The following is a 111915-nucleotide window of genomic DNA, read 5'->3' as shown; positions in this document are numbered from 1 at the left end:
GACGGGACAGTCTTTCGCGCAGATGATCGTGGCCAATGTGCCGGGGATCGCCGCGACGGACCTGACGCCCGACATCGAGGCGGGGCATCTGGCGGGCTTCCTCGCAGGCTTGAAGCCACGGCCCACGATCGATCTTCGCCACACGGTGGGGCTGGTCGATCCGCTGACGGCGGCGGAGCGGCCGGTCTCCGAGCGCGTGAATGACGGGCTGCCGGAGACGCTGGAAGAGGTCGTGTCCCTCTATCACGGCCGCTACTACAAGCTGAAGGTCGGCGGCGACATCGAGGCCGATCTCGACCGCCTGACGCGCATCGCCTCTGTGCTGGATGCCGCGGCTGGCGACTACAAGGTGACGTTCGACGGCAACGAGCAGTACGACGATGTCGATGGCATCGTCGAACTCTGGCGTAAGGTCGAGGAGACGCCCGCGCTGGCGAGGATGGTCAAGGCAACGCTGTTCATCGAACAGCCGATCAAGCGCCAGGCGGCGCTCAGCCGGCCCGTGACGGCGCTTGCCCACTATCGCCCGGTCATCATCGACGAGTCCGACGGCGAGCTGTCGACGTTCCCGCAGGCGCTGAAGCTCGGCTATGCCGGTGTTTCGAGCAAGAACTGCAAGGGTTTCTACAAGTCGATCCTGAATGCCGCGCGCGTCGCGAAGCTCGGCCCGGGTTACTTCATGTCAGCCGAGGATCTGACGACGCAGCCCGGTGTGAGCGTCCAGCAGGATCTGGCGCTGGTCTCTCTGCTGGGCCTCACCCATGTCGAGCGCAACGCCCACCATTTCATCGACGGCATGTCGTCGGCCTCCGATGCCGAGCAGAATGGCTTCGTCGCCGCGCATCCCGAGCTCTACGAGCGGCAAACGGGCAAGCCGGCTCGTCTCAAGGTCAAAGACGGGGCGCTGGCGTTGGATTCGCTCGGGTGTCCCGGTTTTGCGGTCGGCGTCGATCTCGACTTCACGGCGCTCCGGCCGATGCTCGACGCGCCGCGCGAACGGCTGATGCCGGCCCATCCTGGAGGGAAGAAATGAGCACCAACCTTCCGGCCCGCTTCGACAGCGTCGAGGCGGTCGAGGACTTCATGACTTCACCATCCGCCGAACTTGTGGCCGATCTCGCCGCGACGCCGGGCGACATTCTCGTGTTGGGCGTCGGCGGCAAGATGGGCCCGACCTTGGCGCGCATGGCCAAGCGCGCGGCGCCGACCAAGCGCGTGATGGGCGTGGCGCGCTTCAGCGAGCCCGGTGTGAAGGAGGCGTTGGAGAAGGCCGGCGTCGAGCCGATCTCCGCCGACCTCCTCGATCGAAAGGCGCTGGAGAGTCTCCCGAGGGCCGCCAACGTCGTCTTCATGGCCGGTCGAAAATTCGGCGCCACCGGGGACGTGCCGCTCACCTGGGCGATGAACGTCCAGGTGCCGGCAATGGTCGCCGAGGTCTTCAAGGAGTCGCGCATCGTCGCCTTCTCGACCGGCTGCGTGTACCCGTTCGTGCCGGTCGACGGTGGCGGCGCGACCGAGGAGGTGCCGCCTGTGCCGCCGTCCGGCGACTATGCGAACTCCTGCGTCGGCCGCGAGCGCATGTTCGAGTATTTCTCGGCCCGCCACGGCACCCCGGGCCGGCTGTTCCGTCTGAACTATGCGATCGACATGCGTTACGGCGTTCTGCACGACGTCGGCCGCAAGGTGCGGGACGGTGAGCCGATCGACCTGTCAATGGGGCACGTCAACGTGATCTGGCAGGGCGATGCGAATTCGGTCGCGCTGCGCTGTCTCGCGCGCGCCACCACACCCACGACTCCGATCAACGTCACCGGGCTGGAGACCATCGAGATTCGCTGGCTGGCCGCCGAATTCGGCAAGCTGCTGGGCAAGACCCCGACACTCACCGGCAAGGAAGCGCCGACCGGCTGGCTTAACAACGCGAGCCGTATGGAGAAGGAATTCGGTTCGCCCAGCGTGCCGCTCTCGAAGATGATCGAGTGGACGACCGACTGGCTCGAGCGGGACATGGCCACCCTGAACAAGCCCACGCACTACGAGGTGCGCGATGGCAAGTATTGACGCACTCGACGTCCGGCCGATCGAGCCGGAACAGAGCGATGCGGTGTGGCCTCTGTCGATCGAGGCAGGCTGGAATCAGAACGTCGCCGACTGGCGCTTCATGCTGGGCGCGGGGCGTGGCTTCGGCTGCATCGCGCCGGACGGGACATGGCAGGCCAGTTCGCTGATCCTGCCGCTCGGCCAAAAGCTCGCCTGGATCAGCATGGTGCTGGTGACGCAGGATCGCCGTCGCGGCGGCGTCGGCACGGGCCTGCTGAAGCGCTGCATCGAGGAAGTGCGCTCGGCCGACGCCGTTGCCGGCCTCGACGCCACCGAGCAGGGACGGCCGATCTATCTGCCGTTGGGCTTTCGCGACCTCTACCGGATCGCGCGATGGCATTTCGACGACGCAAAAGCCGGCGCGGTCGCGTCCCCGGCCGGCATCACGATCCGGCCGGTCACCCCGGCCGACCTGCCGCGGCTTGCCGTCTACGACCGGCCGCTGACCGGCATGGAACGTCCCTCGATCCTGATGCACCTCGCGCTCCGCCAGCCCGGCCGGGCCTGGCTGGCAGAAGACGGGGGCGGCAAGATCGTCGGCTTCGTGCTGGGCCGCGAAGGAAGGGTGGCGACGTCGCTCGGACCCGTGGTCGCCGACCGCGAGGCGATTGCCCTCGCGCTGATCTCGCAGGCCGCGGTGTCCGCGCCGGGGCCGTTCATCATCGACGTGCCGGAGGCACATAGTTCGGTCCGCGCCTGGCTCCTGGAACAGGGCGCGACCTCGCCACGAGGCTACATGCGCATGACCCTGGGGACGGCGAAGGGGCTGGACGATCCCCGCCATGTCTTTGCCCTCGCGGGTCCGGAACTGGGATAGGATGGCGGCATGAGCACCGACAAGGCCCTTCATTGGCGCGATCTTCCGGCGCCGGTCCTGTCCCTGCTGCGGCAGGGCACCGTCATTCCCGCGCACCCGCTGGCGCTCGATACCGAACGGAACTTCGACGAGCAGTCGCAGCGAGCGTTGAGCCGCTACTACCTCGATGCCGGTTCGGGCGGCCTGGCCGTCGGCGTGCATTCCACCCAGTTCGCCATCCGCGAGGTCGGCCTCTACCGTCCGGTCCTCGAACTCGCCATCGAGACGGCGCGCGACTGGACCGACCGGCCGCTGGTCATGATCGCGGGCGCGGTCGGCAAGACGGTGCAGGCGGTCGAGGAAGCACGCACGGCGCGGTCGCTCGGCTATCATGCGGTGCTGCTGTCCCTGGCGGCGCTGAAAGGCGCCAGCGAGGACGAGCTGATCGAGCATTGCTCTTCGGTCGCGAAGGAGATGCCGCTGATCGGCTTCTACCTGCAGACGGCCGTGGGCGGCATCAAGCTGTCGCGCGAGTTCTGGACGCGCTTCGCGGCGATCGACAATGTCGTGGCGATCAAGGTGGCGCCGTTCAATCGCTACCGCACGCTCGACGTCTGCTTCGGCATCGCCGCCGCGCATGCCGAGAATCGCATCACGCTCTATACCGGCAACGACGATCACATCGTGGCCGATCTCGTGACGCCGATGGTGGTTCGCACCGGCAACCGCGAGGTGACCTTGCGCTTCCAGGGCGGCCTGCTCGGGCATTGGAGCGTCTGGACGCGTGGCGCGGTGAAGATGCTGGAGCGGCTCAAACTCTCGGTGTCCAACGGCGCGATTTTGCCCGAGGTACTGGCGCTGGACTCGTTCGTGACCGACTGCAACAGCGTCGTGTTCGACGTCGATCACGATTTCGCCGGCTGCATTCCCGGCTGCCACGAGATCCTGCGGCGGCAGGGGCTGCTGAAGTCGATCGAATGCCTCGATCCGCACGAGAAGCTGAGTCCTGGCCAGAGCGAGGGCATCGACCGGCTCTACGCCACCTATCCCGAGCTGCATGACGATGCTTTCGTGGCGGCGAACCTCGAGCGCTGGCGGAACTGAACCGTTGGAAGACCTGTTTGCGACGCACGATGCCCTTGCCGTCGCGGAGCTGGTCCGCCGCGGCGAGATCGGGGTGCGCGAACTGCTCGACGCGAGCCTCGCGCGGCTGCGTCGGGTCAACGGGCGGCTGAACGCCATTACCGACTTCTACGAAGGCGATCTGCTGGAGAAGTCGATCGCGGCGGCGGGCGAGGGACCGTTCCACGGCATTCCCTTCGTCGTGAAGCAGCTCATGGCCGATTGTGCCGGCACCCCGACCACCGTCGGTTCGCGCTTCTTCGCCAGGGAGCCGGTCGCGCTGCGGGACAGCGCGGCGGTGGCGCGCATGCGCCGCGCCGGCCTGGTGATCGTGGGGCGCAGCAACACCAGCGAGTTCGGCCTCGCGCCGACGACCGAACCCGCATTCGGCGGCGCGACGGTCAATCCGTGGCGTGCCGACCTGTCGCCGGGCGGCTCTTCCGGCGGATCGGCAGCCGTCGTGGCCGCGCGGGCGCTGCCGATGGCGCATGCGACCGACGGCGGCGGTTCGATCCGCATTCCGGCCTCATTGTGTGGCCTGTTCGGTCTGAAGCCCTCGCGTGGCCGCATCAGCCTGGCGCCGATGGGGGAGACGCTGGCGGGGGCGGGAGCACAGCTCTGCGTGTCCCTCTCGGTGCGCGACAGCGCGGCGTTGCTCGATGCACTGGCGGGCGGGGAGCAGGGCGATCCCTACCGTGCGCCGGAGACCGAAGGCAGTTTTCTCGACGCGACCGGGCGGGCACCGGCCAGGCTCCGCGTTGCGTTCCTGCGCAGGCCCGTGGGCTGGGAAGCGATGGAGCCGGCATTGGTTGCGGCCGTCGAACGCACGGCGAAGCGGCTGGAAGCGCTGGGCCATCATGTCGAGGAGGCCGTGCCGGACTATGACGCCGAAGCAACGGGCAAGGCCTTCGGCACGGTGATGTGTGCCAACACCTTCACCAACATACAGGTGCGTGCCAACGGCCGCGTGCCGGGGCCGGATGATCTCGAGCCGGTGACGCGACTCTATGCGGAGCAGGGCGCCAGGATCGGCGCGCACGACTATATTCGGGCCGTACAGACATTCCATCGCACGGGCCGACAGCTGGGCGCCTTCTTCGAAAGGTTCGACATCCTCCTGTCGCCGACCATTGCCCGCCCGTCACTGCCGCTCGGCACGGTGCGCATGGACGGCACGCTGGAGAAGTACGAGGAGGGGCTGACGCCGATGGTGGCTTTCACTGCCGTGTGCAACGCCGCCGGCGTCCCGGCCATGTCGGTGCCACTCGAATGGACTGCAGACGGTCTGCCCATCGGCATGCATTTCGTGGCGCGCTATGGTGCCGAGGCCACCCTGTTGTCGTTGGCCGCGCAGCTCGAAGGGGCGCATCCCTGGCGCGATCGGCGGCCTTCCGGAGAGAAGTGACATGACCGGTAGTTTCTGGCGCATGGTGGTCGCGGGCTTCATCGCCGGTGCGTTGAGCGTGCTGGTGTTCCATCAGCTCGGCTTTCACTTCGCCGCCGAACTCGGCTACGGCCGGTCCAATCTCTACAGCATGCGCCCGGTGCCGCCGTGGGGCGTACCCACGATCGTCTCGCAATGCTTCTGGGGCGGCTTGTGGGGTATCCTCGGCGCCCTGGTCGTCACGCGCCTGCCGGGTGCCTTGAATGGCGCGCTGGGCTGGATCCTGTTCGCGGCCACGCTGGTGCTGGCGGTGAACTGGTTCGTCGTGCTGCCGCTCAAGGGTGCGCCTGTTGGAGGCGGCTGGCGCCTGCCGGGCGTGGTCGTGGTGCCGATCGTCTATGCGCTCTGGGGCTTCGGCATGTGGCTGTTCTATACGCTCGCGCGCAAACTGCTGAGGTAGGAAACAGGGAAATGAAGATCGTTGACGCGCAGGTCCACATCTGGGGACCGAACACGCCCGAGCGTCCGTGGCCGGCGCGGGCCGAGCCGCACCGGGAGCCGCTCGGCAAGGAGGAGCTGCTGGCCGAGATGGACAAGGCGGGCGTCGACGGCGCGATCATCGTGCCGCCCTCCTGGGAAGGCGACCGCAACGACCTCGCCAACGAGGCGGCGCGGGAGCATCCGACGCGCTTCGCCACCATGGGCCGCTTCGATCCCGAGGCGCCGGGCGCCACCGGCCAGCTCGCCGACTGGAAGAAGCAGCCGGGCATGTTGGGTGTGCGCTTCACCTTCCATACCGAGGTGTTGCGCCAGCCGCTGCTCGATGGCCGCTTCGACTGGGTCTGGGGCGAGCTGGAGAAGCGCGGCATCCCGGCGATGGTGCTGTTCCATCACGAATACATGCACCTCGCCGACAAGGTGGCCGAGCGCTATCCCGGCCTGCGGCTGGTGCTCGACCATCTCGGCCTCAAGAGCGGCAAGGGGGTCACCGAGGCCATGAACTTCGCCACGCTGGAAAATGTGCTGGCGCTCGCCCGACGACCCAACGTGGCAGCCAAGGTCTCGGCCATGCCCTGCTATGCCGGCGACAAGACCTATCCCTTCAAGTCGGTACATCCGCATATCCGGCGGGTGTTCGACGCCTTCGGCCCGAAGCGCACCTTCTGGGGCACCGACCTGTCGCGACTTCCCTGCAGCTATCGCCAGGGCGTGACCATGTTCACGGAAGAAATGCCGTGGCTGAAGGGCAGCGACCTCGAGGACGTGATGGGCCGCGGTGTCTGCGAATGGCTGGGCTGGAAGCTCTGACCGTCGGTCAGAGCTTGCGCAGGACCGTCTGCGAGCCGCCGCCCCAGATCGGGAGGTAGGCCATCTTGTAGCCGGCGCCGCCGGTGACGATCGGGTGGATCGCCTCGGGTGACGAGGCGACGTCGCCGCCCTTGTCGAACAGGTAGTGCTGGACGCGCTTCAGGTCCCAGCCGTCATGGCGGGCGATCTTCTCCGCGAGTTCGAGCGGAAGCAGCAGCACCTGCTCGCCGCGATCCTTCTTGCGGCTCTGCCCGGACATCACGATCTCGGCGCGCATGCCGGCGGCCACCGGGTCGAGGATCGCCTCGGGCGTGGCGCCTTCGCCGTCGCCCGGCAGCACCTCGGCGGTGCCGGAAATGCCCATCACCGTGATCGCGCTCGCATCCTTCCCGAGGCCGTGTCGCTCGGTGAAGCTGGGGAAGGGGCCTTCGTCGCGTTCGGCGAAGCATAGCGTGTACTTAGCGGGCTGGCCCATCGTCGCCATGTCGCCCGTGTCCGAACGGGCGCCGCCGATGTTGCGCAAGGACAATTGGAGGGCGCGGCCGATGCAGGCATTGGCGCGAGTGCCGGGACCGATGGCATTGGTCAGCGCGTTGATGCCGAGCGTGCGGGCGATGGGGCCATGGACACAGAGCGCGACCGCGGCGCTGCCGGTCGTGGTCGCGATACCCAGAAGGTTGAAGTCGGGTTCGAGGAGGGCCTGCGCCGCCGCCAGCACGACCGACAATTCGGCCGGCACGCAGCCCGCAATGACGCACTGATAGGCGACCGCTTCGGGTGTGATGTCGCCGAACATCGGCGGCATCATGCCAAGCGAGTCGGCCCGGTTGGCCACGCCGGCGATCATGGCGTCGAGCCGCTTCTTCGTCGGGGGGACGAGAGGGAGGCCGTCCGAAAGTTCGGCCTCCGTCAGGATTTGCTGAGCGCTTTCCCAAGTCGTCGAATCGTCGACGACCGGCCAGCCACACCACTCATTCACGAGCGGTCGCTCATCGCGCGATACGCGTGCAGGACACTGTCGTGCCGCCGAACGACGGAATGAAAGCCGAGTGCTTGCCCGGCCCGCCCGCCACGGTGATGTGGATGTCGTTCGGATCGCGGCCGATCGTCAGCCAGTCGCCGTCCGGCTTGTGCCCGGTGGTCTCGTAGGTCACGAGGTTTTCCTTCGAGACACGCGAGAGATGGACACGCGAACGCTTCCACAGCTCCTCGCGGATGCTGTCGATCGTGAAGCCGTCCCGCTTCAGCGTGGCGGCATGCTCGGGGCCGATGATGACGAACATCGGGCCCTTGCCGTAGATCGTGTTGGAGCCCGGATTGGACATGCCGCCGGCGAAGGTGGTCAGCAGGCCGTCGCCGGTGGTCGAGCCGTGGTCGTTGAGATTGTGCGGGCCTTCCCCCGACATCACCGTCACGACGGAGTCCGTCGGCGCAAAGCCGCGCTGCACGTGATAGGGCGTCCAGGGATTCTCTTCCTCGTTCTCGCCGAAGCAGAAGGTGAACTTGGCGGGATTGCCCTGGGTCGAGCGGTCCATCTCGCCGGGCTTGGCGCCGGCGACGTTCAGCAGCATCAGGCCGAGCGCACGGCCGATCGTGGCGTTGGCCTGGCGGCCCTGGCCGAAGCAGTTGGTACCGCAGTTGATGTTGAGCTCGTGCCGGATCGGGCCGCTCACCATGACCATCGGTGCACACGAGTGCGTGGTCGCCAGCGTGCCGTGCAGATTGTACTCCGGGTCGAGCACGCCGCGCAGGGCGGCGGTCACCACCGGGAAATATTCGGGCTTGCAGCCCGCCATCACGGCGTTGGCGGCAAGCGCCTGCACCGTCGGCACGATCTGGCGCGGCGGCACCGGCGCATAGGGCCGGTTGTCGCCGCGAACGGTCTCGACGAACTTCGCGACCTTGGCCTCGGTGGGGACGAAGAGCGGCATGCCGTCGCTCCAGCCCTGTTCCGTGGCGTACTCGTTGAAGGCCTCGACATCCATGTCGCCGATGTCGATCACTTCCTGTTCGGCGATGTCCTTCATTTGGCGGTCGCCTCGGTCAGTCCCTTGGTCGCGGCTTCGATGCGCTCCCGCAATTCTTCGGCATTCAGGCCGCCGACGGGATGCTTCACTACGATCAGACGTGGCTCGACCTTGCGGGCTTTCGCCTGTGCAAGGACCAGCGGCTTGAAGGTCTCAGTGGCGATCACGAAGGAGGTGACGCCGAGCTTCTCGAGTTCGAGGCTGTCGTGGAAACTCCACGATGAACAGCTTCCTCAATCCCCTAAGGCGAGGAGGGCTCCCTTGTAGTTCTTCGCGACCTTCTCGATCAGTTCCTTCGGCGCGGGCTGGCTCGCGCTGTTCTTGGCGTGGAAGTGGATGTTGTCCACCGGGCGGTGCGCGCCGAGCATGGCCCGGACGCCTTCCAGCAGCTCGCGGGCGTTCGGCTTGGAATTGGAGATCAGCGCAATCGCGTCGGTCGCCCAGTTGATCGGCTGCAGCGTCACCTTGGCGGGGCCGGCGGCGGCCAGGCCGAAGCTCGGATTGAAGATACGCATTCTCGGGTTCCCTCCACGCTACTGGTTCAAAGCGGCGACCACCGACTTGGCCACGCGCTGGCCATCCTCGATGGCGTTCGCCAGATATTCCTTCGAGCCCGACCGCACGTCGCCGGCGGCGAATACCAGCGGCAGGCCGGTCCGGCCCCCCTGGTCGACAACGATATGCCCGGTGGCGTCACGTGCAAGCGAATCCGGCAGGAATTCCGCAGCGGGAGACCGGCCGACGTAAACAAAAACGGCATTCGTCGGAATTGTGTTTCGCTGGCCGTCATTCTCGACCGTCACGGCCTCGAGGCCGCCGCTGCCTTCGACGCCCACGATCCGACCGGGTTGCGAGGTCACGCCCTCGGGCACGTCGCCGTCGGGCACGCCGAGCATGGTGACCTCGCCCGCGATCCCGACGAGCGCCTTCGCCTCGTACGGCGCCCATCCTGTGGCACCGGCGATGATCACGGGCTGGCCGGCATAGAGCGGGCCGTCGCAATTGGCACAGTGGGAGAGGCCGCGCCCTTCATAGTCCTCCTCGCCCGGCACGCCGAGCTTGCCCTTGTTCAGGCCGGTCGCAACGACCAGCGCGCGGGCGCCGTGGCGCTCGCCGTCCGCGGTGCCGACCTCGAAGGGGCCCTGGCCCGCGATCGAGGACACCTCGCCGAAGCCGATCTCGACGCCGGCGACGACGGCGTCGTCTGTCAGGCGGGAGGCCATCTGGGTGCCGTCGAATATCTCGTCGAAATCGTGGAGTTCGCCGAGATTCATGATCTCGCCGCCCGGTGCGAGCTTGTCGAGGCAGAGCACCTTGAGGCCGGCGCGGGCGATGTCGGTGGCGGCGGTCAGTCCGGCAGGACCGGCACCGATGACGATGACGTCGTAGGAGGGGGTGTCCATGCGATCTTTAATCGGCACTTGGGCCCCCGAGTTCAAGTGGCAATTGGCCAACCCCGCAGGCGCTTTGCCCGGCAAGGCTCCATGGGCCTTGCCTCTGGTCCGCGATTTGCAGGTCATTCATCTTGAGCTTGCCAGTCCCGGAGAAAGCATCTTAGGTCGCAAGGACAGGGAGACAGACACAGGGCATGGCGTATTTCACGCAACAGCTGATCAACGCAATCACGCTGGGCGCCATCTACGGGCTCATCGCCATCGGCTACACGATGGTCTACGGCATCATCGGCATGATCAACTTCGCGCATGGCGAGGTCTTCATGATCGGCGCCTTCATCTCCCTGATCGGCTTCATCATTTGCGGCAGCTTGGGGATCAGCTCGGCCCCCATCGCCATCGTCCTGGTGCTGCTGCTCGCCATGTCGTTCTCGGCCGTCTACGGATGGGCGATCGAACGAACGGCCTACAGACCCTTGCGCGGCTCGTTCCGGCTGGCCCCGCTGATCTCCGCCATCGGCGTGTCGATCGCCCTCCAGAACTACGTCCAGCTCGCCCAGGGCGCGCGGCCGAAACCGGGCGGACAGATCGTTTCCGGCGGCTTCAACCTGTTCACTGCCGACGGGTTCGACGTTCGCGTGACATGGCTGCAGATCATCATCGTGCTGGTCACGATCGTGCTGATGGCGGGCTTCACCTGGGTGATCGCCCGGACCTCGCTCGGCCGCCAGCAGCGGGCCTGCGAGCAGGACATGAAGATGGCGGCGTTGCTGGGCGTGAACGTCGACCGCACGATCTCGCTCACCTTCGTGCTGGGAGCGGCGCTGGCCGCCGTCGCCGGCATGTTGTTCCTGATGTACTACGGCGTGATCGATTTCTTCATCGGCTTCCTGGCGGGCATCAAGGCCTTCACCGCGGCGGTGCTGGGCGGCATCGGCTCGCTGCCGGGCGCGATGCTCGGCGGGTTGCTGATCGGCCTGATCGAGGTCTTCTGGGCTGGCTACTTCTCCAGCGAATACAAGGACGTCGCGGCCTTCGCGATCCTCGTGCTGGTGCTGATCTTCCGGCCGAGCGGCCTGCTCGGAAAGCCGGAGATCGAGAAGGTCTGAGCGCATGGGCCCGCGTCTTCCCCTCATGCTGAAGGACGCGGGCCTGACCGCGTTCGTCGCCGCCGCGCTCGGCATCTTCATCGTCGGCTTCCGCACCGTCGACATGGGCGGAGGGAAGGGGCTGGGCTTCGACTATCATCTCGTCGATCTTTTGGTTGCAGTGGTCGTCATCTTCATCGGCCGGCTCGGTCTTTCGATGGCGGCGAACGGGCTGCGCTGGCCGGCCATCGTGCTTGGGGTGGCGATGATTGTGGCCGGCGCCTCGCCGATGAAGCTGCCGTCGGGCTTCCTGCATTGGTTCGTGGCGCTGGGCGGCATGCTGCTGGTGATCCGCGCGATCTGGCCGTGGGCCAGCGATGCGATGGGCGCGGCGGCGCGGACGCCGTCGGGCTTGGCGTTGGGCAGGGCCGGCTCCAAATGGTTCGGCTGGCTGCTGCTGGCCTTCGCCGTGCTGCTGCCGTTCTCGCCGGTGGCCGACCAGAAGACCATGGACCTCGGCGTGCTGATCCTGACCTACGTGATGTTGGGCTGGGGCCTGAATATCGTGGTCGGACTCGCCGGCCTGCTCGACCTGGGCTACGTCGCCTTCTACGCGGTCGGCGCCTACGCCTATGCGCTGCTCAGCACGCAGTACGGGCTGGGTTTCTGGACGGTCCTGCCGCTCGCCGGGATGATGGCGGCGCTGTTCGGCATCATGCTGGGCTTCCCGGTCCTGCGCCTGCGTGGCGACTATCTCGCGATCGTCACCCTGGGCTTCGGCGAGATCATCCGCCTCGTCCTGCTCAATTGGTTCGACCTGACCAATGGACCGGCCGGCATCGGCTCGATTCCGGGGCCGACCCTGTTCGGCGCGGTGTTCGCCGAGACGCCGCCGCCGGGCAAGCAGACCGTGTCGGAGATGTTGGGCATCGCCTTCAACGGCAACCACCGGCTGATCTTCCTCTACTACATCATCCTCGGTCTGGCGCTGATCACCAATCTGTTCACCCAGCGCATGCGCCGTCTGCCCGTGGGACGCGCCTGGGAGGCGCTGCGCGAGGACGAGACGGCCTGCCAGGCGCTGGGCATCAATCCGACCAACACCAAGCTCACGGCCTTTGCCATCGGCGCCATGTTCGCGGGCTTCGCCGGGTCATTCTTCGCGGCCAAGCAGCGCTTCATCAGCCCCGAGAGCTTCGTCTTCATCGAATCGGCGATCATCCTCGCCATCGTCGTGCTGGGCGGCATGGGCAGCCAGATCGGCGTCGTGCTGGCGGCCGTGCTGCTGATCGGCCTGCCGGAATGGTTCCGCGACCTCGGAAGCTACCGCATGCTGGCCTTCGGCCTCGCCATGGTCCTGATCATGGTATTCAAGCCACGCGGGCTCATCTCCCATCGCGAGCCGTCGATCCGATTGCATCCGGCAGGCTCGGGAGGCGGCGGATGATGGCTCCGCTCATCGAGGTCGAACACCTCACCATGCGCTTCGGCGGCCTGGTCGCGATCGACGACGTGTCCTTCACTGCCCATCCGAGATCCATCACTGCCATCATCGGCCCGAACGGCGCCGGCAAGACGACGGTCTTCAACTGCATCACCGGCTTCTACAAGCCGACGGTCGGACGGTTGACCCTGCGCGGCGGGCCCGGGGAATTCCTCCTCGAACGCATGCGCGGCCACGAGATCGGCCAGAAGGCGAGGGTGGCCCGTACCTTCCAGAACATCCGTCTGTTCCCTGGCATGACGGTGCTGGAGAATCTGATGGTGGCGCAACACAACAAGCTGATGCGCGCCTCTGGCTGGAGCCTGCTGGGTCTGCTCGGTGTCGCGAGCTTCCGCCGTGCCGAGGAAGCCGCGATCGAACTCTCCCGCCTGTGGCTGGAGCGCATCGGCCTGGTGGCCGATGCAGACCGGCCGGCCGGCGAATTGCCTTACGGCGCCCAGCGGCGGCTCGAGATCGCCCGCGCGATGTGCACCGAGCCGGTGCTCCTTTGTCTCGACGAGCCGGCCGCCGGCCTCAATCCGCGCGAATCGGCCGAGCTCAACGAGCTGCTGGTCTCGATCCGCGACCGCGACGGGATCGGGGTGCTGCTGATCGAGCACGACATGAGCGTCGTGATGCAGATCTCCGACCACATCGTCGTGCTCGACTACGGACGCAAGATCGCCGAGGGCGCGCCCGCGGCCGTGCGGAACGACCCGGCGGTGATCCGGGCCTATCTCGGCACAGACGAGAAGGCGCTCGATGGCTGAGCCCTCCATCCTGTCGGTCAAGGGCATAGAGACCTTCTATGGCGCCATCCAGGCGCTGCATGGAGTCGATCTCGAGGTGGCGCGCGGCGAGATCGTGACGCTGATCGGAGCCAACGGCGCGGGCAAGTCCACGCTGCTGATGACGATCTGCGGCAATCCCCGCGCCCGCAGCGGCACGATCGTGCTCGACGGCGAGGACATTACCGCACTGCCGACCCATCAGATCGTCCGGCGCGGCGTGGCGCAAGTGCCGGAGGGCCGGCGCATCTTTCCGCGCATGAGCGTCTTCGAGAACCTGCAGATGGGCGCCATTCTCGCCGATCCGGCCAACTTCAAGTCGGACATCGACCGCGTCTTCGCGATGTTTCCGCGACTCGCCGAGCGGCGTGACCAGCGCGGCGGCACCCTGTCCGGCGGCGAACAGCAGATGCTGGCGATCGGGCGCGCACTTATGAGCCGGCCGCGTCTGCTGCTGCTCGACGAACCGTCGTTGGGGCTCGCGCCGCTGATCGTGCGCCAGATCTTCGAGTCGATCGGGCGGATCGCGCGGGAGGAGGGCGTCACCATCTTCCTGGTCGAGCAGAACGCCTTCCATGCCTTGCGGCTGGCCGACCGCGCCTATGTGCTGGCCAACGGGCGGGTGCGGCTGAGCGGCAGCGGCAAGGAGCTGCTGGCCAATCAGGAAGTCCGCGCCGCCTATCTCGAAGGCGGCCACGCATGAGCCCGCTCGACACCTTCATGTTCGACTGGTTCGGCGACACGTTGTTCAACGTGTTGCTGTTCAACCTCGTCCTGATCGGCCCCGCCTCGTTCGCCGCCGGGCATGCGGTGGCACTCACCTGGCGCCCCTGGCCGCAGATCGTGTTCTACACGATGCTGCTTTCGGCAACGCTGCGCTTCCTCGACTACGCACTGGCCAACGGCGAACTCTGGTCTCTGGCCGGATTTGTACTGGGCTGGGCAGTGCAATTGGCAATCGCGGCGTTTGCCTTTCGGCTCACGCGGGCGCGCCAGATGGTGCGTCAATATCCCTGGCTTTACCGGCGCAAAGGCTTGCTGGGCTGGGACGAGGGGCCCTAATCTAACCGCATGCTCCGCCTGTCGCGGAGGAGGCTCAACGAACAAGGGAGACCCGGATGAAGAAGATGTACGGCACGCTGGCCGTCGCAGCCGTTGCGCTCATGGCGACACCCGCGTTCGCCCAGATCAAGATCGGTTCGGCCGGTCCGATGACCGGCGCGAATGCGGCTTTCGGCGAGCAGCTGAAGCGCGGCGCCGAAATGGCGGTCGCGGACATCAACGCCGCCGGCGGCGTGAACGGGCAGAAGCTGGAACTGGTGATCGGTGACGATGCCTGCGATCCGAAGCAGGCGACCGCGGTCGCCAACAAGATGGTGTCGGACAAGGTCGTGTTCGTGGCCGGGCACTTCTGCTCGGGCTCGTCGATCCCGGCTTCGGACATCTACAAGGAAGGCAAGATCCTGCAGATCACGCCGGCCTCGACCAACCCGAAGCTGACGGATGACGCGGCGGCCAAGGGCAACACCACCGTGTTCCGGACCTGCGGCCGCGACGACGTGCAGGGCACGACCGTCGGCAACTACATCCTGAAGAACAACAAGAATGCGAAGGTCGCGATCCTTCACGACAAGTCGCCCTACGGCAAGGGCGTGGCCGACGAGACCAAGAAGGCCCTGAACAAGGGCGGCCTTCGCGAGACGATGTACGAGGCCTACAACGATACCGACAAGGACTTCGCCGCGCTGATCAACAAGATGAAGCAGGCGAAGATCGATATCATCGTGCTGGGCGGCTACCACACCGCGGGCGCGCTGATCATCAAGCAGGCGCGTGAGCAGGGCCTGGCGGCGAACATGATGGGCTTCGATGCGCTGGAGACCGCCGAGTTCGCCCAACTGGGCGGCGCGGCCACCAACGGCGTCATGATGTCGTTCCCGCCCAAGGCCGAGGACGACCCCAAGAATGCCGCCCTCGTGAAGAAGTTCCGCGACGCCAAGTACAATCCCGAAGGCTACACGCTGTTCAGCTACGCCGCCGTGAAGGCTTGGGCCGATGCCGCCAACAAGGCGAAGTCGACCGAGGCCGCCAAGGTCGCCGCTGCGCTGCGCTCGGGCAAGTATGACTCCGCCGTCGGTGTCCTCGAGTTCGACGCCAAGGGCGACATCAAGGACGCGGTCTACGACATCTACGTCTGGAAGGACGGCAAGTCCTCGCCGATCAAGAAGTAGGGCAAATCAGCCCTGCGCGAGACAGGCCCGGCACCCGCCGGGCCTTTTTCGTTCCAGATCAATGTCTTGTGGGTCGGTTTCCACGATTTTGGGGGACCGTGACACCGCAGCCCCCGATATGGTATCGGGGGGCTCAATAGATAGAGGGGATCGATCGTCGATATGCCGGGGGGCGCCATCGCGGTCGCGTCGGATCATGCCGGCTTCGACCTTAAGGAAATCCTGAAGCGCGACCTGCAGGAAGCAGGTTACGACGTGCTGGATCTTGGCACGAATTCGACCGAATCCGTCGATTATCCGGATTTCGGGAAGGCCGTGGGCGAGGCCATTGCCTCGGGCAGGGCGGAGCGGGGTGTGCTGGTCTGCGGCAGCGGCATCGGCATCTCCATCGCGGCCAATCGCAACCCCAGGGTTCGCGCAGTCCTCGCGCATGATGTCACATCCGCGCGGCTGTCGCGCGAGCACAACGATGCCAACGTCATCGCCTTCGGCCAGCGCCTGATCGGCGTCGAAGTCGCCCGCGAGGCGCTCAAGGTCTTCCTCGATACCGGTTGGGCCGGCGGCCGCCACGCCGTCCGCGTTGAGAAGCTTTCAAAGGGTTGAACGAGATGAGTCAGGTTGCCGCCAAGATGAGCAATGCGTCGTTGCCGATGTTCACAACGGGTGTCGCCGAAGTCGATCCGGCGATCGACGCCGTCCTCAAGGGCGAACTGCATCGCCAGCAGGAGCAGATCGAGCTGATCGCCTCGGAGAACATCGTCTCGCGCGCCGTGCTTGAGGCGGCCGGATCGGTGCTCACCAACAAGTACGCCGAAGGCTATCCGCGTCGCCGCTACTATGGCGGCTGCGAGGAGGTCGACAAGGCGGAGGACCTGGCGATCGAGCGCGCGAAGAAGCTTTTCAACTGCGCCTTCGCCAACGTCCAGCCGCACTCCGGCGCGCAGGCCAACCAGGCCGTGTTCCTGGCGCTGCTGCAGCCGGGTGACACGTTCCTCGGCATGTCGCTTTCCGAAGGTGGCCACCTTACGCACGGGTCCCCGGCCAACCAGTCGGGCAAATGGTTCAAGGTCGCGTCGTACGGCGTCCGGCCCGACACGCACCTGATCGACTACGAGCAAATGGAGGAAATCGCTCGCCGCGAGAAGCCGAAGCTGATCATCGCCGGCGCCTCGGCCTATTCGCGCCACATCGACTGGGCGCGCTTCCGCAAGGTCGCGGACGAGATCGGCGCCTACTTCATGGTCGACATGGCACACTACGCCGGCCTGGTCGCGGCCGGTGTCTACCCCAGCCCGCTGCCGCATGCCCATGTCGTGACGACGACGACGCACAAGACGCTGCGCGGCCCGCGCGGCGGCATGATCCTGTCGAACGACGCCGAACTGGGCAAGAAGATCAACTCGGCGGTGTTCCCGGGCCTTCAGGGCGGGCCGCTGATGCACATCATCGCCGCCAAGGCGGTGGCGTTCGGCGAGGCGCTGAAGCCCGACTTCAAGGTCTACGCCCAGCAGGTGGTCGACAATGCGCGGGCGCTCGCCGCGACGCTGACCGAGCGTGGGCTGAAGATTGTCTCCGGCGGTACCGACAGCCATGTCATGCTGGTCGACCTGCGCCCCAAGAAGGCGACCGGCGTCTCGGCAGAGAAGGTGCTCGACCGCGCCGGCATCACCACCAACAAGAACAGCATTCCGGGCGATCCGGAGAAGTACACGATCACGTCGGGCGTGCGGCTCGGGACGCCGGCGGGCACCTCGCGCGGCTTCGGGGTCGCGGAGTTCCAGCAGATCGGACACCTGATTGCCGACGTGCTCGACGGCATTGCCAAGAATGGCCCGGACGGCGACGCCCAGGTCGAGGCCCAGGTCCGGGCCAAGGTGCACGCGCTTTGCGCGCGCTTCCCGATCTACCGCGACTGACAAGGCGCAAAGCCAGAAGAAAACAGGGGAACTAGATGCGCTGTCCATTCTGCGGTCACGAGGACACTCAGGTTAAGGACTCGAGGCCGACCGACGACAACTCGGCGATTCGCCGGCGGCGCTACTGCCCGTCCTGCGGCTCCCGCTTCACGACGTTCGAGCGCGTCCAGTTGCGCGAGCTGACGGTGGTGAAGAAGAACGGACAGCGCGTGCAGTTCGATCGCGACAAGCTGGCACGTTCCATACAGGTCGCCTGCCGCAAGCGGCCAGTCGACCCGGAACGGACGGAGCGCGTGGTCAACGGCATCGTGCGCCGCCTCGAAAGCTCCGGCGAGAGCGAGATTCCCTCGACGCAGATCGGCGAACTGGTGATGGACGCCTTGCGCGCGCTCGATCCGGTCGCCTACGTGCGCTTCGCCTCGGTCTATCGCAACTTCCGCGAGGCCCGGGACTTCGAGGAGTTCATCTCCGACCTCGCCGATACCCACTTCAAGGACTGAAGCCGATGATGCGCGCAGCGCTCGCGCTGGCGCGCCGTTCGCTCGGCCGCACCTGGCCCAATCCCGCCGTCGGCTGCGTGATCGTGCACGACGGGCTGGTGATTGCGCGCGGGCGTACGCGGGATGGCGGACGGCCGCATGCCGAAGCCGATGCCATCGCCGAAGCCGCCAAGGCCGGACTGTCTCTGAGGGGGGCGACCGCCTACGTCACGCTGGAACCCTGCGCGCATCATGGCCGTACGCCGCCCTGCGCGGACGCCTTGGTGAATGCCGGTGTCGCGCGTGTCGTATCGGCGCTCGAAGATCCCGATCCGCGCGTGAAGGGGCAGGGGCATGCCCGCCTGAAGGCGGCCGGCATCACGGTCGAGGTGGGCGACGGCGCGGCGGACGCGGCCGAGATCAACGCGGGCTTCCTGCGGCGCGTGCGCGAAGGCCGGCCGCTCTTCCATCTCAAGATGGCAGGCTCGCTCGACGGGCGTATCGCCACCGCGTCCGGCGAAAGCAGATGGATTACCGGAGCGGCGGCGCGGCAGGACGGGCATCGCCTGCGCGCCATCCACGATGCTATCCTGATCGGCGCCGCGACGGCCGCCGCCGACGATCCCGACCTGACCTGCCGCCTGCCGGGGCTCGCGGCCTATTCGCCGGTGCGCGTCGTGCTCGATTCGCAGGCGCGACTGTCTCCCGCTTCGAAGCTTGCGACCTCGGCGCGTGGCACGCCGGTCTGGCTCGTCTGTACCCCGGGCGCGCCGGCGGAGAGGCGGGAGAGGCTCGCTGCTCTCGGCGTCGAGATACTCGAAGTCGCAGGACGGCCGGACGGACGCATCGACGTATCCGCGGCCGCGCAGGTGTTGGGCGGGCGTGGACTGACGAGGGTCCTCATCGAGGGTGGCGGACAGGTTGCCGCGTCCTTCCTGAAGGCCGGTCTCGTGGACCGGATTTCGAGTTACCGCGCCGGGGTGATCCTCGGCGGGGACAGCCGCTCTGCGGTGGGCGGACTGGAATTTGCACGACTGGGTTCCGCGCCCCGGTTCCGCCTGGTGTCCGCCCGGCAACTGCAGGGCGACACGCTGGAAACCTGGCAGCGGGAGGATTAAGTAGCGGCCATGTTTACAGGTATCGTGAGCGACATCGGCGAGATCGTTTCCGTCGACCCCGGTGGCAAGGCGGGCGACCGTCGTTTCGTGATCTCCACCCGGCACGACATGGTGCCGATCGCCATCGGTGCGTCGATCGCCTGCTCCGGTTGCTGCCTCACGGTGGTGGAGAAGGGTGCCGGCCGGTTTGCGGTCGAGGTCTCGGCGGAGAGCCTCGACAAGACCCATCTCGGCGACTGGACAGTCGGCAGCCGGCTCAACATCGAATTGTCGCTGAAGCTCGGCGACGAGCTGGGAGGCCATCTCGTGTACGGGCACGTGGATGGCGTGGGCAGGATCGTTTCCATGACGCCGGAAGGCGGCAGCGTGCGCTTCGTGTTCGAGGCGCCGTCCGAGCTGGCGCGCTTCGTCGCGGCCAAGGGCTCGGTGGCGATCGACGGCATTTCGCTCACGGTCAATGAAGTGGACGGCAACCGCTTCGGCGTGAACGTGATTTCACACACCCAGGCGGTGACCACCCTCGGACAGGCCAGGGTCGGCCAAAGGGTCAACCTTGAGGTGGATATGCTCGCGCGTTACGTTGCGCGACTGTTGGAGCATCAGAAAACATGAGTGCGCTCGAAAAGGACGCTTGGCGGGTCACCTTCAGCGAAGTGAAGGCCGCCGCCGAGGACATCATCGAGGAGGCCCGCAGGGGCCGGATGTTCATCCTCGTCGACGACGAGGATCGCGAGAACGAGGGCGACCTGGTGATCCCTGCCCAGTGGGCGACGCCGGAGGCCATCAACTTCATGGCCCGGCACGCGCGCGGCCTGATCTGCCTCGCCCTGACGCGCGAGCGGGTGGAGCAGCTCGGTCTGCCGCTGATGTCGCAGAACAACCGGACGCGCCATTCGACCGCCTTCACCGTCTCGATCGAGGCGCGCGAAGGCGTGACGACCGGGATCTCCGCCGCCGATCGCTCGCGCACCGTGTCGGTGGCGATCGATCCCTCGTGCGGACCGCAGGACATCGTGACGCCCGGTCATGTGTTCCCACTGGTGGCGCGCGACGGCGGCACCCTCGAGCGCACGGGTCATACCGAAGCTGCCGTCGACATCGCCCGTCTTGCGGGTCTCAATCCAGCCGGCGTGATCTGCGAGATCATGAACGATGACGGCACGATGGCGCGCCGCAACGATCTCATCACCTTTGCGCAGCGTCACGCGCTCAAGATCGGCACCATCGCCGACCTGATCGCCTATCGGCGCCGCTACGACTCGATCGTGAAGCGAATCAGCGAGACGGCGCTGGACAGCACCTGGGGCGGCGACTTCCGCTGCGTCGTCTACGTGAACAAGGTGACGATGGCGCAGCATGTCGCCCTGGTGAAGGGCGATCCCGCTGCCGGCGGTCCGGTGATGGTTCGCATGCACGCCGTCAATCTGTTCACCGACACGCTTGGGCAGCGCAGCGGCGGCCGCGGCGGCGAGATCGAGGCGTCGATGCGCGAGATCGCCAAGGAAGGCCGCGGCGTCATCGTGCTGATCCGCGAGCCGCTCACCGTGGTGCTGGCCGAGCAGCGCCGTCGCGCCGGCGAGCCGATCGAGCCGGCAGGGCAGGAGCTCCGCGACTACGGCGTGGGCGCCCAGATCCTCATCGATCTCGGCGTGAAGGAAATGGTGCTGCTCAGCAACTCCCAGAAGAGCGTCGTCGGTCTGGAGGGATTCGGTCTCAAGATCGTCGCCCAGAAGCCGGTTCCCGGCCGCGCGAAGGTCTAGACATGTCGACACGGACGGAAAACCCGACGGCCCGGCCGGCTGTCGCAGGCGTCAAGGGCGCGCGCATCCTCATCGTCGAGTCGCGCTACTATGCCGACATCGCCGACGCGCTGATCAAGGGCGCCGAGCAGGAGATCGTGAAGAATGGCGCGAAGGCGGACCGCATCGTCGTTCCGGGCGCCTTCGAGATCCCCGGCGCGATCGCGCTGGCGGCGGACAAGAAGGGCAAGCGCTACGACGGCTACGTGGCGCTCGGCTGCGTCATTCGCGGCGAGACCACGCACTACGACTACGTTTGTGGCGAGAGCGCGCGGGGCCTGATGGATCTGGCGGTTCAGAAGAAGCTCGCCATCGGCTACGGCATCGTGACAGTCGAGAACATCGAGCAGGCGCGGGCGCGTGCCTTCACCGACCGCGGGGATAAGGGCGGCGATGCGGCCCATGCCTGTCTCGCCATGGTGGCTCTGGGCCGACGTTGGAAGAAGTCGTGAGCGACGCCAAACCGGCCGGGCCCAGTCGCCGCCAGGCCGCCCGGCTGGCGGCGGTGCAGGCGCTCTATCAGTGGCAGGAGGGGCAGGATGCTCCGGCCGAGATCATCGAGCAGTTCCTGAAGGTTCGCACCGGCGAAGCGGGCGAGGGCGGCATGCGCCGCGACGCCGACCGGCCGCTGTTCAAGGACGTGGTCGAGGGTACCACGACCCACCGGGACGCGCTGGAGGCGTTGGTGACGGCGTCGCTCGCCAAGGACTGGACCTGGGCGCGCGTGGATCGCCTGGTCAGGGCCATCCTGCTCGCCGGCGCATACGAACTCGTCCATCGGGGCGACGTGCCGCTGCGGGTGGCGATCAATGAATATGTCGAGATCGCCCACGCCTTCTACGACAAGGGCGAGCCCAGCTTCATCAACTCCGTTCTCGACCGCGTGGCGCGTCAGGCGCGGCCGGCCGACCAGAGGTAGGTCGTCATGGCGCGATCGCGGCGGGTCGGTGAGTTCGAACTGATCGCCCGCTACTTCGCGCCGCTCGCCCGCGGCTTCGCGGGCGCCGGAGGCCTGCAGAGCGACAATGCCTTCCTCGCCGCCGACGCGCGTCGAGATCTCGTGGTCAAGACCGACACGATCGTGGCGGGCGTCCATTTCCTGGCCGACGACCAGCCGGCGCGGATCGCCGCCAAGGCGCTGCGGGTCTGTCTGTCCGATCTCGCGGCCGGAGGCTCGACGCCCTTCGTCTACCAGCTTTCGCTCGCGCTTCCGGCGAACTGGCGGGAATCCTGGGTCGCGGGCTTCGCAAGGGGGCTGGCAGCCGACCAGCGGCGCTACGACATCGTGCTGTGCGGCGGCGACACCGTGGTGACGCCGGGACCGCTCACGCTGACCATCACCGCGTTCGGTCGTGTCGCTCGCGGCAAGGGCCTGACCCGTGCCGGCGCCCGTGCCGGCGACGACCTGTGGGTGACCGGCACGATCGGCGACGGCGCGCTGGGACTGCTCGCGGCGCAAGGCGGCTTGCGCGACCTGACGGTCCGCCAGCGCGCGTCGCTCGAGGACCGCTATCGCCTGCCGCAGCCGCGTGCCAGCCTCGGTCCGCGGCTTGTCGGCGTCGCGACCGCGTGTGCCGACGTTTCGGACGGTCTGCTGGCCGATGCCGGGCATATCGGACAGGCCTCCGGACTGGCCGTCGCGATCGAGCGCGGTGACGTCCCACTGTCACCGGCCGGACGCGCCGCCGTGGCGGCCGAGCCGCGGCTCTGGGCAAACGTCCTCGGGGGCGGCGACGACTACGAGCTGGTGATGGCGGTGCCGCCGCGCCGCGCCACCGCCCTTCGGGCCGCGGCGCGGGCCGCCGGCGTGGCTGTCACTCGGATCGGGCGCTTCGCCGGCGGCGGCGGCGTCCGGCTCACGGCGGGAGGGCGTCTCGTGACGGCGCCGCGATCGGGCTACGTTCACTTCTAGTGAAACGCCCTCGCTCATAGCAGCACTGCGCCTCAGGGCATGGCGCGGGCAGGGCGCGAAACTAGAGTGCGGGCCCAATGGACGGATCAGTCAAGGTGAAGGAAATGCCCGCAGCCTCCGACGGCCGCATGCCGCGACGGTCGCTGCGCAACATCGCACTGCTTGCGATGTGCCAGGCGCTGACGCAGAGCAGCAACACGCTCATGTTCGCCTCCTCGGCGCTCGCCGTGCTCACCATCGTGTCGCCCGACATGCGCATGTGGGCCAACCTGCCCATCACCATGCAGCATCTCGGCGTCATGCTGTCGGTATTCCCGGCCTCGCTTCTGATGATGCGGCGCGGCCGCAAGGTGGGTTTCCGCAGTGGCTCCCTGATGGGGATGATCGGCGCGTCTCTGGCCGCGATCGGCCTCGGCGTCGGCAGCTTCCTGGTCATGTGCGTGGGAGGACTGTTTCTCGGCTATGGCATCGCCAACATGCAGCTCTATCGGTTCGCCGCGGTCGAACTCGCGCCCGGCAACTTTCGCGCGCAGGCGATTTCCTATGTCACGGCGGGCGGCGTGCTGGCGGGAATCATCGGTCCGACCCTGGCGCGGCTGACGCCCGACCTCTGGCAGCCGCTCTTCCAGGCGAGCTTCTGCGCCGTCATCGTCATCCATATCCTCGTCTTCATTGTGCTGGGCTTCATCGAATTCCCGCAGGTCAGGGTGGAGGACACCACGGGCCCGCAGCGGCCGCTCTTCGAGATCGTCACCCAGCCGGCCTACATGGTGGCCTGCGCCGGTGCGATGATTGCCTTCGGCGTCATGTCCTTCGTGATGGCGGCATCGCCGCTGGCCATCGTCCAGTGCGGCCTGAAGGCGACCGAGGCGCCCGTGACGATATTCGTGCATGTCATGGGAATGTTTCTGCCGTCGTTCTATACGGGACAACTGATCTCCCGGTTCGGCATCTTCAACATCATGATCGCGGGCATCGTCCTGCTGGTGGCGGGCGTCGTCGTGGCGCTGCTGGGCGTCAGCGAATGGCACTTCCGCGGCGCCCTCAGCCTCAACGGAGTGGGCTGGAACTTCCTCTTCGTGGGAGCGACCACGCTTCTCACCACCACCTACCGGCCGGCCGAGCGGGGCAAGGCGCAGGCGTTCAACGACTTCATGGTGTTCGGCGTGACCACTGTCGCCAGCCTGATGGCGGGCGTGGTGCTGGAACTCGAGGGCTGGGCCGCCCTGAACTATGTCGCCCTCGCGCTCGTGCTGGTCGCCTTGCTGGTGATCGGCGTGTTCCGGTTGCGGAATCCGTCGCGCGCCTGAGGCCAAGCCCTTGAGTTGACGGCGCTTTTCCCAGCCGCGAGTTGCGCCGACACGGGCATCATGTCATTTTTCGCGCGCTTCGCACCGGGGGGAGTACGAGCTTCGGGTCGCGATGCGCTAGAAGCGCTGAAAAAACAATGGGTTAGGAAAAATGTCCACCGTTCTTTGGGGCGTCATCGGCTGCGGCTTGATTGCCGTGCTGTATGGCGTCGTTACCGCATCGCGGGTCATGGCGTCCGACGCCGGCACGCCCCGCATGCAAGAAATCGCGCAAGCCATCCAGGAAGGTGCGGCTGCCTACCTGCGCCGCCAGTACACGACCATCGGCATCGTGGGCGTCGTCGTCCTCGTGCTTCTGGCCCTTCTTCTCGGCAAGTATGCCGCCATCGGCTTCTTGATCGGCGCCGTTCTGTCGGGAGCCACAGGCTTCATCGGCATGAACGTCTCGGTTCGCGCCAATGTGCGTACGGCCGTCGCCGCCCAAAAGAGCCTCGCATCCGGCCTGGACCTCGCCTTCAAGGCTGGTGCGGTGACCGGCATGCTGGTCGCCGGCCTCGCCCTGATCGGCGTCGGCGGCTACTACGCGGTTCTCCTCAAGATGGGCGTCCCCGGCGGCAGCCGTGACATGATCGATGCGCTTGTTGCGCTGGGCTTCGGCGCCTCGCTGATCTCGATCTTCGCCCGTCTCGGCGGCGGCATCTTCACCAAGGGTGCGGACGTCGGCGGCGATATGGTCGGCAAGGTAGAAGCGGGTATCCCCGAGGATGACCCCCGCAACCCGGCCACCATCGCCGACAACGTGGGCGACAATGTCGGCGACTGCGCCGGCATGGCGGCCGACCTGTTCGAGACCTATGCGGTGACGACCGTCGCCACCATGGTCCTGGCCTCGATCTTCTTCGCGGCCGACCCGGTCCTCGTGGCCAAGCTGATGGCGTTCCCGCTGGTCATCGGCGGCGCCTGCATCATCACCTCCATCATCGGCACCTACTTCGTCCGCCTCGGATCGGACGGCAACATCATGTGGGCGATGTACAAGGGCGTGATCGTGGCCGCCGTGCTTTCGGTCCCGGCCATCTATTTCGCCACCGATCGCCTGGTCGGCATGGGTACGGTGATGACGGTCGGCGACCGCTCGTTCACCGGCATGTCGCTGTTCTGGTGCTCGCTGGTCGGCCTGGCCATCACCGGCCTGATCGTGTGGGTCACCGAGTACTACACCGGCACCGACTATCGCCCGGTGAAGGCCGTGGCTCAGGCTTCGGTCACCGGCCACGGCACCAACGTCATCGCGGGCCTCGCGATGTCGATGGAAGCCACGGCGGGCCCGGCGCTGCTGATCTGCGCCGGCATCGTGATCTGCTACATCCTGGCCGGCCTCTTCGGCATCGCCATCGCCACGACCGCCATGCTGGCGCTCGCGGGCATGATCGTCGCCCTCGATGCGTACGGTCCGGTCACCGACAATGCCGGCGGCATTGCCGAAATGGCCGGACTGCCGAAGGAAGTGCGCAAGAACACCGACGCGCTCGACGCGGTCGGCAACACCACCAAGGCCGTTACCAAGGGCTACGCCATCGCCTCGGCCGGCCTCGGTGCGCTGGTGCTGTTCGCGGCCTACACCTCGGACCTCGACTACTTCATCGCGCAGGGCAAGCTGGGCGTGAAGTCGGTCGATTTCTCGCTGAAGAACCCGTACGTCGTGGTCGGCCTGCTGGTCGGCGGCCTGCTGCCGTACCTGTTCGGCGGCATGTCCATGCTGGCCGTCGGCCGCGCCGCGCAGTCGGTAGTCGAGGAAGTCCGCCGGCAGTTCAAGGAGAAGCCCGGCATCATGGCGGGCACGGACCGGCCGGACTATGGCCGCGCTGTCGACATGCTCACCAAAGCGGCGATCAAGGAGATGATGATCCCGTCGCTGCTGCCGGTGCTGTCGCCGATCGTGCTGTTCTTCGTGATCGCGGCCATCGCCAACCGCGCGGACGCCTTCGCGGCCGTCGGCGCCATGCTGCTCGGCGTCATCGTCACCGGCATCTTCGTCGCCATCTCGATGACGGCGGGCGGCGGTGCCTGGGACAACGCCAAGAAGTACATCGAGGAAGGCCATTTCGGCGGCAAGGGATCCGAGGCTCATAAGGCCGCGGTGACCGGCGATACCGTCGGCGACCCGTACAAGGACACGTCGGGCCCCGCGGTCAATCCGATGATCAAGATCGCCAACATCGTGGCGCTGCTGCTCCTCGCCGTTCTGGCGCACTGAGCGGACAGGAACATCCAAAAGCAAAGCCCCGGTCGAAGGACCGGGGCTTTTTCTTTGTGCGCGTCGCGTCCGGCGGACTGGCCTCGGAAGTTCTCCCGCGGCCTCGAAACGTCAGATGCCGCCGCTCGTCGGGGCGCCCGGCGCGGTTTCCTTCTTCGGTCCGCTGAAGCGGCCGACGTTGCCGAGGATCTGCTCGAGGACGGTGAGTTCCTTGCCCGAGGTCGGCGTGATGCGCTGGACCATCTGGATGTCCTGTGCATCCTTCAGTCCGTAGTTCTTGATGGCTTCGATGCGGCCAGAGTCGTTGAACGTGACCTGCATCACCTTCTGGTCGACGATCCGGGGCTTCGTGTAGGCCCAGTAAACCTGGGTCTCGCTGATGTAGTACCAGATGTTCGGGTTGAAGGTGGCGACGGCGGAGGGCGATCCGATCAGGCGGACGACGTCCTCGCGGCTCTGAGCGCCGACTTCGAGCTTTTCCACCGAACCGGGCGTCGCGGCGAAGCCACGCTGGTCTACGGTGTCCTCGCAGCCACCCACGGCAAGGGCGGCGGAGACGGCGAGGGCGCCAACGAGGGCGAGCGGGGCGGTGCGACGCATGGACTGCTTCTTGGCTTTGCGGGAAGAGGGACTGCAAGATGTCGCGATGCAGGGGCGGGGTCAACCTGTCGCCTGTGACGAGTTGGGGAGGAGTAACCCGTGTTCCGCCGCCGCAAGCCCGAGGACGATTTTGCCGCCGCCATCTACAAGCGTGTCGGCGAGCAGGCACGTGCGGCCGAGCTGTTCGAGGCCTGCGGCATTCCCGATACGCTCGACGGGCGCTTCGACGCGCTGGCCCTGCATGCCGCGTTGATGATCGATCGTCTGCGGCGCGAGCCCGACGGGGAAGTGCTGGCGCAGGCCTTCTTCGACGCCATGTTCCGCCATCTCGATCTCACCTTGCGCGAGATCGGCATCCAGGATCTCGGGGTGGGGCGGCGCATCAAGATCATGGCGGAGGGGCTACACGGTCGTGCCCTGGCCTATCGCGAGGCGTTGAACGACGGACAGGTGCCCCTTGCCGAGGTCTTGCGCCGCAACGCCTATGGCGGTAGGTCGCCGGAGGATCAGCAGCAGCTCTCACGCCTCGAGGCCTACGTCCGCGAATATGCCCGGTCGCTGGCGTCGACGGCCCGGAACGACCTCACAAAGTGATTTAACAGAATGACCCAAACCGCTGATAAAAATATCAAATCGGAGATTGAGCGGCTCATTGATCTGGACAAGCTCGGCCCCAATGGCGCGGCCCTCGAGATCACCACCAGCGAGAACGAGCGGGCGGCGCTGGCCAAGCGCTTCGGCTTCATGGGCCTCCCGGCCTTCTCGGCCCGCATAACCGTGGACCGCAAGCCCGGGGGGCAAGTGGTGGTCGAGGGTCGGCTTAAGGGCCGGATCGTCCAGGCGTGCATCCTCAGTCTCGATCCGGTGACCCAGGAACTCGACGACGCCTTCCGGCTGGTCTTCGCCGAGAACGTCACCGAGGATCTCGACCCGGAGAGCGGCGAGGCGGTGCTGAATGCCAACGGGGACGCGCCCGAGCCGCTCACGGGGAACATGCTCGATGTGGGCGAAATCGCTGCCGAACAACTGTCCCTGACCGCCGATCCGTATCCCCGGCGGCCGGGCATAAAGCTCGAGGATGTGCTGCCGAAGACCAAGGGCGGTGCCCGGCGGGCGGCCCCCGAGCCGCGGCGGCATCCGTTCGCCGGCCTGGCGGCCCTGAAGGACAAGCCCCGGCGCGACCGCTAAACTGTTGCGGTGGTGAAACGTTTTGGCTAGAGAATGCCGCCCGCCGCGCCTATAGAGCGCGGCTGCAGCTTTTTTGGGGGCATGCCCTGCTTGCGAAAGCGGGTGAAGCCCTCGTCCTGGAGATCGTCATGGCAGTTCCCAAGAAAAAGGTTTCGAAGTCCCGCCGCAACATGCGTCGCGCGCATCATGCGCTGCCGACGATGGCCTACATGGAATGCAAGAACTGCGGCGAGCTGAAGCGGCCGCACATGGTCTGCTCGCATTGCGGCTACTATCGCGAGGACATGCCGGTCCTGGCCGACGCCGCGTCGGCCGAGAAGTAGTCCGAAGCCCGCTGCCGGCGATGGGCTGGCGCTCGACAGTCGGAGCAGGGCGGTGAGTACGGGCAAGATCGTACTCGCGCTCGACGGCATGGGCGGCGACCATGCGCCCGACGTCGTGGTGAACGGCGCCGACATCGCCCGCGAGCGTCATCCCGGAACCTCGTTCCTGCTGTTCGGAGACGAAGCGCGACTGAAGGCGCTCGTCGACAAGCGCAAGGGCCTGGCGCAGGTACTGGAGATCGTGCCGGCCGAGGATGCGGTGCTGGCCGGGGACAAGCCGTCCTTCGCCCTGCGGCGGCGGCGCAAGTCCAGCATGTGGCTGGCGGTCGAGGCCGCAGCCCAGGGGCGGGCCGATACGGTCGTGTCGGCCGGCAATACCGGCGCGTTGCTGGCGATCTCGATGTTCGCGATGCGCATGCTCGACGGCGCCGATCGCCCTGCGCTGGCTTCCTTCATGCCCACGGCGCGCGGCGAGAGCGTGATGCTCGACCTCGGCGCCAACCTCGAATGCGATGCCGACAACCTGGCGCAGTTCGCAGTGATGGGGAGCGTGTTCGCGCAGATCCTGCTCGGCCTCGACAAGCCGAAGGTGGGACTGCTGAACGTCGGCTCCGAAGAACTCAAGGGCCACGAGGAAGTGCGGCAGGCCGCTGCCTGGCTGCGCCGCGAGGACTCTCCGGTCTCCTTTCACGGCTTCGTCGAAGGCAACGATATCGGCGCCGGGGTTGCCGATGTCGTCGTCACCGACGGCTTCACCGGGAACATCGCGCTGAAGTCGATCGAGGGCACGGCGAAGCTCTACACACAGTTCGTCCGCGACGCCTTCCGGACCTCGACGCTGGCGAAGCTCGGTTACCTCTTCGCCTCGGGTGCCTGGTCCAAGTTGCGCATGCGCGTCGATCCCCGTCGCTACAATGGCGGCGTGTTCCTCGGCCTCAACGGGGTCTGCGTGAAGAGCCACGGCGGCACGGATGCGCTCGGCTTCGCCTACGCCATCGGCGTCGCCGTCGATCTCGTCCGCTACGAATACAAGAGCAAGCTTGTCGAGGGCCTGGCCCGGCTGCGCGAGATCAGCTCGGCGGCCGAGGCTCCTGCGGCCTCGCTGCAGGCAACCGGAGGAACCGCGTGATTCGTTCAGTCGTCCAAGGCTGTGGCTCGTACTTGCCGGAGCGCGTGGTCACCAACGAAGAACTTTCCAGGACCGTCGAGACCACCGACGAGTGGATCCAGCAGCGCACCGGCATCCGCCAGCGTCACATCGCGGCCGAGGGGGAGTTCACCTCGCATCTGGCGCTCAAGGCGTCGCAGCGGGCGCTCGAGCATGCGGGCCTCACGGGATCCGACCTCGATCTGATCGTGCTCGCCACGGCGACGCCCGACGAGACCTTTCCGGCCACGGCGACCCGTGTGCAGGCGGAGCTCGGCATGCGCGGCGGAGCCGCCTTCGACGTCCAGGCCGTGTGCGCGGGTTTCGTCTATGCCGTCTCCGTCGCCGACAGCCTGATCAAGAACGGCCTTGCCTCGACGGCGCTTGTGATCGGTGCAGAGACCTTCTCCCGCATCCTCGACTGGGAGGATCGCGGAACCTGCGTGCTGTTCGGCGACGGCGCCGGCGCGATCGTGCTCAAGGGCGAGCAGGGTACCGGCACCTCGGCGGATCGCGGCATCCTCGCCAATGCGCTGCATTCCGACGGCCGTCAGCACGACATCCTCTACGTCGACGGCGGACCCTCCTCGACGCGCACCACCGGGTTCCTCCGGATGGAAGGCAAGGAGGTCTTCAAGCACGCCGTGGTGAACATGGCCGCCGTTGTCGGCGAGGTCCTGCACAAGGCCGGTCTCGAGCCCAAGGACATCGACTGGCTGGTGCCGCACCAGGCCAACAAGCGCATCATCGACGGGACCGGCCGCAAGCTCGGCCTGCCGCCAGAGCGCGTGGTCGTCACCGTCGACCGGCACGCCAACACGTCCGCAGCCTCGATCCCGCTGGCGCTCGACGTCGCGGTCAAGGACGGCCGCATCAAGAAGGGCGATCTGCTGCTGATGGAGGGAATCGGCGGCGGACTGGCCTGGGGAGCGAGCCTCGTTCGCTGGTAATGCACGATTCCGGTGTAACGGAACGTGAACAGACCCCGATTCAAGTCCGCCTGCTATCCTACTGATATTGACCGCTTTCCCACCTTAGAGTAAGGATTAACTGGGGGAAGAAGGGGTACCGGAGTGGACGGCCGGACTATCACGCGTGCCGATCTGAGCGAGTCAGTGTTCCAGGAAGTGGGCCTGTCTCGCAACGAATCCAGCGATCTCGTGGAGACGATTCTCTCCGAGGTGGTGGAGGCGTTGGCGCGCGGCGAATCGGTGAAGATCTCCTCGTTCGGGAGTTTCACGGTTCGCGACAAGGGGCAAAGGGTCGGCCGCAACCCGAAAACCGGGCAGGAAGTTCCCATCCTGCCGCGGCGAGTCCTCGTCTTTCGAGCGTCGAATGTCCTGAAGTCACTGATCAACGGGGCGCCCGGCGAGAACAAGGGCTGATGGGGACACGAGGGGAAATAAATGGCCGTTTCGGTTCAGACCGTCGAAAGGCGGGTTGAGAAATCGGCGCAGGCTTTTCGGACGATCAGCGAGGTCGCGACCGAGCTCGACGTGCCTCAGCACGTTCTGCGTTTCTGGGAGAGCAAGTTCACCCAGGTCCGTCCGCTGAAGCGGGGCGGTGGGCGTCGCTATTACCGGCCGGAGGATATCGACCTCCTTCGCCGCATCCGGACGCTGCTCTATGAGGACGGCTACACCATCAAGGGCGTGCAGCGCCTCCTGAAGGAAGGCCGCGGCCGTCTGCCGGCCCAGCGTCTCGACATTGCGGCCGAGAGCGCGCTGGAGAGCCTGCGCATCGTCTCGGCGCGTGCCGAAGCGATGGCCAGCGGTGCCGCCCGGCAGCCGCTGCCGCGCACCGGTCCGCAGCCGTCGACCACCACGCCCCGCGCGGCGGTTCTCGATCTGCACAAGCGCCGTGAGATCGAATCGGTGCTCGAGGATCTCGAACAGGCGTTGACGCAGCTGCGCAGCACTCTGAAGGCACAGCACTAGACTTTCGAGCCACGAGAGCCGCCGGGGGGCGGCTCAAGGGCTTGCAGGTGTTGTGCTGGAAGGCCACCAGATCGGGTGGGCCTTGTAAGAAAGTGTATCAAGTCTCTGATTGTATTTGGTTTCTGGCCTGGCAAGCGTATCGTGCCCGGTGAGGGGTCTCTTGCGGAATCGTCAAAGGGGGACGTGACCGTGCTGGTTAATCGCGATTTCGCGCGCCTGCGTGCGCGCTCATTTGATTTATCTTCTATTAATGACAATGGGTTAGAGGACGAAGCTCCCACTTTGAGGGAGCTGCTCTACCTCCGCCGCGGCCTGACACAGGCGGGCGGCAAGTTGCCTCTGTTCGATCTTGACGGGCAAGACGTGGATATTGCCATCGTCAAGAAATGTCTGAGTCGCGGTTGGGCCAAGCCCTGGTTCGCCAATCCGCTGAAGCCGGACTGGATGGTCTGCCGTCTCACGGAACTGGGGCGGCAGGTCGCGTCCGTGCCGTAGCGATCCAGGCGACGGCTGCAGCCGCGACCAGCAGCAGCCCGGCCAGCAGGAAGGCGGCACCTGGCAATCGGTCGAGGCTCAACGCGAACAACGCCGCAAAAACCCCCGGAGACGCTAGTCCCGCTATGCTGCGCGACGCGGAGTTGGCGCCCTGGAGTTGGCCCTGCTCCGAGGGGCCGACCCGCCGGCTCATCATGTCCTGCAACGCCGGACCCGCGAGGCCCCAGAAAGCCATCACCGGTACGCCGGCCCAGAACCAGGGACCGGTCGGGGCCAGTCCGTAGATGGACATGCCGAGCGCGCCGGCCAGCAGACCGGCAACGAGGGCCAGTCGGGATCCGAGGCGGCCGACGATCGGCCCGACCAGCAGGCCCTGCACGGCGGCGGTACAGATCCCGACGAAGGCCAGGGTCAGGCCGACGGTCGTCTCGCCCCAGCCATATCGGTGGCCGGCATAGAGGACGAAGACCGACGGCAGGACCTGGTGCGCGAAGCTGCCGAGGAAATCGACCACGGCGAGGCCGAGCAGCTGGCGGTGCGAGGCCAGCAGCCTGAGCGATCCCACCGGATTGGCGCGCTTCCAGGAAAAAGGCATTCGCTTTTCCGGCGGCAACGATTCCGGCAACACGAACCAGCCGAACGCCGCGTTGGCGAGGCAGGCGACGGCCGAAACCCAGAAGGGAAGGCGCGGGTCGACGCCGCCCAGCAGACCTCCGATCGCCGGCCCGGCTACGAACCCCAGCCCGAATGCCGTCCCCACCAAGCCGAACGCCTTGGCGCGCTCCACCGGTCTGGTCACGTCGGCGATATAGGCAAACGAGGTGCCGATGGTGGCCGAGGTGATGCCCGAGATCACGCGGCCGACCAGCAGCAAGGCGAGCGACGGCGCCAGAGCCATGAATACATAGTCGAGCCCGAGCCCCAGGCAGGAGATGAGGATAACCGGTCGCCGGCCGTAGCGGTCCGAGAGTGCCCCGAGCAGGGGCGAGCAGAGGAACTGCATGAGGGCCCAGACGGTCGCAAAAACCCCGAACATCTCGGCCGCACCGGCGGTGTCGCCGCCCATGAAGCCCAGCACGATCGTCGGCAGCACCGGGATCATCACCCCGAGCGCGAGCACGTCTAGAGCCACCGTGCAGAAGATGAAAGCGAGCGCGCGACGCGTGTTCATTTCAGTTCCGGCCTGTTGGCTCGCTCCTCGAATGCCGGGGCAATCTACAAGCTCCGCCTGTGAACGCGCGTCACTTTCGCCTGCAGGCTCGCAGCGCCCGAACATGCTGCTTAAAGCTGCAGCGATAGAGCGGTATCTTTTCCGGGTGCTGCAGGAGGGGTTGCGATGTCGTTCAGGTCCATGGTTTCGACGGGGCTCGTCAGCGCGATCGCGCTGATGGCGGCGGTCCTTCCGGCCGATGCCCAGACGACCGCGCCGCGCAAGCAGGTGAAGGTGGCTGCGGTCGACTTCGTTCCTGCCTGGGGAGATCTGGACGGCAACGTCGCCCGTCTGGCCAAGGCGGCCGAAGAGGTGGCGAAGCAGGGCGTCGAGTACGCCGTGTTCCCGGAAACGGCGGTCAGCGGCTATCTGTTCAGCGGGCCTCAGCAACTGGCCCCGTTCGTCGATACGATCCCGGGCAAGGCCACGGCCGCGGTGCTGCCGATCCTGCAGCGCACCGGCATGCACATGAGCGTGGGCATCGCCGAGCGCGATGCGGCCACCGGCCTCGTCTACAACACGGCGGTGCTGATGGGGCCCAACGGCATCGTCGGCAAGTACCGCAAGAACGGCCTGAATCCGCAGGACCAGAAGGTCTTCGCGCCCGGCACCACGGGCGTCGAGGTGTTCGACACGCCGCTGGGGCGCATCGCGCTGCTGATCTGCTACGACGACACCTACTGGCAGTATGCCCGTCTGGCGGCGCTGCGTGGCGCGCAGATCATCGGCTGGCATTCGGTGTCGGACCGCGTGATGCCGGGCACGCCGCCGGCCGAGGCGACCGGCAACCATTCGACGGTCTCGAACGTCCAGTACATGAGCGCGCAGAACGGCGTCTGGGTCGTTGGAGCGACGCGCACCGGCGTCGAGACCAATCCGATCACCGGCGGCAAGCTCTACTACAATGGCGGCTCCAGCATCTGGTCGCCCAAGGGCGAGAAACTGGTGCAGGCGCCGGTGGTAGCGCCGGAGACCCTGCCGCCTGGCCTTGCCGGCATCTATGCGACGACGATCACGCCCGCCGACGCAGATGCCGAGCGCGCCGCAGCGCTGGCGCGTCGGCGTCCCGAACTCTACTCGCCGGTGCTGGCGCTGCATCGCAGTCCGACCGATGCCAATGCCACGGTGACGGTCCGCTCGGTCTCGCTCGCCGCGGCGCAATGGCCGGAGGGACCGTCGCTGCTCTCGTCGGCCCGGCCCGGTCCGGGCGAACTCCTCGTATTGCCGGAACTGTCGGGACTGGCCTCGGGATTGGCCGCGTCGGAGATCAAGAACCGCGCCGAAGCGCGCGGTGGCGACTTCGAGAAGGCGTTGGGCGCGGCGGCCAAGGCGGGTGCCGGCTATGTCGTCGGCAGCTATCCCGAGCGCGAGGGCGACAAGATCTATCACACGGTGGCGCTGGCCGGCCCCGAGGGCACGGTGCTGGGCCGCTATCGCGCGACGCATCTCCCGCCCGCGACGGCGGCATGGGCCAGTCCCGGCGACGGACCGGTCGTCGTCGACACGCCGCTCGGCCGTGTGGGCCTTGCACTCGCCGAGGAACTGCGGGTGCCCGAACTGGGCGGTCTCTACGGTGCCCTGCGCACCGACATCCTGGCGGCCCCGGCGGGGCGCCCGGGCGCCCTTAAGGTGCAGATCGACGCCAAGCTCTTCGCCGTGAGCAATCCGCCGACCGGCCGCGCCGACTTCTTCCCCTATGCCTCGGCCAAGCAGAACCAGCTCTGGCTGGTGAGCGGCGGACGTCGCGCCGGCGAGGCGACGGCGGCCGGAATCTATGGACCCGAGCCGGTCGTCGAGACGCCGACCTTGACGGCGCAGGCGGGCGAGGATGCCGTGCGCTACCGCACGCGCGTGCCGGCACCGGGCAGCTGGATCAACCAGCAGCAGCTCATCACCGGCCAGGTGTCGCTCTATTTCATCCCGATCGTGATGAAGGACGACAGCGACTGCGTGAGGGATTGGCGGGCCAAGGGCACGGGCCCGCTCGCCTGCCGCTAGGCGCGCTTTCGAGCCGATCATGCCAGCCGTTTCCGCAATAGAGGGGGAACGGGTGGGGCCCCTGCGGCCCAATTGTTCGGTAAAATGAATTGGTCGGGGCGACAGGATTTGAACCTGCGACCCCCAGTCCCCCAGACTGATGCGCTACCAGGCTGCGCTACGCCCCGACCGGTGCCGCCGGCTGGTCGGCCCGCGGCACGGGGGCTTTAGCGCGAATGGCAGCGTTGCCGCAAGCCGGCTTGCACGAGGTGCGGCGACAAAGGATACAGGCCCCATGATCGATTCCGGCCGGCGCGTCCTGCTCTTTTCCTCCATCGGCCACGCGCTGATGCACATGATGACGGCATTCTACGCCGTCATCGTCCTGACGCTGGCCATTTCCTGGAACCTGCCGGCCGAGGATCTGCTGCGCCTCTACGCGCCGGCCACGATCCTGCTCGGCGTCGTGTCGCTGCCCGCCGGCTGGGCGTCGGACCGGTTCGGCGCGCCGGCGATGATGGTCGTCATGTTCCTCGGTCTCGGCCTGTCGTCTATCGCCTGCGGTCTCGTGCCGACCGGCGACACGCTGGCGCTGTCGCTCGCGCTGTGCGGCATCGGCGCGTTCGGCGCGTTCTACCATTCCGTCGGCATCGGCTGGGTGATCCGCACGGCCAGGGAACAGGGCCACGCCATGGGCGTGAACGGACTGTGGGGCAGCGCCGGGCTCGCGCTCTACGGCATCGTGCCCGGCGTGCTGATCACGCTGGCCTCGTGGCGGGCGGCGTTCATCGTCCCCGGCATCGTCTGCCTCGTCGTCGGCATCGTCCTCTGGGTGCAGATTCGCCAGGGCAAGGTCGGCGACCGGCCGATGCCGCAAGCCAAGGGAACGCAGGTCGGCCGACGCGACTTCTGGCGCGTTTTCTCGGTGCTGTCCGTCACCATGGCGCTGGAAGGGGTGATCTGGCAGGCGGTGATGTTCGGTGCCGCCATGGTGTTCGAGGTCAAGCTGGCGCCCGAGATCTCGGCGCTGCGCGACGGACTCGCCTCGTGGGGCGTCGCCACCCAGATCGTGCTGTGGGTCGGCCTGGCCACCTCGATGATCTACGTCGTCTCCGGGGTGGCGCAGTATGCGATGGGTCGGCGCATCATCGATCGCTATCCCCTCAAGGCGACCTATGTCATCGCCTCGGCGCTGCAGGTGATCGCCATGCTCGCGCTGGCCATGGGCAACGGCTATGTCGCCCTGCTGGGTGCCATCGGCTCGGCGGTGCTGAGTTCGGCGGCCGGTCCGATCGAGAACATCCTGATCGCCCGGTACACGCCCAGCCGCTATCACGGGCTCGGTTTCGGCGCCAAGTTCGTGGTGGCGTTCGGAGCAGGACCGCTGGCGATCCTGCTGATCGCCTGGGTCCGCGAGACGACGGGAAGCCTGGAACTACTGTTCCTTGGCCTCGCCGTCACCTCGGTCGTGATCACGCTGGTGGCGCTGCTGCTGCCCGGCAACGAGCGCGATGCGTCGTTGCCGGTACCGCAGCCGGCGCCGGCTGAATAGCTTCCGGCTACTTCGAGCCGCGCGCCGCCTTGAAGGCTGGCCGCGACAGGCAGCGGTCGAGCCAGGCGTTCACGTTGGGGAAGGGCGAGAAGTCGAACTTGATCGGCTTGGCCCAGCTCAGGATCGACGCGAGGTTGAGATCGGCCACCGTGAAGGTCGAGCCCAGCAGGTAGTCGCGTCCCTCGAGCGCCCCGTTCAGCACCGCCAGCGGCTTGGGCAGCATCTTCTGCGCCTCGGCGACGGCCTCCGGCTTGCGCTTGTCCGGCGGGGTCATGAACATGTCGATCAGGATGGTGAGCAGGGGCTTCTCGAGTTCCGTCATGCCCCAGTAGCTCCACTGGTTGCACAGCGCCTGGTCCTCGAGGCTCGACGGCATGAACCCGTCCTTGCCGTGCTTGGCCGCGAGATAGAGGTTGATCGCCATCGACTCGAACAGCTTGAAGTCGCCGTCGACCATCGCCGGCACCTTGCCGTTCGGATTGACCTTGAGATAGTCGGGGTTCTTCAGGTCCTTCATCTCGACCGCAATGTGCTCGTACGGAATGCCGAGCTCGTGCACGATCCAGAGAGCGCGCGCCGCACGCGAGGCCGTCGGGCCGTAAATCTTGATGGTCACGTCGTATTCTCCCCCAAATTCCCAAGGTCGGGGCGGACGATAATGCAGCGTCCGGTGGCGGTCTAATCCTCTATTCGGCGAGCCCGTATTCGGCGCCGACATAGCCGTCCCGGTGGCCGAAGCGTTCGACCATCACCGTCGCGAGGTCCTTCTCCGGGCCGGCGATCCAGCCTCCGGCCCGAACGGCGTAACCTGAGGGCGAGGCGGCAGCGCGCGGCGGCTGACCCTGCTGCAGCGCGCGGGCCGCGGCCATGACCAGCTTGCGGAATTCGACGATTCCGACGTCGGTGGGCCCGAGATGTTCCCGGGTGCGATCCTGGACAGGCCCCTGGCTGTCCTGGATCGCGGCGTCCTGGTCCGACACGCCGCTGATGCCGGTGTAGCTCAGCGTCTTCTGCAGCTCGCGGTCGATCATGTAGTCGTTCCGCATGTTGCGCTTCGGCACATAGTGTTCGTCGATCTCGGCATGCAGGCTGAGGCCGGACGCATACTTGGCGCGCTCGGCGTTGGTCAGGGGCCGGTCGGGCACCCAGCTGTAGGTGTAGATCCAGCAGCTGGTGTCATCGACCGGCACCCAGGTCTGCCCGTGATAGACCTCGCCCGGAAAGGCAACCGGCACCAGCGCGTGATTGGGCGCCAGATACTGCGCGATTCGCCAGTAGAGATCGGTCGTGTCGGTCTTGCGTCCTGCCGCGATGACGAGCCCCGCGTCGTGACTCTGGATCCGGAACTTCGGACGCGGATCCTCCGTCACCCAGCGGCTGCGATCGGCGAGGCCGCCTTCCTGGCCGATGGCCGAGGTCTTGCGCAGGATGTCGAGCCGCGTCGCCTCGTCCTTCGTCGGGATGGCATGGAGGAACGAGAAGTGCGCGGTGTCGATGGCGCCCTCGAGGCTCTGCACCCAGTTGCAGTCCTGCCACTTCTTGGAGACGAAGCGATGGCCGGCGGGGACCAGGCCAAGCTCGAGCTGCGGCAGTTCCGGCATGTGCTCGCGCGGTCCCATGTAGACCCAGACCATGTCGGCCCATTCGCGCACCGGATAGGACAGGAGCCTGATCGTGTTCTTGTAGGTCGATTCCGGCGGCGAAGTCGGCAGGTCGACGCAGTTGCCGTCGATGTCGAACTTCCAGCCATGGAAGGCGCAGCGCAGCCCGCAATCCTCGTTGCGTCCGAAATAGAGATTGGCGCCGCGATGCGGACAGTGCGGTTCGACGATGCCGACCCGCCCGTCGGTCTGGCGGAAGGCGAGGAGGTCCTCGCCCATGACGCGGATCTTCTTCGGCGGTCCGTCGCGCTCGGGCAACTCCTCCGAAAGCAGGGCGGGCATCCAGAAGCGGCGCAGCAGATCGCCCATCGGCGTGCCGGGACTGCTCTGTGTCAGGAATGCGTTGTCAGCAGGGGAGAGCATCAGTCACCCAATCCGTACTGGTTGCCGATATAGCCGCGATCGTGACCGAAACGTTCGGTCATGACGGTCGCGAGATCCTTGTCCGGCGCGGCGATCCAGCCGCCGGAGCGCACGGCGTAGCGGCTGGCCTTGTGGGCCGCCGCCGGCGGCTCGCCCGCGGCGAGGCGACGCGCCGTGCCCATCACGAGCTTCCGGAACTCCACGATGCCGATGTCGGTCGGGCCGAGATGCTCCCGGGTCCGGTCCTGGATCGGTCCCTGGCTGTCCTGGATGGCGGCATCCTGCTCGGACACGCCGGTGATGCCGGTGAAGTTCTCGGTGAGCTGGACGCTGCGGTCGCGCAGATAGTCGTTGTCCTTGTTGCGCAACGGCTTGTAGTCCGCGTCGACCTCGGAATGGACGTTGAAGCCGCCGCGAAACTTGGCGCGTTCGGAATTGCTCAACGGCCGGTCGGGTTGCCAGCAATAGGTATAGATCCAGCAGTTGACGTCATCGACCGGCACCCACGTCTGCCCGTAGTAGATCTCGCCGGGAAAGGCGGCCGGCGTGTAGGCGTGGCTGGGCATGAGGAACTGGGCGATGCGCCAGTAGAGTTCGGGTCCGTCGGTCTTGCGGCCACCTGCGATCACCAGGCCGGTGTCGTGGCCCAGCACGCTGAAGCGGGGGCGCGGGTCGTTCTGGACCCAGCGCACGCGATCGTCGGGCTTGGCCTGGTCGCTTAGCGCAGCCCGGCTCATGGCGCGGCGCGCGGCCTCGTCGTCGGTCGCCAGAACCTTGTGCAGGAAGGAGAAGTGCGAGGTGTCGATCGCGCCCTCGAGGCTCTGCACCCAATTGCAGTCCTGCCATTTCTTGGTGACGAAGCGATGACCGGCGGGAACGAGCCCCAGCTCGAGTTGCGGCAGTTCCGGCATCGTCTCGCGTGGGCCCATGTAGACCCAGATCATGTCGGCCCATTCGCGCGTCGGGTAGGCCTGCAGCCTGATCCTGTCCTTGTAGCCCGAGTCCGGCGGCGAGGTCGGCAGGTCGACGCAGTTGCCGTCGACGTCGAACTTCCAGCCGTGGAAGGAGCAGCGCAGGCCGCACTGCTCGTTGCGGCCATAGTAGAGATTGGCGCCACGATGCGGGCAATGCGGTTCGACGATGCCGACCCGCCCGTCGGTCTGCCGGAAGGCCAGCAGATCCTCGCCGAGCAGCCTGATCTTCTTCGGCGGCCCGTCGCGCTCCGGCAGTTCCTCGCAAAGCAGCGCCGGCATCCAGAAGCGCCGCAACATCTCGCCCATCGGCGTGCCCTTGCCGGCACGGGTCAGGAACTCGTTGTCCTCCTTGCTGAGCATTTCCTTCCTCTTTTCATTGGCTTGTCGCCTTGGCCAGAGCCTGATCCAGATCGGCGATGATGTCTGCAACCGATTCGATGCCGATCGACAGGCGCAGCACGTCGGGGCCCGCGCCGGCCGCGACACGCTGCTCCTCGGAAAGCTGACGGTGGGTGGTGGAGGCGGGATGGATGATCAGGCTCTTGGCGTCCCCGATGTTGGCGAGGTGCGAAAACAACTCGACGCTGTCGACCACCTTCATGCCGACGTCGTAGCCACCCTTCACGCCGAAGGTGAAGATCGAGCCCGCGCCCTTGGGCAGGTATTTCTTCGCCAGCGCATGGTACCTGTTGGAGGGCAGGCCGGCATAGTTCACCCAGGCCACGGCGGGATGCGTCTCGAGGTGCTTCGCGACGGCCAACGCATTGGCGCAGTGGCGCTCCATGCGGAGGCCCAGCGTCTCCATCCCGAGCATGGTCAGCCAGGCGTTGAACGGCGCCTGCGTCGGGCCGAGATCGCGCAGGCCGACAGCATGGCTGTGGAACGTGTAGGCCATGTCGCCGAACGTCTCGTAGAAATTGAGCCCGTGATAGGCGGGCTCCGGTCCGGCGAGGCTGGGGAACCGGCCGCCCCGCGACCAGTCGAACTTGCCCGAATCGACGATCGCGCCGCCCATGGAGGTGCCCGTGCCGCTCAGGAACTTGGTGGTGGAATGCACGACCAGCGTGGCGCCGTGGTCGATGGGCCTGCACAGGTACGGAGTGGCCAGCGTGTTGTCGACCAGCAGTGGCACGCCCGCATCCTCTGCGATGCGCGCGATGGCCTCGATGTCGCTGATCACGCCGCCTGGGTTGGCGAGGCTCTCGATGAAGAAGGCCCGGGTCTTGTCGGTGACGGCACGCTTGAAATTGTCCGGCGTGTCGGCGTCGACGATCTTCGCCGTCCAGCCGAACTTCGGATAGGTGTTCTTCATCTGCTGCAGCGAACCGCCATAGAGGCGCGACGCCGCGACGATCTCCGCGCCGGGGCTCATCAGCGGGAAGAGGGCGAGGACCTGCGCGGCGTGGCCCGACGAGGCCACGGTGCAGCCACGACCGCCCTCCAGCGTCGCCAGCCTGGTCTCCAGCGCGGCGTTCGTGGGATTGGTCAGTCGGGAATAGATGAAGCCGACGGTCTGGAGGTTGAACAGGGCCGCGGCATGGTCGGCATCGTCGAACACATAGGCGGTCGTCTGATAGATCGGCAGGGCACGCGCGCCGGTCGTGGGGTCGGGCGCCGCCCCGGCATGCAGCGACAGTGTTTCGAAGCCATATGTCTTGTCGCTCACATTCGTCTCCATTCATTTCTTGTCGGCAGGGAGCCTACGACAGGTGGTCGTGCCTTTGCAGGCGCCGACAGTTCCGTATGGCGCAAGCGTTATGGGCGGCAAGGCGGCTCGAACGTGCGGATTCCGCGGCCGACACCGGGGCAGCGGAGTCGACGGTGCACTGCTTATTTTACGGGCAGCTTCTTCAGCCCAGCCGAATTCACGTCGATTCCATCAGCGTACCTGCGGGCGAAAGCCAGCATTCTCCGTGGTTGCGGGAGTCGCGCGGTATCTGCAGATGCACACATTGCAGACACCATGTTTCGTTTCGGCCAGCGGGGGCCGTCAGTACCGCGTCAGCTTGGCGTAAGTATCGGCGGATACGGTCTTGCGTGTGATTCGCGACGCCCTCTGTCGCGGCACAGCGTAAAGATTACAGGGAGCGAAACGCCGTGGAACGGTTTCTGACCAAGGACTTCCTGTCCGGGTTGATGTTTGTCGCCTTCGGTCTGGGCGCTCTCTATGTCGGGCAGCATCTTGCCGTGGGTACCCCGGTTCGGATGGGGCCCGGCTATGTGCCGCGAATGCTGTCGCTCATCCTGCTGGCTCTCGGCGTGGTGATCTGCATCGTCGCCGTGGTGAGCGGCAGCGAGCCGGTGGAACGGCCGAAGTGGAAACCGATCACTTTGGTGACGCTCGGCATCGTCTGCTTCGCACTTCTCTTCGAGCGTGCGGGGCTGATCCCGGCGCTGATCGTGCTGATCCTGATCTCGTCGCTGGCCGGTGAGGAGTTCAAGCTCACCGAGGTCATCGGCAACATCGTCGTTCTGTCGATCCTCTGCACGGTCGTCTTCAAGATGGGTCTCGGGATGAACATCTCTGTCGTGCAGGGGATTTGGTAACATGGATCTCCTCGGCAACCTCGGATTGGGCATAACCGTCGCCTTCACCTTCCAGAACCTGACCTACGCCTTGCTGGGCTGCATGGTCGGCACGTTGATCGGCGTTCTGCCCGGCATCGGTCCGGTGGCGACCATCGCCATGCTGCTGCCCATCACCTTCCACCTGCCGCCGACCGCCTCGCTGATCATGCTCGCGGGCATCTACTATGGCGCGCAGTACGGAGGGTCGACGACGTCGATTCTCGTGAACCTGCCGGGTGAGGCGTCATCGGTCGTCACCTGTCTCGACGGCTACCAGATGGCGCGGAAGGGACGCGCGGGTGCGGCACTCTCGATCTCGGCCGTCGGCTCGTTCTTCGCGGGCACCGTCGGCACGATCATCATCGTCATCTTCGCCGAACCGCTGACGCGCATGGCGCAGAAATTCGGCCCGGCCGACTACTGCTCGCTGATGGCCCTGGGCCTGGTCGCGGCGGTGGTTCTGGCCAGCGGTTCGATCACCAAGGCGATCGCAATGGTGTTCCTCGGGCTGCTGTTCGGCCTGGTTGGCACCGACGTCAACACCGGCGCCCAGCGCTTCACCTTCGACGTTCCGGAACTGAGCGACGGCATCGACTTCGCGCCGATCGCCATGGGCCTGTTCGGCATCGCCGAGATCGTGGTGAACCTGGAGAAACATCTTGAACGCGGGGGGGCGATCAAAGTCGGATCGCTGTGGCCCACACGCGAAGAGATTCGGCGCGCCACGCCTGCGATCCTGCGCGGGACCATTCTGGGCTCCCTGCTGGGCGTGCTGCCCGGCGGCGGTCCGACCCTCGGCGCCTTCTCGGCCTACACGCTGGAGAAGAAGCTCTCCAAGACTCCCGGTGAGTTCGGCAAGGGCGCGGTCGAGGGCGTCGCCGCGCCCGAGGCGGCCAACAATGCCGCTGCGCAGACCTCGTTCATCCCGATGCTCACCTTGGGCATCCCGTCCAACGCCGTCATGGCGTTGATGGTCGGAGCCATGATCATCCAGGGCATCCAGCCTGGCCCCGAGGTCATGACCAAGAAGCCGGACCTGTTCTGGGGCATGATCGTCTCGATGTGGATCGGCAACGCCATGCTGGTGATCATCAACCTGCCGATGATCGGCATGTGGGTGAAGCTGCTGACCGTGCCGTACCGCTATCTGGCGCCGGCCATCCTGCTCTTCTGCTGCATCGGTGCGTACAGTCTGCAGAACAGCACGTTCCACGTCATGCAGGTCGCCGCCTTCGGTGTGCTGGGCTACATCTTCGTCCGCCTGGGCTGCGAGGGCGCACCGTTCCTGCTGGGTCTGGTTCTCGGACCGCAGATGGAGGAATACTTCCGGCGCGCCATGCTGCTCTCGCGCGGCGACGCCATGGTCTTCCTCGAGCGTCCAATCAGTCTGGGCCTGCTCATAACGACGGCGCTGCTGCTGATCCTGATGGCGCTGCCGAGCATCAAGAAAGCCCGAGAGGAGGCCTTCCAGGAGGAAGGCTGACCCTCAGCGGGAGAACACGATACATGCCGGGCTGCCGACCCTCGTCCGCAGCCTGGTAGAGGCCAACAGGCCGTTTCGGCCGACCTTGTAGGCGATGATCGAATCGCCTCCCTGGTTGGCGACGTAGAGGAAGCGCTCCGCCGGATCGAAGGCGAAGAAGCGCGGCACGCTTCCTCGTGTCGGCACCCACTGACGCGGCGTCAGCGTACCCTTTGCCGGATCGATCCCGAAGACGCCGATACTGTCGTGCCCGCGGTTCGAGACATAGGCGTTGCGCCCGCTCCCATCGACCCAGATTTCCGCACCGGTGCTGTAGCCGGTGAACTCCGGCGGCGTCGACGGTACGGTCTGAAGTGGCGCCAGAGCGCCGCTCGCAGTTTCCTGGCGGTAGGTTGTTATCGTCGAATCGAGTTCGTTGATAACGTAGGCAAAGGGCCGGCGCGGGTGAAAGTCGATGTGGCGCGGTCCGGCGCCGGGGCGTGCTGCGACACGACTGGTTTCGACCAGGACGCCGCGCCTTGCATCGAGCCGGTAGCCGATCACGCAATCGGAACCCTTGCAGGGCAGGTAAAAGGTCTTGCCCGCACGATCGAGCGGATTGTGATGCGGGCGCACGTTCCTTTGCTCGATGCGGTGCGGCCCCAGCGGCGCCTTGACCGCGGTGAGGGTGGAATAGGGCGCGAGGCTGCCGTCCTTCGCGATCGGCAGCGCGGCGAGCGAATCGGAGCCGTAGTTGCTTACGATCAGGAAGCGTTGCCTGGCATCGAAGGCGAGGTGGATCGGATTGTATCCGCCGGTTGGCTGACGGTTCAGGACGGTAAGTCGCCCGGTCTCCCGGTCCACCGTATAGGAGGTCGCCTCGCTGCGATCGCCATGCACGGAGTAGAGGCGGGTGCCTTCGTCGTTCAAAGCCAGGAAAGAAGGGTTCTCGAGCCCGTCTAGATGCTGCACGTGCCGGAGAGCCCCGCTGCGGGGATCGACGCGATAGACGTTGATGCCGTTGCCGTGGCCGTTGCGCTCCGGAGAAGTGTAGCTGCCGACGTAGGCGAACAAGGGAAGTGGTTTCATTCTCCCATAGTCGGCGCCGGACGGCTGCGAGGTCAACGCGCGTTCGAGACGATCAGGATGACACCCGCCATGACGAGGATGATGCCGGTCAGTTCCCGGCGGTTCGTCCGTTCGTGGAAGATGCGGCGCGAGACGAAATAGCTGAATACGACTTCGATCAGGATCAGGGTTCGGACCTGCGAGGCCGGCGCGAGTGCCAGTGCCGTCACGTTGGCCAATGACGCCGAGGCGCCGGCGACCCCGGCGAAGATCGAGACGCGCCACTGACGCAGTGCAGCCAGGACGATCGTCGGCTTGCGCGCCAGCAGCCACGCGGTGAGGAGTGCCGCCTGCAGGAACTGGCTCCAGAACAGGGTCTCCGCGGCGGCCAGGAAGGGCGACCCGGTGTGGAGCGCGAGGTTGGCGCCGCGATAGCCGACGACGGAGATGGCGAAGGCCGATCCGGAGGCGAGACCGTAGAGGGCCGCCGGATCCGCCCAGCGGCTCTTCGCGCCATCGAGAGCTGGCGGGCGCGGCGACAGCAGCATGACACCCAACGTCGCCACGACGATGGCGGCGATCGCCAGCCCCGATATCGTCTCGCCGAGGAAAACGACGGAGAAGAGCGCCACCTGGATGACCTCGCTCTTGGAGTAGACGAGGCCGATCGCGAAGCTGCGTTCCTCCATGGCGCGCAACAAGAGTGCCGTGCCCGACATCTGGCTCAGCGCCGCGACCACGACCCAGCCACCGAACGTCCAGGTGAGGGTTGGGTGGGGAAATCCGCCGACAACGAGCACGAGACAAAGCCACACGGCCAGAACGGGCATGCCGTAGAGGAACCGGACGAGGGTCGCGCCGAGCGTTCCCAACTCGGCCGTGAGGTGACGCTGCGCGGTGTTGCGGACGGTCTGAGCCCCGGCGGCGAAAACGGTGAGCGGAATCCAGATCCAGGGTAGCGAAATCATTTCTCCGCTTCTCGACAGCGTTGCCGTTTGACCGCGTCGAAGGATTGACCATAGGATCGCGGCAATCGGTCATCGACCGCACAAGAATTTTCGGGAGCGAACACCATGGCATCCATCGATTCACGTCGCGCGAGTCGTCGTCAAGTTCTGAAAGGCGCGGGGGCCATGGTCGCTGCCGGCTTGGTCGGCGCACCCGCCATCAGCAAGGCGCAGACTGGCGCGATCAAGATCGGTGTGCCGACGATCCTGTCAGGCCGCGTCGCGATCCTCGGCCAGACGAGCGTCGGCGGCCTAAAGGTGGTGTTCGACAAGTTCAATGAAGCTGGCGGCATCAACGGCCGCAAGATCGAGATGGTGGTGCGCGATTCCAAGGGTGCGCCGCAGGAAGCCGCCAAGGTGACACGCGATCTCGTCAACAACGACAAGTGCGAGATCATCCTCGATGCCGAGGCCTCCAGCGGCGCTTTCGCCGTGCAGGAGGTCATCCGCGAGATGGGGGTGCTCTGCATCCACTCCAATTCGGAGACCTCGTCCCTGACGGCCGATCCCAAGCTGCACGTCCCGACCGCGTTCCGGACGGCCCGCCAGGGCATTCACGACGCGATCGGCGGCGGCGATTACGCGGCGAAGATCGCCAAGGCCAAGGGTCTGAAGAAGTGGGCGACATGCTCGCCGGACTACGCCTATGGCCGCTCGAACACCGCGGAGTTCATGGAGTATGCCAAGCACTTCGACGGCAACATCCAGGTGGTCGAGGAGTCCTGGCCCAAACTGTTCCAGCCGGACTACACCGAGGTCGTGACCAAGCTGCTCAACGCCAAGGCCGATGCGATGTATTCGGCGCTGTGGGGCGGCGATCTCGTCGCCTTCATCGACCAGGCCAACCTCTACGGCCTGTTCGACAAGCAGGCGTCGTTCATGGTGAACCTCGGCGACTACGGCGTCGTCGACCAGGTGAAGCAGTTCCCCCAGGGCGTCTATTCGGGCGGCCGCTACAACCGCACGGTGCCGGCCACCAAGGAAAACGAGGAGTGGTACCAGAACTACGTCAAGACGCAGAAGCACAAGCCCACCAACTGGTCGTGGGAGAACGCCGTCGCCGCCGAGTTCATCGTCGAGGCATTGAAGAAGACCAACGGCGACACCAACGGAAAGAAGATGGCGGAGGCCATCAAGGGCATGACGCTCAAGAGCCAGTTCGGCACCAAGGGAACGGTGACGATGCGCGCCGAGGACAACACGCTGGTCGACTACATCATCGGCTACGGTGTCTCGCAGTCCAAGGAACCCTACGTGAGCGACTTCCAGGCCTCTGCCTGGGAGCCGATCTTCGAACTCGAGAAGCAGTGGAAGAAGAAGCAGGGCTATATCTCCTGACCGGCCCCGGCTTTCGAGTAGGATAATCAGGTGGATCTCGACGCGTTGTTACGCTGCGTCGGGACGACGTCTTGCGTCGTCACGCAGCTCACCAGCGGCATGATCATCGGCATGCTGCTGTTCCTGATCGCGTCGGGCGTGACGCTGATCTTCGGCGTTCTGAACGTCATCAACTTCGCACACGGCTCGCTCTACATGATCGGGGCGTACGCGGCCTGGACCTTCTACCAGCTGACCGGGAGCTACTTCGTCTCCGCCCTGGGGGCGGCGGTGGCGGTCGGCGTGCTGGGAATCCTGTTCGAGCGCGTCCTGATGAGCAAGGTGTACGGCTCCAACGTGCTAATGCAGCTGTTGGTCTGCTATGCCGTCGTGCTGATCTCGGACGATCTCATCAAGATCATCTGGGGGCCGGTGCCGCTGTCGATGGGCATGCCGCCCGAGTTCAGGCTGCCGCCGATCCGCTTCATGGGCGGGGTCATTCCGCCGTTCTATCTCTTCATGATCCTGGCGGCCATGGCGATCGGGCTGCTGCTGTGGCTGGTGATCGTGCGCACGCGCTTCGGCAGCATCGTGCGGGCGGCGGCGATCAACGGGCCGATGGTGTCGGCGCTGGGCATCCGCGTGAATCTCTACTACGCCGCCGTGTTCGGCATCGGTAGCGCCCTGGCGGGTGCTGCGGGTGCCCTTGCCGCACCGGTGCGCTCGCTGACGCCGGGCATGGGATTCTCGATCCTGATCGAGTCGTTCATCGTGACGGTGATCGGCGGCATGGGATCGATCGTCGGCGCCTTCGTGGCCTCGATCATCATCGGTCTCACGCGCTCCTTCGGCAGCATCGGCTTCCCGCTGTTCGTCGACGGGGTGATGTTCCTGATCATGGCGCTGGTCCTGATCTTCAAGCCCAGCGGCCTGTTCGGCCGCCCACATCGGTAGGCGGCCATGGTCGGACGTTGGCGCGATCTCGGCCTGGCCGTGCTGGGGCTCATGCTGCTGCTGCTGGTGCCGGTGTTTGGTGCACCCCCGGCAATCCGCGACTTCATCATGTTCGGCATGGCCTACGGCCTGCTGGCCATGTCGCTCAACCTGCTGATCGGCTACACCGGGCTGGTGTCCTTCGGGCACGCGATGTTCTTCGCGGCCGGCGCCTATGCCTTCGGACTCGCCATGCAGTCGGGCAAGTTCTCGATCCCCGGCGCCTTCGTGCTGGCGATCGCCTTCACGGCAACGATGGCGCTGATCGTGGGCGCGATCTGCGTGCGGCTGAACGAGATCTACTTCGCGTTCCTCACGCTCGCCTTCCAGATGCTGTTCTACAACATCATCCTCGGATGGGTGTCCTTCACGGGCGGAGACCAGGGGCTGATGGGCGGCATCCCGCGGCCGAAGTTCCTCGGCATCGATCTGGCCGACCGGACACAGCTCTACATCTTCTGTTCCATCGCCTTCATCGTCTGCATCGCGATCCTTCGCCAGATCGTGACGTCGCCCTTCGGCTACACGCTGCGCATGATCCGCGACAACCAGGAGCGCGCGGCGTTCCTCGGCATCAACGTGCCGCTGGTGAAGCTCGCCTGCTTCGTGATCTCCGCCTGCATCGCGGGCGTGGGCGGGATCCTGCTCACCCTGTTCGTGTCCGGCGCCTATCCCAACTTCGGCTTCTGGACCACGTCCGGCGAGGCGATCTTCATGATCCTCCTGGGCGGGTCGAACGTCTTCCTGGGGCCGCTCGTCGGCACTGTCATCCTGCGCCTGCTGAACGACATCACGGTGAGCTACACCAGCCATACGGAACTGGTGCTGGGCATCGTGATCCTCGTCCTCGTGCTCGGGCTGCGCAAAGGCCCGCTCGATCTGCTGGCCGAGCGCTGGGAGAACCGCCGCCAGGCCGCCGCTCAGGCGGTGCGCGATGCCGCCGACAAGGACGCGGGGAAGGGCGGCACCTGATGCTCAAGCTCGAGAACCTCAAGAAGTCCTTCGGCGGCGTGGCGGCGACGCGCGACGTGACGCTGGACTTCGCCAACGGGTCGCTGAGCGCCATCATCGGTCCCAACGGCGCCGGAAAGACGACTCTGTTCAACCTGATCACCGGCCGCTTCCCGCCCGACTCCGGCCGTATCCTGCTGGCCGGCGAGAATATCGCGGGCCTGTCGCAGCGCCGGATCGTGCGGCTGGGCATCGGCCGCGCCTTCCAGGTCGCCAGCCTGTTCCCGACTCTCACCGTCGCGGAAGCCCTGGCGGCGGCGGCGCAGGCCCATCAGCACCGCGAGACCGTCCTGCGGTCGCCATTCCCGATCGCCGCCACCACGCGGCAGGGTGAGGAGATTATGGAGCTGCTGGGCCTTACGCGGGTTGCGGGGATCCTCAGTCGCAACTTGAGCCACGGCGACCAGAAGCTGCTGGACATCGGCCTGGCACTGGCGCTGGAGCCGAAGGTGCTTCTGCTCGACGAGCCGACGGCCGGCATGGGACCGGAAGAGCGCTGGCGCATGATCGAGACGGTGCAGCGCCTGTGGAGGGCGCGGGGCATGACCCTGATCTTCATCGAGCACGACATGGACATCGTCTTCAAGGTCGCCCAGACGGTGCGCGTCCTGTCCTACGGTGCGGTGCTGGCGGAAGGCACGCCGGACGAAGTGCGTACCAACTCCAAGGTGATCGAGGCCTATCTCGGCAAGTCGGCGCACGGAGCTGCCGCATGAGCGCAGCCGAGATCCTGCGCGTCGAGGATATAGACGTTTTCTACGGCGCCAGCCAGATCCTGTTCGGCGTCTCGTTCGGGGTGGAAAAGGGCCAGTCGCTGGCGCTGCTGGGACGCAATGGCGCGGGCAAGAGCACGACGATGAAGGCCATCATCGGCATCGCGCAGGCCAAGCGCGGTACCGTCTCCGTGCGGGGCACGCAGGTGCAGAAGTTCACGCCCGATCGCATTGCCCGCGAAGGGGTGGGGTTCGTGCCCGAGGACCGGCAGATCTTTCCGGAGCATTCGGTCGAGGACAATCTCAAGATCGCGATCAAGCCGGGCGTCGGCGGCAGGGTCGACTGGACGCTGGAGAAGATCTACGACGTCTTCCCGATCCTGGCCTCGATGAAGGGGCGCATGGGCGGGCGGCTGTCCGGCGGCGAGCAGCAGATGCTCACCATCGCGCGGACCCTCATGGGCAATCCCGACGTGGTCCTACTCGACGAGCCGAGCGAGGGGCTGGCACCGATCATCGTCGAGAAGATCGGCGAGCTGATCCAGCGGCTGCGCGACATGGGGACGACCCTGATCGTGGCGGAGCAGAACATGCACTTCTGCCTCGACATCGCCAGCCATGTCGCGGTGATCGACAAGGGCCACATCGTCTATCGCGGCTCGATCGACGAGCTGCGCGCGAACGACGACGTGAAGAAGCGCTACCTGGCGGTCTGAAGCACCACGCGCAGCCCGGGCTTCGCATCCTCCAGGCGGATCGCGAGGCCGTGCAGGCCAGCGATCGCCTTCACCATGGCGAGGCCGAGGCCGCTGCCGGATGTCGAACGGCTGCGGTCGAGGCGGTAGAAGCGATCGAAAACCTTGTCGTGCTCGGGCGCGGGGATGCCCGGCCCGTTGTCGGCCACTTCGATCTCGAATCCGTCGGCCTGGCGACGCAGCGCGAGGCGAACCTTCGTACCTTCGGGCGTGTGGCGCAGCGCGTTTTCCAGCAGGTTCGACACCAGCTGGGCGATCAGTTGCCGGTCGCCGGTCAGGGCTGCGCCGGGTTCGACCTGCACCTCCAGCGCATGGTGCGAGTCCTCGGCCACCGGCTCGTAGGTCTCGCCCAGGCTCTTGAGCAGCGCGGAGACGTCGAACGGCGCGAAGGCGCTCTTCTGCGCGCCGGCCTCGACCTGCGCGATGCGCAGCAGGGCCGAGAAAGTCTCCAGCAGCGCGTCGGCTTCCTCGATGGCGGCCTCGGTGGCGGCGCTGTAGTCGGCGGTCGTGGTCGCCCGCTCGCGCGCATCTTCGAGATGCTGACGCAGGCGGCCGAGCGGCGTGCGCAGATCGTGGGCGATGTCGCTCGAGACCTGCCTCAGCCCGTCCATGAGCTGCTGGATGCGCGCCAGCATGGCGTTCAAGCTGGCGACGAGCTGGTCGATCTCGTCATGTGTGCCGCGCTCGGGAATGCGGGCCGCAAGGTCGCCCTCCATGATGGCGCGGCTGGTGCGGGTGATGGTGTCGATGCGGCGCAGGAAGTTCGTGCCGAGCAACGCGCCGCCGGCGATGGCGAGGAGCAGGGTGAGGCCGCCGGACCAGGCAAAGGCACGGATGATGGCGCGCTGCATGTCGACCAGCCGGTTGGCATCCTGCGCCACCAGCAGGAACGAGCCGTCGGGCAGCGTCAGGCCGAAGCCCGTCAGTTTGGGGCGCTCGCCACTGCCGTCGACGGGCTCCGGCAGGTCGGTCTGGGGTTCGAAATCGACGGCGCCGTTGACCGGCGGCATCCCGGGGAGGTTGCCGACGACCACCCGGCGGTTGGGTGCCTGCAGCAGGTAGAAGATGGGTCCCCTGGTCCGGAAGTTGATGCGCCGCGTGATCTGTTCGGCCAGCCCGGCAAGACCCGTGCGGCGGTGCACCTCGGCGAGCTGGTAGGCCTCTGAGCGCAGAACCGCCGCCATGTCGTTCTGCATCGCCGCGGTGGCCGTCCAGTAGACGGAGACGAAAAGCACGGCCGCCGACAGGATGAACAGCACGGCATAGAGCAGGGGCAGGCGAAAGCTCGCCGAGCGCAGGATCCTAGTCAGGCGCGCGGATGACATAACCTGCCCCCCTGATCGTATGGAGCAGGGGCTTGTCGAAGCCCTTGTCGATCTTCGAGCGGAGACGGCTGATGTGCGTCTCGACGATGTTGGTCTTGGGATCGAAATGGAAATCCCAGACCTTCTCCAGCAGCATGGTGCGCGTCACCACCTCGCCGGCATGGCGCAGCAGATATTCGAGGACCTTGAATTCCTGGGCCAGCAGTTCGATGCGCTTGCCGGCGCGGGTGACGGTGCGGGCCAGCAGGTCCATCTCCAGGTCGCCGACGACCAGCGATGTGGTGGCCACGATCGGTGGACGCCGCGACAGGGCGCCGATGCGCGCCCGCAGTTCGGCGAAGGCGAAAGGCTTGGTGAGGTAGTCGTCGCCCCCGGCCTCCAGCCCGGCGACCCGGTCATCGACGCCGCCCATGGTGGTGAGGAACAGGACCGGTGCTTTCATACCGGAGGCGCGCGCCGCCTTGACCAGCGACAGCCCGTCCATCTGCGGCAGCATGCGGTCGACGATCAGCACGTCGTATTTCTCGCCGGTGGCGAGGTACAGGCCGTCGCGCCCGTTGTCGGCATGGTCGACCACGTGGCCGTGCTCGCGCAGGCCCTTGGCGATGTAGTCGGCGGTCTGTTTGTCGTCTTCAACGAGGAGGATCTTCACGGCGCCCGTCTATCCCGGCGCCGGCCCCCGGCGCAACGTTCCCCAACTATACAAACATTCAATATTGCGGCCATCCGGGCGCTACAGGCCACCCCCCATATTCCGCTCACCCCCCAAGGAGGAGGCTGTAGCTATCATGACCAAGACCAAGTCCCGTATCCTGACTGCCCTGGCGCTCACCACCGCCCTGACGGCGCCTGCCCTGATCGCCCCGATGTTCACCGCCCCCGCGGCCATCGCCGGCCAGACCATGCCCGTTCAGGATTTCTCGGATCTGGCCGCCAAGGTGACCCCCGCGGTCGTCAACGTCGCCGTGACCATGAAGGCCGGTGCGGACGACGGCGACGAGACCCGCATGTCGGACTCGCAGCAGAAGCAGATGGAAGAGTTCATGAAGCGCTTCTCGGAGCGTTTCGGCCAGCCGATGCAGCCGGGTCGCCCGGACGGCAAGGGCCGCCCACAGTCGAAGGAGAAGGCCCAGGCCGTCGGCACCGGCTTCATCATCGACGCGAAGGGCGTGATCGTCACCAACTATCACGTCGTCGGCAAGGCAGACTCGATCACGATCACCATGGCGGACGGCACCAAGTTGCCGGCCAAGATGATGGGCGGCGACGAGAAGACCGACCTGGCCGTGCTGAAGGTCGAGAGCGACAAGCCGCTGCCGTACGTCTCGTTCGGCGACGCCTCCAAGGTGCGCGTCGGCCAGCCGGTGATGGCGGTGGGCAACCCGTTCGGCCTCGGCGGCACCGTGACCACGGGCATCGTGTCGGCGCGCGGCCGTGACATCCATTCCGGCCCGTTCGACGACTATATCCAGACCGATGCCGCCATCAACCGCGGCAACTCGGGCGGCCCGCTGTTCGACATGGACGGCAACGTGATCGGCATCAACACGGCCATCTACTCGCCGACCGGCGGCAGCATCGGCCTGGGTTTTGCCATCCCGTCCTCGCTGGCGCAGCCGGTGGTGGCGGAGCTGAAGGACAGCGGCCGGGTCGAGCGCGGCCTGCTCGGTGTCCAGATCCAGCCGGTGTCGAAGGAGATCGCCGAGAGCCTCTCGCTCAAGAGCGAGAAGGGCGCCTTGGTGGCGATGGTCCAGCCGGACAGCGCGGCGCTCGCGGCCGGTGTCCAGTCGGGTGACGTGATCGTGAGCGTCGACGGCAAGAAGGTCGACGGCATCAAGGAACTGACCCGCACGATCTCCGCGGTCAAGCCGGGCACCTCGGTGAAGCTGGGTGTGTGGCGCGACGGCAAGGAGATGAGCCTCACCGCCAAGGTCGGCGGCCAGAAGGACGACGCGATCGTCAAGGCCAGCGCCGACGGCAAGCCCGCCGCGAAGGCGGAGCCGATGGCCTACGGTGTCTCGCTGGCGCCGCTCTCCCCGGAGGCGCGCAAGCAGCTCGGCCTCGACGGTGACGTGAAGGGTGTGGTCGTGGCCACGGTCGAGCCGGGCAGCCCGGCCGACGACCAGGGCCTCAAGGCCGGCGACATCCTCCAGCAGGTCGGCAAGGACGCCGTCGACAGCCCGAAGATGGCCGTCGAGAAGCTCAAGGAAGCCAAGACCACCGGCAAGCCGGTGCTGATGAAGGTGTTTCGAGAGGGGATGACCCGCTTTGTCGCTGTCTCTCCCCGGGCGGCCTAGCAAACCTCTCGATCGGTCGGAGCCCCAGGGCTCCGACCGTAACCTTCTTCTCAAGCGTAGCGTGACGTCTTCGAGGTTGAAGCAGAGCCATTATCATTCCCCGGATGGCCGAGCGAACCTCAGCAAGAGGCCGGCGGTGGCCCCACCATCGCCGGCTTTCTTGCAACCGACGCCTTCTCTCAGGGGGGCCGCGCCATTCCCGGCAAAGACCGGGAAGACGCGATCATGAGGGGGAGCGGGAGGTCTGCAGCCTGTGTGTGGCAGTGCTGCGGATCTCCCCACCCCCTCAGGTGCCGGCCTGGAGGGCCGGCATCACTTCCTTGGCGAGCAGGTCGACCGAGCGCGCCGATTCCTCGAACGTCAAGTCGCCGAAGGCCAGGCGGAAAAGGCAGTAGTTGATGCCGGAGGTCTCGTTGTCGCGCCTGAGCCGGTCGCGCACGGTTGCAGGTGAGCCTGCCACGATATAGCCCGCCTCGAGGGCGTTCTCGAATTCGGCGGGGATCATCTGGCGGGGGAGGCCCACGCCATGGGCGCGCCACAGGTGGATGAGCGCGTCGTACCAGAGCGCGAACGCTCGCTTGGCTGCTGACCGTGCCTCCAGATCGGTATCGCCCACCACGACATGGCGGCTCAGCCCGATCAGCGGCATGTCGGCTTCGGCCCGGCCCAGCGCCTTCCAGGCCGCGCGATAGCGGGTCGAGAACTGCCCAACGCCTTCGGCGCTCATCCCGACCACTGCGTTGCAGCCCTGTTGCGCCAGGCGATCGGCGCTCTCGAGCGAGTTGGCGCCGTACCAGAGCGGCGGGTGCGGCTGCTGGACCGGTCGCATCTCTATCGGCACGTCCGTGAAGGTGAAGTACTTCCCCTCGTGTTGGAGCCGCCGCTCCGTCAGTCCCTTCAGCAGTACTGTCAGCGCTTCGGCAAAGCGCTCCGCGCCGGTGGCCGGGTCGACGCCGAAGTAGCCGACCTCGTAAGGCGAGATGCCGCGCCCGACACCGAGTTCCAGCCGACCTCCGCTCATCTGGTCGAGCATGCAGATCTCGTCGATCAGACGCAGGGGGTGATAGAGGTTGACCGTGTAGACCAGTGGCCCGAAGCGCAGGGTCTTCGTGCGCTGGGCGACTGCGGCGAGAAAGACGCTGGGTGAGGGGGCCATGCCGAGTGGCGTCGCGTGATGTTCTGCCAGGTGATAGGCGTGAAAGCCCGCACGCTCGTAGAGCTCGATAAGCTTCAGCCTGTCGTCGAACTGCCGCCCGAGATCGGGACCGGCACGGTCCATATGATCGAAGACGCCGAACTTCATGGTCGTTTCCTTCGCTTTCAAGTCTTGGTGCGACGCGGACCGGCGACTCCCAGGAGAGCGCGCAGCCGTGGCTTTTCTCGCACGCCACGTTGTTGCGCGGCGCCGATCTTCAAGGATCAGTCGAGCAAATCGCCGGTTCGTCGGCATGTCCCAGGCTGCCCGAAAGATTGTCTTCGCGCCGGTCAGCGCGACAGCCGAAGCCCGAAAGTGAATGTCGCTCGCAGGACGTGCCATAGACCTGGAGCGTGATGGCGACCCGGCGAGTGAACGGCGAGCGGTTCACGCCGACGAGCTGAATCACAGCGCGCGCTTTCTCGAGGAGATCACGCCGCTGGCGATGCCGTGCCACTCGATGGTGCCGGCGAGGCGGGAGTGCTCGATCTTGGGGCAGCGGTTCATGACCACCTTGAGTCCGGCCTTTTCGGCGCGTTCGGCGGCTTCCATGTTCACGACGCCGAGCTGCATCCAGACGACCTTGGCGCCATGCCTGATCGCCTCGTCGGTGATCGGGCCGGCGGCCTCGGAATTGCGGAAGATGTCGACCATGTCGGCCTTCACCGGCAGCTCGTCGAGCGAGCCGTAGACCTTCTGGCCGAGGATTTCCTGCCCCTTGGCAGCGGGATTGACCGGGATGACCTTGTATCCGCGGTCGAGCAGATATTTCATGGCGAAATAGCTTGGACGATTCCAGTTGGCCGAAGCGCCAACCATGGCGATGGTCCTTGTGTCGCGCAGGATCCTGCGCAGGTAGAGATCGTCGTAACGGTCGCTGAAGGCGGCTTGCATGGGGGGATTATACATGGCCGGTCCGATGCTGTTCGAGCCGATTTCCATCCGCGACGTCACCCTGAAGAACCGGGTGGTCGTGGCACCGATGCACCAGTATGCGGCGGAGAAGGGCTTCGCGACCGACTGGCACCTGGTGAATGCCGGCCGCTACGCCGCCGGTGGCGCCGGTCTCGTCATCATGGAATCCACCAAGGTCGAGCGGCGCGGTTGCGGCACCGTCGGCGACCTCGGCCTCTGGGACGACAAGTTCATCCCCGGCCTGAAGCGCTGCGTCGACTTCATCCGGCTGCACAATTCCGTGCCGGGCATCCAGCTGGGCCACTCGGGCCGCAAGGCGCGGCGTTTCCGTCCCTGGGAAGGGGGCGCACCGCTGAAGCCATCGCCCGAAATCGACGATTGGGACGATTGGGAGCTCGTCTCCTCGAGCGGTATCAATTCGCCCGACACCGATCCGACGCCGCGGGCACTGACGCTGGCGGAAATCCCCGAGGCCGTGGAGCGTTGGGGCCAGGCGGCGCGGCGTGCCCACGAGGCCGGCTTCGACGTGCTCGATATCCACATGGCGCACGGCTACCTGATCCATCAGTTCCTCTCGCCGTTCTCCAACGTGCGCAACGATCAGTATGGCGGCAGCGAGCTGAACCGCATGCGTTTCGCCATCGAGGTGGTGGAGAGCGTCCGCGCGCACTGGCCGGCCTCCAAGCCGCTGTTCGTTCGCCTCTCGGTCGAGGACGATTCCGGATGGGGTCCCGACCAGAGCGTCGCGCTGGCGAAGATCCTGAAGCCCAAGGGCGTCGACGTGATCGACTGCAGCTCGGGCGGCATGCGCGGCTCGCCGGTCGTGAGCGCGGGGCCCGTAACCTACGGGTACCAGGTCCCGTACGCCGACCGGCTGAAGAACGATGCCGACATTTTGAGCATGGCCGTCGGCCTGATCGTCCATGCCGACCAGGCCGAGAAGATCCTGCAGGAAGGCCGCGCCGACCTGATCGCGCTGGCGCGCGAGCTTCTCTACAATCCGAACTGGCCGATGGATGCGGCACAGAAGCTGGGAGTGGACGCGAAGTTCGCTTCGGTGCCGCCTGCCCAGGCCTACTGGCTGGCCAAGCGCGCACAGTCCGTGAAGTCGGTTACGCCGTCGACCTACATGAAGGGCCTTCACGTCGAGTGAACGGGACAGTCACCGGGACGTGACACCGCCTCGTCCCGCCGCGCGCTATGGTCTTCGCCATCTCGAACTCCGGCGGAGCGCACCATGAAGCGAATTGCAGCAACGGCCCTGACGGTAGCCTGTCTCCTGTCCGCGCCGGTTTGGGCGGCGCTCAAGCCCGGCGATTCAGCGCCTGACTTCACGGCGCAGGCAGCACTCGATGGCAAGGACTATACGTTCTCGCTGGCTGATGCGCTGAAGAAGGGGCCGGTGGTTCTCTACTTCTTTCCCAAGGCCTTCACGACCGGCTGCACCGCCGAGGCGCATGAGTTCGCGGAAGCGGCGGACCAGTTCAAGGCGCTGGGTGCGTCCCTGATCGGCATGTCAGCGGACGATATCGGCACGCTGCACAAGTTCTCGACGCAGGCATGCTCCGGCAAGTTTCCGGTGGCGGCAGATCCCGACCTCAAGGTTATCAAGGCCTATGACTCGGCGTTGATCCGCGTCGGCAGCGTCGGCATCGCCGACCGCATTTCCTATGTGATCGGCCAGGACGGCAAGATCGTCTACGCCTTCTCGGACCGCAATCCGGACAAGCACGTCGAGAACACGATGGCGGCGGTCAAGCAGCTGCAGAAGAAGTAGCCATCCGGTTCCGTTCGGCGCGCTTGCGCAGCAGATGCGCGGCGCCCATCAGCGCCGCCGTCAGCACGATCGTCAACGTCGAGACGGCGGCAATGGTCGGATCGATCTGGAACCGCAGATCGTCCCACATGCGGCGCGGCAGGGTGACCGCGCCCGTCCCTGAGATGAACAGCGCCACGATCAGCTCGTCGAACGAGGTGATGAAGGCGAAGAGTGCACCAACCAGCACACCGGGTTGGATCAGCGGTAGCGTCACCTGGAAGAAGGTGGCGCCCGGCGTCGCGCCGAGACTGAGGGCGGCCTGCTCCAGCCGCGGGTCGATGCCCGACAGACTCGCCGTTACGCTGGTGACGACGAAGGGCACGGCGAGGCAGGTATGCGCCAGCACCATCGCGATGGGTGTGCCGACCAGGCCGTACCGGGAATAGGCGTAGTAGATACCGATCGCCACGACGATGCCGGGCACGATCAGCGGCGACAGGATCAGGCCGGCCGCGACGACTCGCATCGCCTTGGGCAGGCGCGCGATGCCGAGCGCGGCCAGCGTGCCGAGGAAGGTCGCCAGCACCACGACAGCGCAGGCCACCCAGATGCTGACCCAGGTCGGCTTCAGCCAGTCGGGATTGCTGAAATAGGCCTCGTACCAGCGCAGGCCGAAGGCGGGCGGCGGGAAGGTGAGATAGGTCGCCGAGGAGAAGGAGACGATCGCCACCACGACGATCGGGAAGGCGAGGAAGAACAGGATCAGGCCGACGACGCCGGCCGGAAGGATGCGCGCTAGGATCATCTCATGCTCGTCCTGAACGCATTGCCGACCCCGGGCAGCTTGCGGGCCACCGCGAGGATGGCGAGCGCCGTCGCCAGCAGGACGGCCGAGAGCGTCGCGGCATAGGCCCAGTTCAGCTGGTCGACCTGCTGGGCGATCAGCATCGACAGCGTGATGTCGCGCGGGCCGCCGACCATCGCCGGGGTGATGTAGAAGCCCAGCGCCAGCACGAAGGTGAGCAGGGTGCCGGCGGCCACGCCCGACATCGACAAAGGCAGGATGATCTGGCGGAAGGTCATGAACGGCGTCGAGCCCAGGCCCGACGCGGCCCGGATCAGCGACGGATCGATCTGCCGCAGCGCATTGGCAATCGGCAGGATCATGTAGGGCAGAAGGATGTGGATCATCGCGATCTGGGTCGCGAGCGGGGTGTTCAGGATCCGGATCGGCCGGTCGATCATGCCGAGCGCCAGCAGCGCCTCGTTGACCAGCCCGTGCCGGCCCAGCAGCACCATCCAGGCGTAGCTGCGGACCAGGACACTGGTCCAGAAGGGCAGCAGGATGATCACTAGGATGAAGGGCGCCATCGCTTTGGCACGGACCAGTCCCATGGCCACCGGATAGCCCAGGATCAGGCATCCCAGGGTGACCGTGACCGAGGTGTTGAACGTGATCCAGAAGGTCTTCTGGAACACCACGTCGTCGAACAGAGTGGCGTAGTGCGAGAGCGTCCAGGACGGATCGTTCACGCTGCGCAACAGCATCGCCACGACCGGCAAGGCGTAGAAAACCAGCATGTAGAGCAGCAAAGGTGCAGCCAGCAGCAGGGGAACCGCGCGCCGCCAGTCGAACGGTGCCGTCTGCGGCCGACTGACCGCGAGGGCGAGCGAGGCGGGCTGCGCGACCTCAGACACCGCCCACCTCAGACAAGGATCGTGTCCGCGACCGACCAGGCAATCTCCGCGCGCTCACCCACGGCCCGGCGGCGTATGGCGGCGCTGGAGGGCTCCTTGAGCACGATCGACGTGCCGTCGCCGGCCTGCAGCATGTAGCGGCAACGTTCGCCCGCGAAGACCGCCTCGGTAACGGTGACGCTGAGACAGTTCTGCGGCATCTGCTCGCCGATCCAGGCGCTGTCGGCAAAGCGCAGGCGCTCGGGCCGCGTGGTGAGCGTCACCTTCTCGCCGCTGGCCGGCCTGCCGGGGCAGAGGGCGCGAATCACCGCGCCGTCGCATTCGGCGATCACGACATCGTTCTCGACGCCCCGCACGACCGCGGGCAGGAAATTGGATTCGCCGATGAACCCCGCGACGAAGCGGTTTTCCGGCCGGTCGTAGAGATCCTCGGGAGTCCCGACCTGCGCCACCTTGCCGTCGTTCATGACGGCGATGCGGTCGGACATGGTGAGCGCTTCTTCCTGGTCGTGCGTCACGTAGATGAAGGTGATGCCGAGATCGGCGTGCAGGCGCCTCATCTCGAGCTGGAGATTCTCGCGGAGCTGCTTGTCGAGCGCGCCCAGCGGCTCGTCCATCAGCAAAAGGCGCGGCTTGAAGACGACGGCCCGGGCGACGGCGACCCGCTGCTGCTGGCCACCCGAAAGCTGGCGCGGATAGCGTGCGCCGTAGCCCGGCAGATGCACCAGCTCCAGAGCTTCGGCCACCAACCGGGCGCGCTCGGGCTTGGGAACGCCGCGCTGCTTCAGCGGGAAGCCGACATTCTCCTCGACGGTGAGGTGAGGGAAGAGCGCGTAGTTCTGGAAGACCATGCCGATGTTGCGCCGGTACGGCGGCATGGCGACCACCGACTTGCCGTCGATCGCGATGTCGCCGGCGGTCGGTGTCTCGAAGCCGGCGATCATCATCAGGGTCGTGGTCTTGCCGGAGCCGCTGGGCCCCAGCATCGTCAGGAACTCGCCGGAGCGGATGTCGAGCGACACGCGATCCACGTCCTTGGGGGCGGCGCTGGCGCGATCGTAGGTCTTCTCCAGGTCGGAGAGCGTCACCGACGCACCCCTTCCTATGTCTGCTCCGTTCGTGCCGGCACTGATCATCGCGTCAGCTCAACAGCCATTTGTTGAACTTCGGAATCACCGTCTCGCGATTCTCGATCCACCAATCGTAGTTGTAGGGCACGAGCTGCTTGGCGATCTCGGGCGCGCTGGGCAGGACGGCCAGCCGCTCGGCCGGGATGTACTCGTTCGACTTGGCATTAACCGAGCCGTAGGGGATGCCGAGGCAGACGCGGGCCTGCGGGATCGCCATGGTCGAGTAGGCCACGAACTTCATGGCATTGACCTTGTTCTTGGCGCCCTTGGGAATGCCCCAGGCATCGCGCTTGGACAGGCCCTGGTTCCAGCTGATCGCCGCGGGGACACCGGCGGCCTGCAGTGCGGCCATGCGGCCGTTCCAGACCGACGTCATGGTGACCTCGCGGTCGGTCAGCAGCTGGATCGGCACGGCGCCGGTATCCCACCACTTGAAGACGTCCTTCTTGATCTTCGCGTAGCTCGCCAGCGCCTTGTCGACGTCGAGCGGGTAGAGCTTGTCGGGCGGCACGCCCGCCGCCATCAGCGCGAACTCCATCTCCGGCCAGCCGCCGCTGTTGGTGCCGTAGAGCGCACGGTCGCCCGGGAATTTCCTGGTATCCCAGAAATCTGCCCAGCCCGATGGCACGGCGCCCTTGAAGGCGTCGGTGCGATAGGCGAGGACCTGCGCCCATACCAGCATCTCGAGCCCGTATTCGAAGCGGAACTGCTTCTCGACCCCGGGATCGACGATGTCGTAGTCGATCTTCTCGAAGTAGTCACCGCGCTTCTGGAGGTTCATGATCGAGCCGCGGCTGAGCTGCGCGAGGTCCCATTCGACGTTGCCGGTGTCGACCATCGCCTTGATCTTGGTCGGATCGGAACCCGGGAAGGCGCGCACCTTTATGCCGGTGATCTTCTCGAAGGGCTCGAAGTATGCCTTCTGCTGCGTCTCCTGCATCGTGCCGCCGAAGGTGGCGATGCGGATCTCGCCGCTGCCCTTCAGGATGTCGGGCACGGTCGTCTGCTCGGGCCACGCCGCCTGGCCGTAGCTCGGCCGGATGAAGGGGGAGGCTACCAGGCCAGCGCCCATGAGACCGAGGGTGGCGCGCCGGCCGATTGTCTTCTTGCTCATGGATGCCTTCCTTTGCGTTCGGGTGGATCAGTAAGCGAGGAGGTTTTCCCTGAACTGCTTGTGCTCGTAGGCCTTGCGCACCAGGCCGCGGTCCTGCAGGGCGGGCACGAGCCCGTCCTCGATCTCGGCCAGGGTGCGGCGGTTGACGTTGGGCATGGAGAAGAGGAAGCCGTCGCCGCCGACCTCCTGCATGACTTCGCCCATGCGGGCGGCGACCGAATCGCAGGTGCCGCAGAGGTCGATCGACAGGTCGACGGCATTGAACGACGCCATCGTCTGGCGGATCGAACGGCCAGCGGCGAGCGTGCGGAACTGCTCCAGATTGAGCTGGTGGCCATTGGTGGTCACGTCGTCGGGCAGAGGCTTGTCGAGGTCGAACTTGCCGAAGTCGATGTTGGTGACGTTGCCGAAATGGGCGAGGCGCTCCTGGATGTTGGCCTGCGCCATCGCCTCGCGCTTCTTCTTGCGCTCGAGCGCCTCTTCCATGGTCTCGCCGAGGATCGGATTGATCAGGTACAGGACCTTGCAGTCGCTCGGCTTACGGCCCTGCGCGACCATGTGCTTGTGCACGTCGTCGCGATAGGCGCGCATCGCGTCGATGCCCTTGGCGTTCACCACGATCGTATCGGCGTGGGCGGCGGCGAACCGGCGGCCGCGCGGCGACCCGCCGGCCTGGGCGATCACCGGCCGGCCCTGCGGACTGGGGCCGGAGTTGAGCGGCCCGCGAGTCTTGAAGTACTTGCCCTCGTAATTGACGCCGTGGACCTTGGTGTGATCGATCAGGTTTCCGCTCTTGCGATCGGCGATCATGGCGCCGGGCTTCCACGAGCCCCACAGGCCTCGAACCACTTCCATGTATTCGTCGGCCATGTCGTAGCGCAGGTCGTGCTCGGGCATGCCGGGCATGCCGAAGTTCATCGCCGCGAAGTCTGAGCTGCCGGTGACGGCATTCCAGCCGGCGCGGCCGCCCGACACCTGGTCGAGCGTCGCCATCAGCCGGGCCAGCAGGTAGGGATGATAGGCATAGGTGCCGAAGGTCGGCACGATGCCGATGCGCGACGTCACCTGGGTCATGAGGGCGGCGACCACGGACGGGTCCTGCCGCGGCACGGCAATGGCTTTCTTGAGGTAGATCTCCGTGGAGCCGCCGAAGCTCTCGCCGACGTAGGAGGAATCCTCGAGCAGGATGTAGTCGAAGCAGGCCCGTTCCAGGCTACGGGCCATGTCGAGGAACAGCTCGGGCCGCTCCCAGGTCGTCCCGATATGGCCCGTCCAGGGTTCGCCCCAGGCCTGAACGCTGGAGCCCTGTAGGAACCACGCGAGATGAAACGGGTTGGTCGCCACGAACGCCCTCCAATGCCGCCTAGCCGGCAGAACAGACGCAAATACTGTGCCGACAATTCGCAGGGCGGCTCTGCGTGCCGCGGGGGCAAGAGCGCGTCGCACCCTCCCGCGAGTTGCGTTACCATTGCCCCCACGGCATCGGCAGACAGCACAAGCAGGAGCGCGAGATGGACACCGTGATGCAATCGGGGCGGCAGGACATGACGGAAGCCGAGTGGCAGGCGCGCTGCGATCTTGCCGCACTCTATCGCATTACCGATCACTTCGGCTGGACCGACACGATCGACACGCACATGACGGTGCGCATCCCGGGCGAGCCCAAGTGTTTCCTGATCAACAACTACGGCGACCTGTTCGACGAGATCACCGCCTCGAGCCTGGTGAAGATGGACATCGACGGCAACGTCTACGCCAAGGACGGCAAGTTCAACGCTGCGGGATTCACCATCCATAGTGGTGTCTACAAGGCACGCCCGGATGCAAACTGCGTGATGCATACGCATACGCGCGCCGGCACCGGCGTCTCCGTCCTGAAGAAGGGCATCCGGCCGATCAGCCAGGATGCGCTCTCTGTCTATGACGACCTCGTCTATCACGAGTACGGCATGCCGACGTCGCAGGAGGAGTGCGATGCGCTGGGCGTCTCCTGCCAGCATGGCAACTCGGTGGTGCTGCGCAACCACGGTCTCCTGACCGTCGGCGCTACGATCCCGGGCGCGTTGCGGCGCATGTACATGCTGGAGCGCGCCTGCGAGGTCGAGGTCATCGCCCGCAGTCTCGACGAAGAGCCCGCACCGATCGAGGAGGACGTGATCCGCCAGTACGGCGAGCGGGCCAAGCAGCAGCGCGCCAACCCGGAGTACGGCATGACCTATTGGAAGGCGGCCCTGCGCCAGATCGAGGGCAAGGGCACTGACTGGCGGCAGTAGTCCTGCGGCCCCCGGAGTCGCACACGAAAAGAGCGCGCCGCGAGGCGCGCTCTTGTTGTTTTGGGGAGGGGGCTACTTTGCGGGCGTCGAAAGCTTGACGATCTCTGTCCAGCGATTGAGCTCGCGGGCAAGATAGGCGCCGAGCTCGGCAGGACCGCCTCGCCGGTCCTCGATGCCCTGTACCCGGAACGACTCCTTGAGCTTGGGACTGTCCAGCGCCTTGTCGACGGCGCGATAAAGCTTCTCGACGATCGGCTGCGGCGTGCCCTTCGGGGCCAGCATGTAGAACGAGACATCGGCCACGATGTCGGGGTATCCGAGTTCCTTGAAGGTCGGGGTGTCGGGAAACACCGCTGCCCGCTTCTCGCCGGTGACGCCAAGCAGGCGCGCCTGCTTGGCGTTATAGACGGGCACCCCGGACGCGACCGGCGTGAACCAGATCTGGATGCGGTTGGTCAGCAGGTCGCTCAGCGCGTCCGTCGTGCTCTTGTACGGCACCATGACCGTGTTGATCCTGGCTGCACGATTGAGCATTTCGCCCAGGAACTGGGGCACGCCGCCGACGAAGCCTGAAAAGTTGATCTTGCCCGGCTGCTGGCGCGCGAGTTCGACCAGCTCGGCGACGTTCTTCGCCGGCAGCTCGTTGGGCACGAACATCGAATAGAGGACGCCGCCCGTGAAACTGACCGGGGCGAAGTCGTTGAGCAGGTTGGCGGTGGTGTTGCCGGTCGCCTGGTTGATGATGTTGCTCAGGGAGGCGATCACCACCGTATGGCCGTCGGGCCGCGACTTGGCGACATAGTCGGCGCCGATGTTGCCGGTGGCGCCGGGCCGGTTCTCGACGATGACGCTCTGACCCAGTGTCGTGGTCATGTCCTGGGCGAGCAGCCGCGCGATGATGTCGTTGGTGGTCCCGGGACCGAACGGCGCCACGATGGTGATGGGCTTGCCCTGCTGAAAGTCCTGGGCGCGTGCCGGTACGGCCGCGACCGCCACACTCGCCATCGCCGAAGCGACGGCCGCCCGTCTGGATAGTTTCACAGCCCGCATGGGCTCCCTCCACCGCTTTTTATTGTGAAGCGGATTAACGGCCACACATCGGGGGCCGTCAACTCGACAAGCCGGGAGGGACGACATGACCTCCAAGGTAATTGCGGTTCGACGGCCACGGCGGCACGCTCGCTTCATGTCATCCTCGCCATCGCAAGCCGCTCGCTGGTTCGACCTGTTCGCTGCTTTCGGACGGTCGCCCGGTCCGGACACCTATGCCGCCGTCTTCCATCCCGACGGCGAGGTTTCGGATGCCGGCATGGCGACCCCGACGCCTGCCTCGCAGGTGCGCGATGCCATCGCGCACGTACTGCGCCTGATGCCGGACCTCACGATCGACATGCGGCGCTATCGCAGCCGCGGCGCGGCAGTGTTCGTCGAGGCGGCCAATCGCGGCACGATCAACGGCACGCCGGTCGCGTGGGGCGCCACCTATCGGGTCCATCTGCGCGACGGTGGCGTGCATCGAGGCCGCCGCTTCTATGACCAGGCCGCACTGTTCCGGGCCCTGCGTCCCGACATGGCTTGGCTGCCGCAAATGCCGGCGAGGCCGCAGGGTATCGTGTCCGCCTATGCCGACCTCGTGCACGATGCGCCGCTCAACGCTTCGTTCGCATCCGACGCCATCATCGAGGTGCCGGATCAGCGCCGTCCACTTGCACCCGGCGAGATCTTTTCCCATCTGGCCGGCGCGCCGTTGCAGGCGATCGACTGGGCGGGCGACGACAGGCTGATGTTCGTGGAATGGCGGCGTGGTGATCTGTTGGGCGTCGACCGGCTCGAACTCGACGGGGGCCGTATCGTGTCGATGCGTCGCTACTTCGACACGCTCGGCCTGCTGGCCGAGCACGACCCGTCGGTGACGGCGCTGCGCGCCTCGCTGCTGTCGAACGCGGCAGGCGCTGATTAACGCCCCGTCCAGTCGGGCTTGGGCTTCTTGTTCACGAAGGCGTCGATGCCGGCCTGCGCATCCTCGCGCTGGATGGCGCCCGCCATGAAGTCGGTCGCATAGGCGTAGGCCTGCTCGACGCCCATCTCCATGTGATTGCGGAACATCGCCTTGCCCGAGGCGATCTGCTGCGGCGGCTGGCTGGCGATCCGCTCGGCCAGGGCCCTGGTCTCGCGGTCGAGATCGGCTGGCAGGACGACACGGCTCACCAGACCGTCGCGCAACGCGGTGGCGGCGTCTACGAACTCGCCGGTGAAAAGCATGTCGAGCGCGCGCTTCGGCCCGATATTGCGACCGACCGCTACCGAGGGCGTGCCGCAGAACAGGCCGTTGTTGATGCCCGATGTGGCGAAAGTGGCAGTGCTCGAGGCAACGGCGAGATCGCAGGCGGCGACCAGCTGGCAGCCGGCGGCGGTCGCAACGGCCTGCACCTTGGCGATCACGGGCTGGGGCAGGCGACCGATGGAGAGCATCATCGCCGAGCAGCGCGTCATCAGGCTGTGGTGAAAGACGTAGTCGCGCGTCGAGGCGACCTCGCGCAGGTCGTGGCCGGTAGAGAAGGCGCGGTCTCCCTGCGCCTCGATCACGACACAGCGGATGGCCGTGTCCCGGGCCAGCCTGTCGAATTCCGCCTGCAGCGCATCTATAAGTTCACCCGAGAGCGCGTTCATGGCGCGCGGCCGGTTGAGCGTTAGGAAGGTCACGCGACCCTCGTCGCGGCGAAGCAGGACGGATTCGTTGGAGGCGGCGGTCATGGCGGCATTTTATGGGAAACGGCGAGGGGCGTCATGCCGGTGATGTCCCCTGCGGAACTGATGGTGTTCCTCGAAGAGCATTTCCCGCAGGCCGCCCATCTGGGCCTCGCCATCGAGCATCTCGACGAGCGCACCATCAGGCTGCGGCTGCCGACGCACGAGCGGCACCTGCGGCCCGGCGGAACGATCTCCGGGCCGACGCTGATGTGGCTGGTCGATTGCGGGTTCTACCTGCTGATTCTGGGTCAGCTCGGACCGGTGGCCCTGGCGGTGACCACCAATCTCAACATCAACTTCATGCGCAAGCCGGAGCCTGCCGACCTGATCGGAGAGGGGCGTCTTCTGAAGCTGGGGAAGACGCTGGCGGTCGGCGACTTCACGATCTATAGCGCCGGGAAGGCGGAGCCTGTGGCGCACGCCACGGTGACTTATGCCATACCACCCAAGGCTTAGAGCGCAGGTATTATAATACCCCATATTTAAGTCATTGATTTTAATCATCTATTTTTGGCGATTTGACAAACCCTGTCTCTCTCCCCATAAGCGCGCGCTCATCGGAAGAAAGACCCATGCAAGCCCTCACCAAGCAGACTCACAGCATCAAGACTGCCGACGTGCAGAAGAAGTGGTTTTTGATCGACGCCGAAGGCCTCGTGCTCGGCCGCCTCGCCTCGATCATCGCCATGCGCCTGCGCGGCAAGCACAAGACCACGTTCACGCCGCATATCGATTGCGGCGACAACATCGTCGTGATCAACGCCGAAAAGGTGCGCCTCACCGGCCGCAAGGCCGAGCGTGAAGTGTTCTACTGGCATACCGGACATCCCGGCGGCATCAAGGGCGAGACCCTGGGCAAGCGCCTCGAAGGCCGCTTCCCGGAGCGCGTCCTGATCAAGGCCGTCGAGCGCATGATCACCCGCGGCCCGCTCGGCCGGGCGCAGATGAAGAACCTGCGCGTCTACGCCGGTCCGAACCACGAGCAGGAGGCCCAGCAGCCCGAGAAGCTCGATATCGCCGCAATGAACCGCAAGAACTCGAGGATCGGCTAACATGGCTACCGAACTTTCGTCGTTTGCCGAGCTGAAGAAGGCCCCGACGGCCGCTGCGGCTCCGGGCGCTCCGCGCGAGAAGGAAATCGACGCGCAGGGCCGTGCCTATGCCACGGGTCGCCGCAAGAACGCGGTCGCCCGCGTGTGGGTCAAGCCCGGTACCGGCAAGATCATCGTCAACGGCCGCGACCAGACGATCTACTTCGCTCGTCCGACGCAGCGCATGATGATCCAGCAGCCGTTCGACGTGTCGCAGCGAAATGGCCAGTTCGACGTGATTGCCACCGTCTCGGGCGGTGGTCTGTCGGGCCAGGCGGGTGCGGTTCGTCACGGCATCGCACAGGCGCTCTCGAAGTTCGAGCCCGGCCTGCGCGGCGCCATGAAGTCCAACGGCTTTCTCACCCGCGACAGCCGCGTGGTCGAGCGCAAGAAGTACGGCCGCGCCGGTGCGCGTCGCCGCTTCCAGTTCTCGAAGCGCTAAACTCGCGTTTCGGCTATTTTCGAAGGGCGCCTCCGGGCGCCCTTCTTTTTTGTGCCCTTGATGGTTTGTGGAGTGACGCCCCGATGTCCGGTCTCATCGTGCCCTTCAACGGCTTCGTGCCCCAGGTCCACAGCACGGCCTTCATCGCACCCAACGCCACGCTGATCGGAGAGGTCGAGATCGCCGCCAACTGCAGCATCTGGTTCGGCGCGGTGCTGCGGGGTGACGGGCCGGGCATCAGGATCGGCGAGAACTCCAACATCCAGGACGGCACGGTGATCCACATCGCCGCGCGCGGCGTCGGCACGGTCGTCGGTCGCAACGTCACGGTTGGTCATCTGGCTCTCCTGCATGCCTGCGAGGTGCAGGACGACGCCTTCATCGGCATGCACTCGACGGTCCTGGACGAGGCGGTGGTCGAAACCGGCGCCATGGTTGCCGCGGGGGCGGTGGTCACGCCGCGCAAGATCGTGCGCAGGGGCGAACTGTGGGCCGGCAACCCGGCCGTGAAGATGCGCGACGTCACCGAGAAGGACCTGGAATCCTTCCGTCGCTCCGCGGCGGCCTATGTCCGTCTCGGACAGGCCTATCGGGGCGAGCAATCGAAGGCCGCCGATTGACGACGTCCTGGTGCACTTGTTGGTGCGCGACTTCCCCTTAGTTGCATTCTCGCTGACAACAACTATAACCTCAGTTATGCTTCAATTTGTTTGAGCGTTCCGAGGGTGTTTCTGCATGGCGACGACGATTGCTCCGTCCATCGTGACGGACGCCGAAAAGGTCGAGTTCAAGACAACCGACCAGAGCATGTGGAGCACCGGCCAGGCTTTTACGATCAACGAAAGCTGGACGCTCTTCGAGGAGGGGTTTTCAGACAGCTTCTCGGAATTCGATGACGACCTCACGGTCTCGGCAAGCGCCAGCGTCTCGCTGGTGTTCAGCGTCGAGGCGGATGCCGGCAGCATTTCGCTCAAGTACCCGGTCGACGTCAGTTTCCAGATGCCCAACGTCGTGGCGGCCGGCCAGCAGTTCACGGTCCAGAGCATCAATAATGGCCTCGACGGCAGCGCGACTCACTTCGACGCCAAGTTTCCGGAGTTCAAGGTCGATCTGAATGTCATCTTCACCGCCGACTTTTCCCTGAATTTCGACTCCGATCTTTTCGGCTCTGACTCGGTCGGCTACGACTACGACAACACGATCAAGCTCATCTCCCTTCACTCGGGCGACAGGAAGACCATCGTCGATGGCTTCGACGTCTTCCTGCCGAAGGCCTACGACCCATCGCTGACCACGGAGCAGTCGGGCAGCGGCCCGCTCGCCGGCGTGACGCTGGATGTGACGACGCCCGACATTGCCACGGTCGATGTCGACGTTCTCGCGGTCATAGAGGACATCGTCGGTCCTGAGTTCCCTTCGCTCTCGGGAAGCTTTCTCGATGGCGACATCAGCTACAACCTCCTGACGGCCGAACTGGATGCGGGTCTTGCGATCACGCAGCAGTTCCAATTTCTTCCTACGGAAATCGATGTGACGCTGACGGCGCCGTGGGGCGAGAGCGTCACCATTCCGGTCGGACAGTCGGCGACGTTCAACGTTCCTTACTACTGGGACAAGGAGACGACGCTCACCGCGAGCTACAGCCTGCAGGGAAATCTGGTCAACCAGACGGGCTTCATCGGCACGGCGACTCTCAATCTGACGGCGCTCGGCGGCAACGTGGACCTGTTCGATTACGGGCCTTTCGGCCCGCTCTACACCGACGATATTCCCGTCTACAACAGTGGCGCCATCTACATCTACAATCCTGGCGGCCCAGGAGGCTTTGCGTTCGAGGGCTTCAATACGCCCACCCACAATCTGCGGATCGAGTATGGATCCGGGACGCTCGTCGGACCCGGCGATTTCGGCCTCGACGGTGCGGGATTCACCGCCAACGACGCCGCGCTCATCCAGGCTACCCTGAATGCAATTGCAACGGCGGCAGGTGATACCGGCACCAATGCCTACATCGTCGGTGGTAGCGGAAGCGCGGATGCCGAAGACGGAAAGCTCAATGTCCAGATCGTCGACAGCGGAGCTGCCTCGGGGTTTCTAGGATATGGATTCGATGCCGGCTTCATCTGGGCCGGAGGTGACGGCGCGTCGCTTACGGGCAACAACGAGTCGCGGCTGCTGGCGGCTGCTCCAAAGCGGGGCGGGACGGCTTCACTGACCGCGGGTGGCAACGAACTGATGGTCGCAGGCCAGACGGGCCAGGTCGTCTTCAACATCAGTACCGGTTTCAACGGCATGATCGCCGGCTTGCAGGCCGGCGACGTCATCAACATAACCGGGGTCCAGGCGGTCGACGTCTATCTCGAAGGTTCGACCCTGGTATTCATGGAGTCGCCGTTCGAACGCTACGAGGTCGCCGTGTCCGGCGACCTCGAGAACCTCTACTTCCGGTTCACCAATGACGGTTGGGACGGGACTTCGTTGACGTTCGTCGGGCCGCCGCCGACACCCGGAACGGAAGCCGACGACACCATCACCGGCTCGTCCGGCAGCGAAACACTGAACGGCGGTGCCGGCGACGACTCGATCGTGGGCGGCGGCGGCACCGACACGATCGATCTCGGCAGCGGCGCGGATACGCTGGGCGGCTACTGGGGAGACATGAACGGCGACATCGTCTCGGGCTTCACGTCGGAAGACAGGATCGATATCACCGGTTCGCTGATCGGCAGGTCGAACTTCGACGTTGCGCTCGGGACCGGGACGGCAACGCTGACGGCCGCCGGAACCTCGATCCAGTTGAACGGCGATTTCACCGGCGGCGACTTCATGGTGATCACGCGCGGAACGGGTGCCGACGCGCATACGACGGTCACGTTCGAGAATTATCTGCCGGACCTGAGGGAAGGGGTGAGCGTCGATCCAGCCCAGATCAACGGCGTCAACAACGAGGCTTTCCTCACGGGCGACGGTTTCGTCCACTTTACGGTCGACTTCAGATCGGCTGCCTCCGGCTATGCCAATTCGCTCGGCACATATCACGTGGCTGCCGACGGCACGATCAGCGATGTCCAGATCCTGTTCGACAACACGCGCGACACGACGTCGGGCTCCGTGGATCTCGGCGTGCTGGCGAACAATGCGCGCATCGGATTCTTCCTCATCCAGGACGGCTACGGGCGGTATGGCAGCCTGCCGAACGATCTGTCCTTCCGGGCGCCGGCCGGCGACGCGGCCGCGGACCTCGATGCGGGGCTGCCGCCGACGCTGACCAGCGCATCGCTCGGCGCATTGACTACCGTTCCGATCTTCCACTCCTTCTCGACTTTGAACCCGGACGACGCCATCCAGGTCCTGTCCGGCGTCTCGCCGGGCGGGCAGCAATTGCTGATCGGTTTCGAGGATCTGGTTTCCTCGATCGGTGACAACGATTTCCAGGATGTCGTCATCAGTGTCCGCGTGGACACCGACAACATGTTCCTCGTGGTCTGAAGCCGGGGACTACTCGCCCGACCGCACCTTCACGTAGCTACCCGGCGCGTCTTCGATTGCCGGGAGTCCGCCGGCGCCGGGCACGCGCGCCGGCACTTGCGGTCCGGACAGGGCGGAGAGCCACTTGTCCCAGTCGTGCCACCACGAGCCCGGGAACTCCTTCGCCCCGGCCTGCCATTCGGCCAGGGTCGGCGGGTTCTTGGCCGTCTCGTTCAGCCAGTGCTGGTACTTCTTGTTGCGCGGCGGATTGACGACACCCGCAATGTGGCCCGAGCCCGCGAGCATGAAGCGCACCGGGCCACCAAAAATCTGCGTCGCCTTGTAAACCGAGCGCGCCGGCGCAATGTGATCTTCCTTGCCGGCCTGGATGTAGACCGGGATTGTGATCTTGCGCAGGTCGATCGGCACGTTGTCGAGGACGATGCCGCCCGGCTGGCTGAGCAGGTTCTTCTGATACATGTTGCGCAGGTAGAAGCTGTGCATCGCCGCGGGCATGCGCGTCGCATCGGCGTTCCAGAAAAGCAGGTCGAAGGGGAAGGGATCCTTGCCCATCAGGTAGTTGTTTACGACGAACGACCAGATGAGGTCGTTCGCGCGCAGCATATTGAAAGTCGTTGCCATCTCGCTGCCCTCGAGATAGCCCTTCTTGCCCATCATCTCCTCGACACTGGCGAGCTGGTCCTCGTCGATGAAGACGCCCAGTTCGCCCGGTTCGCTGAAGTCGACTTGGGCGGTGAAGAAGGTGCAGGCGGCGATGCGGTCGTCGCCGCGCGCGGCCATGTAGGCCAGGGTCGCCGCCATCAGCGTGCCGCCGATGCAGTAGCCGATAGCCGATACCTTCCGGGCTCCGGTCGCCTTCTCGATGGCGTCGAGGGCAGCCAGCGGACCCTGATTCATGTAGTCCTCGAACACCATCTTCGCGAGGCGCTCGTCGGGATTGACCCACGAGATCACGAACACCGTGTAGCCCTGTTCGGTCGCCCACCTGATGAACGAGTTCTCGGGCTTGAGGTCGAGGATGTAGAACTTGTTGATCCACGGCGGCACGATCAGCAGCGGCATCTCGTAGACCTGCTCGGTCGAGGGCGCGTACTGGATGAGCTGCATGACGTCGTTCTGATAGACGACCTTGCCGGGGGAGGTGGCGACGTTGCCGCCGACCTTGAAGGCGTCCATGTCGGTCTGTCGGATGGCAAGTGTGCCCTTGCCGCGCTCGAGGTCGCCGAGAAGGTTCTTCAGCCCCTTCAGCAGGTTTTCGCCCTTGGACTCGACTGTGGCCTTCACGACTTGCGGGTTGGTGAGGGCGAAGTTGGACGGCGAGACCGCGTCGATGAACTGGCGGGTGTAGAAGTCGACCTTCTTCGCGGTCTTGTCGTCGACGCCCTCCACTTCCTTGATCGTGCCCTGCAGCCAGCGGGCCGTGAGCAGGTAGGACTGTTTCAGGTAGTCGAAGACGACCTCGTCCTTCCAGGCGGGATCATTGAAGCGCTTGTCGCCGCGCGCGGGCTCGACGACCGGCTCGACGGTCTGCCCCATCATACGCTGGGCCGTGACCTGCCAGAGCTTCATGTACTGCTGCCAGAGTTCGACCTGCGCCTGAACGAGCCGGTTCGGGTCGGCCATCATCTTGGCCGTGAAGTCCATGAAGGTCTGGGTGAGGTGCAGCGGATCGGCGGGCTGCGGCCCCGTCGATTGGTATTTCTGGGAGAAATCCTGCAGCAGCTTCTGGCTGCGCGTCGCGATGTCCTTGAAGGCCTCCTGGAGCTTGGCTGACTCCTCCGGCGAGAGGCCGCCAAGGGCCGTGGGGGCGGGCGTGTCGGACATGCGTTTCCCCTTCCGAATCATTGCCTTTGCAGCGTTTCTTGCGGTAAAATCGCCGCTTCGGTACCATACCTAGTGCCAAACCTACCGGAATCGCTGCTTGCTTCCCATAGGTAGGCTGCGACAACTGACGGGTCAAATTTCCTCCCGGTCTCCGCTAGACAAGCGGAGGATGCCGGGCTTCAAGCGGACACAGCAGGTGATGAAGATGCAGCGACCCCAGGACACGATCGGCAATGGCCGCTGGCTCGGCCTGCTCGGAGTGTCTGCGTTCGCCCTGCTCGCGGGCTGCGGCTGGTTCGAGGGTTCCGCGCCGGTCGGGGCGCCGCCGCGCCCGGGAGTCGAGCGCGAGGTCGCGCCCAGCAGCGCGCTTCCGCCTGCGCCGGGCAACCGGCAATATGACGCCCCGGTGTCCGCCGGCGACGAGACCCGCAATGCAACGGCGCCGATCGGCTCGGTGATCTCGGCCAAGGGTGGACAGAAGGCCCAGAAGGAAGCCATCGAGAAGGAGCAGGCCGAACGCGACCGCAAGGATCGCGAGGCGCGGCTCGAACGCGAGGCCGCCGACAAGGAACTCAAGAGCAAGGAGAAGCAGGAGGCGGCGCCCGCCGCCGCGCCGGTGGGCGCGCCACCTGCAGGGGCCGGCACAATCACGTCCGATCCGGCACCCGTTTCGGCGCCGGTGCCGCCGCCGGCTCCAGTGACGACGGCGCCGATGGCCCCGCCGTCCGCAGCGCCCGATCCCGCGACAGCGCCGGCGCCTGTTCCGGCCCCGGTCGCGCCGACGCCGTCGGGCAATCCCAATCGTGCCTTCAGCCCGCCGCCGGGCTGGACGCCGCCCGGAGCCGAGCCCGGTTCGGTCACGACCGGCGCGCCGCCGGCCTCTCCGCCGCCGCCGCCAGCAGCGCCCGCGCCGGCTGCAACCCCGTCGGCCGATCCCAACAAGGCCTTCGCCCCGCAGCCGGGCTGGACGCCGCCGGGCGTCGATGTTGGATCGGCGATGCCGCTGGCTCCGCTGACGGCGTCCTTTAGGAGCACGGCCAATGCAGACGCGTGTGCGGAGCCGACGCTCACCATGGCCAACATCGCCGCCGCCCAGTCGGGCGCCGTGCCCTTCAGCAGCCTGAAGTCGCCGCCGTTCGACGGATCGATCCAGGTTGCCGTCATCCAGTTCGGCCAGGCCTCTACCGGGCTCGACGATATCGACCAGGCCGTGCTCGCCCGCGTGGCCGAGATCCAGCGCGACAACGGCGGGACCGTGCGCATCGTGGCCCATGCCGCGGCGGATGCGGTACCGGCCGGCCGGCGCGACAACTTCGACATATCGCGCCTTCGTGCGCTGGCGATCGCCCAGCAACTGCGTCGCCTCGGTGTCCCGGTCGACCGTATGGTCGCCGAGGCCGCGTCGGACGACGAGCCGATCTATCAGACCAGCACCGCCCGCGGCCTCGCCGCAAACCGCCGCGCCGACGTCTTCATCGATTTCTAGGCGCCAAGGAAGAACGACATGGACGACTCAGAATTCCACCGCCTGAAGCGCCTGCCGCCCTATGTGTTCGCGGAAGTGAACGCCATGAAGGCCCGCGCCCGCGGCGCCGGCCAGGACGTCATCGACCTCGGCATGGGCAATCCCGACCTGCCGACCGCGCCGCACATCGTGGCCAAGCTTGCAGAGGCCGCGGCTAACCCGCGCGCCCACGGCTACTCGGCGTCTCGCGGCATTCCGGGCCTGCGCAAGGCCCAGGCAGCTTATTACGCGCGCCGCTTCGGCGTGGAACTCGACCCCGAAACCGAAGTCATCGTGACGCTGGGATCGAAGGAGGGGCTGGCCAACCTCGCGCAGGCGATCACCTCGCCCGGCGATACGGTTCTCGTGCCCAATCCCAGCTATCCGATCCATCCCTACGGCTTCATCATCGCCGGCGGGTCGGTGCGTCACATTCCGGTTCCGGGCTCGACCTCGATCGAGGAGTTCCTGCCGGCTCTCGAGCGCGCCGTTCGGCACGCCGTGCCCAAGCCGCTCGCCCTGGTGCTGAACTATCCGTCGAACCCGACCGCGCAGGTCGTCGATCTCGATTTCTACGGAGCCATCGTCGACTTCTGCAAGCGCGAGGGCATCTGGATCCTGTCGGACCTCGCCTATGCCGAGATCTACTTCGACGGCGTGCCGCCGCCGTCGGTGCTGCAGGTGCCGGGCGCCCGCGACATTGCCATCGAGTTCACCTCGATGAGCAAGACCTACTCGATGGCCGGCTGGCGCATGGGCTTCGCGGCCGGCAACAAGACGCTCATCCAGGCGCTGACCCGCATCAAGTCCTACCTCGACTACGGCGCCTTCACGCCGATCCAGGTGGCGGCGACGGCAGCGCTGAACGGCCCGCAGGATTGCATCGCCGAGGCGCGCAACACCTACAAGGAGCGCCGCGACGTGCTGATCGAGGGCCTGAAGGGTGCGGGCTGGGACCTGCCGGCGCCGTCTGCCAGCATGTTCGCCTGGGCGCCGCTGCCCAAGGAGTTCGCCGAACTGGGCTCCTTGGCCTTCTCCAAGCTGCTGCTGACCCAGGCCAACGTCGCGGTTTCGCCGGGCATCGGATTCGGCGAGCATGGCGACGCCCATGTCCGCATCGCCCTGGTCGAGAACAAGCACCGGATCCGACAGGCCGTCCGCAACATTCGCACGGTGATGGCCGACCCCGGTCGTGCCATCGACCTGTACCTGCGCGGCGTTGGGGACAATATCACGCCGATCAAGGCTCGCGCCTGATCCTATCCTGTCGTATCAGGCGCCCATGAATTCTCCTCTCAGGATCGGCATCGCCGGGCTCGGCACCGTGGGCGCCGGCGTGGTCAAGCTGCTGGCCGAACACGGCCGGCTCCTCTCGGTTCGCGCAGGACGGCCTTTCAAGGTCGTGGCCGTCAGCGCGCGCAGCAAGGCCAAGAAGCGCGACATCGACCTCTCCGGCATGCGCTGGGAGAAGGACCCGATGGCGCTGGCGACCGCGCCGGATATCGACGTCGTGGTCGAGTTGATTGGCGGTTCGGGCGGCGTCGCCCGGCGTCTCGTCCAGAAGGCGCTGGCCTCTGGCAAGCACGTCGTCACCGCCAACAAGGCGCTGCTGGCGCTGCATGGCACCGAGCTGGCCGCGCTGGCCGAGAAGAAGCAGCGTAACCTGGCCTTCGAGGCCGCGGTGGCGGGCGGCATTCCGATCATCAAGGCGTTGCGCGAGGGCCTGGCCGGCAATCGCGTGAAGCGGCTCTACGGAATCCTCAACGGCACCTGCAACTACATCCTGACGACCATGCGCGAGACCGGCCGCGACTTCGATGTCGTGCTGGCCGAGGCGCAGGCGGCGGGCTACGCCGAGGCCGATCCCACGTTCGACGTCGACGGCATCGATGCCGCCCACAAGCTCGCGGTGCTGACCGGCGCCGCCTTCGGCGCGAAGGTCGATTTCGCCGGCGTGCATGTCGAGGGCATCCGCCGGGTGACCTCGATGGACATCGAGTTCGCGCAGGAGCTCGGCTACCGCATCAAGCTGCTCGGCCTGGCGCGCGAGACGCGCTACGGCATCGAGCAGCGCGTGCACCCCTGCATGGTGCCGCTCGACACGCCGATCGCCCACATCGAGGGCGTGTTCAATGCGGTCGTCGTGGAGGGCGACTTCGTCGGCACGACGATGTTCCAGGGCCGCGGCGCGGGGCAGGGACCGACCGCCTCGGCCGTCGTCGCGGATCTGGTGGACGTGGCGCGCGGACGGCACATGCCGGCCTTCGTCGTTCCCGCCGAGAAGCTCGCGACCAAGAAGGCCTCGCCGATGGACCGCCATGTCGGCGCCTACTACATGCGCCTGATGGTACAGGATCGACCGGGCGTGATCGCCGCGGTGTCGGGGGCGCTCGCCAAGGAGCGCATCTCGCTGGAGTCGATGCTGCAGCGCGGGCGCTCGGAGTCGGGCGAAGTGCCGGTGGTGCTGACGACCCACGAGACAGAAGAGGCTGCGATGCGGCGCGCCCTGGCGCGGATCGCCAAGCTCGGCGCCGTTGCCGAAGAGCCGTGCGTGATCAGGATCGAGGCATTCTAGAAGGCGCTGAGAGACGCCGCGGAGGAAACGATGGCCGATACGAGAGAAGAAACAGGCAGGATGGACCGCAACCTCGCGCTCGAGGCTGTCCGCGTGACCGAGGCTGCGGCGCTCGCGGCTTCCAAGCTCATGGGACGCGGCGACGAGAAGATGGCCGACCAGGCCGCCGTCGACGCGATGCGCACCTCGCTCAACTCGCTGGCCATCGAGGGCACCGTCGTGATCGGCGAGGGCGAGCGCGACGAGGCGCCGATGCTCTATATCGGCGAGAAGGTCGGCATGGGCGGCGGCCCCAAGATCGACATCGCGCTCGATCCGCTGGAAGGCACGACCATTACCGCCAAGGGCCTGCCCAACTCCCTCGCCGTCATGGCGATGGCCGAGCATGGGGGCTTCCTCAATGCGCCCGACGTCTACATGGACAAGATCGCCGTCGGCGGCGGACTGCCGGAAGGCGTCGTCGATCTCGACAAGAGCGTAGCGGAGAATCTCAAGGACCTGGCCAAGGCCAAGCAGGTCGATGTCATCGATCTGGTCGTCTGCATCCTCGACCGGCCGCGCCATTCCGAGTTGATCGCCAAGGTCCGCGAGGCCGGTGCGCGCATCATGCTGATCGGCGACGGCGACGTGTCGGGCGTAATCGCCACCTCGACCGGCGATTCCGGCATCGACATCTACATGGGTTCGGGCGGCGCGCCGGAAGGCGTGCTCGCGGCGGCGGCGCTGCGCGCCATCGGCGGGCAGATCCAGGGCCGCCTGCTGTTCCGCAACGACGACGAGAAGGCCCGCGCCAAGAAGTGGGGCATCACCGATCTCAACCGCAAGTACTCGATGACCGACATGGCCAAGGGCGACGTCATGTTCGCGGCCACGGGCGTCACGTCGGGCTCAATGCTGAAGGGCGTGCGTCGCTTCCACAACGGCGCCGAGACCCATTCGATCGTGATGCGCTCCAAGACCGGCACCGTGCGCTGGGTTTCGGCGCGTCACAATTTCTCCATCAAGACCGGCCTGCCGAGCTGGGCGTAAGCCCGGGATCGACGGCCGGCTCGCCGGAGCGCGACGAGCGCGCTTCGGGTTAGGGTGGCCGCATGTCCGACTCTTCCAGAAACGAGCGCGCAGCGTTCCTCGGCGTCGAGCGCTCGCTGACGGGAAAGCGCTGGGCCACGCGGCTCAGCGACGAACGGCTGGCGCTGGCGATCGCCCAGCGTCATGGCCTGCCCGATGCGATTAGCCGTCTGCTGGCGGCGCGCGACGTCGGCCTCGAGGCGGTTGCCAACTTTCTCGAACCGACGCTGCGCAAGTTCCTGCCCGATCCCTCGCATCTGAAGGACATGGACGCGGCCGTCGGGCGCCTCGTGCGGGCCGTCCAGGCGGGCGAGCGCATCGTCGTGTTCGGCGACTACGATGTCGATGGCGCCACCTCCTCGGCGCTGCTGCTGCGTTTCTTCCGGGCCGTCGGCGGCAATATCGGCGTCTACATTCCGGACCGTCGCAAGGAGGGGTACGGCCCCAATGCGCCGGCGCTGCTGAAGATCAGGGAGGACGGCGCTTCCGTCGTCGTCACGGTCGATTGCGGCATCACCGCCTTCGAGCCGCTGGCCGAGGCGCGGCGCGCCGGACTCGATCTCATCGTGATCGACCACCATATGGCGGAGATCGCGCTGCCGGAGGCGGTGGCGGTGGTCGATCCCAACCGGATCGACGATGCCAGCCCGCACAAGCATCTCGCCGCGGTTGGCGTCGCGTTCCTGCTCGCCGTGGGTGTCAATCGCGCCTTGCGCGAGGCTGGCTGGTACGGCTCGGCGCGGCCTGAGCCCGATCTTCGGCAATGGCTCGATCTCGTGGCCCTGGGCACGGTCTGTGACGTGGTCCCGCTGCTCGGCGTCAACCGCGCGCTGGTCCGCGCCGGCCTTCAGGTCATGGCGCAGCGCGGCAATGCCGGGCTGGCGGCGCTCGCCGACATTGCCCGTCTGAAGGAAGCGCCGGAAGCCTATCATCTCGGATTCCTGCTGGGCCCGCGGGTCAATGCCGGCGGCCGGGTCGGCCAGGCCGATCTCGGCGCGCGTCTGCTGTCGAGCGACGATCCTCACGAGGTGGGCGCGCTCGCGATCCGGCTCGACGAGTTCAACGCCGAGCGGCGCGCCATCGAGCGCGACGTGCTCGATCAGGCGATCACGCGTATCGAGGGCCTGTACGGCGCCGACCGCGAGAGCCTCCCGTCTGTTCTGCTGGTCGAGAGCGAGGGTTGGCATGTCGGCGTGATCGGGATCGTCGCCAGCCGCCTGGTCGAGCGCTACGGCCGTCCGGCGTTCGTGATCGGCATGGACGGCGCCGTGGGCAAGGGCTCGGGCCGCTCGGTGCGCGGCGTCGATCTCGGCGCCTCGGTGATCGCCGCGCGACAGGCCGGGCTGCTGGTCAATGGCGGCGGCCACGCCATGGCCGCGGGTCTCACGGTGGCGCGCGATTCCCTGCCGGAACTGACACGCTTCCTCGACGAGCGGATCGCGCCGCAGCTCGGCGCTGCGCCGCCCGTCCGCGAACTGGGGATCGACGCCGCCCTGGCGCCCGCGGCCGCCACCAAGGAACTGGTCGACATGGTGGAGCGCGCGGGGCCGTTCGGCGCTGGCAACGCCCAGCCACGGTTTGCCCTGACCGGTGTCCGGGTGAGCTACGCCCAGCCGGTCGGCGAGGGGCATGTCCGCTGTACCCTGGTCGGCGCCGAGCGGGGCCGGGTCGAGGCCATCGCCTTCCGGGCCAACCAGAGCGCACTGGGGCCGGCACTTCTCGATCCCGCGCGACCCGTGCTGCATGTTGCCGGGGCGCTGCGGATCGACCGGTTCGGCGGGCGAGAGACGGTGCGCCTGCAGATCGACGATGCTGCGACCACGAGCGGCTCCGTGCTTGCTTGATTTTCGGTCTTCGAGTCGGTATTCCAGCCGCTCTTGCGGCCTTGTTCCCTTCGTCTAGAGGCCTAGGACACTGCCCTTTCACGGCGGCGACACGGGTTCGAATCCCGTAGGGAACGCCACAAGCCCGCAAGATCCCCCATCGATACAAGGCGCTCCCGGTTCGGCCACATACTGGCGGCCAACGCATGGGTGTCGGTCGCGGGGCTCGGATCATTGGCGGTGGTATGAGTCGGACCCGATGCGCACGCGCGTGGCGCCATTCTCCTCGTAGGTCAGGACCCATTCGACGCCGAGCCGGCCGTCGTTTAAGTAGCCGGTCCAGGACGTGATCGATGCGCAGTCGATCGAGGCGTTCTTCCAGCGCACCGTGTAGGAGATGCGCGGCCCGTCCATCCAGCCGAGGAGGGGGAAGGCGATGCCGGCGCATTTGTAGCCGGGGGCATTGTTCGCATAGGTGCCGCTGAGGCTTCCGTCCGGGCCCACGGATGCGACGACCAGCACCGACCCATGATCGTTCGCCCAGGTGCCAACGACCGAGGGCGACTGGGCTCCGGCCCTTGGCACCACGGCCGCGGCGGCCAACGACAGTCCAAGACCGAGGATCGACGAAACACGACGGCTCATCTACGTTCCCGCGACTTCCGGTAGGATGAAAACTATCACCGCTGCCCGCAGCAGGCGACCGGTGAAGCGGGGAACATGACGGGGTTTCTTCACAATCGCTGGGCCCAGCTATTCGTCGGCATCGTCTGCATGGTGATGATCTCCAGCCTCCAGCATGGCTGGACGCTGTTCGTGCACCCGATCAATGAAAAGCACGCCTGGGGACGGGCGGCCATTCAGGTCGCCTTCACGGTATTCATCCTCAGTGAGACGTGGCTGGTGCCGTTCGAGGGCTGGGTGGTGGACAGGTTCGGTCCCCGACCGGTGGCGCTGGCGGGCGGGGCGCTGGTGGCCATCGCCTGGAGCCTCAACTCCGTCGCCGATTCCTTGCCGCTGCTGTATCTGGGCGCCGCGCTGGGTGGCATCGGCGCGGGGTGCGTCTACGGCACCTGTCTCGGCAATGCGTTGAAGTGGTTTCCCGATCGCCGCGGCCTGGCCGCCGGCCTGACGGTTGCGGGCTACGGGATAGGTTCGGCGTTCACCATCATCCCGATGCACCACACGATCGAGCATCACGGCTACGAAGCGGCGTTCCTCTGGTTCGGCCTGGGGCAGGGCGCAATGATCTGCCTGGCGTCGCTGGCGTTGCGCAAACCGGAGGCGGAGGTGCTGGCGATCCCGGAACGACTGCCTCACGCGGTGCACGACCACACGCCGGGCGAGGTGCTGCGCTCGCCGCTGTTCTGGATCCTGTTCGCGATGTCGCTGCTGGTGACCGCGGCCGGGCTGACCTTCACCGCCAACTTGGCGGGAATCGCCCGCAGCTTCGGCGTGGCCGACGTGCCCGTCACGCTGATCGGCTTCACCCTGCCGGCCCTGACCTTCGCGCTGACGCTCGACCGTCTCGCGAACGGTATTGCGCGGCCTCTGTGCGGATGGCTCTCGGACTATATCGGGCGCGAGAACACGATGTTCTTCGCCTTTACCCTGGGCGCTCTCAGCATCCTGGCGTTTGCGCGGTGGGGCAACGAGCCGGCGATGTTCGTGCTGCTCGTCTGCCTGGTCTTCTTTGCCTGGGGCGAGGTCGCGAGCCTCTTCCCGGCCACCTGCACCGACTATTTCGGGTCCGGCTACGCCACGACCAATGCCGGGATGCTGCATACGGCCAAGGGCTTCGCCGCCATGCTGGTCCCGCTCGCCGATCCGGTGGTGCGCGCCACCGGTGACTGGCAGCTGGTCTTCGCGATCGCCGTCGGTGCCAACGCGGTCGCGGCCTTCCTGGGAATCGCCGTCCTGCGGCCGATGCGGGCGGCCTGGCTACGGCGCGAGTGAGGTCTACTCGACCTTCAGCAGTCCGCTCTTCTGCAACTCTTCGACCAGTGCATCTTCCTTCTGCAGGAAGGCCGTGAGCTGTTGCGGCGAGAGCGCTTCGGTCTCGGCGCCGAGATCGTTCAGCTTCTCCTTGACCGGCAGGTCGGAGAGAGCGCCGGCGACGGCTTCATTCAGTTTCTTGACGATGTCCGGGGGCGTACCGGCTGGCGCCATCAGGACGATTGGCGTTGTGGCGGCGAAGTCCTTGACGCCGGTTTCCTGCAACGTCGGCACATCGGGCAACTGGGCTGCCCGGCGCGCGGTCGTCACGACGATGGCGCGCAGGCGGCCGGCACGGACATGGCCGATCGAGGCGGGCACCTGGTCGATCACCGCATCGATCTGGCCGGCCAGCAGATCGTTCAATGCCAGCCCGTTACTCTTGTAGGGGATGATGTTGAAGCGCACGCCCAGCGCCTTCTGCATCTGCAGCAGGGCGAGGTGGTTGGTGCTGCCGTTGCCTGGATGGCCGACGGTGAGCTTTCCTGGATTGGCTTGCACGTAGGCGAGCATACCGGCCCAATCCTTGATAGGACTGTTGGCGTTGATGACGATGTCCATTGGCGAGGTGCTCAGCAGGGCCACCGGCGCGAAGCTTGCCAAGGTGTAGGGCGGCTTGCCGCCGGTCATGCGCGGGCTCACGAGGAACGTGCCGGTCGATCCCAGGACCAGCGAATAGCCGTCGGGCGCCGACTTCGCTACCGCTTCGGCACCGATCGCACCGCCGGCGCCGCCCCGATTCTCGACGATGACCTGCTGTCCCAGCCGCTTGGCCAACGCCTCGGCGAAGAGCCGGCCGGTGAGATCGGCGTTGCCGCCGGGCGCGAAGGGCACGACGAGGCGGATCGGCCTCTCGGGAAAGCTCGCCTGCGCCAGGGCGCGGGCGGTCGGGCCGGCCGCCAGCAGTGCCGTGATCGTCGTGCGTCGCGTCAACGACTTCATTTCCTGGAACGCCTCCCCACCGTATTGTTGCCGCATGATAACCGAGGGGAAGCTGGGCGCACGCGCCGTCATCGTCGGAGCGGGCGTGGCAGGCCTCGCGGCTGCGGCTGCTGTCGCATCGTTCTTCGAAACGGTCGAACTTCTCGACAAGGACGAGTTGCCGGATACGGCGCAGGCGCGAAAAGGCGTTCCGCAGGACCTGCAGGTCCATATCCTCCTCAAGGGCGGGGAACTGGCGCTGGAGAGCCTTTTGCCCGGCACGCGGGCGGCCTTGCTGGCCGCCGGTGCCATCAATGTTGGCCAGACCGGCGATGTCTCATTGTGGGAACGCGATGCGTGGCATCCGGCGCGCGACCTCGGATACAGCCAGCTCATGATGAGCCGTCCCGCATTCGAACAGGTGCTGCGGCGCCAGCTGCTGCGGCATGGCAACGTCACGATCAGGGACCGCTCCGCCGTCGAGGCACTGCCGTCCGATGTCGACCTGACCGTGGTCGCGACGGGACGGGGAGACCGGCTGCTGGCCGATGTTCCGGTGCCCGAGACCACGCTCGGCATCGAGGTGGCCTACAGTTCGGCGCGTTTCGCCAAGCCGGAACGCTTTCGCGGCGAGGGCCGGTTCATCGGCTGCATCCCGAGGCCTCCCGACGATCGCTATGGGCTGGTCTGTCCCATCGAGAACGATCAGTGGCTGATCACGCTCTGCAGCCGCTTCGGCAACAGGGTACCTGACGATGTCGAAGGCTTCCGCGCCCATGCCGCAGCGCTGCCTGTTCCCGACATCGCCGACCGCCTCCGCGAGGCCGTGGCGCTGACGCCCGTGCGCAGCTACCGCATCGCCGCGGCGCGCTGGCGGCATTTCGAGCCCGCCACGATGCTGCCACGGCGCGTGCTGCCGATCGGCGACTGCATCTCGAGTTTCAACCCCACCTTCGGGCAGGGCATGTCGGTCGCTGCAGGCCATGCGGTCGCCCTGCGCGACATTCTGGCGAACTGGGTCGGAAGCCTCGACGATGTCGCGGCGGCCTACCTGCCGCATGCGGCCGAGGTCAGCCGGCAGGCCTGGTCGCTCGCCGCCATGGTCGATCTCGAGTACCCGCGCACCCGCGGTGAGCGGCCGGCGAACTTCGACAAGTTCGTGTTGGGCAGCGAGGCGATGCGGCGAGCGGCGATGCTGCATCCCGAAGTCCAGCGTCTGCGATTCGAGATCGGCAACCTCGTCAAGCCGGACTCGGCGGCTCGTAGCGGACCTGCCGCACGCCTCGTGGCGCGCGAGCTGGCGCGGGCCGGAGGACGGTCGCGTGAGCGCTGAGCCCAAGCCCGACCTTGACATGCTGCGGCGGGAGATGTGGCGGTGCCAGAAGCAGGCGCGGGCAGAGGTCAGGACCTATAATCGCGGCTCGTGGATCCGCTTCGCCCTCATGTTCATCCCGGTGCCACTGATCGTCGTGACCTTCCGGCTCTACCTGGAGGCCTGGCACTACTACATCCTGGGCGGTGCCTTCATCTTCTTTGCGGGCCTTCTCTATGCCCTCGACGATCGCGCGGCGACGCGGCGCGAGGCATCCCTCAAGGCCGCGCGGGAAGCCCGTGCGGCCTATCAGAATGCGCGGTCGGCAGCGCAGCGCTAGATGCGATTGCGCGCCGTGCAGCGGCATTTGTCGAACTGGTGCAACTCGACCATGTTGCCGCACGGATCGTTCAGGAAAAGCTGCAGCGAGTCCGGGCTGGTGAGCCCTTCGATCGCCCAGTACCTCACGCCCATGCGCTCCAGTTCCTCGCGGCTCTCGACGATGTCGGCCACCGCGAGGGCGATGTGCGGCAGCGTCGGATCCTGACCAGGCCCCTTGGCGACGGGTGAAGGCTGATTTCCGCCGAAGAGATGGATCTGGCCGACCTCGCCGACATTGATCCAGAGGCCGGGAATGCCGGGGATCGTCGGCCGGCCCCTGTCACGGTGCAGGCCCAGCACGTCGCTGTAGAAGCTCGCCGTGTCCTCGAGCTTCTCCGCGCCGGGGTCGAGCCGGTAGCCGGTGTGATGGATTTCCAGGACCTTGATCGCCATTGTCGTTTCCTCCGTTATCTTCGTGCACGACGGCCGATCAGCAGGATCAGGGGGATCGCCAGTGCCGAGCAGGTCGTATAAAGGCCGAAAGCATTGATGTAGCCGATCATCGCGGCCTGACGACTGATCTCCTTCGACAGCTTCGCCAGTCCGGACACGGTCTCGTAGTCCCAGCCACCGGTCACCCAAGGCAGCGCCAACGCCTTGTTGTAGGGGTTCACCAGCTCGACCATGCGGCTGTAGTTGGTGCTGGTGGCACGGACGATCTCGGCGACGCAGATCGAGATGAAGAAGCTGGAGCCGATGTTGCGCAGCAGGTGATAGACCGCCGTGCCCTCGGCCAGGTTGGCGGCGCTCATGTTGGAGAAGGTCACGAGGGTGAGCGGCACCCAGATGACGCCGACGGCGACGCCCTGCAGCAGGCTGTTCAGCATCAGGGTGTTCATGTCGACGTTGAGGTCGATTGCCATCAGCCAGACGCCGGACAGGGTCTGTACCGTGAAGCCGGCGATCAGGCCGATGCGCGGGTCCATGCGGCCGACGAAGATGGCGAGGAAGAAGCCGATGGTGGCGCCGACGCCGCGCGCGGCAATGACCTCGCCGATCAGGGCGTCGGGAAATCCGGCATGCTGCTGCAGCAGCGGCGGCAGCAGCACCATCGGCGTGAAGTTCAGCATGCCGTAGATCAGCACCAGGATGAGCCCCAGCGCGTAGTTGCGGTCGAGCAGCAGCCTGAGGTTCAGGAACGGCCGCTCGGCGGTGAGGCTGTGGGCGAGGAATATCCAGAAGGAGACGACCGCGATGAAGGCCTCGATCTGGATCTCGGCCGAATCGAACCAGTCGAGCCGCTGGCCGCGCGACAGGACGAGCTGCACGCAGGCGATGGCGACGGAGAGCGACAGGAAGCCGGTCCAGTCGAGGCTGGCCCGGCCGCTCGGCCGGTCGTAGGGCAGGGTAAGCCGGAGGCCTGCGAAGGAGATCAGGCCCACCGGCACGATCATGTAGAAGGCCCAGCGCCAGCTGTAGAGTTCCGACAGCAGGCTGCCGGCAGTGGGCCCGATCACCGGGCCGATGACGACGGCCATACCGAAGATCGAGGTGACCAGCCCCTGTTGCCGCTTGGGGAAGGTGTCGAGCAGGATGGTCTGCGACAGCGGGATCACCGGAGCCCCCAGCGCCCCCTGGAGCACGCGCCAGAGGATCAGCGTCTCGAGCGAGTCCGCCAGCCCGCACATCAGCGTCGTCAGGGTGAAGGCGAACACCGACCAGATCATCGTCTCGCGCCGCCCGAAGCGGGCCGCCAGCCAGCCGGTCATCGGTGTGGCGACCGCAGTCGCGAGAATGTTGAAGGTCATCGCCCAGGCGATCTCGTCCTGAGTGGCGGACATGGTGCCCTGCATCTGCGGCAGCAGGGTCGAGGCGATCAGTAACGTCGTGGCATAGAGAGTAGAGCCCAGGACCACCATTACGAGAATGAGGATGCGCTTGCCCAGCGAGGTCTCGACCTCGCCCGGGACCGGCGGGACGGCGTCTGCGGTGGTCGTGCTTGAACTCATGGCCTGGGCTAATGTAGCCTAGACAACAATCCTCAGCGAGCCACTATTGAGCCCGGACGACGACGAATACATCGGCTACGTGCTTTCGGATGTTGCGCGCCTGATCCGCACCGTCTTCGACCGGCGCGTGCGCGACATCGGCCTGACGCGCGCCCAATGGCTGGTGCTGACGCGCCTCTATCGCCGTCCCGGCGCGAGCCAGACCGAGCTGGCGGACATGCTGGAAGTCGATCGTGCCAGCGCCGGCCGCATGATCGACCGCATGGAGAAGAACGGCTGGGTCGAGCGCCGTTCCGATGACGGCGATCGCCGCATCAATCGTCTCTACCTCACTGCCGATGCCCGGCGCGCCCACAAGGCCATGTGGTCGATCGCCGAGGCCACGGTCGATGATGCACTGGCGCCGCTGTCCGCCACCGAGCGTGACCAGTTCACGCGGCTTGCGGCGCGGGTGAAGAGCCAACTCCAGTCGATGGCGGGAGCCAACGGGTCATGAGTCGCCGTCCGGTCCCCGCGCTTCGGCTTGCCCTGCTCCTCCTGGTCCCGCTGCTGGCCGTCGCGGGGGCGGGCTGGTGGTGGCTGTCGGGTGGCCGCTACGTGTCGACGGACAACGCCTATGTGAAGGCGCACATCGTTCAGATTGCTCCCGAAGTCTCGGGACAGGTCCGGCGGGTGCTGACGAAGGATCATGCGACGGTCCACGCGGGCGACCAACTGCTCACGATCGAATCAAGGCCTTTCCGGCTGGCGCTCGACAGTGCCGAGGCCGAACTGGATACCGCGCGCGCCCATGTCGAGAACCTGCGCGGCATTTGGCGTGAGGCCGTCGCCGAACTGGCCGATGCCGAGGCACGGGCCGCCTATTTCCAGCGTCAGGCGCAGCGACAAGAAGAGCTTGCGACCAAGGGCGTGGCCTCGGCCAGCAAGCGCGACGAATCGCAAAACGACGCGCGGGCCGCCGCCGACCGTGTGTCGACCGCGCGCGAGAAGCTGCAGCGAGTCCTGGCGGCATTGAACGGCGACCCGCAACTCCCGGCCGAGGCGCACCCGATGGTGCGGGAGAAAACGGCCGCGCGGGAACGGGCGGCCCTCGATCTCGCGCGCACCACGGTGCGGGCGCCGGTCGACGGCGTCGTCGTGAACATGCGCCTGCAGCAGGGCGAGCAGGTCAAGGCGGCGACGCCGTTGTTCTCCCTGGTGGTGCTGAGCCGGCCTTGGGTCGAGGCGAACTTCAAGGAAACCGAACTCACGCATGTGAAAGTCGGACAGAAGGCGACCGTGGTGCTCGACACCTATCCCGACGAGACCTGGGAGGCGATCGTCGAGAGCGTCAGTCCGGCGACCGGCGCTGAGTTCGCGATCCTTCCGCCGCAGAACGCCAGCGGCAACTGGGTGAAGGTGGTGCAACGCCTGCCGGTGAAGCTTCGGCTGCTGCCCCATGTCGGCGAATCGCCGCTACGCGCGGGCATGACCGCCACAGTGAAGATCGACACAGGCCGCCAGCGCGACCTGAGCAGCCTGATGGGCAGTACCAGGGAAGCGCCGCCGGCACATGCATCACCACCGCACGATGTGACGGCTCAGTCGAAGTAGGTAGGAAGCCGTCATCTCACTCTGAGCACCTGAGATGCCGAGTGGAGAAACCCTTGTTCCGACGGTTTTATTGAACAAGCCGTAGAAGGCGAGCGGGTCGTCGTCCACCCAATGCGCAAGCCCTGATGTCGAGGGCACTCGATTCCGATAAGCGCTGCCAGTTCCATCTTGATCTGCATTGGCAACGCGCAACGAAGGCCGGACCGGAGAAGACTGGTCCCTTCATTCGCTTGCATTCTATGGCGGAGACCCTGGGCGAACTAATCGGCGGCTACACGGCAGGCTTGCGTGGTTAGGGGCTGCAGACGACGCAGGCGATCGCGGCTTGGAAGGAACTGCATCCGGCTCCACCAAAGGGAAGGATACCGATCCTCCCGCTCCTGCCAATCATGGGAGAAGCTGGGCCTGTGCGAGTGGCTCATCGATGGCGATCCGGTGGTGGCCGCTCTCACTCGCGCCAGCGAGGCCGGCTCGCAGCAATACGACCAGTTCGATCGCCTTCTGCCTAACAGGACGAATCTGCTGCTGCGGGCAGGGCTCTAACCCGCTTTGCCGCTCGAGCTCCCGGCGTGACGCCATGGCGTCAGGCTGAAGCTCTGTCAGGTGGCCGGACTTACTGGCAAACCTTCGTCGACCCCGGTCGTCGTACGAGCGCAGCCGATATGCGGGCGATGGGCCTGCCGCTATCTCGCCGACGATGGCAAGCCCGACAAGGCCTATGTCGATAAGGGCGAGTGGATTGCGGGAGACGATGATGAAGCGATTCATTCGAAACGGCTCCAGCATCGAGGAAAGGCGTTCTGGCCGAAGGCGATCTACCTCGGGCGGATCGCGGAGCAGGCGACGTCGGTGCTGACGACCGCATCGTGCCTGAACTCTTCAAGATTCCCGCTTGCAAATTCAAAGTCCGGTTCATCAGCAACTGGAGGGCTCGCTTCTCAGAGGAGAGATGTCCTTGGGATCATTTGATGGCCGTGGCGGTGATACCGCCTATCCCTCGTTGTCGTCGCCCGTGTCGCCGCCCCTCTGGTCGCGGCCATTGAGTCCCGATCAGCCGGAACGTTGATCTCGAGGCGGGCTGCGTACCGTCGCACCAGCCGGGTCAAGCGCACCGAGATCTCCAACGTCAGTGAGCGGACGATCACCGGACGTGCTCTGGCGTCGGAGCCGATTGCCCTCTCGATGCGCCGCCGGCCGCGAGCACGCCCTTCGGGCCCTGACGATGGGCCGCTGAACGGAGACGTACATGACAATTATCGCGATTGAAGGGCTGCCGTCGGCAGCGCCGGCCGAGGACTCATGGCCGTTCGAGAACCTTGGCGGTGACACTGCGCTCGGCCTCCGGGTCGACGAGATATTCGCGCGCCAGCTCGACACCGGCTTCGCGGGCGAGGTGCGCGGCCTGGTGACCGATCCGGCGACAGGTCTGGCAGGCAAGGACCCCGAGGCGGCGCTGGTCGGGATCGCCGGGACCCTCCCGCTGCTGGCTGAGCTGAAGGACCGCTACTTGGGGCAGGCGCAGGGCCCGCGGCAGAAAGCGCTGCTCGAACCGCTGATCGACCGTCGTCTCGATCGTGCCGGCGGCGATCTCGGCCGGATCGTGGCGCAGGCGACATCGGCGCTGGACGACCGCAGCGTGGCGGAGCGCCTCGCTGATCTGCGGCAGGATGCGTCGCTGTCCTGGCACGACCCGGCCCATCTGCGCCTGCTGGGCCGCACCACGGTGGACGAGCTGCGCTACCAGGGCGAGCGGAAAGGCTGGGACGCGGGCCGGACCGACTCAGCGGTGCGCACCGGCCTCAGCGATCTCTATGCCGGCGCGGTCGAGGCCGCGATCGGCCACGATCCCGAGCGCGCGGCGGCGCTCTACGACCACGCACGCGTCGTGATCCAGCCGGAGCGGCAGGCAGCGCTCGAGCGCAGGATCGACCGGGCGCGCGAGGAGCGTCGCGTGACGCAGATCGTCGGCGGTCTCGGCGATATGCCGGACGATCCGGCGCGGCGCCCGGACCTCGACGACTACCAGGTGCGCGCCGTCGAGGCGACACCTCCGGACGCCTCGCCAGAGGTGAGGGCGCAGGTGACCCGCATGGCGCGGATCGAGCACGCGCGCGCCGACCGGGCGTGGCAGGCGGCGCGGGGCCGCGCCGCCACCGGCGCGCTCGACTGGCTGGGAGAGAATCCCGCGGCGCCTCTGATGGCGATGCCGACCGAATTGCGCGACGGGTTGAGCCCGGAGCAGACGAAGGCGCTCGACCGGACGGCCATGAACGGCGGCCGCGTCGTCACGGACCGCGACCTCTACGACACGCTCGACGACCAGGCGGTGCGCAACCCGGAAGAGTTCACCAGCCTCGATCTCACACAATACCGCCTGTCGCTGGCCGACAGCGATTACGACCGCCTGACCAAACTCCAGCAGGCTCTCGCCGAAGGTAAATCCGATCCGGCCTTCGAGCGGCACCGTCTCGGCCGCCTGTTCCTGGAAGAGGGACTGCGCACCGCCAACCTTGATCCCAACGGCGAGGAGGCCCGGACCGCACGGCAGCAACTCGACAGGCTCTTAGGGGCGTTCGAGTCCGTGGAGGGCAAGCCGCCGACGATGGCGGACATTCGTGGTTTGGTCGACGACGTGCTGCCGCGCACGGAAGGCGATCCAAACATTGTCCGTGTCTTGGGCGATGACCCGGTCGAAGCGCTGCCACAAGAGGTCGAAGCGGAGAACGCGCTCGATGGAGGGGAGCCCCGGATTGCCTATGTCGACGACGGCAGCGGGGAGGTAGGCGAATCCTTCGATCCGCAACACATCATTCTCGCGCAAGCCGGAGGTGGCGGCGCTCGCGGTGGCGGAGGCGGTCACGTTCCCCCACCACCCCGCTCATCTGCGACGCCAGGCCAACAGCCCGCACCAGGCATCGGGCACAACCGGCCGCCGTTGATACCTGGACTGCCTCAGGCAATCGAGAATTACCGGCGTTGGTTTTCGCCTTCATCCCAGCCATCGGGCACGCAGCCGATACCCGATACGGCTGGAGCGGCAGCGGCTGCTGAACAGAGGCCATCGACTCAATCTCTCAGTGACTGGCTGGACGAGAGAGCACAATTGGCCAAAAGGGACGAGTATGTCGGTCCAGACGGCATCGACACGGCAGTCGGGATCAAACTCGATCCCCGCGTCGGTGAACCAGCGTCAGGGCGCGATTACTTGCCCGCCAACGAGAACCATAGAAAGGGAATACGCGGAGAGTACGGGCTGGCCAACGACATCGCGCGGCATTTCCCGGATCACACGGTGATCGACTTCGGCAGGAAGGCGGGCCAGCGGGGGCCTGATGTGATCTCGGTCGATCGCAATGGCGGGATTCACTTCTGGGATTCCAAATGGCGCGGCTCTGATACGTCGATAGGCCCGAGCAGCCGGGCGCATCAGACGCCGCGGTCTTTGTGTGGCGCCCTGGAACACGCTGAAATCACCGTTTATGCGGCGATGAAGAGTGGACGCTTGTCACCTGAAGCCAGCGCCAGGGCATTGAAGAATTTGGTCAGTCGAAACGTGACCATCGTCACGGTGGGGACTGGAAGTGCACGCAACGGTGTGGTTGAAAGAATCGCAGGTGACGAACGCGCTGTCGTCTATCCAGAAAGGAGGCCGTAATGCCGAGAGACTTCGAGCCCAATAGCGAGCGCCAGTTCTACCTGGATTTTCTTCTGGCGATTGCAACCAAGTTCGAGCCGGAAAAGACCGGGCCATTTAATCGCTCGCACTATATGGCTACTAAGCTCAGAAACGTGATCCACGCGCATCTCCTCGGCTTGCGCGAGCAGGTGTTGCCGCTAGCGCGGGCGCTCGTGGCCTGGATGGGGTCACAACCGGCGCCGCCAGATGGCAAGGATCCCCAGGAATCCTTTAACGTCTATCAATGGTGGAAGACTTTGGGCCTGTGCAAATGGCTGATCGACGGTGATCCGGCGGTGCCCGAGTTCAGCCGCGCGAGCGAAGCCGACTGGCGGCAGTGGGACAAGTTCGACCGCTTCGAACCAAACGGGGCGAAGCTGCTGATGCGGGAGGGGCTCGAACTCGCCCTGCCGCTCAACCTCGCGGCGCGACGCTATGACGTCGGCCTGAAGCTCTGTGAGGAGGCCGGACTCACCACCAAGCCGTCGTCGGCACCAGCCATCGTGCGGGCGGAATTGATGTATGGGCAGTGGGCTTGCCGTCATCTCGCCGCCGATGGCAAGCTCGACGCGGCCTATATCGCCAAGGGCGAAGAAATGCTGCGCAAGGTCATGTCGGAAAGCTTCATCATGAGCGGTTATTATGGGAAGATGGCCATGTGGCTTAAGGCGATCTACCACGACAGCGGCCTCACGCGGACGCCGGAGGAGACGATCCTCAAGGCCTACGATACCATGACCGGCGTCGAAAAGCCCGCCTTCGCAAAGATCTGACGTTGGACGAACAGCTACAGCGGTAGAGGCTGTGGCCGGCGAGCCCGGCAATGCTGCCCCGTGAAAGGACGCCCGGGCGATCGATGGCTGTTACGACAAGAACACCCTGCAGGCCCCGATGCACCGCTGAACGGAGACGAACGTGGTAGGCACGGGCTGCCGTCCTTAGCGGCGTCAGCGAACTCGTGGCCGTGCAACGGGTTTGGCTACGAAAGCACGCTCGGTCTTCCGGCAGCCGAGATGTTCGCGCGCCAGCTCGATACCGGGGGCGCGGTCGTGGTGCGCGGCCTGCTGAACGATCCGACGACGGGTCTCGCGCGCCGGGAGCCCGTAGCGCGCTGGCGGGATCGCCGAACCATCCCACTGCAGGCCGAACTGAATGACTGGTTTCTGGCGCTTGCAATCGCACGCCGCGCCAAGCCGGCGAACGGAGGGGATTAGACCCCTCCACTCCGCGCTATGCGCTCCGGTCGAGGGGCCGGGGGGCTTTTCTTCACCCGCACGCCAGCGAATAGATGTGCTGTACCTCGCCGGGGAGCGGGATGGCCTGCCAGGTCCTTCCGGCGTCGCGCGTGCCGAACACCTCGCCGTCGTAGCGGGCGCCGATATAGACCTGCCCGGCATCGGTCGGGTGCAGACCGATCGACATGATGGTGCCGTTGACCTTCACCTTGTCGAACCGGCTCCAGCTCTCGCCGCCGTCCTCGCTGCGGTAGAGCCCGCCATCCTTGCTGGCGGCCGCGACCGACAGGGCGGAATAGAGCGTGTTGGGTTCGACCGGCGAGACACGGATGTCGCGGCCGTAGGTGGTGGGCGAGAAGCGGCCGACCTCCATGTCCTTCCAGGTGCGGCCCTGATCGCTGCTGCGGAACAGGCCCATGCGGACGGCCAGCCACAGTCCGTCGGGATCGGCGGGATTGATCGTGACGGCGTGGCTGTCGAGCATCCCTTCGGCGGTCGTGTCGCTCACGATCTTGCTCTTGAGGTGCTCGTGCTCGGCGAGCTTGAGCAGGCCCGCGCTGCAATCGGTCCAGGTCTGGCCGAGATCGATGCTGCGCATGACCCCATTGATCTCAAGCGCGGCGTAGATTTCATCGTGGCGCTTGGGATGCTGGACGAGCCGCATCACGCGCGACGCAAAGGGGCCCTTGCAGTGCGTGTCGATGCCGGGCGTCGGCAGGCGCCGCCAGGAGGCGCCGCCGTCGTCGCTTCGATAGACGTCGATCGGCGAGGCGCCGGCAAAGATGCGGCTGGGATCTCGGGAATCGACGAGAAAGGACCAGACTTCCTTGCCCGCGTCGGGGAAGGCGGTCCGGCGGAAGGTGGCGCCGCGGTCGGTGCTGCGCCAGACGCCGTCATTGGTGCCGGCAAAGACCGTCTCCGGATCCGTCGGGTGGACGAAGACGGTGAAGGCCTGGACGGTGCCCAGCACGTGCTGCCAGTCGCCGCCCGCGGTGCCGCGGCGGAAAACCCCGACGCGGCCTGTGTGATCCGGCTTCCCGAAATAGCCGGCAACGCCGACATAGATGTTCGACTGCTCGGCCATGACGGGGCTCCGGCTCAGTTCTTCTTGACCAGCGGGCACTCGCTGTCGGCCAGCGGACGGAAGGCATCCTCGCCTGAAATCTCGGCGAGCAGCTTGTAATAGTCCCACGGGCCCTTCGACTCGGAGGGCTTCTTGACCTCGAAGAGGTACATGTTGTGCATCTTGCGGCCGTCCTGGCGGATGTAGCTCGGTCCGAAAATGGGGTCGTCCCACTTGGCGGCCTTCATGGCGGCCATCACCTTGTCGGGATCGTCGGTACCGGTCGCCTTGACCGCGTTCAGGTAGGCGAGGGTGGCCGAGTAGAAGCCGGCCTGCACACTGGTCGGCATCTTGCCGTTGAAGCGGGCGGCGAAACGCTTGGCGAAGGCCCGCGTCCGGTCGTTGAGGTCCCAGTAGAACGCTTCGGTCAGGTTCAGGCCCTGCGAGCGCTCGAGGCCCAGCGAGTGGATGTCGGAGATGAAAACCAGCAGCCCCGCGAGCTTCTGGCCGCCCTTGACGATGCCGAACTCAGAGGCCTGCTTGATCGAGTTGATCGTATCGCCGCCGGCATTGGCGAGGCCGATGATCTGCGCCTTCGAGCCCTGCGCCTGCAGCAGGAAGGAGGAGAAGTCATTGGTGTTGATCGGGTGCTTGACGCCGCCGACCACCGTGCCGCCGGCCTTCTTGACCACCGCGGAGACATCGCGTTCAAGCGCATAGCCGAACGCGTAGTCGGCGGTTAGGAAGAACCAGCTCTTACCACCCGCCTTGACGACTGCCGAGCCGGTGCCGTTGGCAAGTGCTGCGGTGTCGTACACCCAGTGGATCAGGTAGGGATTGCAGAGCTTGCCGGTGAGATCCGACGAAGCGGGGTCGGGAGCGATGAAGATCTTCTTCTTGTCGCCGGCGACACGGGCCGCGGCGATCGACGAGGAGGAGGCGCCGGCGCCCATCACCATGTCGACCTTTTCATTGTCGTACCAGCGGCCGACCGTGGTCGCGGCCACGTCCGCCTTGTTCTGGATGTCGCCGGACACGAACTCGATCTTCTGGCCGAGCACGGTGCCGCCGAAATCCTCGATCGCCATCTGGGCCGCGAGCACGGCGCCCGGGCCGTTGATGTCGGCATAGAGGCTCGAAAGGTCGGTGGCGACGGCGATCTTGAGGGTATTGTCGGACAGCTGGGCAGCCGCCGGCAGCGCCGATGCCGCAAGGCAGAATGCGGCCGTGGCAAGCAGGTTACGTCTCATCGTTTCTCTCCCTAGGCTTTGTTGTTGAGACGAGCCTAGCAAGCCGCCGCCAAGCCGCAAAGCCGGAGGAGACACAAGATGATCGAGAAAATTCTGGACATCCCCACCAGGGACGGGGCGATGGAGACCTTCATCTGCCATCCGGAGCGCGGCGGTCCGTATCCCCCGGTGCTGATGCTGATGGATGCGCCGGGGATCCGCGAGGAACTCTACGACATGGCCCGCCGCCTCGCGACGGTCGGCTACTACGTGATGCTGCCCAACCTCTATTACCGCGCCGGTACGGATACCAAGTACGGTCCCGACGTGCTGACGCACGGCAGCGACGAGCACAAGCGCATGCGGGCGGTGCGTACGAAGATGACGATCCCGCCAGTCATGGACGACGTGGCGGCGATGATCTCCTATTCGGACGCCCAGAAGGAGTCGAAGACGGGACCGGTCGGCACCCACGGCTACTGCATGAGCGGGCCTTATTCACTGGCGGCAGCGGCGCGCTATCCGGAGCGGATTGCCGCGGCGGCCTCGTTCTATGGGACCTGGCTGGTGAGCGACGCGGTGGAGAGCCCGCACCTCACGCTCGGCAACGCGAGGGGAGAACTCTATATCTCCTGCGCCGAGCACGACGAGCTGGCACCCCCGGAAATGGTCAAGGAACTCAAGGCGCTGTTCGACAAGTCGGGCGCGAAGGGAGACCTGGAGGTGCATCCGACCGTGCATCACGGCTTCGCCTTCCCGCAACGCTGGTGCTACGACAAGCCTGCTGCCGAGCGGCACTGGGAGCGCCTGATCGCGCTCTATCGTAGAAATCTTGGCTAGGCCGGAAGAGGGGGCAGCCGATGGACGGACAGATCCTCACCCAGATGGAGATCGATCAGCGCGTCTTCGATCTCTACGACGAGTATTGTCATGGCGGCATGGATCGTCGCACCTTCCTGTCACGAGCCGCCGCCGTGACGGTGGGCGGGCTTGCCATGGCACAGGCACTGCTGCCGCGCTACGTCCAGGCCCAGACCATCTCGTTCACCGACGATCGCATCAAGGCACGCTATGTCAGCTACCCGTCACCCGGCGGCAACTCGGGCACGATGCGCGGCTATCTGGTGCAACCGAAGGGCAACGGGCCGTTTCCCGTGGTCCTCGTGATCCACGAGAATCGCGGCCTCAATCCCTATATCGAGGATGTCGCCCGCCGGGCCGCGACAGAGGGTTTCCTGGCCTTGGCGCCCGACGGGCTGTTTCCCGTCGGCGGCTATCCCGGCAACGACGACGACGGCCGTACGCTGCAGGCCGGCCTCGACCAGGCCAAGCTGCGCACCGACATGCTGAACAGCGCGCGTTATCTCAAGACGCATGCGCTGTCGACGGGCAAGCTCGGCGTCACCGGCTTCTGCTGGGGCGGGGGCACGACCAATTACCTGGCGGCGGCCCTGGGTGCGGACATGAATGCCGGCGTGCCCTTCTACGGCGCAGCGGCCGAGACAGCTTCCGTTCCGAACATCAAGGCGCCGTTGATGGTGCAGTACGCCGAGAACGACGACCGCATCAACGGCATGTGGCCCGCCTACGAGGCGGCGCTCAAGGCCAATGGTGCGTCCTACGAGATGTTCATCTATCCCGGAACGCAGCACGGCTTTCACAACAATTCGACGCCGCGCTATAATGAGGCTCAGGCCAAGATCGCTTGGGACCGCACCATCGGCTTCTTCAGGAAGAACCTGGCGTGACGTAGCCTTCGCAGGCCGGGACTCCCGGTTCAGGCAGCTCTTGAAATCCCGGGCTTGGCGGCCTGCCATTCGTCGAGCTTGCGGCGGGCGCCGTTCTTGGTCGGATCCATGGCCGATTCCTGCCCCGGCACCTTGGCGGCCAGCTCGATCACGTAGCCGTTGGGATCGCGGAAGTAGATCGACCTGATGAAATGATGGTCGGAGACGCCTCGGACCTCGCGGCCCTCCGCCTTGCCCTTGGCAAGCATGCGATCCAGCACGTCGGGCTCGACTTCCAGAGCGATGTGCAGGTCGAAGTCGTGCTGCTCCTTGAACTCGAACGGCATGTCCGGCGCCTCGAAGAAGGCGAGGCAGGACCCGTCGTCGAGCTGGAAGAAGGTGTGCAGCACTCCGACCCCGGTCGCGCGGCCGGTCTTGGTCTGCTCGATCTTGAGTGTGTGGACGAGCGGGAGGCCGAGGAAGTCCTCGTAGAACCTCCTCGTCTCCTCCGAATCGCGGCAGCGATAGGCGTTGTGGTGCAGACCCTTGATCATCGAAACCTCCGATCAGATCGTTTGCAGCAGCCTAGCGCGCTCCTAGCGGTCGAGCCAGACGTCCTCGAAGCGCCAGTGATTGTAGATGGTGTTGACCGCGAGGTTCACGGCCTTGACCTCGGGGCGCCAGCAGGTGCCACCCCAGCCGTGCTGGATGACGGGGCGGGCGCCGTCTTCCTGCAGTTTCTTGTCGATCTCCCACACGAGTTTCCGGCGGGCTGCGATGTCGGTCATCATCGACTGCTGGTCGAACAGCTTCTCGACCTCGGGATTGCAGTAGTTCGTGTAGTTGCGCTCCGAGCCGCAGCGGAAGGTCTCGTAGAACACGACGTCCGGATCGTCGACGCCGACGCCCTGGATATTCATGCCGATAGCGAAGTCGCGGCGCATCATCCGGTTGTACCAGACTGCCGTCTCCAGCGGCTCCAACTCGGCCTGGATGTTCACCTGCTTCAGATGGTCGATCAGGATGACCGCTGGATCACGGTAACTCGGGATGTTGCGGGTCGAGACCTTGATCTTCAGCGGCTTGTCCGCCGTGTAGCCCAGTTCGGCCATGATCCTCCGGCCTTCCTCGCGCGACTTGGCGACGTCGGGGCCGTATCCGGCGACGGTCGTCAGGAACTCCGTCGGCATCCCCCAGAGCCCTTCCGGTGGCGGCAGCATCGCTCCGCCGATACGGTAATTGCCCTGTCCCAGGATTTCGTTGAAGGCATTGCGGTCGAGCGACAGCGCCATGGCACGGCGTATGCGCGCATCGTCGAACGGCGCGCGGTCCCGATTGACCAGCAGGTTGGCCTGCGTATTGGTCGGCTGCGCCTCGCAGATTGCCGTCGGCGCCTGGACCTTGAGATCGCTGATCATGGCCGGCGTGACGACGGTGGTGAAGGTCATGTCGAGCTTGCCGGCCACGAAGGTCAGCAGCGAGGTCGCCCGGTTGGGGATGATCGAGTACTCGATAGCGTCCAAGTAGGGCCGCCCCGGCTTCCAGTAGTCCGGGTTGCGCGCCAGCTTGATCGACTCATTCTGCTTCATCTCGACGAACTTGAACGGGCCGGTGCCGATCGGCTTGGTCCGCATCTGCGCCGTCGGGACGTGGCAGGGATAGACCGGCGAGAAGGCGGCGGCGAGCATGGTGAGCAGGGAGGGTTGCGGCCGCTTGAGATGGAAGGTCGCCTCGCGGTCGCCGTTCACCGTGACCTTCTCGAGATTGAAGTACCATGTCTTGCGCGGGTTCTTGCGCAACTTCGATTCGTCGGAGATCACCATGTCCCAGGTGCACTTCACGTCGGCGCTGGTGAAGGGCTTGCCGTCGTGCCACTTCACGCCGTCGCGCAGCTTGAAGGTGAGCTGCTTGCCGTCGTCACTCCATTTCCACTCGGTGGCGAGATCGGGGATGATGTTGTCCGGCGTATTCTGCTTGGTCTTGGGATCGAACATCACCAGGTTGTTGTAGACCGACATGAAGGGCATGACGGTCGAGATCGTTGCTTCCTCGTGGATCGAGGCGCTCGGTGGATTGTCCATATGGGCGATCTTGAGCGTGCCGCCGGACTTCTGAGCCCAGGCGCTCGGCGCCGCGGACAAGGCCAGGATCGCCGCGACGAGCGGCAGTGTCGGATTTGCCATCCTCCGTTTCCTCCTCTTGTTTGTGGTGACGCTAGCACTTCGCCGCGCCTAAAGTTGGACCATGAAGCTCTTCAGTTTGCTGGTCGGAATGCTGCTCGCGGTGCCGGCCGCCGCCCAGGACTATCCAGCCAGGCCGATCAAGATCATCACGGCCTTTGGGCCGGGCACCGCGACCGACATCGCCGCGCGCACGATCGGTCAGGACATCGCGATCCAGACGGGCCAGACGGTTGTCATCGAGAACAAGCCCGGCGCTGAAGGACAGATCGCGGCTCAGTCCGCGGCCGCGGCTGCGCCCGACGGCTACACGCTGTTCTTCACGACGCAGACGACGCAGGCGATCAACCCGCACGTCTACAAGTCGCTGGCCTATGATCCAGTGAAGAGTTTCGCGCCGGTCGCCGGCGTCACCCTGGGCGCCCAGATCGTGATGGTGCGCAACGACCTGCCGGCCAGGACGGTCCAGGAGTTTGTTGCGCTTGCGAAGGCACAGCCCGGAAAGCTGAGCTTCGGCAGCGGCAACGGATCGAGCCGCGGCGGCGCCGAACTGTTCCGCATCATGACGAAGACGGATCTGCTGGGCGTGCCCTATAAGACGCAGCCGCAGGCGATCACCGACCTGTTGGGCGGGCGCATCGATATCATCTTCTCCGACTTCACCGTCGGTCTGCCGCCCGTCCTCGACGGCCGGGCGCGCGGGCTTGCGGTCACCAGCAAGCAGCGCATTCCCGGCCTCGACCAGTTCCCCACCGTCGACGAGAGTGGAGTTCCCGGCTTTGAGATGTGGGCCTGGACGGCGATGTATGCGCCGGCAGGCACGCCGCGGCCGATCGTCGACAAGCTCAATGCCCTGGTACGGCAGGCGGCCAAGTCGCCGGCCTATCTCAACCTGCTGAAGACCAACTACGGTGTCTCGTTCGTCGGCTCGCCCGAAGATCTCGCGGCGTTCCAGGCCAGCGAGACGAAGAAATGGGCCGAGATCGTCTCCGTCGCGGGCATGAAGGAGCCCTGAGAAGGGCTCAGGCCGACCGAGTCCGGCGCAACCGGGCGGATACAAGGATCTGCCAGACCGCGGCGAACAGGACGCAGGCCGCGACCAGGAAGAAGGCGCTGCGATAGTCGGCGATGGCCGCGATCAGGCCGAAGAGAGGCGGGCCGACGACGGCGCCGGAAAAGGCAAGGGCGGTCTGGACCGCGGCCACGGCCGCGACCTGTCCCGGCGGGGCGAGGGCCGCGAACTCCGCGATCGATACGCCGTTCCAACTGATGACCACGGTGCCGTAGGCGAAGACGATCAGGCCGATCAACCAATAGGGCGTGTTGGCCGAGACCAGACCCGTGGCCACCGCGCCGAGCGCGATCCCGACGCCCGTCCAACCGAGGAGCATCATGCGTGGGAAGCGGTCGCCCAGCGCTCCCAGGATGAGACGCTGCACGGTGCCGCCGATCTGCGCGAGGAAGAGCAGGAAGCCGGCCTCGGCGATGCTGAGGCGACAATGCTCATAGAGATAGGTGACGAGGAAGAACGTGAATGTGTGCTGCGCCACCACATAGAGCAGCGCGGACCAGCCCAGCACGCGCATTTCCGGATGCCGCATCACGTACACGATCGACGACCAGATCCCCTGCGAGGGCCCGGAGGGTGCGACCGACGCGTCGAGCCGGGCGCGCAGCAGTTCCAGGATACCCGCTCCGACCACCATCAGCGCCGCTGCCGCGAGGGAGGCGCCACGCCAACCCAGCGCCGGAAGTAGCAGCGGAAGGATCACGCCGGCGGCGGCAAAGCCCAACGGGACGCCCGTCTGCTTCACGGAAAAGACGAGACTGAACCAGGCGCGGGGCACGCGCTGGCTCAGGATATGCGCCGACGCCGGATTGATCGGTCCCTGGGCGAAGCCGATGAAGGCCACGGCAAGGATGGTGGCGGCGACGAAAGCGGTCGCATTGAGGGCGAGACCGGCCGCCGCGGCCAGCATCGCGAACTGGCAGACCCGCACGGCGCCCAGCCGCGAGATCGGCGCCGCGCTCCACAGCGCGACACCCGAGGCGATGGCATAGGTGACGGCCGTGAAGGCGCCGACCAGCTTTGGCGCGATCCCGAGATCCTTGGCAACCGCCGGCATCAGCACGCTGAGTGAAAGCACCGCCAGCGAGACGAGGACCTGCGTGCCCAGCATTGCCACGACAGGCACGAGCGCCTGCCGCAGTCCCGGGCGCGGGGTCTCCGTTTCGGGAACCGCGCCCGGCGACATGCTAGAGGCCGTAGAGGTCGGCCTTGTTCAGGATCGTGTTGCGCAGGATGCGGATCGAGGCGACGTCGACCATGATGCCGTCGACGTTGATCGCGCCCTGGCCGGCAGCCTCCGCCTCGGCGTAGGCCTTTTCGAGCTTGCGCGCGCGGGCGATGTCCTCGGCCTTGGGCGAATAGACGTCGAGCGCGATGTCGATCTGCGACGGGTGGATCGCCCACTTACCGACGCAGCCCAGGATCATCGAGCGCTTGCATTCCTCGCGATAGGCATCCGGGTTCTTGAAGTCGGCGAACGGGCCGTCGACCGGATCGATGCCGGCCGCGCGGCAGGCCATGATCAGGCGGAAGCGGGCATAGTGCCAGATGTCGCCCGGGTAGCCGTCGGTCTCGCCGACGTTCCGATTGGTGACGCCCATCGAGGCGGAGAAGTCGCCCATTCCGAAGACGAGGCATTCGAGGCGCGGGGTGCAGGCGGCGATCGAGTCGACGTTCTGCATGCCCTCGACTTCTTCGATCAGCGCCTCGAGGCCGATCCGGCGCTTCATCTTCAGCTTCTTCTCAATCTGATGGAGCAGCTTGTCGGCGAACAGCACGTCGGCCGCGGTCTGCACCTTGGTCATCATGATCGTGTCGAGATGCTCGCCGGCACCCTCGACGATCTCGATGATGTCCTCATAGGCGTACTCGGTGGTCAGGTCGTTGATGCGCACGCAGCGCGTCTTGCCCTTCCAGTTGAGCGACTTCAGGCCCTCGATGATCTTCTTGCGGGCGTCGCGCTTCTGGCTGGGGGCAACCGCGTCCTCGAGGTCGAGGAAGACGTGGTCGGCCTTCGACTCCGACGCCTTCTGGATCATCTTTTCGCTCGAGCCGGGCGTCGAAAGCTGGACGCGGCGGGCGCGCTTGGGGCGGTCGGTCATGTCTGTCTCCTCAAATCACGATCTTGTCGTCGCGCAGGCGGGCGATGTCCGCCTCGCTGCAGCCGATGCTCTGCAAATACTGGTCAGTGTGCTCCCCGAGCAAGGGGGCGCGATGGCGCACGCTGCCCGGTGTCTCGGTCATCTTGACCGCCACGCCGGCGATCTGGACCTCGTGGTCGAGGCCGGGGTGGGGCACCCAGGGCAGCATTTCGCGGACCTTGAAGTGGGGATCGGCCACGATGTCGCGCACGTTGTAGACGGGCGAGAAGGGCACCTTGCCCCCGAAATGCTTAAGCAGCTCCTGCTTGGTGCGCTGGCCCGTGAAGTCGGAGACGGTCGCGATCAGGACGTCCTGGTTGGCACGCCGGTCCTGGACTGTGATGAACCGCGGATCGGTCGCGAATTCGGGTTTGTCGATCAGACGGCACAGGATCGGAAAGTGTGCGTCTGCATGCGCCGCGATCGTCACGAAGCCGTCTTTCGCGGGGAACATGCCGAACGGGCAGAGCAGGGGATGGTGGTTGCCCTCGGGATGCGGCAGCGCGTGGGCATAGGAATGCTGGTGCATGATGCGCTCGCAGACGGCGAGGATCGCATCGACCATGCCCACGTCCACGAACTGTCCCTTGCCGGTCTTGTGAGCCCGGAAGATCGCCGAGACGATGCCGAACGCGCAGGTGATCGCTGGCACGATGTCGCCGACACCGGGGCCGACCTTCATCGGCGTGTCCTTGTCGGGGCCGGTGATGGCCATGATGCCGCCCATCGCCTGACTGATGACGTCGTACGCCGGGAAGTCTGCGTAGGGGCTCCTGCCGGTGCGGACGTCGCCGAAGCCGCGGATCGTGGCGTAGACCAGCTTCGGATTGCGGGCGTGCAGCGTCTCATAGCTGAGGCCGAGGCGGTCCATGACGCCGCCGCGATAGTTCTCGACCACCGCATCGGCATTGTCGCAGAGCTTCAGGACCAGCTCACGGCCTGCCGCCGTCTTCAGGTCGATGCCGATCGACTTCTTGTTGCGGTTCACCGAGGCAAAGTAACCGCCGAACGCCTTGAGCTTGTCGTCGGCGTGATAGGGCCCGATGATGCGCGTGTGATCGCCGTCAAGCGGCTCGACCTTGATCACCTCCGCGCCCTGGTCGGCCAGCAGCATGGTGCAGTAGGGGCCGGCCAGCATCTGCGTGAGGTCGACGATCCTCACCCCATCGAGCGCGCCCAGGACGGCAGCGTCGCTCACTTGTCTCCCCAGTGACTGCGGCGCTTGATCAGGACCGTGCGCTCGCCCTCGAAGATGTTCTTGTCGTCCTGGTTCACGCCGTAGTGCCTGAAACGCACGATCCCGGCGTCTTCCTGATTGGCGTCTTTCTTCTCCAGTACCTCGGTGTAGCAGTAGAGCGTGTCGCCGTGATGGAGCGGGCCTTTCAGCCGGATCTTGTCCATCCCGAGTTCCATCAGCGCATTCTCCGCGGTGTCCTCGGCGGCAAGGCCGATGCACATGGAGATCGTGACGCCGCCGAAGCCCAGCCGCTGTCCGTAGGGCGTCGACTGGGTCAGATGCTCGTTGAAGTGAGCCTCGGCCGTGTTCATGGTCACGTTGGTGATCCAGACCTGCTCCATCGGCTCCACGGTCTTGCCGCGCGCGTGCTTCATCACGTCGCCGACCGTGAAGTCCTCGAAGTAGTTGTTCTTGCCGGTGAGTGCGGAGACTTTCATCAGTTCTTCCCCCGGCCGAGCAGTCGGTCGGAAATGATGCGCTTCTGGATTTCCGAGGTGCCCTCGAAGATCTTGGTGAGACGCGCGTCGCGCCAGTGCCGCTCGACGGCATGCAAGGTCGTGTAGCCCGCGCCGCCGTGGATTTGGATACCCTCGCTGGTGACCCGCTCGGCCATCTCGGAGGCGAAGAGCTTCACCATCGACGCTTCCTTGTCGCAGCGCTGGCCGGTGTCGATCTGCTCGCAGACGAAGTACATGAGCTGGCGCGCCGCCTCGATCTGCGTCGCCATGTCGGCGATCTTGAAGCGGATGGCCTGGAAGTCCGAGATGGAGTGACCGAACTGCTTGCGGTCGTTGGCGTACTGGATCGAATCGTCCAGGGCGCCCTGGGCGAGGCCGATGGCGCGGGCCGCCGTATGGGCGCGCGCGGTTTCGAGGCCCGAAGTGGCGTAATAGAAGGCATGGCCTTCCTTGCCGATCATGTCCGCAGCATCGACACGGAAATTGTCGAACGCCAGTTCCCAGGTCTTCCAGCCGAAATAGCCGATCTTGGGTATCGGCGCGCCGCTCACGCCCTTGGGCAGCTCGCCGCGCTTCTTCTCGACGAAGAACATCGACAGGCCGAGATGGCGCTTACCCGGAGGCGCATCGGACGTGCGTGCGATGATGATCATGAAGTCGGCGCCGTCGGCGAACGTGCACCAATACTTGTTGCCGCTGATCAGGTAGCTGTCGCCGTCCTTCTTGGCGCGGCACGAGATGTTGGAGATGTCGGAGCCGGCGTTCGGCTCGGACATCGAGAAGGCACCCAGGAACTCGCCCTTGGCCATGCGCGGCAGATAGCGCTTGCGCTGCTCCTCGCTCATCTCGTGCGAGCCGATGAGCAGGTTGCCGCGGGCGATGATGGAGGCGACGCTCATCCAGCCGCGCGAGAGTTCCTCGGTCACCAGGCAGTACTCCGAGCAGCCGAGACCCAGGCCGCCGTACTGCTCCGGGATCAGGATGCCGAAATAGCCGAGCTCGGCCATCTTCTCGCGCAGGTCCATCGGGATGTCGCCCTTCTCGGGGTCGAGCCTGTTGGCGACCGGCAGCACTTCGTTCAGCGTGAACTCGCGCGCCTGCTCCTGGATCATGCGGCGTTCTTCGGTAAGGAAAGGCATTACTGGGGATTCCTGAGGCGGACGAGGTTGGTACGCTTGAAGTCGATGACGAGTTCTTCGCGCTGGTTGAAGCCCTTGCTATGCCAGCTGACGATGCCGAAGCCCTTGTGGGAGTCCGAGGTCCGCCGGTCGAGCACGACCGATTCCGCCCGCAGCGAATCGCTGGGATAGACGGGCTGGTGGTAGGTGAGTTCGTTGACGCCGAGGAACGGGCCTCCGCCTTCGCTCAGGTCCTCGACCGTGAGGCCGAACACCGTCGTGAAGACGAGCAGGGGATTGGCAACGACGCCAGGATGGCCGTGCGCCTGGGCATAGGCAGCGTTGTAGTAGTGCGGATTGAAGTGCAGCGTCAGCGTCGAGAAGAGCGTGCTCTCCGACTCGGTGATCGTACGGCCCCAATGGTGCCGAAACACGCGGCCGACCTCGAAATCCTCATAGCGGTTGCCCTTGGGCACCAGCCGGGCGCGGGCCCTGAAATCCTCTGTCATCCTTACTCCTGTCCTGCGCCTCTCTCCCACGCGGGGGAGAGGAATACGATTAGTTCTTCGCCGATGCGCGGACGAGATCGCCCACGTCGGTGAGTTCGTCGATGCGCTCGATCGCGTCGTGCAGACGGCGGGCGCCGGCGGCGCCCAGCAACGGCGTCACCAGGCTGTCGAACTTGGTCTCGATCGCCTGGCGCTGCTTCTCCAGGTCCGCCCACGGAATGCCGGAGTCGTGCCTGACTTCGATGGTGGTGCCGTCGTCGAGCTGGATGGCCATCTCGGCCAGCGAGTGCGCCCAGTGGGGCTGGAAGTCTATCGCCATCTTGTCGCGCAGTTCCTTGATGCGTGGCTCCTGCGTCACGGCCTCGTTGTAGGAATCGAGGTTGGCGGTATCGACGCCCGTCAGCGCCATCGCCACGGTCTGGCGCAACGAGAATTTCGCCTCCAGGCCCGTCGTCGGGTGAGGTATGTTGCAGACTTTGTCGGCGCCGGAGTCGATCCGCAGCAAAATCTTCTGCACCCGCTCTGGCGGGAAGTTGTTCTTCAGCCGGATCTCCTTGGCGCACTCGATGGGTGCGTGCGTCAGGTAGCAGGCGGCGTGGTACTTGAAGAGATTGTTGCGCAGGTGCCAGCCCGACGGCGGCTCGCCGAGCGCTGCCTCGGCATTCAGGTGATCGCTCTGCGAGGAGGCGAAGCCCTGGTCGCACTCAAGCGAATCGCCACGTGCCGTGAAGCCCTTTGCCGCAAGGCGCGCCGCGCGGAGGCCGTGCTCCGAGGCTGTGCCGGCGTGCAGCGGCTTGCACATGGTGCCGAAGTTCGACTTGAGGCCGGCTGCCTGGGTCGCTGCGATTCCGAAGGCCACCGCGAGTTGGCGATCGTCCAGGCCCATCATGCGCCCGGCAGCGGCGGTCGCCGAAAAAGAGCCGACTGTGCCGGTAACGTGGAAGCCCTTCAGGTAGTGGCCGGGGGCCACGAGCCGGCCGACGCGGCCCGAGGTCTCGTAGCCGGCGACGAAGCTCTCGATGAACAGGCGGCCCGAAGCCTTCATCTGCTCGCCGAGGGCCAGCAGGGCAGGGACCACCGTGACCGTCGGATGGCCGCCCATCGAGAAGTTCACGTCGTCGTAGTCGAGGGCGTGGCTGGCCGCACCGTTGATCAGCGCCGCAGCCGAGGGCAGCACGGTCTCGGCCCGCCCGACCAGCGTCGCGGGGCCTTTCGCCCCGTCCTCCAGCGCCTCGGCGACCAGGATGCCGGTGAGGTCTTCCTGCGCACCCGCGATCGTGACGGCGAACCAGTCCAGCAGGCACTGCCGGGTGCGCTCGACGAGATCGACCGGCAGGTCACGCCAGACGAGGGCGGCGGCGCGCTTGGCGATTTCGGCCGTGACCGGAACGACGGCAGCCATGTTTTCCTCCCGAATTTGAGGCCGCAAGTGTCGGCCAGCAGCCTCGGTCTTGTCCACCGTTCGGGCTTTCGCGCATCGATATGGCCCAGACACAACAAAGCCGCCCGGAGGCGGCTTTGTGCCGACTATCGTCGATCCGTCAGTCGCAGCAGCAAGCCAAGGCAGGAACGATCCTGGTGGCGGCAACTGCAGAGATCGCCGGCGTCGTGATGGGGTAGTTCACAGGATCACCTCCTTTCGATGTTGATGGGAAGAGGAGCCTCGCACGGTCCGGGCCTGCCGCCTAGCGTTTCCTCGCGACGATATGGAAGATGTGCCAGTGCTTGGCATTGCCGCGCGGCGTGACGCCGTCGGCTTCCTCCTCGTCGAACATCTCCAGGTCGAATCCCTCGAGGAGCGCCAGGGCCTCGTCGCGCGAGAGGAACGTCATGCCGGGGCGATCGGACCAACTGTCGCGCGGGCCGTACCACTGGCCGGAGAAACGACCGCCGGCCGGCAGGGCTTCGCGGATGCGCTCCCACGCCCGATGGAAGGCCTGGGGTTCGCAGAGGGGCATGGCGAAGCTCGAATTGACGAGATGTACGCCGAGCGGGATGGGCACCTCCTCGAGGCGCGCCAGCACCGGCGTGACATCGCAACCATCGGGCAGCGGACGGGCCTGCAACTGCTTCAGGGCCTCGGGTTCGGCATCGACGGCAACGACACGCCAGCCGCGGCGCAGTTCCTCTATGACGTCGCGGCCATCGCCGCAGCCGAGATCGATGACGAGGGCGTCAGCAGGTGCGTCGCCGAACGCATCGAGCGCCGTAGTCAATGTCTTGCGGGGAGGGCGGTCGCGGAGCTGTTGGTAGTATGCGGCCCAGCCCTTGGAACGTTCGCTTTCCGTCATGCGCGTCCTCTCGGCCTCCCGCGCTTGTGATGTCGCCTATCGTGTGATCGTATCGGTTTCCATAAGCAATAAACAAACATATCAACGAACCGGGAGGATTCATGATGAGGTTGGGAAGCCTGGCTTTGGCCCTGGCACTGGCGTTCTCGCCGCTAGCGGCGCGCGCTGACCTGAACGCCCTGACCGAGGCAGCCAAGAAGGAAGGCGAACTGACCTGGTATGTCGCCCACTACACGTCGGAGGGCGCCGAGGACCTTGGCCGCGGATTCACCGAGATGTACGGCATCAAGGTCAACGTCGTGCGCACGACGGCGCAGGTCGCCTATCAGCGGCTGTTGCAGGACATCAAGAACAACCAGACGATCTGCGACGTCTTCTCGTCGACCGATCTCGGCCACTATGCCAGGCTCAAGGCTGAAGGCCGCTTCGACAAGTATGTCCCGGAGAATACGCCCAAGATTTCGGAGGCGTTCCGCAACTTCGATCCCGATGGCTACTTCCACACCACCGCGGCGGGGCTGGTCGTGCTCACGTACAACACCGCGAAGGTGAAGGCCGAGGACGCGCCGAAGAAGTGGGAAGACCTGCTCGACATCAAGTGGAAGGGCAAGGTGTCGACCGGACATCCGGGCTTCTCGGGCTATGTCGGTACCTGGGTCCTTTCGATGAAGAAGCTCTATGGCTGGCAGTACTTCGACAAGCTCGAGAAGAACAAGCCGCAGATCGGCCGCTCGATCAACGACACGGTGACGGCGCTCAACGCCGGCGAGCGGCAGGTCGCGGCGGGTGCCGACGGCTCGACGCTTTTCAGCGCGGCGCGCGGAAATCCGCTGGCGGTCTCCTATCCAAGCGACGGCTCGGTGCTGATCATCTCGCCGTCGGCGATCATGAAGGGCACCAAGCATCCGAATGCCGCCAAACTCTTCATGGAGTACCTCTATACGATCGAGGCCTCGAAGATTAACGCCAAGCATTTCGGCATACCGCTTCGGCCCGAAGTCCCGTCGCCTCCGGGCGCCAAGCCGATCAGCGAGATCAAGATCATCCGGCCGACCGTCGCGGAAGTCGACAAGGGCATTCCGGAGGTGATCGAGCAGTGGCGCGACACGTTCGGCAACTGATCGAACGCCCGGCATGTCGATAGCGGCTCCGGCATTCGATCCGGTTCCGGTGCGCCCCGTGCGCGCCAGCCGGTTCGATTCGTCCTGGCTCCTGTGGATCGCGATCATCGCGGTTCTCCTGTTCCTGGTGGTGAGTCCGTTCGTCTATCTCGTCATCACCAGTTTCCAGGCCGAGCGCACGGGCGACTTCACCCTGTCGAACTATGCGACCGCCTACGGCCGGGCGCGCTATGTCGATGCGCTGTTCAATTCGTTGAAGCTGGGAGCGGCGTCGGCCGCCCTGGCGGGCCTCTTCGCCGTACCGCTCGCCTGGGCCGTCGCGCGCACCAACATGCCGGGACGGGGCCTCACGCGGATGCTGGTGCTGGCGACCTTCATCACGCCGCCCTATACCGGCGCCGTTGCCTGGATCCTGCTGGCCGGGCCGAACGCCGGCTGGCTCAACCGCTTCTACATGATGGCGACGGGCGCGGAGGCAGGGCCGTTCAACATCTACAGCTTCACCGGCCTCGCGGTCGTCATCGCGCTTTATTCCTTTCCTTACATCTTCATCTTCACGACAGCGGCGCTGGAACTGGTTTCGTCGGAGATGGAGGACGCGGCCAACATCCTGGGCGCGGGCCCGTGGCGGACCATGCGCAAGGTCACCCTGCCGCTGGCCCTGCCGGCCATCCTGGGCGGCCTGATCATCTGCTTCCTGGAGGCGATCGCGCTGTTCGGGTCGCCTGCCATGATCGCCATTCCGGCGCGGTTCAACGTCGTGACGACGCAGCTCTTCCAGTTCTTCGGCAATCCCGTCCGGGTCGAAGTGGCGGCCGCCTATGCCATGCCATTGCTGGGCGTCACCATCCTCCTGGTCCTGGTCCAGCGGCTGATCGTGCGTCGCAAGGGCTTCGTGGCGCTGACCGGCAAGGGCGGCGAGCGCCGGCCGATCCTGCTCGGACGCTGGCGCTGGGTGATGTTCGGCTACGCCATGTTCGTCGCGGCGCTGGCGGTGTTCCTGCCCTACATCTTCCTGGTCCAGTCGGCTTTCGCGAAGGCCTGGGGCCGCGGCTTCCTACTGGACAACATCACGTTCGCGAACTTCCGCTTCATCCTGTTCGAGCATGCGACCGCAGCGCAGTCGGTGATCAACAGTTTCGTCTATGCCGGTATCAGCGCCACGGTCGCTGTGTTCCTGACGCTGGGGGTGGCCTACATCGTGGCGCGGCGGCTGATCCCGTTCGGCGGCGTGCTGGGTTTCCTGTGCGTCGCGCCCTTCGTGATCCCGGGCGTCGTGCTGGCGATCGGCTTCTACGCCGCGTATGCGCCGCCGCCGCTCGCGCTCTACGGCACGGCGCTGATCATGATCCTGGCCTTTACCACGCGCTTCCTGCCGGTGGGCTACGTCAACGCCAGTGCCGCGATCAACAGCCTCAACCCCGAGATGGAGGAGGCGGTCCGTGTGCTGGGCGGGAGCCGCATGACGGCGCTGCGGCGCGTCGTGGCGCCGCTGCTCAAGCGCAACCTGCTGGGCGCCTGGCTGCTGATTTTCATTCCGGCGACGCGCGAACTGTCGGCGGCGATCTTCCTCTACGGCCCCAACACCAAGGTCGCCTCGGTCA

General features: G+C 66.0%; 110 protein-coding genes and 2 tRNA genes (2 of these 112 cut by a window edge). 70 read left to right on the top strand and 42 right to left on the bottom strand.

Annotation, left to right across the window (positions count from 1 at the left end):
- The 7 genes in view from LJ725_RS02430 to LJ725_RS02400 are tightly spaced (at most 11 nt apart) and all read left to right on the top strand, a layout consistent with a single transcriptional unit that may run on beyond the window.
- Positions 1 to 1033 carry the 3' portion of an enolase-like domain-containing protein gene (locus tag LJ725_RS02430; protein ID WP_230549022.1) on the top strand. The gene continues 413 nt to the left of window position 1, outside the view, so only the last 1033 of its 1446 coding nucleotides appear in the window; the start codon falls outside the window, past its left edge; it ends in the stop codon at positions 1031 to 1033.
- The gene (locus LJ725_RS02425) at positions 1030 to 2061 is read left to right on the top strand and encodes an NAD-dependent epimerase/dehydratase family protein (protein ID WP_230549021.1); all 1032 of its coding nucleotides are present in this window, start codon (positions 1030 to 1032) and stop codon (positions 2059 to 2061) included. Before LJ725_RS02430 ends, LJ725_RS02425 begins: the two co-directional genes overlap by 4 nt.
- A complete protein-coding gene (locus LJ725_RS02420) occupies positions 2048 to 2917 on the top strand; it encodes a GNAT family N-acetyltransferase (RefSeq protein ID WP_230549020.1) in 870 nt (289 codons plus the stop codon). Before LJ725_RS02425 ends, LJ725_RS02420 begins: the two co-directional genes overlap by 14 nt.
- Positions 2918 to 2926: 9 nt before the next feature.
- Positions 2927 to 4000 (top strand): dihydrodipicolinate synthase family protein, encoded by a 1074-nt coding sequence (locus tag LJ725_RS02415; RefSeq protein ID WP_230549019.1) that lies wholly within the window; start codon positions 2927 to 2929, stop codon positions 3998 to 4000.
- A 4-nt stretch (positions 4001 to 4004) separates the two neighbouring features.
- Positions 4005 to 5423 carry an amidase gene (locus tag LJ725_RS02410; RefSeq protein WP_230549018.1) on the top strand — a complete coding sequence of 473 codons (1419 nt, stop codon included), beginning with the start codon at positions 4005 to 4007 and terminating at the stop codon, positions 5421 to 5423.
- 1 nt (position 5424) lies between these two features.
- Entirely contained in the window at positions 5425 to 5862 is a 438-nt protein-coding gene (locus LJ725_RS02405) for a hypothetical protein (RefSeq protein ID WP_230549017.1), read from the top strand.
- 11 nt (positions 5863 to 5873) lie between these two features.
- The gene (locus tag LJ725_RS02400; protein ID WP_230549016.1) at positions 5874 to 6710 is read left to right on the top strand and encodes an amidohydrolase family protein; all 837 of its coding nucleotides are present in this window, start codon (positions 5874 to 5876) and stop codon (positions 6708 to 6710) included.
- A 7-nt stretch (positions 6711 to 6717) separates the two neighbouring features.
- On the opposite strand, the gene LJ725_RS02395 is transcribed toward LJ725_RS02400, so the two are convergent.
- The 4 genes from LJ725_RS02395 to LJ725_RS02375 are packed head-to-tail and all read right to left on the bottom strand — an operon-like array spanning position 6718 to position 10140.
- Positions 6718 to 7689 (bottom strand): hypothetical protein, encoded by a 972-nt coding sequence (locus LJ725_RS02395; RefSeq protein ID WP_230549015.1) that lies wholly within the window; start codon positions 7687 to 7689, stop codon positions 6718 to 6720.
- Between the two features lie 10 nt (positions 7690 to 7699).
- Positions 7700 to 8737, bottom strand: coding sequence for a hypothetical protein (locus LJ725_RS02390; RefSeq protein ID WP_230549014.1), 1038 nt, complete (start codon positions 8735 to 8737; stop codon positions 7700 to 7702).
- A complete protein-coding gene (locus LJ725_RS29370; protein WP_456239134.1) occupies positions 8734 to 9252 on the bottom strand; it encodes a UGSC family (seleno)protein in 519 nt (172 codons plus the stop codon). Before LJ725_RS29370 ends, LJ725_RS02390 begins: the two co-directional genes overlap by 4 nt.
- An 18-nt stretch (positions 9253 to 9270) precedes the next feature.
- The gene (locus tag LJ725_RS02375; RefSeq protein WP_230549011.1) at positions 9271 to 10140 is read right to left on the bottom strand and encodes an NAD(P)/FAD-dependent oxidoreductase; all 870 of its coding nucleotides are present in this window, start codon (positions 10138 to 10140) and stop codon (positions 9271 to 9273) included.
- A gap of 185 nt (positions 10141 to 10325) precedes the next feature.
- Between LJ725_RS02375 and LJ725_RS02370 the strand changes: the two genes are divergently transcribed.
- The 17 genes from LJ725_RS02370 (at position 10326) to LJ725_RS02290 (ending at position 26512) form a co-directional block, all read left to right on the top strand.
- Positions 10326 to 11240 carry an ABC transporter permease subunit gene (locus tag LJ725_RS02370; RefSeq protein ID WP_230549010.1) on the top strand — a complete coding sequence of 305 codons (915 nt, stop codon included), beginning with the start codon at positions 10326 to 10328 and terminating at the stop codon, positions 11238 to 11240.
- A gap of 4 nt (positions 11241 to 11244) precedes the next feature.
- Entirely contained in the window at positions 11245 to 12666 is a 1422-nt protein-coding gene (gene livM, locus LJ725_RS02365; protein ID WP_230549009.1) for a high-affinity branched-chain amino acid ABC transporter permease LivM, read from the top strand.
- Positions 12663 to 13472, top strand: a complete 810-nt coding sequence (locus LJ725_RS02360; RefSeq protein WP_230549008.1) for an ABC transporter ATP-binding protein — start codon at positions 12663 to 12665, stop codon at positions 13470 to 13472. The genes livM and LJ725_RS02360 overlap by 4 nt, the downstream gene beginning before the upstream one ends.
- Positions 13465 to 14193 (top strand): ABC transporter ATP-binding protein, encoded by a 729-nt coding sequence (locus tag LJ725_RS02355; RefSeq protein WP_230549007.1) that lies wholly within the window; start codon positions 13465 to 13467, stop codon positions 14191 to 14193. The genes LJ725_RS02360 and LJ725_RS02355 overlap by 8 nt, the downstream gene beginning before the upstream one ends.
- The gene (locus LJ725_RS02350; RefSeq protein WP_230549006.1) at positions 14190 to 14552 is read left to right on the top strand and encodes a DUF6867 family protein; all 363 of its coding nucleotides are present in this window, start codon (positions 14190 to 14192) and stop codon (positions 14550 to 14552) included. The genes LJ725_RS02355 and LJ725_RS02350 overlap by 4 nt, the downstream gene beginning before the upstream one ends.
- Before the next feature lie 56 nt (positions 14553 to 14608).
- Positions 14609 to 15721 (top strand): branched-chain amino acid ABC transporter substrate-binding protein, encoded by a 1113-nt coding sequence (locus LJ725_RS02345; RefSeq protein WP_230549005.1) that lies wholly within the window; start codon positions 14609 to 14611, stop codon positions 15719 to 15721.
- A gap of 162 nt (positions 15722 to 15883) precedes the next feature.
- The gene (rpiB, locus tag LJ725_RS02340; protein WP_230549004.1) at positions 15884 to 16324 is read left to right on the top strand and encodes a ribose 5-phosphate isomerase B; all 441 of its coding nucleotides are present in this window, start codon (positions 15884 to 15886) and stop codon (positions 16322 to 16324) included.
- A 5-nt stretch (positions 16325 to 16329) separates the two neighbouring features.
- Positions 16330 to 17637, top strand: a complete 1308-nt coding sequence (glyA, locus tag LJ725_RS02335; protein ID WP_408015713.1) for a serine hydroxymethyltransferase — start codon at positions 16330 to 16332, stop codon at positions 17635 to 17637.
- 35 nt (positions 17638 to 17672) lie between these two features.
- On the top strand, positions 17673 to 18137 hold the full coding sequence (gene nrdR / locus LJ725_RS02330; protein ID WP_068191512.1) for a transcriptional regulator NrdR: 465 nt from the start codon (positions 17673 to 17675) through the stop codon (positions 18135 to 18137).
- 5 nt (positions 18138 to 18142) lie between these two features.
- Entirely contained in the window at positions 18143 to 19234 is a 1092-nt protein-coding gene (ribD, locus tag LJ725_RS02325; protein WP_230549003.1) for a bifunctional diaminohydroxyphosphoribosylaminopyrimidine deaminase/5-amino-6-(5-phosphoribosylamino)uracil reductase RibD, read from the top strand.
- Positions 19235 to 19243: 9 nt separating this feature from the next.
- Positions 19244 to 19846, top strand: a complete 603-nt coding sequence (locus LJ725_RS02320) for a riboflavin synthase (RefSeq protein WP_230549002.1) — start codon at positions 19244 to 19246, stop codon at positions 19844 to 19846.
- Entirely contained in the window at positions 19843 to 20994 is a 1152-nt protein-coding gene (gene ribB, locus LJ725_RS02315; RefSeq protein WP_230549001.1) for a 3,4-dihydroxy-2-butanone-4-phosphate synthase, read from the top strand. The genes LJ725_RS02320 and ribB overlap by 4 nt, the downstream gene beginning before the upstream one ends.
- Before the next feature lie 2 nt (positions 20995 to 20996).
- Positions 20997 to 21485: a 6,7-dimethyl-8-ribityllumazine synthase gene (locus LJ725_RS02310; RefSeq protein ID WP_230549000.1), complete on the top strand. Its 489-nt coding sequence runs from the start codon at positions 20997 to 20999 to the stop codon at positions 21483 to 21485.
- Positions 21482 to 21952: a transcription antitermination factor NusB gene (nusB, locus tag LJ725_RS02305; protein ID WP_230548999.1), complete on the top strand. Its 471-nt coding sequence runs from the start codon at positions 21482 to 21484 to the stop codon at positions 21950 to 21952. Before LJ725_RS02310 ends, nusB begins: the two co-directional genes overlap by 4 nt.
- A 6-nt stretch (positions 21953 to 21958) precedes the next feature.
- Positions 21959 to 22945, top strand: a complete 987-nt coding sequence (gene thiL, locus LJ725_RS02300) for a thiamine-phosphate kinase (RefSeq protein WP_230548998.1) — start codon at positions 21959 to 21961, stop codon at positions 22943 to 22945.
- Positions 22946 to 23022: 77 nt separating this feature from the next.
- Positions 23023 to 24255: an MFS transporter gene (locus tag LJ725_RS02295; RefSeq protein ID WP_230548997.1), complete on the top strand. Its 1233-nt coding sequence runs from the start codon at positions 23023 to 23025 to the stop codon at positions 24253 to 24255.
- Positions 24256 to 24406: 151 nt separating this feature from the next.
- Complete coding sequence (locus tag LJ725_RS02290; RefSeq protein ID WP_230548996.1) at positions 24407 to 26512, top strand: sodium-translocating pyrophosphatase; 2106 nt, start codon at positions 24407 to 24409, stop codon at positions 26510 to 26512.
- Positions 26513 to 26623: 111 nt separating this feature from the next.
- On the opposite strand, the gene LJ725_RS02285 is transcribed toward LJ725_RS02290, so the two are convergent.
- A complete protein-coding gene (locus LJ725_RS02285) occupies positions 26624 to 27112 on the bottom strand; it encodes an outer membrane protein assembly factor BamE (protein WP_230548995.1) in 489 nt (162 codons plus the stop codon).
- Between the two features lie 99 nt (positions 27113 to 27211).
- On the opposite strand from LJ725_RS02285, the gene LJ725_RS02280 reads away from it, so the two are divergent.
- The 8 genes from LJ725_RS02280 to LJ725_RS02245 all read left to right on the top strand — a co-directional run bounded on the left by LJ725_RS02280 (position 27212) and on the right by LJ725_RS02245 (position 32202).
- Positions 27212 to 27706: a ubiquinol-cytochrome C chaperone family protein gene (locus LJ725_RS02280; RefSeq protein ID WP_230548994.1), complete on the top strand. Its 495-nt coding sequence runs from the start codon at positions 27212 to 27214 to the stop codon at positions 27704 to 27706.
- A gap of 9 nt (positions 27707 to 27715) precedes the next feature.
- Positions 27716 to 28300 carry a YceD family protein gene (locus LJ725_RS02275; protein ID WP_230548993.1) on the top strand — a complete coding sequence of 195 codons (585 nt, stop codon included), beginning with the start codon at positions 27716 to 27718 and terminating at the stop codon, positions 28298 to 28300.
- A 128-nt stretch (positions 28301 to 28428) separates the two neighbouring features.
- Positions 28429 to 28623 (top strand): 50S ribosomal protein L32, encoded by a 195-nt coding sequence (gene rpmF, locus LJ725_RS02270; protein ID WP_230548992.1) that lies wholly within the window; start codon positions 28429 to 28431, stop codon positions 28621 to 28623.
- A 52-nt stretch (positions 28624 to 28675) separates the two neighbouring features.
- On the top strand, positions 28676 to 29752 hold the full coding sequence (gene plsX, locus LJ725_RS02265; RefSeq protein ID WP_329958334.1) for a phosphate acyltransferase PlsX: 1077 nt from the start codon (positions 28676 to 28678) through the stop codon (positions 29750 to 29752).
- The gene (locus LJ725_RS02260) at positions 29749 to 30720 is read left to right on the top strand and encodes a beta-ketoacyl-ACP synthase III (protein WP_289294770.1); all 972 of its coding nucleotides are present in this window, start codon (positions 29749 to 29751) and stop codon (positions 30718 to 30720) included. Before plsX ends, LJ725_RS02260 begins: the two co-directional genes overlap by 4 nt.
- A gap of 123 nt (positions 30721 to 30843) precedes the next feature.
- Positions 30844 to 31155: an integration host factor subunit alpha gene (locus LJ725_RS02255; RefSeq protein WP_230548991.1), complete on the top strand. Its 312-nt coding sequence runs from the start codon at positions 30844 to 30846 to the stop codon at positions 31153 to 31155.
- 21 nt (positions 31156 to 31176) lie between these two features.
- On the top strand, positions 31177 to 31707 hold the full coding sequence (locus LJ725_RS02250; protein WP_068193965.1) for a MerR family transcriptional regulator: 531 nt from the start codon (positions 31177 to 31179) through the stop codon (positions 31705 to 31707).
- Positions 31708 to 31890: 183 nt separating this feature from the next.
- Complete coding sequence (locus tag LJ725_RS02245; protein WP_230548990.1) at positions 31891 to 32202, top strand: hypothetical protein; 312 nt, start codon at positions 31891 to 31893, stop codon at positions 32200 to 32202.
- Here LJ725_RS02245 and LJ725_RS02240 read toward each other — a convergent pair.
- On the bottom strand, positions 32165 to 33373 hold the full coding sequence (locus LJ725_RS02240) for a TCR/Tet family MFS transporter (RefSeq protein WP_230548989.1): 1209 nt from the start codon (positions 33371 to 33373) through the stop codon (positions 32165 to 32167). The two genes, LJ725_RS02245 and LJ725_RS02240, sit on opposite strands and share 38 nt — an antisense overlap.
- A gap of 165 nt (positions 33374 to 33538) precedes the next feature.
- Between LJ725_RS02240 and LJ725_RS02235 the strand changes: the two genes are divergently transcribed.
- Positions 33539 to 35410, top strand: a complete 1872-nt coding sequence (locus tag LJ725_RS02235) for a nitrilase-related carbon-nitrogen hydrolase (RefSeq protein ID WP_230548988.1) — start codon at positions 33539 to 33541, stop codon at positions 35408 to 35410.
- A 90-nt stretch (positions 35411 to 35500) separates the two neighbouring features.
- On the opposite strand, the gene LJ725_RS02230 is transcribed toward LJ725_RS02235, so the two are convergent.
- Positions 35501 to 35577 (bottom strand) — tRNA-Pro (locus tag LJ725_RS02230).
- A gap of 107 nt (positions 35578 to 35684) precedes the next feature.
- Between LJ725_RS02230 and LJ725_RS02225 the strand changes: the two genes are divergently transcribed.
- On the top strand, positions 35685 to 36941 hold the full coding sequence (locus LJ725_RS02225; protein WP_230548987.1) for an MFS transporter: 1257 nt from the start codon (positions 35685 to 35687) through the stop codon (positions 36939 to 36941).
- A 7-nt stretch (positions 36942 to 36948) separates the two neighbouring features.
- Here LJ725_RS02225 and LJ725_RS02220 read toward each other — a convergent pair whose 3' ends face one another.
- The 4 genes from LJ725_RS02220 to LJ725_RS02205 form a co-directional block, all read right to left on the bottom strand.
- Entirely contained in the window at positions 36949 to 37557 is a 609-nt protein-coding gene (locus LJ725_RS02220) for a glutathione S-transferase family protein (RefSeq protein WP_230548986.1), read from the bottom strand.
- Between the two features lie 70 nt (positions 37558 to 37627).
- The gene (locus LJ725_RS02215) at positions 37628 to 38965 is read right to left on the bottom strand and encodes a Rieske 2Fe-2S domain-containing protein (RefSeq protein ID WP_230548985.1); all 1338 of its coding nucleotides are present in this window, start codon (positions 38963 to 38965) and stop codon (positions 37628 to 37630) included.
- Positions 38965 to 40299 carry a Rieske 2Fe-2S domain-containing protein gene (locus LJ725_RS02210; protein ID WP_230548984.1) on the bottom strand — a complete coding sequence of 445 codons (1335 nt, stop codon included), beginning with the start codon at positions 40297 to 40299 and terminating at the stop codon, positions 38965 to 38967. Before LJ725_RS02210 ends, LJ725_RS02215 begins: the two co-directional genes overlap by 1 nt.
- A 13-nt stretch (positions 40300 to 40312) precedes the next feature.
- Positions 40313 to 41605: an O-acetylhomoserine aminocarboxypropyltransferase gene (locus tag LJ725_RS02205; protein ID WP_230548983.1), complete on the bottom strand. Its 1293-nt coding sequence runs from the start codon at positions 41603 to 41605 to the stop codon at positions 40313 to 40315.
- A 431-nt stretch (positions 41606 to 42036) separates the two neighbouring features.
- Here LJ725_RS02205 and LJ725_RS02200 point away from each other — a divergent pair, with 431 nt between their 5' ends.
- Together LJ725_RS02200 and LJ725_RS02195 are read left to right on the top strand one after the other, a co-directional pair.
- The gene (locus tag LJ725_RS02200) at positions 42037 to 42486 is read left to right on the top strand and encodes a tripartite tricarboxylate transporter TctB family protein (protein WP_230548982.1); all 450 of its coding nucleotides are present in this window, start codon (positions 42037 to 42039) and stop codon (positions 42484 to 42486) included.
- Position 42487: 1 nt separating this feature from the next.
- Entirely contained in the window at positions 42488 to 43990 is a 1503-nt protein-coding gene (locus LJ725_RS02195; protein ID WP_230548981.1) for a tripartite tricarboxylate transporter permease, read from the top strand.
- A gap of 3 nt (positions 43991 to 43993) precedes the next feature.
- Here the strand turns inward: LJ725_RS02195 and LJ725_RS02190 are convergent, their stop codons facing one another.
- Positions 43994 to 45058 (bottom strand): lactonase family protein, encoded by a 1065-nt coding sequence (locus LJ725_RS02190; protein ID WP_230548980.1) that lies wholly within the window; start codon positions 45056 to 45058, stop codon positions 43994 to 43996.
- Between the two features lie 32 nt (positions 45059 to 45090).
- Positions 45091 to 46005, bottom strand: coding sequence for a DMT family transporter (locus tag LJ725_RS02185; RefSeq protein WP_230548979.1), 915 nt, complete (start codon positions 46003 to 46005; stop codon positions 45091 to 45093).
- Positions 46006 to 46110: 105 nt separating this feature from the next.
- Between LJ725_RS02185 and LJ725_RS02180 the strand changes: the two genes are divergently transcribed.
- Genes LJ725_RS02180 through LJ725_RS02160 form a run of 5 tightly spaced genes read left to right on the top strand, consistent with a single transcriptional unit; the run spans position 46111 to position 50794 of the window.
- Complete coding sequence (locus tag LJ725_RS02180) at positions 46111 to 47382, top strand: ABC transporter substrate-binding protein (RefSeq protein WP_268990371.1); 1272 nt, start codon at positions 46111 to 46113, stop codon at positions 47380 to 47382.
- A gap of 30 nt (positions 47383 to 47412) precedes the next feature.
- A complete protein-coding gene (locus tag LJ725_RS02175; protein WP_230548977.1) occupies positions 47413 to 48315 on the top strand; it encodes a branched-chain amino acid ABC transporter permease in 903 nt (300 codons plus the stop codon).
- 6 nt (positions 48316 to 48321) lie between these two features.
- Entirely contained in the window at positions 48322 to 49326 is a 1005-nt protein-coding gene (locus tag LJ725_RS02170) for a branched-chain amino acid ABC transporter permease (protein WP_230548976.1), read from the top strand.
- Positions 49326 to 50081 (top strand): ABC transporter ATP-binding protein, encoded by a 756-nt coding sequence (locus LJ725_RS02165; RefSeq protein WP_230548975.1) that lies wholly within the window; start codon positions 49326 to 49328, stop codon positions 50079 to 50081. Before LJ725_RS02170 ends, LJ725_RS02165 begins: the two co-directional genes overlap by 1 nt.
- A complete protein-coding gene (locus LJ725_RS02160) occupies positions 50078 to 50794 on the top strand; it encodes an ABC transporter ATP-binding protein (protein WP_230548974.1) in 717 nt (238 codons plus the stop codon). Before LJ725_RS02165 ends, LJ725_RS02160 begins: the two co-directional genes overlap by 4 nt.
- Here LJ725_RS02160 and LJ725_RS02155 read toward each other — a convergent pair.
- Both LJ725_RS02155 and LJ725_RS02150 read right to left on the bottom strand, forming a co-directional pair.
- Positions 50779 to 52158 (bottom strand): sensor histidine kinase, encoded by a 1380-nt coding sequence (locus LJ725_RS02155; RefSeq protein ID WP_230548973.1) that lies wholly within the window; start codon positions 52156 to 52158, stop codon positions 50779 to 50781. The two genes, LJ725_RS02160 and LJ725_RS02155, sit on opposite strands and share 16 nt — an antisense overlap.
- Complete coding sequence (locus tag LJ725_RS02150) at positions 52136 to 52810, bottom strand: winged helix-turn-helix domain-containing protein (RefSeq protein WP_230548972.1); 675 nt, start codon at positions 52808 to 52810, stop codon at positions 52136 to 52138. The genes LJ725_RS02155 and LJ725_RS02150 overlap by 23 nt, the downstream gene beginning before the upstream one ends.
- A gap of 136 nt (positions 52811 to 52946) precedes the next feature.
- Here LJ725_RS02150 and LJ725_RS02145 point away from each other — a divergent pair, with 136 nt between their 5' ends.
- A complete protein-coding gene (locus LJ725_RS02145) occupies positions 52947 to 54455 on the top strand; it encodes a DegQ family serine endoprotease (protein WP_230548971.1) in 1509 nt (502 codons plus the stop codon).
- 286 nt (positions 54456 to 54741) lie between these two features.
- Here LJ725_RS02145 and LJ725_RS02140 read toward each other — a convergent pair whose 3' ends face one another.
- Both LJ725_RS02140 and LJ725_RS02135 read right to left on the bottom strand, forming a co-directional pair.
- Positions 54742 to 55758 carry an LLM class flavin-dependent oxidoreductase gene (locus LJ725_RS02140; protein WP_230548970.1) on the bottom strand — a complete coding sequence of 339 codons (1017 nt, stop codon included), beginning with the start codon at positions 55756 to 55758 and terminating at the stop codon, positions 54742 to 54744.
- Between the two features lie 297 nt (positions 55759 to 56055).
- Complete coding sequence (locus LJ725_RS02135; protein WP_230548969.1) at positions 56056 to 56544, bottom strand: CoA-binding protein; 489 nt, start codon at positions 56542 to 56544, stop codon at positions 56056 to 56058.
- Between the two features lie 13 nt (positions 56545 to 56557).
- On the opposite strand from LJ725_RS02135, the gene LJ725_RS02130 reads away from it, so the two are divergent.
- Both LJ725_RS02130 and LJ725_RS02125 read left to right on the top strand, forming a co-directional pair.
- On the top strand, positions 56558 to 57718 hold the full coding sequence (locus LJ725_RS02130) for an NADH:flavin oxidoreductase/NADH oxidase (RefSeq protein ID WP_230548968.1): 1161 nt from the start codon (positions 56558 to 56560) through the stop codon (positions 57716 to 57718).
- Positions 57719 to 57802: 84 nt separating this feature from the next.
- On the top strand, positions 57803 to 58342 hold the full coding sequence (locus LJ725_RS02125) for a peroxiredoxin (protein WP_230548967.1): 540 nt from the start codon (positions 57803 to 57805) through the stop codon (positions 58340 to 58342).
- On the opposite strand, the gene LJ725_RS02120 is transcribed toward LJ725_RS02125, so the two are convergent.
- The 5 genes from LJ725_RS02120 to LJ725_RS02100 are packed head-to-tail and all read right to left on the bottom strand — an operon-like array spanning position 58320 to position 63610.
- Positions 58320 to 59129: an ABC transporter permease gene (locus LJ725_RS02120; RefSeq protein ID WP_230548966.1), complete on the bottom strand. Its 810-nt coding sequence runs from the start codon at positions 59127 to 59129 to the stop codon at positions 58320 to 58322. The two genes, LJ725_RS02125 and LJ725_RS02120, sit on opposite strands and share 23 nt — an antisense overlap.
- On the bottom strand, positions 59126 to 60022 hold the full coding sequence (locus LJ725_RS02115) for an ABC transporter permease (protein WP_230548965.1): 897 nt from the start codon (positions 60020 to 60022) through the stop codon (positions 59126 to 59128). The genes LJ725_RS02120 and LJ725_RS02115 overlap by 4 nt, the downstream gene beginning before the upstream one ends.
- Before the next feature lie 8 nt (positions 60023 to 60030).
- A complete protein-coding gene (locus LJ725_RS02110) occupies positions 60031 to 61110 on the bottom strand; it encodes an ABC transporter ATP-binding protein (protein ID WP_230548964.1) in 1080 nt (359 codons plus the stop codon).
- A gap of 52 nt (positions 61111 to 61162) precedes the next feature.
- Positions 61163 to 62266 carry an ABC transporter substrate-binding protein gene (locus tag LJ725_RS02105; protein WP_230548963.1) on the bottom strand — a complete coding sequence of 368 codons (1104 nt, stop codon included), beginning with the start codon at positions 62264 to 62266 and terminating at the stop codon, positions 61163 to 61165.
- A 27-nt stretch (positions 62267 to 62293) separates the two neighbouring features.
- A complete protein-coding gene (locus LJ725_RS02100) occupies positions 62294 to 63610 on the bottom strand; it encodes an NtaA/DmoA family FMN-dependent monooxygenase (RefSeq protein ID WP_230548962.1) in 1317 nt (438 codons plus the stop codon).
- Positions 63611 to 63777: 167 nt separating this feature from the next.
- On the opposite strand from LJ725_RS02100, the gene LJ725_RS02095 reads away from it, so the two are divergent.
- Positions 63778 to 64539 carry a class II aldolase/adducin family protein gene (locus LJ725_RS02095; RefSeq protein WP_230548961.1) on the top strand — a complete coding sequence of 254 codons (762 nt, stop codon included), beginning with the start codon at positions 63778 to 63780 and terminating at the stop codon, positions 64537 to 64539.
- Positions 64540 to 64611: 72 nt separating this feature from the next.
- Here the strand turns inward: LJ725_RS02095 and LJ725_RS02090 are convergent, their stop codons facing one another.
- Positions 64612 to 65580, bottom strand: coding sequence for a Bug family tripartite tricarboxylate transporter substrate binding protein (locus LJ725_RS02090; protein WP_230548960.1), 969 nt, complete (start codon positions 65578 to 65580; stop codon positions 64612 to 64614).
- A 94-nt stretch (positions 65581 to 65674) separates the two neighbouring features.
- Between LJ725_RS02090 and LJ725_RS02085 the strand changes: the two genes are divergently transcribed.
- Positions 65675 to 66499 carry a nuclear transport factor 2 family protein gene (locus tag LJ725_RS02085; protein ID WP_230548959.1) on the top strand — a complete coding sequence of 275 codons (825 nt, stop codon included), beginning with the start codon at positions 65675 to 65677 and terminating at the stop codon, positions 66497 to 66499.
- Here LJ725_RS02085 and LJ725_RS02080 read toward each other — a convergent pair.
- The gene (locus LJ725_RS02080) at positions 66496 to 67293 is read right to left on the bottom strand and encodes an enoyl-CoA hydratase (RefSeq protein WP_230548958.1); all 798 of its coding nucleotides are present in this window, start codon (positions 67291 to 67293) and stop codon (positions 66496 to 66498) included. The two genes, LJ725_RS02085 and LJ725_RS02080, sit on opposite strands and share 4 nt — an antisense overlap.
- A 33-nt stretch (positions 67294 to 67326) precedes the next feature.
- On the opposite strand from LJ725_RS02080, the gene LJ725_RS02075 reads away from it, so the two are divergent.
- From LJ725_RS02075 to LJ725_RS02055, 5 genes are all read left to right on the top strand, one after another.
- The gene (locus LJ725_RS02075) at positions 67327 to 67746 is read left to right on the top strand and encodes a PaaI family thioesterase (RefSeq protein WP_230548957.1); all 420 of its coding nucleotides are present in this window, start codon (positions 67327 to 67329) and stop codon (positions 67744 to 67746) included.
- Positions 67747 to 67862: 116 nt separating this feature from the next.
- A complete protein-coding gene (rplM, locus tag LJ725_RS02070) occupies positions 67863 to 68342 on the top strand; it encodes a 50S ribosomal protein L13 (protein WP_230548956.1) in 480 nt (159 codons plus the stop codon).
- 1 nt (position 68343) lies between these two features.
- On the top strand, positions 68344 to 68823 hold the full coding sequence (gene rpsI, locus LJ725_RS02065; protein WP_230548955.1) for a 30S ribosomal protein S9: 480 nt from the start codon (positions 68344 to 68346) through the stop codon (positions 68821 to 68823).
- Positions 68824 to 68906: 83 nt separating this feature from the next.
- The gene (locus LJ725_RS02060) at positions 68907 to 69443 is read left to right on the top strand and encodes a gamma carbonic anhydrase family protein (protein ID WP_230548954.1); all 537 of its coding nucleotides are present in this window, start codon (positions 68907 to 68909) and stop codon (positions 69441 to 69443) included.
- A 115-nt stretch (positions 69444 to 69558) separates the two neighbouring features.
- On the top strand, positions 69559 to 72312 hold the full coding sequence (locus tag LJ725_RS02055) for a DUF4114 domain-containing protein (RefSeq protein ID WP_230548953.1): 2754 nt from the start codon (positions 69559 to 69561) through the stop codon (positions 72310 to 72312).
- A gap of 9 nt (positions 72313 to 72321) precedes the next feature.
- Here LJ725_RS02055 and LJ725_RS02050 read toward each other — a convergent pair whose 3' ends face one another.
- Positions 72322 to 74136 carry a PHA/PHB synthase family protein gene (locus tag LJ725_RS02050; protein ID WP_230548952.1) on the bottom strand — a complete coding sequence of 605 codons (1815 nt, stop codon included), beginning with the start codon at positions 74134 to 74136 and terminating at the stop codon, positions 72322 to 72324.
- A gap of 205 nt (positions 74137 to 74341) precedes the next feature.
- Between LJ725_RS02050 and LJ725_RS28870 the strand changes: the two genes are divergently transcribed.
- The 6 genes from LJ725_RS28870 to LJ725_RS02020 all read left to right on the top strand — a co-directional run bounded on the left by LJ725_RS28870 (position 74342) and on the right by LJ725_RS02020 (position 81246).
- Positions 74342 to 75622 (top strand): OmpA family protein, encoded by a 1281-nt coding sequence (locus LJ725_RS28870; RefSeq protein ID WP_268990369.1) that lies wholly within the window; start codon positions 74342 to 74344, stop codon positions 75620 to 75622.
- An 18-nt stretch (positions 75623 to 75640) separates the two neighbouring features.
- A complete protein-coding gene (locus tag LJ725_RS02040; RefSeq protein WP_230548951.1) occupies positions 75641 to 76897 on the top strand; it encodes an LL-diaminopimelate aminotransferase in 1257 nt (418 codons plus the stop codon).
- Positions 76898 to 76922: 25 nt separating this feature from the next.
- Positions 76923 to 78215: a homoserine dehydrogenase gene (locus tag LJ725_RS02035; RefSeq protein ID WP_230548950.1), complete on the top strand. Its 1293-nt coding sequence runs from the start codon at positions 76923 to 76925 to the stop codon at positions 78213 to 78215.
- Between the two features lie 30 nt (positions 78216 to 78245).
- Positions 78246 to 79244, top strand: coding sequence for a class II fructose-bisphosphatase (gene glpX, locus LJ725_RS02030; RefSeq protein WP_230548949.1), 999 nt, complete (start codon positions 78246 to 78248; stop codon positions 79242 to 79244).
- Positions 79245 to 79306: 62 nt separating this feature from the next.
- Positions 79307 to 81127, top strand: a complete 1821-nt coding sequence (recJ, locus tag LJ725_RS02025; protein ID WP_230548948.1) for a single-stranded-DNA-specific exonuclease RecJ — start codon at positions 79307 to 79309, stop codon at positions 81125 to 81127.
- Between the two features lie 43 nt (positions 81128 to 81170).
- A tRNA-Glu gene (locus LJ725_RS02020) sits at positions 81171 to 81246 on the top strand.
- A gap of 91 nt (positions 81247 to 81337) precedes the next feature.
- Here the strand turns inward: LJ725_RS02020 and LJ725_RS02015 are convergent.
- Positions 81338 to 81751 carry an avidin/streptavidin family protein gene (locus LJ725_RS02015; RefSeq protein WP_230548947.1) on the bottom strand — a complete coding sequence of 138 codons (414 nt, stop codon included), beginning with the start codon at positions 81749 to 81751 and terminating at the stop codon, positions 81338 to 81340.
- A 75-nt stretch (positions 81752 to 81826) separates the two neighbouring features.
- Here LJ725_RS02015 and oxlT point away from each other — a divergent pair, with 75 nt between their 5' ends.
- Positions 81827 to 83062, top strand: a complete 1236-nt coding sequence (gene oxlT / locus LJ725_RS02010) for an oxalate/formate MFS antiporter (protein WP_230548946.1) — start codon at positions 81827 to 81829, stop codon at positions 83060 to 83062.
- A 3-nt stretch (positions 83063 to 83065) separates the two neighbouring features.
- Here the strand turns inward: oxlT and LJ725_RS02005 are convergent, their stop codons facing one another.
- Positions 83066 to 84043, bottom strand: coding sequence for a Bug family tripartite tricarboxylate transporter substrate binding protein (locus LJ725_RS02005; RefSeq protein WP_230548945.1), 978 nt, complete (start codon positions 84041 to 84043; stop codon positions 83066 to 83068).
- A 34-nt stretch (positions 84044 to 84077) separates the two neighbouring features.
- On the opposite strand from LJ725_RS02005, the gene LJ725_RS02000 reads away from it, so the two are divergent.
- Together LJ725_RS02000 and LJ725_RS01995 are read left to right on the top strand one after the other, a co-directional pair.
- The gene (locus LJ725_RS02000; RefSeq protein WP_230548944.1) at positions 84078 to 85355 is read left to right on the top strand and encodes an FAD-dependent monooxygenase family protein; all 1278 of its coding nucleotides are present in this window, start codon (positions 84078 to 84080) and stop codon (positions 85353 to 85355) included.
- Complete coding sequence (locus LJ725_RS01995; RefSeq protein ID WP_230548943.1) at positions 85345 to 85674, top strand: hypothetical protein; 330 nt, start codon at positions 85345 to 85347, stop codon at positions 85672 to 85674. Before LJ725_RS02000 ends, LJ725_RS01995 begins: the two co-directional genes overlap by 11 nt.
- On the opposite strand, the gene LJ725_RS01990 is transcribed toward LJ725_RS01995, so the two are convergent.
- Positions 85671 to 86108 (bottom strand): VOC family protein, encoded by a 438-nt coding sequence (locus tag LJ725_RS01990; protein ID WP_230548942.1) that lies wholly within the window; start codon positions 86106 to 86108, stop codon positions 85671 to 85673. The two genes, LJ725_RS01995 and LJ725_RS01990, sit on opposite strands and share 4 nt — an antisense overlap.
- Before the next feature lie 14 nt (positions 86109 to 86122).
- Complete coding sequence (locus tag LJ725_RS01985) at positions 86123 to 87664, bottom strand: DHA2 family efflux MFS transporter permease subunit (protein ID WP_230548941.1); 1542 nt, start codon at positions 87662 to 87664, stop codon at positions 86123 to 86125.
- A 46-nt stretch (positions 87665 to 87710) separates the two neighbouring features.
- Here LJ725_RS01985 and LJ725_RS01980 point away from each other — a divergent pair, with 46 nt between their 5' ends.
- Positions 87711 to 88160: a MarR family winged helix-turn-helix transcriptional regulator gene (locus tag LJ725_RS01980; protein ID WP_230548940.1), complete on the top strand. Its 450-nt coding sequence runs from the start codon at positions 87711 to 87713 to the stop codon at positions 88158 to 88160.
- Positions 88157 to 89257, top strand: coding sequence for an HlyD family secretion protein (locus LJ725_RS01975; RefSeq protein WP_230548939.1), 1101 nt, complete (start codon positions 88157 to 88159; stop codon positions 89255 to 89257). Before LJ725_RS01980 ends, LJ725_RS01975 begins: the two co-directional genes overlap by 4 nt.
- A 387-nt stretch (positions 89258 to 89644) precedes the next feature.
- On the opposite strand, the gene LJ725_RS01970 is transcribed toward LJ725_RS01975, so the two are convergent.
- On the bottom strand, positions 89645 to 90025 hold the full coding sequence (locus tag LJ725_RS01970; RefSeq protein WP_230548938.1) for a hypothetical protein: 381 nt from the start codon (positions 90023 to 90025) through the stop codon (positions 89645 to 89647).
- A gap of 478 nt (positions 90026 to 90503) precedes the next feature.
- Here LJ725_RS01970 and LJ725_RS01965 point away from each other — a divergent pair, with 478 nt between their 5' ends.
- The 3 genes from LJ725_RS01965 to LJ725_RS01955 all read left to right on the top strand — a co-directional run bounded on the left by LJ725_RS01965 (position 90504) and on the right by LJ725_RS01955 (position 94147).
- Positions 90504 to 92912 (top strand): hypothetical protein, encoded by a 2409-nt coding sequence (locus LJ725_RS01965; RefSeq protein ID WP_230548937.1) that lies wholly within the window; start codon positions 90504 to 90506, stop codon positions 92910 to 92912.
- Positions 92912 to 93706, top strand: coding sequence for a hypothetical protein (locus LJ725_RS01960; RefSeq protein WP_230548936.1), 795 nt, complete (start codon positions 92912 to 92914; stop codon positions 93704 to 93706). Before LJ725_RS01965 ends, LJ725_RS01960 begins: the two co-directional genes overlap by 1 nt.
- A 240-nt stretch (positions 93707 to 93946) precedes the next feature.
- The gene (locus LJ725_RS01955; RefSeq protein ID WP_230548935.1) at positions 93947 to 94147 is read left to right on the top strand and encodes a hypothetical protein; all 201 of its coding nucleotides are present in this window, start codon (positions 93947 to 93949) and stop codon (positions 94145 to 94147) included.
- Between the two features lie 52 nt (positions 94148 to 94199).
- Here the strand turns inward: LJ725_RS01955 and LJ725_RS01950 are convergent, their stop codons facing one another.
- Positions 94200 to 95252: a WD40/YVTN/BNR-like repeat-containing protein gene (locus LJ725_RS01950; RefSeq protein WP_230548934.1), complete on the bottom strand. Its 1053-nt coding sequence runs from the start codon at positions 95250 to 95252 to the stop codon at positions 94200 to 94202.
- Between the two features lie 14 nt (positions 95253 to 95266).
- On the bottom strand, positions 95267 to 96481 hold the full coding sequence (locus tag LJ725_RS01945; protein ID WP_230548933.1) for an ABC transporter substrate-binding protein: 1215 nt from the start codon (positions 96479 to 96481) through the stop codon (positions 95267 to 95269).
- Positions 96482 to 96559: 78 nt separating this feature from the next.
- On the opposite strand from LJ725_RS01945, the gene LJ725_RS01940 reads away from it, so the two are divergent.
- Positions 96560 to 97300, top strand: a complete 741-nt coding sequence (locus LJ725_RS01940; RefSeq protein ID WP_230548932.1) for a dienelactone hydrolase family protein — start codon at positions 96560 to 96562, stop codon at positions 97298 to 97300.
- A gap of 20 nt (positions 97301 to 97320) precedes the next feature.
- The gene (locus LJ725_RS01935) at positions 97321 to 98208 is read left to right on the top strand and encodes a dienelactone hydrolase family protein (protein ID WP_230548931.1); all 888 of its coding nucleotides are present in this window, start codon (positions 97321 to 97323) and stop codon (positions 98206 to 98208) included.
- Positions 98209 to 98237: 29 nt separating this feature from the next.
- On the opposite strand, the gene LJ725_RS01930 is transcribed toward LJ725_RS01935, so the two are convergent.
- Together LJ725_RS01930 and LJ725_RS01925 are read right to left on the bottom strand one after the other, a co-directional pair.
- Complete coding sequence (locus LJ725_RS01930; RefSeq protein ID WP_230548930.1) at positions 98238 to 98741, bottom strand: VOC family protein; 504 nt, start codon at positions 98739 to 98741, stop codon at positions 98238 to 98240.
- A gap of 42 nt (positions 98742 to 98783) precedes the next feature.
- Entirely contained in the window at positions 98784 to 100370 is a 1587-nt protein-coding gene (locus LJ725_RS01925) for an ABC transporter substrate-binding protein (RefSeq protein ID WP_230548929.1), read from the bottom strand.
- A gap of 61 nt (positions 100371 to 100431) precedes the next feature.
- On the opposite strand from LJ725_RS01925, the gene LJ725_RS01920 reads away from it, so the two are divergent.
- The gene (locus LJ725_RS01920) at positions 100432 to 101382 is read left to right on the top strand and encodes a Bug family tripartite tricarboxylate transporter substrate binding protein (RefSeq protein ID WP_230548928.1); all 951 of its coding nucleotides are present in this window, start codon (positions 100432 to 100434) and stop codon (positions 101380 to 101382) included.
- 7 nt (positions 101383 to 101389) lie between these two features.
- Here the strand turns inward: LJ725_RS01920 and LJ725_RS01915 are convergent, their stop codons facing one another.
- The 8 genes from LJ725_RS01915 to LJ725_RS01880 form a co-directional block, all read right to left on the bottom strand.
- On the bottom strand, positions 101390 to 102562 hold the full coding sequence (locus LJ725_RS01915; protein WP_230548927.1) for an MFS transporter: 1173 nt from the start codon (positions 102560 to 102562) through the stop codon (positions 101390 to 101392).
- Positions 102563 to 102623: 61 nt separating this feature from the next.
- Positions 102624 to 103538, bottom strand: a complete 915-nt coding sequence (locus tag LJ725_RS01910) for an HpcH/HpaI aldolase/citrate lyase family protein (RefSeq protein WP_230548926.1) — start codon at positions 103536 to 103538, stop codon at positions 102624 to 102626.
- Between the two features lie 10 nt (positions 103539 to 103548).
- The gene (locus LJ725_RS01905; RefSeq protein WP_230548925.1) at positions 103549 to 104775 is read right to left on the bottom strand and encodes a CaiB/BaiF CoA transferase family protein; all 1227 of its coding nucleotides are present in this window, start codon (positions 104773 to 104775) and stop codon (positions 103549 to 103551) included.
- Positions 104772 to 105251 carry a MaoC family dehydratase gene (locus LJ725_RS01900; protein ID WP_230548924.1) on the bottom strand — a complete coding sequence of 160 codons (480 nt, stop codon included), beginning with the start codon at positions 105249 to 105251 and terminating at the stop codon, positions 104772 to 104774. Before LJ725_RS01900 ends, LJ725_RS01905 begins: the two co-directional genes overlap by 4 nt.
- Positions 105251 to 106411 (bottom strand): acyl-CoA dehydrogenase family protein, encoded by a 1161-nt coding sequence (locus tag LJ725_RS01895; protein WP_230548923.1) that lies wholly within the window; start codon positions 106409 to 106411, stop codon positions 105251 to 105253. Before LJ725_RS01895 ends, LJ725_RS01900 begins: the two co-directional genes overlap by 1 nt.
- A complete protein-coding gene (locus LJ725_RS01890) occupies positions 106411 to 106899 on the bottom strand; it encodes a MaoC family dehydratase (protein WP_230548922.1) in 489 nt (162 codons plus the stop codon). Before LJ725_RS01890 ends, LJ725_RS01895 begins: the two co-directional genes overlap by 1 nt.
- 49 nt (positions 106900 to 106948) lie before the next feature.
- Positions 106949 to 108301: an MmgE/PrpD family protein gene (locus LJ725_RS01885; RefSeq protein WP_230548921.1), complete on the bottom strand. Its 1353-nt coding sequence runs from the start codon at positions 108299 to 108301 to the stop codon at positions 106949 to 106951.
- Positions 108302 to 108584: 283 nt separating this feature from the next.
- Positions 108585 to 109190, bottom strand: coding sequence for a class I SAM-dependent methyltransferase (locus LJ725_RS01880; RefSeq protein WP_230548920.1), 606 nt, complete (start codon positions 109188 to 109190; stop codon positions 108585 to 108587).
- Between the two features lie 104 nt (positions 109191 to 109294).
- On the opposite strand from LJ725_RS01880, the gene LJ725_RS01875 reads away from it, so the two are divergent.
- Entirely contained in the window at positions 109295 to 110311 is a 1017-nt protein-coding gene (locus LJ725_RS01875) for an ABC transporter substrate-binding protein (protein ID WP_230548919.1), read from the top strand.
- A gap of 13 nt (positions 110312 to 110324) precedes the next feature.
- Positions 110325 to 111915, top strand: the 5' portion of a protein-coding gene (locus tag LJ725_RS01870; RefSeq protein ID WP_230548918.1) for an ABC transporter permease. Its footprint extends 143 nt past the window's final position; only the first 1591 of its 1734 coding nucleotides appear in the window; it begins with the start codon at positions 110325 to 110327; its stop codon lies beyond the right edge, outside the window.

This window comes from Reyranella aquatilis (genome assembly GCF_020880995.1).
GTDB classification, from domain to species: domain Bacteria; phylum Pseudomonadota; class Alphaproteobacteria; order Reyranellales; family Reyranellaceae; genus Reyranella; species Reyranella aquatilis.
This window is presented reverse-complemented; position numbering and strand designations above follow the sequence as displayed.

Bases quoted from the DNA above. Each gene is read 5' to 3' on its own strand.
- LJ725_RS02425 (WP_230549021.1), top strand. From the start codon at position 1,030: ATGAGCACCAACCTTCCGGCCCGCTTCGACAGCGTCGAGGCGGTCGAG.
- LJ725_RS02420 (WP_230549020.1), top strand. From the start codon at position 2,048: ATGGCAAGTATTGACGCACTCGACGTCCGGCCGATCGAGCCGGAACAG.
- LJ725_RS02415 (WP_230549019.1), top strand. From the start codon at position 2,927: ATGAGCACCGACAAGGCCCTTCATTGGCGCGATCTTCCGGCGCCGGTC.
- LJ725_RS02405 (WP_230549017.1), top strand. From the start codon at position 5,425: ATGACCGGTAGTTTCTGGCGCATGGTGGTCGCGGGCTTCATCGCCGGT.
- LJ725_RS02400 (WP_230549016.1), top strand. From the start codon at position 5,874: ATGAAGATCGTTGACGCGCAGGTCCACATCTGGGGACCGAACACGCCC.
- LJ725_RS02390 (WP_230549014.1), bottom strand. From the start codon at position 8,737: ATGAAGGACATCGCCGAACAGGAAGTGATCGACATCGGCGACATGGAT.
- LJ725_RS02375 (WP_230549011.1), bottom strand. From the start codon at position 10,140: ATGGACACCCCCTCCTACGACGTCATCGTCATCGGTGCCGGTCCTGCC.
- LJ725_RS02370 (WP_230549010.1), top strand. From the start codon at position 10,326: ATGGCGTATTTCACGCAACAGCTGATCAACGCAATCACGCTGGGCGCC.
- livM (WP_230549009.1), top strand. From the start codon at position 11,245: ATGGGCCCGCGTCTTCCCCTCATGCTGAAGGACGCGGGCCTGACCGCG.
- LJ725_RS02360 (WP_230549008.1), top strand. From the start codon at position 12,663: ATGATGGCTCCGCTCATCGAGGTCGAACACCTCACCATGCGCTTCGGC.
- LJ725_RS02355 (WP_230549007.1), top strand. From the start codon at position 13,465: ATGGCTGAGCCCTCCATCCTGTCGGTCAAGGGCATAGAGACCTTCTAT.
- LJ725_RS02350 (WP_230549006.1), top strand. From the start codon at position 14,190: ATGAGCCCGCTCGACACCTTCATGTTCGACTGGTTCGGCGACACGTTG.
- LJ725_RS02345 (WP_230549005.1), top strand. From the start codon at position 14,609: ATGAAGAAGATGTACGGCACGCTGGCCGTCGCAGCCGTTGCGCTCATG.
- rpiB (WP_230549004.1), top strand. From the start codon at position 15,884: ATGCCGGGGGGCGCCATCGCGGTCGCGTCGGATCATGCCGGCTTCGAC.
- glyA (WP_408015713.1), top strand. From the start codon at position 16,330: ATGAGTCAGGTTGCCGCCAAGATGAGCAATGCGTCGTTGCCGATGTTC.
- nrdR (WP_068191512.1), top strand. From the start codon at position 17,673: ATGCGCTGTCCATTCTGCGGTCACGAGGACACTCAGGTTAAGGACTCG.
- ribD (WP_230549003.1), top strand. From the start codon at position 18,143: ATGATGCGCGCAGCGCTCGCGCTGGCGCGCCGTTCGCTCGGCCGCACC.
- LJ725_RS02320 (WP_230549002.1), top strand. From the start codon at position 19,244: ATGTTTACAGGTATCGTGAGCGACATCGGCGAGATCGTTTCCGTCGAC.
- ribB (WP_230549001.1), top strand. From the start codon at position 19,843: ATGAGTGCGCTCGAAAAGGACGCTTGGCGGGTCACCTTCAGCGAAGTG.
- LJ725_RS02310 (WP_230549000.1), top strand. From the start codon at position 20,997: ATGTCGACACGGACGGAAAACCCGACGGCCCGGCCGGCTGTCGCAGGC.
- thiL (WP_230548998.1), top strand. From the start codon at position 21,959: ATGGCGCGATCGCGGCGGGTCGGTGAGTTCGAACTGATCGCCCGCTAC.
- LJ725_RS02295 (WP_230548997.1), top strand. From the start codon at position 23,023: ATGGACGGATCAGTCAAGGTGAAGGAAATGCCCGCAGCCTCCGACGGC.
- LJ725_RS02290 (WP_230548996.1), top strand. From the start codon at position 24,407: ATGTCCACCGTTCTTTGGGGCGTCATCGGCTGCGGCTTGATTGCCGTG.
- LJ725_RS02285 (WP_230548995.1), bottom strand. From the start codon at position 27,112: ATGCGTCGCACCGCCCCGCTCGCCCTCGTTGGCGCCCTCGCCGTCTCC.
- LJ725_RS02275 (WP_230548993.1), top strand. From the start codon at position 27,716: ATGACCCAAACCGCTGATAAAAATATCAAATCGGAGATTGAGCGGCTC.
- rpmF (WP_230548992.1), top strand. From the start codon at position 28,429: ATGGCAGTTCCCAAGAAAAAGGTTTCGAAGTCCCGCCGCAACATGCGT.
- LJ725_RS02250 (WP_068193965.1), top strand. From the start codon at position 31,177: ATGGCCGTTTCGGTTCAGACCGTCGAAAGGCGGGTTGAGAAATCGGCG.
- LJ725_RS02240 (WP_230548989.1), bottom strand. From the start codon at position 33,373: ATGAACACGCGTCGCGCGCTCGCTTTCATCTTCTGCACGGTGGCTCTA.
- LJ725_RS02235 (WP_230548988.1), top strand. From the start codon at position 33,539: ATGTCGTTCAGGTCCATGGTTTCGACGGGGCTCGTCAGCGCGATCGCG.
- LJ725_RS02225 (WP_230548987.1), top strand. From the start codon at position 35,685: ATGATCGATTCCGGCCGGCGCGTCCTGCTCTTTTCCTCCATCGGCCAC.
- LJ725_RS02215 (WP_230548985.1), bottom strand. From the start codon at position 38,965: ATGCTCTCCCCTGCTGACAACGCATTCCTGACACAGAGCAGTCCCGGC.
- LJ725_RS02210 (WP_230548984.1), bottom strand. From the start codon at position 40,299: ATGCTCAGCAAGGAGGACAACGAGTTCCTGACCCGTGCCGGCAAGGGC.
- LJ725_RS02195 (WP_230548981.1), top strand. From the start codon at position 42,488: ATGGATCTCCTCGGCAACCTCGGATTGGGCATAACCGTCGCCTTCACC.
- LJ725_RS02190 (WP_230548980.1), bottom strand. From the start codon at position 45,058: ATGAAACCACTTCCCTTGTTCGCCTACGTCGGCAGCTACACTTCTCCG.
- LJ725_RS02185 (WP_230548979.1), bottom strand. From the start codon at position 46,005: ATGATTTCGCTACCCTGGATCTGGATTCCGCTCACCGTTTTCGCCGCC.
- LJ725_RS02180 (WP_268990371.1), top strand. From the start codon at position 46,111: ATGGCATCCATCGATTCACGTCGCGCGAGTCGTCGTCAAGTTCTGAAA.
- LJ725_RS02170 (WP_230548976.1), top strand. From the start codon at position 48,322: ATGGTCGGACGTTGGCGCGATCTCGGCCTGGCCGTGCTGGGGCTCATG.
- LJ725_RS02165 (WP_230548975.1), top strand. From the start codon at position 49,326: ATGCTCAAGCTCGAGAACCTCAAGAAGTCCTTCGGCGGCGTGGCGGCG.
- LJ725_RS02160 (WP_230548974.1), top strand. From the start codon at position 50,078: ATGAGCGCAGCCGAGATCCTGCGCGTCGAGGATATAGACGTTTTCTAC.
- LJ725_RS02155 (WP_230548973.1), bottom strand. From the start codon at position 52,158: ATGTCATCCGCGCGCCTGACTAGGATCCTGCGCTCGGCGAGCTTTCGC.
- LJ725_RS02145 (WP_230548971.1), top strand. From the start codon at position 52,947: ATGACCAAGACCAAGTCCCGTATCCTGACTGCCCTGGCGCTCACCACC.
- LJ725_RS02140 (WP_230548970.1), bottom strand. From the start codon at position 55,758: ATGAAGTTCGGCGTCTTCGATCATATGGACCGTGCCGGTCCCGATCTC.
- LJ725_RS02135 (WP_230548969.1), bottom strand. From the start codon at position 56,544: ATGCAAGCCGCCTTCAGCGACCGTTACGACGATCTCTACCTGCGCAGG.
- LJ725_RS02130 (WP_230548968.1), top strand. From the start codon at position 56,558: ATGGCCGGTCCGATGCTGTTCGAGCCGATTTCCATCCGCGACGTCACC.
- LJ725_RS02125 (WP_230548967.1), top strand. From the start codon at position 57,803: ATGAAGCGAATTGCAGCAACGGCCCTGACGGTAGCCTGTCTCCTGTCC.
- LJ725_RS02120 (WP_230548966.1), bottom strand. From the start codon at position 59,129: ATGATCCTAGCGCGCATCCTTCCGGCCGGCGTCGTCGGCCTGATCCTG.
- LJ725_RS02105 (WP_230548963.1), bottom strand. From the start codon at position 62,266: ATGAGCAAGAAGACAATCGGCCGGCGCGCCACCCTCGGTCTCATGGGC.
- LJ725_RS02095 (WP_230548961.1), top strand. From the start codon at position 63,778: ATGGACACCGTGATGCAATCGGGGCGGCAGGACATGACGGAAGCCGAG.
- LJ725_RS02085 (WP_230548959.1), top strand. From the start codon at position 65,675: ATGACCTCCAAGGTAATTGCGGTTCGACGGCCACGGCGGCACGCTCGC.
- LJ725_RS02080 (WP_230548958.1), bottom strand. From the start codon at position 67,293: ATGACCGCCGCCTCCAACGAATCCGTCCTGCTTCGCCGCGACGAGGGT.
- LJ725_RS02075 (WP_230548957.1), top strand. From the start codon at position 67,327: ATGCCGGTGATGTCCCCTGCGGAACTGATGGTGTTCCTCGAAGAGCAT.
- rplM (WP_230548956.1), top strand. From the start codon at position 67,863: ATGCAAGCCCTCACCAAGCAGACTCACAGCATCAAGACTGCCGACGTG.
- rpsI (WP_230548955.1), top strand. From the start codon at position 68,344: ATGGCTACCGAACTTTCGTCGTTTGCCGAGCTGAAGAAGGCCCCGACG.
- LJ725_RS02060 (WP_230548954.1), top strand. From the start codon at position 68,907: ATGTCCGGTCTCATCGTGCCCTTCAACGGCTTCGTGCCCCAGGTCCAC.
- LJ725_RS02055 (WP_230548953.1), top strand. From the start codon at position 69,559: ATGGCGACGACGATTGCTCCGTCCATCGTGACGGACGCCGAAAAGGTC.
- LJ725_RS02050 (WP_230548952.1), bottom strand. From the start codon at position 74,136: ATGTCCGACACGCCCGCCCCCACGGCCCTTGGCGGCCTCTCGCCGGAG.
- LJ725_RS28870 (WP_268990369.1), top strand. From the start codon at position 74,342: ATGCAGCGACCCCAGGACACGATCGGCAATGGCCGCTGGCTCGGCCTG.
- LJ725_RS02040 (WP_230548951.1), top strand. From the start codon at position 75,641: ATGGACGACTCAGAATTCCACCGCCTGAAGCGCCTGCCGCCCTATGTG.
- LJ725_RS02035 (WP_230548950.1), top strand. From the start codon at position 76,923: ATGAATTCTCCTCTCAGGATCGGCATCGCCGGGCTCGGCACCGTGGGC.
- glpX (WP_230548949.1), top strand. From the start codon at position 78,246: ATGGCCGATACGAGAGAAGAAACAGGCAGGATGGACCGCAACCTCGCG.
- recJ (WP_230548948.1), top strand. From the start codon at position 79,307: ATGTCCGACTCTTCCAGAAACGAGCGCGCAGCGTTCCTCGGCGTCGAG.
- LJ725_RS02015 (WP_230548947.1), bottom strand. From the start codon at position 81,751: ATGAGCCGTCGTGTTTCGTCGATCCTCGGTCTTGGACTGTCGTTGGCC.
- oxlT (WP_230548946.1), top strand. From the start codon at position 81,827: ATGACGGGGTTTCTTCACAATCGCTGGGCCCAGCTATTCGTCGGCATC.
- LJ725_RS02005 (WP_230548945.1), bottom strand. From the start codon at position 84,043: ATGAAGTCGTTGACGCGACGCACGACGATCACGGCACTGCTGGCGGCC.
- LJ725_RS02000 (WP_230548944.1), top strand. From the start codon at position 84,078: ATGATAACCGAGGGGAAGCTGGGCGCACGCGCCGTCATCGTCGGAGCG.
- LJ725_RS01990 (WP_230548942.1), bottom strand. From the start codon at position 86,108: ATGGCGATCAAGGTCCTGGAAATCCATCACACCGGCTACCGGCTCGAC.
- LJ725_RS01985 (WP_230548941.1), bottom strand. From the start codon at position 87,664: ATGAGTTCAAGCACGACCACCGCAGACGCCGTCCCGCCGGTCCCGGGC.
- LJ725_RS01975 (WP_230548939.1), top strand. From the start codon at position 88,157: ATGAGTCGCCGTCCGGTCCCCGCGCTTCGGCTTGCCCTGCTCCTCCTG.
- LJ725_RS01970 (WP_230548938.1), bottom strand. From the start codon at position 90,025: ATGAATCGCTTCATCATCGTCTCCCGCAATCCACTCGCCCTTATCGAC.
- LJ725_RS01965 (WP_230548937.1), top strand. From the start codon at position 90,504: ATGACAATTATCGCGATTGAAGGGCTGCCGTCGGCAGCGCCGGCCGAG.
- LJ725_RS01960 (WP_230548936.1), top strand. From the start codon at position 92,912: ATGCCGAGAGACTTCGAGCCCAATAGCGAGCGCCAGTTCTACCTGGAT.
- LJ725_RS01955 (WP_230548935.1), top strand. From the start codon at position 93,947: ATGTTCGCGCGCCAGCTCGATACCGGGGGCGCGGTCGTGGTGCGCGGC.
- LJ725_RS01950 (WP_230548934.1), bottom strand. From the start codon at position 95,252: ATGGCCGAGCAGTCGAACATCTATGTCGGCGTTGCCGGCTATTTCGGG.
- LJ725_RS01945 (WP_230548933.1), bottom strand. From the start codon at position 96,481: ATGAGACGTAACCTGCTTGCCACGGCCGCATTCTGCCTTGCGGCATCG.
- LJ725_RS01940 (WP_230548932.1), top strand. From the start codon at position 96,560: ATGATCGAGAAAATTCTGGACATCCCCACCAGGGACGGGGCGATGGAG.
- LJ725_RS01935 (WP_230548931.1), top strand. From the start codon at position 97,321: ATGGACGGACAGATCCTCACCCAGATGGAGATCGATCAGCGCGTCTTC.
- LJ725_RS01930 (WP_230548930.1), bottom strand. From the start codon at position 98,741: ATGATCAAGGGTCTGCACCACAACGCCTATCGCTGCCGCGATTCGGAG.
- LJ725_RS01925 (WP_230548929.1), bottom strand. From the start codon at position 100,370: ATGGCAAATCCGACACTGCCGCTCGTCGCGGCGATCCTGGCCTTGTCC.
- LJ725_RS01920 (WP_230548928.1), top strand. From the start codon at position 100,432: ATGAAGCTCTTCAGTTTGCTGGTCGGAATGCTGCTCGCGGTGCCGGCC.
- LJ725_RS01910 (WP_230548926.1), bottom strand. From the start codon at position 103,538: ATGACCGACCGCCCCAAGCGCGCCCGCCGCGTCCAGCTTTCGACGCCC.
- LJ725_RS01900 (WP_230548924.1), bottom strand. From the start codon at position 105,251: ATGAAAGTCTCCGCACTCACCGGCAAGAACAACTACTTCGAGGACTTC.
- LJ725_RS01895 (WP_230548923.1), bottom strand. From the start codon at position 106,411: ATGCCTTTCCTTACCGAAGAACGCCGCATGATCCAGGAGCAGGCGCGC.
- LJ725_RS01890 (WP_230548922.1), bottom strand. From the start codon at position 106,899: ATGACAGAGGATTTCAGGGCCCGCGCCCGGCTGGTGCCCAAGGGCAAC.
- LJ725_RS01885 (WP_230548921.1), bottom strand. From the start codon at position 108,301: ATGGCTGCCGTCGTTCCGGTCACGGCCGAAATCGCCAAGCGCGCCGCC.
- LJ725_RS01880 (WP_230548920.1), bottom strand. From the start codon at position 109,190: ATGACGGAAAGCGAACGTTCCAAGGGCTGGGCCGCATACTACCAACAG.
- LJ725_RS01875 (WP_230548919.1), top strand. From the start codon at position 109,295: ATGAGGTTGGGAAGCCTGGCTTTGGCCCTGGCACTGGCGTTCTCGCCG.